Annotated in this window: 89 protein-coding genes (1 of these 89 cut by a window edge); 52 read left to right on the top strand and 37 right to left on the bottom strand. The window is 56.4% G+C overall.

The annotated features are described in order from the left end of the window. The coding region (locus QCD69_RS10080; protein WP_301251897.1) for a hypothetical protein at positions 1-214 on the top strand (214 nt) is incomplete at its 5' end. A 212-nt stretch (positions 215-426) separates the two neighbouring features. Here QCD69_RS10080 and QCD69_RS10075 read toward each other — a convergent pair. From QCD69_RS10075 to ygfK, 4 genes are all read right to left on the bottom strand, one after another. After that, positions 427-1,758, bottom strand: a complete 1,332-nt coding sequence (locus QCD69_RS10075; RefSeq protein WP_253457395.1) for a nucleobase:cation symporter-2 family protein — start codon at positions 1,756-1,758, stop codon at positions 427-429. A gap of 148 nt (positions 1,759-1,906) precedes the next feature. Continuing rightward, positions 1,907-2,062 (bottom strand): hypothetical protein, encoded by a 156-nt coding sequence (locus QCD69_RS10070; RefSeq protein ID WP_301251896.1) that lies wholly within the window; start codon positions 2,060-2,062, stop codon positions 1,907-1,909. A 58-nt stretch (positions 2,063-2,120) separates the two neighbouring features. After that, on the bottom strand, positions 2,121-3,446 hold the full coding sequence (gene ssnA / locus QCD69_RS10065; RefSeq protein ID WP_301251895.1) for a putative aminohydrolase SsnA: 1,326 nt from the start codon (positions 3,444-3,446) through the stop codon (positions 2,121-2,123). 2 nt (positions 3,447-3,448) lie between these two features. Then, the gene (gene ygfK / locus QCD69_RS10060; RefSeq protein WP_301251894.1) at positions 3,449-6,556 is read right to left on the bottom strand and encodes a putative selenate reductase subunit YgfK; all 3,108 of its coding nucleotides are present in this window, start codon (positions 6,554-6,556) and stop codon (positions 3,449-3,451) included. A gap of 341 nt (positions 6,557-6,897) precedes the next feature. Between ygfK and QCD69_RS10055 the strand changes: the two genes are divergently transcribed. Next, on the top strand, positions 6,898-7,020 hold the full coding sequence (locus QCD69_RS10055; protein WP_253457408.1) for an XdhC family protein: 123 nt from the start codon (positions 6,898-6,900) through the stop codon (positions 7,018-7,020). A gap of 141 nt (positions 7,021-7,161) precedes the next feature. On the opposite strand, the gene arcC is transcribed toward QCD69_RS10055, so the two are convergent. The 5 genes from arcC to ygeW are packed head-to-tail and all read right to left on the bottom strand — an operon-like array spanning position 7,162 to position 13,167. Continuing rightward, the gene (arcC, locus tag QCD69_RS10050; RefSeq protein ID WP_253457411.1) at positions 7,162-8,094 is read right to left on the bottom strand and encodes a carbamate kinase; all 933 of its coding nucleotides are present in this window, start codon (positions 8,092-8,094) and stop codon (positions 7,162-7,164) included. Then, the gene (gene hydA, locus QCD69_RS10045) at positions 8,091-9,479 is read right to left on the bottom strand and encodes a dihydropyrimidinase (protein ID WP_253457414.1); all 1,389 of its coding nucleotides are present in this window, start codon (positions 9,477-9,479) and stop codon (positions 8,091-8,093) included. Before hydA ends, arcC begins: the two co-directional genes overlap by 4 nt. Before the next feature lie 29 nt (positions 9,480-9,508). Continuing rightward, positions 9,509-10,720 carry a YgeY family selenium metabolism-linked hydrolase gene (locus QCD69_RS10040; protein WP_301251893.1) on the bottom strand — a complete coding sequence of 404 codons (1,212 nt, stop codon included), beginning with the start codon at positions 10,718-10,720 and terminating at the stop codon, positions 9,509-9,511. A 16-nt stretch (positions 10,721-10,736) separates the two neighbouring features. Beyond that, a complete protein-coding gene (locus QCD69_RS10035) occupies positions 10,737-11,933 on the bottom strand; it encodes a diaminopropionate ammonia-lyase (protein ID WP_301251891.1) in 1,197 nt (398 codons plus the stop codon). Between the two features lie 43 nt (positions 11,934-11,976). Beyond that, positions 11,977-13,167 carry a knotted carbamoyltransferase YgeW gene (gene ygeW, locus QCD69_RS10030; protein WP_301251890.1) on the bottom strand — a complete coding sequence of 397 codons (1,191 nt, stop codon included), beginning with the start codon at positions 13,165-13,167 and terminating at the stop codon, positions 11,977-11,979. 355 nt (positions 13,168-13,522) lie between these two features. Here ygeW and QCD69_RS10025 point away from each other — a divergent pair, with 355 nt between their 5' ends. After that, on the top strand, positions 13,523-15,301 hold the full coding sequence (locus QCD69_RS10025) for a sigma 54-interacting transcriptional regulator (RefSeq protein ID WP_253457425.1): 1,779 nt from the start codon (positions 13,523-13,525) through the stop codon (positions 15,299-15,301). Positions 15,302-15,304: 3 nt separating this feature from the next. On the opposite strand, the gene QCD69_RS10020 is transcribed toward QCD69_RS10025, so the two are convergent. Genes QCD69_RS10020 through QCD69_RS10010 form a run of 3 tightly spaced genes read right to left on the bottom strand, consistent with a single transcriptional unit; the run spans position 15,305 to position 19,570 of the window. Continuing rightward, positions 15,305-15,871, bottom strand: coding sequence for a nucleotidyltransferase family protein (locus tag QCD69_RS10020; protein ID WP_301251889.1), 567 nt, complete (start codon positions 15,869-15,871; stop codon positions 15,305-15,307). 7 nt (positions 15,872-15,878) lie between these two features. After that, positions 15,879-16,340, bottom strand: coding sequence for a (2Fe-2S)-binding protein (locus tag QCD69_RS10015; RefSeq protein ID WP_301251888.1), 462 nt, complete (start codon positions 16,338-16,340; stop codon positions 15,879-15,881). 11 nt (positions 16,341-16,351) lie between these two features. After that, the gene (locus QCD69_RS10010) at positions 16,352-19,570 is read right to left on the bottom strand and encodes a molybdopterin cofactor-binding domain-containing protein (protein ID WP_301251887.1); all 3,219 of its coding nucleotides are present in this window, start codon (positions 19,568-19,570) and stop codon (positions 16,352-16,354) included. A 364-nt stretch (positions 19,571-19,934) separates the two neighbouring features. On the opposite strand from QCD69_RS10010, the gene QCD69_RS10005 reads away from it, so the two are divergent. The 3 genes from QCD69_RS10005 to fdhF are packed head-to-tail and all read left to right on the top strand — an operon-like array spanning position 19,935 to position 24,545. Further along, positions 19,935-21,878, top strand: coding sequence for an FAD-dependent oxidoreductase (locus QCD69_RS10005; RefSeq protein ID WP_301251886.1), 1,944 nt, complete (start codon positions 19,935-19,937; stop codon positions 21,876-21,878). Beyond that, a complete protein-coding gene (locus tag QCD69_RS10000; RefSeq protein WP_253457440.1) occupies positions 21,875-22,402 on the top strand; it encodes a 4Fe-4S dicluster domain-containing protein in 528 nt (175 codons plus the stop codon). The genes QCD69_RS10005 and QCD69_RS10000 overlap by 4 nt, the downstream gene beginning before the upstream one ends. Then, positions 22,395-24,545 (top strand): formate dehydrogenase subunit alpha, encoded by a 2,151-nt coding sequence (gene fdhF / locus QCD69_RS09995; protein WP_301251884.1) that lies wholly within the window; start codon positions 22,395-22,397, stop codon positions 24,543-24,545. Before QCD69_RS10000 ends, fdhF begins: the two co-directional genes overlap by 8 nt. A gap of 225 nt (positions 24,546-24,770) precedes the next feature. Here fdhF and QCD69_RS09990 read toward each other — a convergent pair whose 3' ends face one another. Next, positions 24,771-25,610, bottom strand: coding sequence for a MurR/RpiR family transcriptional regulator (locus QCD69_RS09990; RefSeq protein ID WP_253457446.1), 840 nt, complete (start codon positions 25,608-25,610; stop codon positions 24,771-24,773). A gap of 265 nt (positions 25,611-25,875) precedes the next feature. Next, positions 25,876-27,795: a bifunctional 5-dehydro-2-deoxygluconokinase/5-dehydro-2-deoxyphosphogluconate aldolase gene (locus QCD69_RS09985; protein ID WP_253457449.1), complete on the bottom strand. Its 1,920-nt coding sequence runs from the start codon at positions 27,793-27,795 to the stop codon at positions 25,876-25,878. A 528-nt stretch (positions 27,796-28,323) separates the two neighbouring features. On the opposite strand from QCD69_RS09985, the gene iolD reads away from it, so the two are divergent. The 4 genes from iolD (at position 28,324) to iolE (ending at position 33,284) form a co-directional block, all read left to right on the top strand. After that, a complete protein-coding gene (gene iolD, locus QCD69_RS09980; protein ID WP_253457452.1) occupies positions 28,324-30,264 on the top strand; it encodes a 3D-(3,5/4)-trihydroxycyclohexane-1,2-dione acylhydrolase (decyclizing) in 1,941 nt (646 codons plus the stop codon). 79 nt (positions 30,265-30,343) lie between these two features. After that, positions 30,344-31,357 (top strand): Gfo/Idh/MocA family protein, encoded by a 1,014-nt coding sequence (locus tag QCD69_RS09975; RefSeq protein WP_253457454.1) that lies wholly within the window; start codon positions 30,344-30,346, stop codon positions 31,355-31,357. A 60-nt stretch (positions 31,358-31,417) separates the two neighbouring features. Next, positions 31,418-32,299, top strand: coding sequence for a sugar phosphate isomerase/epimerase family protein (locus QCD69_RS09970; protein WP_301251882.1), 882 nt, complete (start codon positions 31,418-31,420; stop codon positions 32,297-32,299). 88 nt (positions 32,300-32,387) lie between these two features. Further along, complete coding sequence (iolE, locus tag QCD69_RS09965) at positions 32,388-33,284, top strand: myo-inosose-2 dehydratase (protein WP_301251880.1); 897 nt, start codon at positions 32,388-32,390, stop codon at positions 33,282-33,284. A 203-nt stretch (positions 33,285-33,487) separates the two neighbouring features. Here iolE and QCD69_RS09960 read toward each other — a convergent pair whose 3' ends face one another. Both QCD69_RS09960 and QCD69_RS09955 read right to left on the bottom strand, forming a co-directional pair. Continuing rightward, positions 33,488-34,045, bottom strand: coding sequence for a DcrB family lipoprotein (locus tag QCD69_RS09960; protein ID WP_125289947.1), 558 nt, complete (start codon positions 34,043-34,045; stop codon positions 33,488-33,490). A gap of 133 nt (positions 34,046-34,178) precedes the next feature. Continuing rightward, positions 34,179-34,844: a 7-cyano-7-deazaguanine/7-aminomethyl-7-deazaguanine transporter gene (locus QCD69_RS09955; protein WP_253457463.1), complete on the bottom strand. Its 666-nt coding sequence runs from the start codon at positions 34,842-34,844 to the stop codon at positions 34,179-34,181. A 195-nt stretch (positions 34,845-35,039) separates the two neighbouring features. On the opposite strand from QCD69_RS09955, the gene tusA reads away from it, so the two are divergent. Beyond that, complete coding sequence (gene tusA, locus QCD69_RS09950) at positions 35,040-35,285, top strand: sulfurtransferase TusA (RefSeq protein WP_301251879.1); 246 nt, start codon at positions 35,040-35,042, stop codon at positions 35,283-35,285. Positions 35,286-35,325: 40 nt separating this feature from the next. On the opposite strand, the gene QCD69_RS09945 is transcribed toward tusA, so the two are convergent. Continuing rightward, a complete protein-coding gene (locus tag QCD69_RS09945; RefSeq protein WP_301251878.1) occupies positions 35,326-37,545 on the bottom strand; it encodes a zinc/cadmium/mercury/lead-transporting ATPase in 2,220 nt (739 codons plus the stop codon). Between the two features lie 84 nt (positions 37,546-37,629). After that, positions 37,630-38,256 (bottom strand): lysoplasmalogenase, encoded by a 627-nt coding sequence (locus QCD69_RS09940; protein WP_253457472.1) that lies wholly within the window; start codon positions 38,254-38,256, stop codon positions 37,630-37,632. A 132-nt stretch (positions 38,257-38,388) separates the two neighbouring features. On the opposite strand from QCD69_RS09940, the gene QCD69_RS09935 reads away from it, so the two are divergent. After that, complete coding sequence (locus QCD69_RS09935; protein ID WP_253457475.1) at positions 38,389-38,739, top strand: DUF2500 domain-containing protein; 351 nt, start codon at positions 38,389-38,391, stop codon at positions 38,737-38,739. 29 nt (positions 38,740-38,768) lie between these two features. Here QCD69_RS09935 and QCD69_RS09930 read toward each other — a convergent pair whose 3' ends face one another. Together QCD69_RS09930 and rsmD are read right to left on the bottom strand one after the other, a co-directional pair. Continuing rightward, positions 38,769-39,038 (bottom strand): DUF1145 family protein, encoded by a 270-nt coding sequence (locus tag QCD69_RS09930; protein WP_253457478.1) that lies wholly within the window; start codon positions 39,036-39,038, stop codon positions 38,769-38,771. Then, on the bottom strand, positions 39,028-39,633 hold the full coding sequence (gene rsmD, locus QCD69_RS09925) for a 16S rRNA (guanine(966)-N(2))-methyltransferase (protein ID WP_253457481.1): 606 nt from the start codon (positions 39,631-39,633) through the stop codon (positions 39,028-39,030). The genes QCD69_RS09930 and rsmD overlap by 11 nt, the downstream gene beginning before the upstream one ends. 166 nt (positions 39,634-39,799) lie before the next feature. On the opposite strand from rsmD, the gene ftsY reads away from it, so the two are divergent. The 4 genes from ftsY (at position 39,800) to rpoH (ending at position 44,215) form a co-directional block, all read left to right on the top strand. Next, positions 39,800-41,449, top strand: coding sequence for a signal recognition particle-docking protein FtsY (ftsY, locus tag QCD69_RS09920; protein WP_301251876.1), 1,650 nt, complete (start codon positions 39,800-39,802; stop codon positions 41,447-41,449). 5 nt (positions 41,450-41,454) lie between these two features. Further along, complete coding sequence (gene ftsE, locus QCD69_RS09915; RefSeq protein ID WP_125289938.1) at positions 41,455-42,123, top strand: cell division ATP-binding protein FtsE; 669 nt, start codon at positions 41,455-41,457, stop codon at positions 42,121-42,123. Further along, the gene (gene ftsX / locus QCD69_RS09910) at positions 42,113-43,099 is read left to right on the top strand and encodes a permease-like cell division protein FtsX (protein ID WP_253457488.1); all 987 of its coding nucleotides are present in this window, start codon (positions 42,113-42,115) and stop codon (positions 43,097-43,099) included. Before ftsE ends, ftsX begins: the two co-directional genes overlap by 11 nt. 261 nt (positions 43,100-43,360) lie before the next feature. Then, positions 43,361-44,215 carry an RNA polymerase sigma factor RpoH gene (gene rpoH / locus QCD69_RS09905; protein WP_125289936.1) on the top strand — a complete coding sequence of 285 codons (855 nt, stop codon included), beginning with the start codon at positions 43,361-43,363 and terminating at the stop codon, positions 44,213-44,215. Positions 44,216-44,466: 251 nt separating this feature from the next. On the opposite strand, the gene panM is transcribed toward rpoH, so the two are convergent. Continuing rightward, positions 44,467-44,853: an aspartate 1-decarboxylase autocleavage activator PanM gene (panM, locus tag QCD69_RS09900; protein ID WP_253457491.1), complete on the bottom strand. Its 387-nt coding sequence runs from the start codon at positions 44,851-44,853 to the stop codon at positions 44,467-44,469. Positions 44,854-45,237: 384 nt separating this feature from the next. Here panM and QCD69_RS09895 point away from each other — a divergent pair, with 384 nt between their 5' ends. The 14 genes from QCD69_RS09895 to ugpQ all read left to right on the top strand — a co-directional run bounded on the left by QCD69_RS09895 (position 45,238) and on the right by ugpQ (position 58,060). After that, a complete protein-coding gene (locus tag QCD69_RS09895) occupies positions 45,238-46,350 on the top strand; it encodes a branched-chain amino acid ABC transporter substrate-binding protein (protein WP_253457494.1) in 1,113 nt (370 codons plus the stop codon). A gap of 189 nt (positions 46,351-46,539) precedes the next feature. After that, complete coding sequence (gene livH / locus QCD69_RS09890) at positions 46,540-47,466, top strand: high-affinity branched-chain amino acid ABC transporter permease LivH (RefSeq protein WP_125289933.1); 927 nt, start codon at positions 46,540-46,542, stop codon at positions 47,464-47,466. Beyond that, complete coding sequence (locus tag QCD69_RS09885; protein ID WP_253457497.1) at positions 47,463-48,731, top strand: high-affinity branched-chain amino acid ABC transporter permease LivM; 1,269 nt, start codon at positions 47,463-47,465, stop codon at positions 48,729-48,731. Before livH ends, QCD69_RS09885 begins: the two co-directional genes overlap by 4 nt. Continuing rightward, the gene (gene livG, locus QCD69_RS09880; protein WP_253457500.1) at positions 48,728-49,492 is read left to right on the top strand and encodes a high-affinity branched-chain amino acid ABC transporter ATP-binding protein LivG; all 765 of its coding nucleotides are present in this window, start codon (positions 48,728-48,730) and stop codon (positions 49,490-49,492) included. Before QCD69_RS09885 ends, livG begins: the two co-directional genes overlap by 4 nt. A gap of 1 nt (position 49,493) precedes the next feature. After that, positions 49,494-50,201 (top strand): high-affinity branched-chain amino acid ABC transporter ATP-binding protein LivF, encoded by a 708-nt coding sequence (gene livF, locus QCD69_RS09875; RefSeq protein ID WP_253457502.1) that lies wholly within the window; start codon positions 49,494-49,496, stop codon positions 50,199-50,201. A gap of 244 nt (positions 50,202-50,445) precedes the next feature. Then, positions 50,446-51,048 (top strand): hypothetical protein, encoded by a 603-nt coding sequence (locus tag QCD69_RS09870; protein ID WP_301251873.1) that lies wholly within the window; start codon positions 50,446-50,448, stop codon positions 51,046-51,048. After that, complete coding sequence (locus QCD69_RS09865; protein ID WP_301251872.1) at positions 51,038-51,466, top strand: hypothetical protein; 429 nt, start codon at positions 51,038-51,040, stop codon at positions 51,464-51,466. The genes QCD69_RS09870 and QCD69_RS09865 overlap by 11 nt, the downstream gene beginning before the upstream one ends. 361 nt (positions 51,467-51,827) lie before the next feature. Then, positions 51,828-52,433 carry a pesticin C-terminus-like muramidase gene (locus QCD69_RS09860; protein ID WP_301251870.1) on the top strand — a complete coding sequence of 202 codons (606 nt, stop codon included), beginning with the start codon at positions 51,828-51,830 and terminating at the stop codon, positions 52,431-52,433. Continuing rightward, positions 52,430-52,846: a hypothetical protein gene (locus QCD69_RS09855; RefSeq protein WP_301251868.1), complete on the top strand. Its 417-nt coding sequence runs from the start codon at positions 52,430-52,432 to the stop codon at positions 52,844-52,846. The genes QCD69_RS09860 and QCD69_RS09855 overlap by 4 nt, the downstream gene beginning before the upstream one ends. A gap of 277 nt (positions 52,847-53,123) precedes the next feature. Further along, complete coding sequence (ugpB, locus tag QCD69_RS09850) at positions 53,124-54,440, top strand: sn-glycerol-3-phosphate ABC transporter substrate-binding protein UgpB (RefSeq protein WP_301251866.1); 1,317 nt, start codon at positions 53,124-53,126, stop codon at positions 54,438-54,440. 78 nt (positions 54,441-54,518) lie between these two features. Then, positions 54,519-55,406, top strand: coding sequence for a sn-glycerol-3-phosphate ABC transporter permease UgpA (ugpA, locus tag QCD69_RS09845; RefSeq protein WP_301251864.1), 888 nt, complete (start codon positions 54,519-54,521; stop codon positions 55,404-55,406). Next, positions 55,403-56,251, top strand: a complete 849-nt coding sequence (gene ugpE, locus QCD69_RS09840) for a sn-glycerol-3-phosphate ABC transporter permease UgpE (protein ID WP_253457522.1) — start codon at positions 55,403-55,405, stop codon at positions 56,249-56,251. Before ugpA ends, ugpE begins: the two co-directional genes overlap by 4 nt. 1 nt (position 56,252) lies before the next feature. Further along, the gene (locus QCD69_RS09835; RefSeq protein ID WP_253457525.1) at positions 56,253-57,320 is read left to right on the top strand and encodes a sn-glycerol-3-phosphate import ATP-binding protein UgpC; all 1,068 of its coding nucleotides are present in this window, start codon (positions 56,253-56,255) and stop codon (positions 57,318-57,320) included. Further along, positions 57,317-58,060, top strand: a complete 744-nt coding sequence (gene ugpQ, locus QCD69_RS09830; RefSeq protein WP_253457528.1) for a glycerophosphodiester phosphodiesterase — start codon at positions 57,317-57,319, stop codon at positions 58,058-58,060. Before QCD69_RS09835 ends, ugpQ begins: the two co-directional genes overlap by 4 nt. A gap of 244 nt (positions 58,061-58,304) precedes the next feature. Here ugpQ and QCD69_RS09825 read toward each other — a convergent pair whose 3' ends face one another. Then, positions 58,305-58,595 (bottom strand): DUF2756 domain-containing protein, encoded by a 291-nt coding sequence (locus QCD69_RS09825; protein WP_253457530.1) that lies wholly within the window; start codon positions 58,593-58,595, stop codon positions 58,305-58,307. 155 nt (positions 58,596-58,750) lie between these two features. On the opposite strand from QCD69_RS09825, the gene ggt reads away from it, so the two are divergent. Continuing rightward, positions 58,751-60,493: a gamma-glutamyltransferase gene (gene ggt, locus QCD69_RS09820; RefSeq protein WP_253457532.1), complete on the top strand. Its 1,743-nt coding sequence runs from the start codon at positions 58,751-58,753 to the stop codon at positions 60,491-60,493. A 33-nt stretch (positions 60,494-60,526) separates the two neighbouring features. Here ggt and QCD69_RS09815 read toward each other — a convergent pair whose 3' ends face one another. Continuing rightward, positions 60,527-61,024, bottom strand: a complete 498-nt coding sequence (locus QCD69_RS09815; protein ID WP_301251861.1) for a GNAT family N-acetyltransferase — start codon at positions 61,022-61,024, stop codon at positions 60,527-60,529. A 387-nt stretch (positions 61,025-61,411) separates the two neighbouring features. On the opposite strand from QCD69_RS09815, the gene QCD69_RS09810 reads away from it, so the two are divergent. From QCD69_RS09810 to gntU, 4 genes are all read left to right on the top strand, one after another. Next, the gene (locus QCD69_RS09810; protein WP_253457539.1) at positions 61,412-62,107 is read left to right on the top strand and encodes a pirin family protein; all 696 of its coding nucleotides are present in this window, start codon (positions 61,412-61,414) and stop codon (positions 62,105-62,107) included. A gap of 94 nt (positions 62,108-62,201) precedes the next feature. Continuing rightward, on the top strand, positions 62,202-63,197 hold the full coding sequence (gntR, locus tag QCD69_RS09805) for a gluconate operon transcriptional repressor GntR (RefSeq protein ID WP_253457542.1): 996 nt from the start codon (positions 62,202-62,204) through the stop codon (positions 63,195-63,197). 238 nt (positions 63,198-63,435) lie between these two features. After that, positions 63,436-63,969, top strand: a complete 534-nt coding sequence (gene gntK, locus QCD69_RS09800) for a gluconokinase (RefSeq protein WP_253457545.1) — start codon at positions 63,436-63,438, stop codon at positions 63,967-63,969. Between the two features lie 6 nt (positions 63,970-63,975). Beyond that, positions 63,976-65,316, top strand: coding sequence for a gluconate transporter (gene gntU, locus QCD69_RS09795; protein WP_125289912.1), 1,341 nt, complete (start codon positions 63,976-63,978; stop codon positions 65,314-65,316). A 420-nt stretch (positions 65,317-65,736) separates the two neighbouring features. Here gntU and QCD69_RS09790 read toward each other — a convergent pair whose 3' ends face one another. Together QCD69_RS09790 and QCD69_RS09785 are read right to left on the bottom strand one after the other, a co-directional pair. Further along, positions 65,737-66,216 carry a hypothetical protein gene (locus QCD69_RS09790; protein WP_253457548.1) on the bottom strand — a complete coding sequence of 160 codons (480 nt, stop codon included), beginning with the start codon at positions 66,214-66,216 and terminating at the stop codon, positions 65,737-65,739. A gap of 190 nt (positions 66,217-66,406) precedes the next feature. Further along, a complete protein-coding gene (locus tag QCD69_RS09785) occupies positions 66,407-67,000 on the bottom strand; it encodes a YhgN family NAAT transporter (RefSeq protein ID WP_125289910.1) in 594 nt (197 codons plus the stop codon). A 241-nt stretch (positions 67,001-67,241) separates the two neighbouring features. Between QCD69_RS09785 and asd the strand changes: the two genes are divergently transcribed. Continuing rightward, on the top strand, positions 67,242-68,351 hold the full coding sequence (asd, locus tag QCD69_RS09780; RefSeq protein WP_253457550.1) for an aspartate-semialdehyde dehydrogenase: 1,110 nt from the start codon (positions 67,242-67,244) through the stop codon (positions 68,349-68,351). Here the strand turns inward: asd and QCD69_RS09775 are convergent. Continuing rightward, the gene (locus QCD69_RS09775) at positions 68,331-68,507 is read right to left on the bottom strand and encodes a hypothetical protein (RefSeq protein WP_253457553.1); all 177 of its coding nucleotides are present in this window, start codon (positions 68,505-68,507) and stop codon (positions 68,331-68,333) included. The two genes, asd and QCD69_RS09775, sit on opposite strands and share 21 nt — an antisense overlap. A 385-nt stretch (positions 68,508-68,892) precedes the next feature. On the opposite strand from QCD69_RS09775, the gene glgB reads away from it, so the two are divergent. The 7 genes from glgB to QCD69_RS09740 all read left to right on the top strand — a co-directional run bounded on the left by glgB (position 68,893) and on the right by QCD69_RS09740 (position 79,139). Continuing rightward, positions 68,893-71,079: a 1,4-alpha-glucan branching enzyme gene (gene glgB, locus QCD69_RS09770; protein WP_253457556.1), complete on the top strand. Its 2,187-nt coding sequence runs from the start codon at positions 68,893-68,895 to the stop codon at positions 71,077-71,079. Beyond that, positions 71,076-73,061 (top strand): glycogen debranching protein GlgX, encoded by a 1,986-nt coding sequence (glgX, locus tag QCD69_RS09765; protein WP_301251860.1) that lies wholly within the window; start codon positions 71,076-71,078, stop codon positions 73,059-73,061. Before glgB ends, glgX begins: the two co-directional genes overlap by 4 nt. 12 nt (positions 73,062-73,073) lie before the next feature. Then, on the top strand, positions 73,074-74,363 hold the full coding sequence (glgC, locus tag QCD69_RS09760; RefSeq protein WP_253457562.1) for a glucose-1-phosphate adenylyltransferase: 1,290 nt from the start codon (positions 73,074-73,076) through the stop codon (positions 74,361-74,363). 75 nt (positions 74,364-74,438) lie between these two features. Continuing rightward, positions 74,439-75,872 (top strand): glycogen synthase GlgA, encoded by a 1,434-nt coding sequence (gene glgA / locus QCD69_RS09755; protein ID WP_125289905.1) that lies wholly within the window; start codon positions 74,439-74,441, stop codon positions 75,870-75,872. Positions 75,873-75,891: 19 nt separating this feature from the next. Next, a complete protein-coding gene (gene glgP, locus QCD69_RS09750) occupies positions 75,892-78,339 on the top strand; it encodes a glycogen phosphorylase (RefSeq protein WP_253457565.1) in 2,448 nt (815 codons plus the stop codon). Between the two features lie 211 nt (positions 78,340-78,550). Beyond that, a complete protein-coding gene (locus QCD69_RS09745) occupies positions 78,551-78,871 on the top strand; it encodes a type II toxin-antitoxin system RelE/ParE family toxin (RefSeq protein ID WP_301251859.1) in 321 nt (106 codons plus the stop codon). Continuing rightward, positions 78,861-79,139 carry a helix-turn-helix domain-containing protein gene (locus QCD69_RS09740; RefSeq protein WP_125289902.1) on the top strand — a complete coding sequence of 93 codons (279 nt, stop codon included), beginning with the start codon at positions 78,861-78,863 and terminating at the stop codon, positions 79,137-79,139. The genes QCD69_RS09745 and QCD69_RS09740 overlap by 11 nt, the downstream gene beginning before the upstream one ends. 75 nt (positions 79,140-79,214) lie before the next feature. Here the strand turns inward: QCD69_RS09740 and glpD are convergent, their stop codons facing one another. Then, entirely contained in the window at positions 79,215-80,723 is a 1,509-nt protein-coding gene (gene glpD, locus QCD69_RS09735; RefSeq protein WP_253457573.1) for a glycerol-3-phosphate dehydrogenase, read from the bottom strand. A 226-nt stretch (positions 80,724-80,949) separates the two neighbouring features. On the opposite strand from glpD, the gene glpE reads away from it, so the two are divergent. The 5 genes from glpE to malQ all read left to right on the top strand — a co-directional run bounded on the left by glpE (position 80,950) and on the right by malQ (position 87,557). After that, complete coding sequence (glpE, locus tag QCD69_RS09730) at positions 80,950-81,279, top strand: thiosulfate sulfurtransferase GlpE (RefSeq protein ID WP_253457575.1); 330 nt, start codon at positions 80,950-80,952, stop codon at positions 81,277-81,279. A 48-nt stretch (positions 81,280-81,327) separates the two neighbouring features. After that, entirely contained in the window at positions 81,328-82,140 is an 813-nt protein-coding gene (gene glpG, locus QCD69_RS09725) for a rhomboid family intramembrane serine protease GlpG (RefSeq protein ID WP_253461197.1), read from the top strand. Positions 82,141-82,159: 19 nt separating this feature from the next. After that, complete coding sequence (locus QCD69_RS09720) at positions 82,160-82,918, top strand: DeoR/GlpR family transcriptional regulator (RefSeq protein ID WP_253457578.1); 759 nt, start codon at positions 82,160-82,162, stop codon at positions 82,916-82,918. 147 nt (positions 82,919-83,065) lie between these two features. Then, positions 83,066-85,486 carry a maltodextrin phosphorylase gene (gene malP, locus QCD69_RS09715; protein ID WP_301251856.1) on the top strand — a complete coding sequence of 807 codons (2,421 nt, stop codon included), beginning with the start codon at positions 83,066-83,068 and terminating at the stop codon, positions 85,484-85,486. Next, positions 85,479-87,557: a 4-alpha-glucanotransferase gene (gene malQ, locus QCD69_RS09710; RefSeq protein ID WP_301251855.1), complete on the top strand. Its 2,079-nt coding sequence runs from the start codon at positions 85,479-85,481 to the stop codon at positions 87,555-87,557. The genes malP and malQ overlap by 8 nt, the downstream gene beginning before the upstream one ends. Positions 87,558-87,727: 170 nt before the next feature. Here the strand turns inward: malQ and QCD69_RS09705 are convergent, their stop codons facing one another. From QCD69_RS09705 to gntX, 5 genes are all read right to left on the bottom strand, one after another. Continuing rightward, positions 87,728-88,033 carry a helix-turn-helix domain-containing protein gene (locus QCD69_RS09705; protein ID WP_301251854.1) on the bottom strand — a complete coding sequence of 102 codons (306 nt, stop codon included), beginning with the start codon at positions 88,031-88,033 and terminating at the stop codon, positions 87,728-87,730. A 42-nt stretch (positions 88,034-88,075) separates the two neighbouring features. Then, on the bottom strand, positions 88,076-88,429 hold the full coding sequence (locus QCD69_RS09700) for a hypothetical protein (protein WP_125289894.1): 354 nt from the start codon (positions 88,427-88,429) through the stop codon (positions 88,076-88,078). Further along, positions 88,416-89,063, bottom strand: a complete 648-nt coding sequence (locus tag QCD69_RS09695) for a pesticin C-terminus-like muramidase (RefSeq protein ID WP_301251853.1) — start codon at positions 89,061-89,063, stop codon at positions 88,416-88,418. Before QCD69_RS09695 ends, QCD69_RS09700 begins: the two co-directional genes overlap by 14 nt. A gap of 416 nt (positions 89,064-89,479) precedes the next feature. After that, positions 89,480-90,055 carry a Fe-S biogenesis protein NfuA gene (gene nfuA / locus QCD69_RS09690; RefSeq protein ID WP_125289892.1) on the bottom strand — a complete coding sequence of 192 codons (576 nt, stop codon included), beginning with the start codon at positions 90,053-90,055 and terminating at the stop codon, positions 89,480-89,482. Positions 90,056-90,075: 20 nt separating this feature from the next. Continuing rightward, a complete protein-coding gene (gntX, locus tag QCD69_RS09685) occupies positions 90,076-90,795 on the bottom strand; it encodes a DNA utilization protein GntX (RefSeq protein ID WP_301251852.1) in 720 nt (239 codons plus the stop codon). A 34-nt stretch (positions 90,796-90,829) separates the two neighbouring features. Between gntX and bioH the strand changes: the two genes are divergently transcribed. Continuing rightward, the gene (gene bioH / locus QCD69_RS09680; RefSeq protein WP_301251850.1) at positions 90,830-91,606 is read left to right on the top strand and encodes a pimeloyl-ACP methyl ester esterase BioH; all 777 of its coding nucleotides are present in this window, start codon (positions 90,830-90,832) and stop codon (positions 91,604-91,606) included. 142 nt (positions 91,607-91,748) lie between these two features. After that, complete coding sequence (locus QCD69_RS09675) at positions 91,749-92,018, top strand: DUF1471 domain-containing protein (protein ID WP_253461199.1); 270 nt, start codon at positions 91,749-91,751, stop codon at positions 92,016-92,018. Between the two features lie 18 nt (positions 92,019-92,036). Here QCD69_RS09675 and QCD69_RS09670 read toward each other — a convergent pair whose 3' ends face one another. The 5 genes from QCD69_RS09670 to greB all read right to left on the bottom strand — a co-directional run bounded on the left by QCD69_RS09670 (position 92,037) and on the right by greB (position 99,502). Beyond that, a complete protein-coding gene (locus tag QCD69_RS09670; RefSeq protein ID WP_253457596.1) occupies positions 92,037-93,746 on the bottom strand; it encodes an alpha-amylase family glycosyl hydrolase in 1,710 nt (569 codons plus the stop codon). A gap of 95 nt (positions 93,747-93,841) precedes the next feature. Continuing rightward, entirely contained in the window at positions 93,842-96,145 is a 2,304-nt protein-coding gene (gene feoB / locus QCD69_RS09665) for a Fe(2+) transporter permease subunit FeoB (protein WP_301251848.1), read from the bottom strand. A gap of 14 nt (positions 96,146-96,159) precedes the next feature. After that, positions 96,160-96,384, bottom strand: a complete 225-nt coding sequence (locus QCD69_RS09660; protein ID WP_253457602.1) for a FeoA domain-containing protein — start codon at positions 96,382-96,384, stop codon at positions 96,160-96,162. A 224-nt stretch (positions 96,385-96,608) separates the two neighbouring features. Continuing rightward, a complete protein-coding gene (locus tag QCD69_RS09655) occupies positions 96,609-98,924 on the bottom strand; it encodes a Tex family protein (RefSeq protein WP_301251846.1) in 2,316 nt (771 codons plus the stop codon). 98 nt (positions 98,925-99,022) lie between these two features. Next, positions 99,023-99,502, bottom strand: coding sequence for a transcription elongation factor GreB (gene greB, locus QCD69_RS09650; protein ID WP_253457608.1), 480 nt, complete (start codon positions 99,500-99,502; stop codon positions 99,023-99,025). 290 nt (positions 99,503-99,792) lie between these two features. Here greB and ompR point away from each other — a divergent pair, with 290 nt between their 5' ends. Further along, a complete protein-coding gene (ompR, locus tag QCD69_RS09645) occupies positions 99,793-100,512 on the top strand; it encodes an osmolarity response regulator transcription factor OmpR (protein ID WP_001157751.1) in 720 nt (239 codons plus the stop codon). Next, positions 100,509-101,845 carry the 5' portion of a two-component system sensor histidine kinase EnvZ gene (gene envZ / locus QCD69_RS09640; protein WP_253457611.1) on the top strand. 13 nt of this gene lie beyond the right edge of the window, so only the first 1,337 of its 1,350 coding nucleotides appear in the window; it begins with the start codon at positions 100,509-100,511; its stop codon lies off the right edge, out of view. The genes ompR and envZ overlap by 4 nt, the downstream gene beginning before the upstream one ends.

The following is a 101,845-nucleotide window of genomic DNA, read 5'->3' as shown; positions in this document are numbered from 1 at the left end:
CCTTTCTGACCTTTCTGACCTTTCTGACCTTTCTGACCTTTCTGACCTTTCTGACCTTTCTGACTGTTCTGGCCATCCTGACTGTTTTGATCGTTTTGACCGTTTTGACCGTTTTGACCGTTTTGACCGTTTTGACCGTTTTGACCGTTTTTCCGCTAAACGATATGGCTTGCCGGTACGGGTCACGCACTCAGTCGCTCCTGGTCGTGTTTGAGCCGTGTCGGTCAGGGATAATGAATATAAATATGTCGGCACAGGCTATCGGTATCAAAATACTGCGTCACAACTTTGACAGCATGGCGATACGCAGGGGCTAATATTTATTCTTTCCTGAAGCCAGCCTCTGCAGCTGGCTGCTCTCTGGATAAGATGCCAGAAATAGCGGCCTCAGGTTAATTGCTACCCGGTTTTAGCTGTACGAATTTTTCAGCCGGACTGACTTTCCTGCACGTCTGGCGTTCCTTTGATGGTGTTAAACACAATATTCAGCAGCACGGCAACCACGCAGGCGGCGCTAATGCCGGAGTGGAAAATCGTTCTGATCCAATCCGGGAAGCAATCGTAAAACGTGGGCATCACAATGGGGATCATGCCAAACGCAATAGCCGTTGCTACCACTACCAAATTCATCGTGTCTTTATAATCGACTTTTGCCAGCGTACGAATACCGGATGCCCCCACGGTACCAAACAGTACCACGCCCGCACCGCCCAGTACCGGAGCCGGAACGGCTGCGACTATCCGACCCAGCACGGGCAGACAGCCAAGCAGCACCAGGATAATGCCGCCCGCCGCCACTACATAGCGGCTTTTGATGCCGGTAATGGCAACAAGACCAATGTTCTGTGCAAATGCGCTTTGTGGAAAGGAGTTAAACAGCGGCGCGAGCGCGCTGGCTAACATATCCGCCCGCAGACCGCTGGCGATACGTTTGCCGTCGACCTCCGTGTCGATAATCTCGCCAATAGCGATCAGTCCGGCAGTGGTTTCCGTCAGCAGAACCAGCACGATAAGCGTCATGGACAGAATGGCCGCTACGTTAAAAACCGGCAGCCCAAAGCTGAGGATACCCGGTAGCGCTATCATCTCGCCGTGCAGGACATCAGTAAAATGCGCTTTGCCGCTGACAAAGGCAAACAGCGTGCCCAGAACTATTGCCGCCAGAACGGCCAGTCTTTTCATCGCGGCATTACCCACGCGATGAAAAAGCAGCACCAGACCTAAGGTCAGCGCGGCCAGCCCGATATTGCCTGGCGATCCCCATTCCGGCGCGTCGGCATCGCCACCCATCGCCCAGCGGGCGGCAACCGGCATCAGCGACAGACCGATGACCGTAATCACCGTCCCGGTAACGACGGGAGGGAAGAAGCGGATGACATGAGCAAACAGCGGCGCAATCAGCAGGCCAATCAGCGACGAGGCTATTACTGCGCCAAACACTACCGGTAAGCCACCGTCTCCCGCCACCAGCGCCATCATGGTCGCCACGCCCGCAAAAGAGACGCCCTGTACCAGCGGCAAACGGGAGCCAAAGAAGGGCACGCCCAGCGCCTGCAATAAGGTGGCACAGCCGCTGACAAACAGCGCAGCCGTGACCAGCATGCCCAGTTCGGCAGCATGCAGCCCCGCTGCCGAGCCGATAATCAGCGGCGGCGCGATAATGCCGCCATACATCGTCAATACGTGCTGCAATCCCCAGACAAAGGATTTGCCTACCGGATAAAGTGTATCTTCTGGCCTGACGCGATCGATGCTCATAACAGTTGTCCTTTATCGGGGAGTAGCCCCGTTACTGTCTGCCTTGCAGGCCGCGATTTCACACTGCCTGCGGAAGAAATGCTGCGGCGGCAGCGAGGTGGCAAAGCGACAGACCACCAAAGCGCAGCCGGACGACACGATAATCCGTTTACCGGCTATGCCAGACGCCGTGCCGATGGCCAGCGGCACGGCATACCAGCACATGCTCCAGGCCAAAGAGGGTCGGGTGTCCGGCGGGCAATACCCGATCGACAGGCGGCGCAGAAACCGGAAGCGGTTCAGGATGAGCGACAGAAGCGTTCATTAATGTATCTCCCTTACGGCCGGGAACGCACCCGGCTACGATTCGAAGGCGTACAGATCTACAGCTTTGCCATGTTTTGCCACAGCCTGGCTGCGGCTTTGCGCGCCCGCGCATAGAGCGGTGCAATGTCGGAGGGGAACTGACGATCTTCATAGACCAGCCGGCCGGCGATAATGACGCTGTGCACCGCCGCGCTGTTAAGTCCAAAAGCCAGATGCCCGGCGAGATTTTCCGCCTGCAACGGCGTCGGTGAAACGTAGTCGCAGATGGTCAAATCGGCGGTATAGCCCGCCGCCAGCTGACCAAAAGGTTGGGCAAAATTACGCTCCAGCAAAATATTGCCGTTATGCAACATGCGCAAAAAGCTGTCAGGCCAGAGCGGGCCGCCCGCGTCCCGGTGTTTGAAATAAGCGAATTTCAGCTCCTCAAACATGTCGGCACCGATACCGTCGGTGCCAAGCGCTGCCAGCTGGTAATCAGCCAGATGATGGTTGTAGCCGACATGATTGTTCATGTTGGATCGCGCATTGTGCGCCAGGCAGGCGCTACGCTGGTTCAGCAACGCAATCTCATCGGCCGAGAGCCAGAGTCCATGGGCGATAAGCGTTTTCTCATCCAGCAGGCCGAATTTATCAAGGCGGGCAATAGGATCCATGCCGTATCTGTCGTGACTGTGTGAAACATCGTAACGATCTTCCGCTACGTGGATATGCAGGCCGCGCCCCGTTTCCTGCTTCGCTTCGGCCAGCATCGTCAGGCCGCTGTCCGGCACGGTGAAGGGAGCGTGCGCGCCGATATGGCATTCCACCAGGCGCTCTTCCAGGCTATCGTTTCGCCGGGCGTCAATCAGCCGGGCAAAATCGATATTTTCCGCGATGCCTGCTTCCAGCTCCTTCAGGCCGCCGTTGCGATCCGTGGTTTCAAAACAGGTCATGCCGCGCAGTCCGGCTTCAATAAAGCCGCGCCGCAGGATCGCCAGCGATCCTTTGATAAGATTTGGCGAAGCATGATGATCGATAACCGCAGTGCAGCCGTGGCGGATGGCCTCCAGCGAACAGATCAGGCCGCTGTAATAGAGCGACTCTTCATCCAGTGCGCGATCCAGCCGCCACCAGAGGTTTTTTAACGTAGAGATAAAGTCCGGGCAGGGCGCTATCGGCGCCATGATCCCCCGCGAGAGGCCGGAGTAAAAATGATTATGCGCACAGACCAGCCCTGGCATAACCAGTTTGCCGTGCAGATATTTGCATTGCGCATGAGGATAATCCGCCGACAAATCGCCGCCGACGGCAATAATTTTTTCGCCATCGATGGCGATATCACCGTTTTCGACAACCCGGGCGGGATTGAAATTTATTAGGGTGCAGTTTTTTAGCAGCAGCATGGTTATTCCTCCACTCTGCTCAGCAGATAAGAATGCTGCTGACGCGTGTAGCTGATGATGCGGGCCATTGTCTTTAAGTCTTCAGGCAGCGCTTCCGTGATTTCGCCCCGGTCGTCAACGTTTAGCTGCCAGACACGGTTGTTCAGGCGTAGCCGCACGCTCTGCTTATCCAACAAAAATCCGGGGTTGCTGCTGTTGTCAAAATCATCCTGACGACTGAACAGGGTAATCTTGTCCTGATAAGGTTTGCCCCGCCACGGGCAGAACTGTGCGCAGTTGCCGCATTCGTTGCAAAGCGCATCCAGATGCAGGATCTGTTGACGACTGCTGAAACCCGGCACGGCAAGCGCGACGTTGGCACGGTTTGGACAGACATCAACGCAGCGCGCACAGACGTAGTTGCATTCCAGGCATCGGGCCGCTTCCTGCCTGGCAAAAGCTTCCTGGTCGTCTGCATCAATCTGCCGTACGGCAACAATGCCGCGTCGCTGATAAATGGTGAGGGGATTGCTGTTCAGCCAGCGCTTGTGCTCGTCGTCGCAGTGGATATTTTCCCGCTGGAGGATAGTGCGGGTCGCTTTACGGGCGTCGCCAATTGCGGCCACGACCGAAGCGGGGCCGCTCTGTACGTCGCCGATTAAAAAAACGTTCGGCAGGCTGGTTTCCAGCGTATGCGGGTCAACGTCAACCTGCCCGGAAGCGGAGAGCGGCAGGCCGATTTGCCGGAGTATTTCGCCGTCCGGTTTTTCTCCGGTAGCGGCTATCAGGGCGTCAAAGCGTTGGTTCAGCGTTTGTGATGTGGCTAACGGACGACGGCGCCCCTGTGAGTCAGGCTCGCCGGGCTGCATCACTCGCAGCGTCAGGCCTCCGTCAGGCGTAAAAGTTTCCGGATTCACCAACGTCATAAACTGCACGCCATCCTGCCTGGCTTCCGCTATCTCTTCCGGCCAGGCGGGCATATCCCGCTCTTCCCGACGATAAAGCAGCGTTACCGATCGCACGGCTGGCACCTTCAGCGCGGCCCTGGCGCAGTCCATTGCCGTATTGCCCGCGCCGACTACCGCCACATCGCCCTGAATAGCCGGATCGACTCGCTGCTGGTTAAATTGCTGCAAAAAGCCAAAGGCGTCGAACACGTGCGGATTGCCGCCTGCCAGCGACAGCGCGTTGCTTTTTCTCGCGCCAATACCTATGCAGATCCAGCGGAAGCCCTGCTGACGAAGCTGCTCAAGCGTCAGATGAGGGTCACAGTTGAAAACGAACCTCACGCCGTGGTCGGCAATAAACTGAATGTCCTGCTCAATCAGGTGCGCCGGAATGCGAAAACGCGGCACGATATGCTGCACGATGCCGCCTGGCGTGGCTTCCCGCTCAAACAGCGTAACCGGATGGCCCGCCCGCGCCAGAAAAAAGGCGGCGGCAAGCCCTGCCGGGCCGGCACCCAGGATCGCAACGGGGTGTTTATCGCCCGAGCCTGCCGGTTTGTGCCAGCGTTGACGATAGGTCTCCCAGCCTTTTTCCAGCACAATTTTTTTGATACGCCGAATATTCAGCGCATTGTCGTAATCCAGTCGGGTGCAGTTGTTCTGACACTGATGGTCGCAAATATGGCCCGTAATGGCCGGTAGCGCATTGCGTTGATAGATAAGATCCAGTGCCTCGACATAACGGCCTTCTCCCGCCAGCCGCAGGTATTCCGGAATATCCTGATGAATAGCGCAGGCGGTGACGCAGGGCGCGACATAGCAATCCGTCAGCGGCAGCGGGCCGCCTACGTCTATCTGCTCGCGAGATTTCCATGACTTTTGCGCCCATTGGGCGGACAGGGCATCATCAGCCAGCTTTTGCAGCCCGGCAACATCGATGCACTGGCGTTCCCAGCCCTGACTGTTTTCCAGGATTTGCGCGCAGGTCTTCAGCCGCAGATAGCCGCCGGGCTTGAGCAGGTCGGTAGCCAGGGTGATCGGTTGGATGCCAGTCGCGAAAATATCGGCGATATTGTACTGGCTGGCACCGCCCGAATAGGAGATGGGCAGCCTGCCGGCGAAATGGGTTGAAAGCAGCGCCGCAACGTTAATCGATAGCGGATAGAGGGCGCGCCCCGACATATACATCTCTTCGCCCGGCAGGCGATGCTTATGATTACGAGCGCCCAGCGTATTGGTCAGTTTTACACCGAAAGTCCGCTGTTTTTCCCGCCCCAGCGCCATTAATCTTTCAAGCATTCCCAATGCTTGCCCAAGCGGCAGATCGTGGCTGAAAGACGCCTCGTTCAACTCGATATAGTCAAAACCATTGTTATCGAGGATCTGACGCACGCGCTGATATCCCAGCAGCGTGGGATTCAGCTTAACAAAGGTGTGCAGCTGCTTCTCTGTCAGCATATAGCGACAAATAGACTCGATTTCGTCAGGCGGGCAGCCATGCATGGTGGAAAGCGTCACGCTGTTGACCATGCGGCTGGAAATGCGTGCGGGCAACGCCTGTAAATCAGCGGGCTGGGCTTTTTGCAGCAGCTGCCAGTCGCCCTGAGTAATAAAACGCTGCAGCTTTTGTTGATAAAGCGCGAATTTCTCATTCTGAGCGGCGTCCAGCATCTCATTGATAAAGGTCTGCATAGCGGGCTGCTTTATGCCCTGCAGGTCGTAGCCGACGCTCATATTAAAAATAAAAGAGCGTTTTGCGCCGTCGCGCCGTGGCGTATAAATCGTTTCCAGCAGGTGCAGGATAAACCAGGCCTTCAGGTATTCGTCCCAGGCCTTCTTCAGCGTAAATTCGGTGGACCACTCGGTGTTAAAAGCTTCGTCGCTGGCATCAATACAGGGCTTTTCAAGCTCCAGCCTGTCCAGGATCTGCACGGTTTTCAACTCGATAAAACTGCCGCCGGTCAGCCAGGACACGATGATATTTTGCGCCAGCTGCGTATGCGGCCCGGCGGCCGGGCCGACAGGCGTGTCGCAGCTTTCGCCAAACAAAGCGATTTGGCGACGCGGATCCCGTTGATAAAATTCCGTTTCCGGGATGCCGAAAATCGAACGATTCTCTTGATATTCCGCGCAGGTTCGCATCAAAAGTTCATCGAAAGGGATGGGACGCATGATGTCACCCATAAGTAGCTCCTTAATGCTGCTGAGCGATGCCGCTCGTGTAAACAAATGCAGTTTTGTCAGTGCGTAGCAACAAGTGAGCCAGAGGCGTTTAGCGATGTCTTTTCATGCAGGTTTCGTGACACTATTCGCAAAATCATCGTCTGCCTGCCCGTAGAAAAGCAGGTAGTGAGAATGAGTAGCATCCAGAATGGCCAGGCCTGGCGCGACATGGGGAAATCTTCGCAATATAAGAACGTAAGCTCTCATTATGAGAAGGCTTGCCCTGGCCGGTTGCCCGGCGCGCTGAAAAAAGCGGCGCAACGGTTGCAGCAGACTAAAAGATCCACACTCAGGAGAAGGAGGTGAGCCTGTCTGCTATAGCCAGCCGTCTGGGGAAGGAAAACCGCGCTTTTACGCTATTACATGTCGTCGAGAGTCGCGGCTCTGCACCGCGTCACGTAGCCACCATGCTGGTGCGAGAATAGGGCAAAACGGACGGGACGATTGGAGGGGGAATGATTGAACATCTGGCGCCGGAAGAGATAGCGGTAAGCATTGTGGCCGCGCCGATCCGACGCATCGGCGGCAGGGCAGGCCTGAAACAGCCGCCGATGCGCGCTCTGCCGCTACTGTTGAATAAGCGTGCCGGTCTGGCCAACAATCCCTTCTCTGGCCTTAGAAAGCAGCGTAATCAGGGCCTGACGGCCAGGCTTTGATTCGGCAAACGCGACGGCCGCTTCGACTTTCGGCAGCATCGAGCCTGGCGCGAACTGATTATCAGTAATATGGTGCAAAGCTTCCTGCGGCGTCAGCGTGTCCAGCCAGCGCTCCGTCGGCTTACGGAAATCGATAGCAACTTTTTCGACCGCGGTCAGAATAATCAGCATATCCGCATCGATATCCTGAGCCAGCACCGCGCTGGCAAGATCCTTATCAATAACGGCATTTGCGCCCTGTAGATGATTTCCCTGGGCGACCACCGGGATGCCGCCGCCGCCAGCGGTAATCACAATCTGACCGGCTTCCAGCAGGGTTTTTACCGCGCGCGCTTCGACGATCTCCAACGGTTTGGGCGAGGCAACTACCCGTCGCCAGCCGCGCCCGGCATCCTCCATCAGCAGCATCCCTGTTGATTTCAGCTTGCGCGCCTCCTCTTCTGACAGAAAAGAGCCGATCGGCTTGTCGGGATGAGTGAAAGCGGGATCGCGCGCGTCCACGCGCACCTGCGTGATCAGCGATACCACGTTTTTATCCATGTTCTGATTAAGCAGCGCTTCCCGCAGCGCGTTTTGCAGATCGTAACCGATATATCCCTGACTAAGCGCCACACATACCGACATCGGCAATACCGGAGAATGCGCCGCCGTGTGGGCCGCCGCTTCAAAGGCCTGATGGATCATCCCTACCTGTGGGCCGTTGCCGTGGGTGATCACCAGCTCGTGGCCTTCGGCTATCAACGCCACAATGGTTTCCGCCGTATTCTGCACGGCCTGCATCTGCTCCATCAGCCCCGCGCCAAGCGCGTTGCCGCCCAGCGCCAGTACTATCCTCTTTTTCATAGGTGACTCCCTGTTACAAATGGCTTGCGAGAAATAAAGCGGCCGTGTCCTGCCTGACCGGTAAAGCGGCCTTCCCGACAGACCACTGTTCCACGTGAAAGGGTCATAACCGGCCAGCCCTGACAGCAGAAGCCTTCATAGGGCGTATAGTCGCCGTTATCATGCAGATCGGCATGGTGGATAATCTGCTGACGTCGGGGATCGAAAAGCACCAGATCGGCATCCGCGCCGGGCTGTAGGCTGCCTTTTTCCGGCCACAGACCAAACAGTTTTGCGGGCATCGTGCTGGTTAGCGAAACAAAGCGTGAACGGCTGATACGCCCTTTCATCACGCCTTCGGAAAAAAGCAGGGCCAGGCGATTCTCTACGCCCGGCAGGCCGTTGGGGCAGCGGGTAAAATCGTTGGCCGCCATCTGTTGGCGTTGCCGGTAAGGAAAATTGCAGTGGTCGGTAGCCAGGGTATCAATCGCGCCGTTGGCGATACCAACCCATAATTTATCCCGCTCGCTGCATGGCCGCAGCGGCGGGCTGAGGATGTATTTCAGCCCGTCAGGCCGCAGGTAGCGGTTGATGTCCAGCAGCAGATACTGGGGGCAGGTTTCTGCCCATACCGGCTGGCCGCTGGCGCGCGCCATACGGACATAATCCAGCCCGAGGCCGTTGGAGAGATGAACGATATATAAAGGCGCATTGTCCGCCAGCCTGGCCAGGTTGATAGCGCGCGCGATCGCCTCCGCTTCGCAGGCCAGCGGACGGCTGTGAGCGTGCCAGACGGGCGCCGTTTTCCCCTGTTGCTTAAACTGTTGTCGTCGCCAGCGTATGGCCGCATCGTTCTCCGGGTGCACCGTGGCCAGCGCGCCCGCTTCGTTAAGGCGCTGCAGCACGTTCAGGACATCTTCATCATGCAGCATATAATCGTAGGTCAGATAAAATTTGAAGCTGCTGATCCCCTCATGCTGCGCCATCGGCGCGATCTCCTCCAGAATTTGAGGCGTCACATGCTGGATCACGCCGTGAAAACTGTAATCGATAACTGCCTCGACCGCGTCGCGATGATATTTCTCCAGCTGGTGGTGCAGCGTACAGCCTGGCGGGCCAAAGCCCATATGATCGACAATAGTGGTGGTACCGCCGCAGGCTGCGGCGCGCGTACCGGCAAAAAAGTCGTCGCAGCTCTGCGCGATGCCGACGTCGATATTAAAATGGGTATGCACATCCACACCGCCCGGCATTACCAGTAGCTCACGAGCGTCGATAATGTTCATGGTTTCGTCCGCCTCGATTTGCGGCGCGCGACGAACGATTTTTCCCTGCATGATCAGCAGATCCTGGCGGTATTCCCCGGCGTCATCTACCAGGGTGCCTCCCTTCAGTAACGTTTTCATCCCCGTCCTCCTGTCGACGCCGGTTGCCGTCAGGCCTGCTGCTGTAGCCAGGTCAAAGGCGTGGCGGCATAGAGTGCGGCGCAGGTGACCAGATGCGCTTTCCAGGTTTTTTCATTCGGCGCGTGGGCTTCTGGCTCTTTACCTGGCCCAAAGCCGATAACGGGAATGCCATGACGTCCCATAATGGAAACGCCGTTGGTGGAAAAGGTCCACTTATCCACCACCGGCTCGCGTTTAAACAGGCCCCGATAGGCCGCGCTAAGCGTTTTGACGGTGATGTGGTCAGGCTCCACTTTCCAGGTAGGAAAGTAGCAGTCGGTTGGGTAGACCAGCCCCGTCCAGGAAGGGCGCTCGTAGGTATAAAGCGAGACTTCTGCCTTAGCCGACTTAACGGCAGGCAGAGCGCGGATCTCCTCCAGCGCGTTTTCCCATGTTTCGCCCCAGGTGAGGCGACGATCGATGGAAATGGCGCAGCTGTCTGCGACGGCACAGCGGCTGGGCGAGGTGAAAAAGATTTCCGAAACGGTCAACGTGCCTTTACCCAGGAATTCGTCATTGCCCAGCTTGCCGGACAGCGTCTGCAGCTCGGTCAGGATGGGCGCCATTTTGAAAATCGCGTTATCGCCGCGTTCCGGCGCAGAGCCGTGGCAGCTGACGCCCTGTACCTCTACCCGTATTTCCATGCGGCCACGGTGTCCGCGATAGATTTGACAGTCGGTAGGCTCCGTACTGATGACAAATTCGGGCCGGATATTCATCTGCTCAATAAGATATTGCCAACAAAGGCCGTCACAGTCCTCTTCCTGAACCGTTCCGGTAATCAGCAGCGTGTAGTCGTCTTCCAGCCGGAGATCCTTGATGATCTTTGCTGCGTAAACCATTGCCGCCATGCCGCCTTCCTGATCCGAGGATCCACGCCCGCCGATCAGCTCGTTATCCTCCATGCCTTCGTATGGATCGAAACGCCAGTTTTTGCGATTGCCGATGCCCACCGTGTCGATATGGGCGTCCATCGCCAGCAGGCGTGGGCCGTGGCCGATATAGCCCAAAATATTTCCCATGGGATCGATCTCGATTTTATCGAACCCTACTTTTTCCATCTCCTGACGTATGCGCGCGACCACAAGCTTTTCATCGCAGCTTTCGCTGGGAATGGCGATCATCTCACGCAGAAAACGCGTCATTTCCGGCTGGTATTTATTTGCCAGAGCAAGAATATCGTCGAACGGAACGGATTTCATGGTTAACTCCTGTTAATTAAGCGGTAATGCCGTCTTTTCCTTCCCACACCACTTCCCGGTAGTGCTGAGGATCGGTGTCGCCTTCGGTGCTGAGCAGCAGCACGCGCGAAGCCGGGGTAAGCCTGAGTTTTTCTTTTAGCGCCTGCGACTGAGGATGATGCAGAACGGCAGCCAGCACGCCTGCGCTGACCGCGCCCGATTCGCCGGATATAATGCGTGGATCGTCGCCCAGCGGATTACCCAGCACGCGCATCCCCAAAGCGGCGACGCGATCTTCGCAGGAGATAAACTGCCGGGCGCAGCCGCGCAATAGCGGCCAGCCAAGCGGATTGGGCTCGCCGCAGGCCAGCCCGGCCATAATGGTATTCATCTCGCCGCCCACGTTGACCATTTCGCCCCGTTTGGCGGAACGAAAGAGACAGTCGGCTTTGTCCGGCTCTACGACCACGGCATGCAGGCTGGCGGCCTCGTATACGTCGCACAAATAGCCGAGCACGCCAGCAGCCATTGCTCCCACGCCCGCCTGCAAAAAAACGTGGGTCGGCGAAGTGCCCAGCGCCTGCATTTGCTCTACGGCTTCATCCGCCAGCGTGGCGTAGCCCTGCATAATCCAGGTGGGTACCTCGCGATAGCCTTCCCAGGCGGTGTCCTGCACGACTTTCCAGCCCTGCTTTTCGGCATTGCGCATGGTCAGACGCACCGTGTCGTCGTAGTTCATTTGGGTAACGATGCACTCGGCGCCCAGGTCGGTAATATGTTTGACGCGGGCGGGCGAGGAGCCTTTAGGCATATAGATAACGGCATGTTGTCCCAGCTGGCGCGCCGCCCAGGCAACGCCGCGCCCGTGGTTGCCATCTGTGGTGGTGGCAAACGTCATGGGTACGCGCTGCTGCTGACGAAAGGCGGCAAAGGAAAATTCGTTAATATCGCTGCCGGTTTCTTTGCAGAGCAGGCGGGCAATAGCCCATGCGCCGCCAAGCATTTTGAAAGCGTTCAGACCAAAGCGTTGCGACTCATCCTTAACCAGGATTTGTTCAACGCCGAGCGCGGCGGCCAGAGCGGGCAAAGAGAGCAGCGGAGTCGGACGATAGCCCGGCAGCTTGCTGTGAAAAGCCCGTGCGGCCCTGGCGGTGCGGCGGTTGAACAGGTCGGACCGTTCAGGCGCATATGCCGCGTTGTCTTCAATAACCATTTTTAACTCGAAGCTGGACATAGCTGACCTTTCCTCAAAAAAGTGATCGGGAACCGTGGTTTTTTCAGCATTTAATCCTTGGCTGCGCTTCCTGGAGGCGGCGGGTCAGCACGGCAGCGGGATCGGCAAATTTTCGGGCCAGGATCATGCTGGCGATGATCCACGGTTTCCAGCTGGCCTCTTTATAGGTGGCAATGCGATAGCGCTCAAAAACGCTGGCGGCGACCTCGCCCGCCTCGCAGGAAACGTCGGTGATGTCGGCGGGCAGACAGTGCATATAGAGCGCGCTGCCGTCGCGGGTCAGCTTCATCATCTCTTCCGTACAGTGCCACTGCTGATGACGCGTATTTTGTTGCAGACAATGCTGCTCAAGGGCTTTTAGTCCGGCGGTATCCTGATTGCGCAGCAGCATGGTTCTTTGCTGCATCACTTGCCAGGGCGCCCAGGATTTTGGATAGACGATATCGGCGTCGCGGAACGCCTCTTCCATCGTGCTGACCTGACGGAAGCTGCCGCCGGACGCTTTGGCGTTGCGCTGGGCCACTTCCAGCACGTCGGGGATAAGGTCGTAGCCCTCGGGATGCGCCAGCGTGACTTCCATACCAAAACGGCTCATCAATCCAATAATGCCCTGAGGTACCGAAAGCGGTTTGCCGTAGCTGGGCGAATAGGCCCAGGTCATGGCGATTTTTTTGCCTTTCAACTGGTCCAGCCCGCCGAAATGTTCTTTAAGCCAGGCCAAATCCGCCATGGACTGCGTGGGGTGATCGATATCGCATTGCAGATTGACCAGGGCAGGTCGCTGGGGCAGAACGCCCTGGCTAAAGCCCTCATCCAGCGCTGCACCGACTTCCCGCATATAGGCGTTACCCGCGCCCAGATACATGTCGTCGCGAATGCCGATCGCATCCGCGCAAAAGGAGATCATATTGGCGGTTTCACGTACCGTTTCGCCATGCGCGATCTGCGATTTGCCCTCGTCCAAATCCTGTTGCGTCAGCCCCAGCAGATTCAGCGCCGAGGCGTAGGAAAAACGCGTACGGGTGGAGTTGTCGCGGAAAACTGAAATACCGAGCCCACTATTAAAAATCCGGGTATCGATGTTTTTCTCACGCATGATTTTCATCACCTGAGCAATATCCAGCACTTGCTCAAGTTCTTCGCGGGTTTGCTCCCAGGTAAGCAAAAAATCTTTACTGGCCAGGCCAGTTTTCCTCTGGCCAATGGTCCGTAGCAGTGCGCCTGTCTCTTCCATTTAAGCGATTCCTTATAGCGATACGTTATCCCTGCCGCTAACGACATGGCAGGAAGCCTGACCGCTGTAATCAACTTCTGTGCCAGGAGTGGAAGACGCGGCTATCGGTGGCGGAAAAACGTGATCTGTCGCCGAATTTGCGAGATATGTAGCAATTTTAAAACGATGTGGTTAATGAAGAGGGCTTGAGCAAGGTAACGGGCATGACAGCCAAGGGCATGACGGAGTATGGTGTTACGCGATCGTTGGATTCTCAGCGCTCAAAATGATAAAGCCTGCTGTTTCTCTCAAAATGAGATTCAGCACATGACTCTCCAGGATGAGAGAAGGGATTGTGAACAAAAGGATGCACGTCATGGATGAAGCTCCATCGTTACCCTCTGGTCTGATGGCCATACAGCCGACCATTCTGAATTTCAGCAGCCTGCTGGCTAACGTGCTGGAAATGGAAGTGGAGGTTGTCGATCGCCACCTCATTCGCATTGCCGGCACCGGCCCTTACAGTTATCGCTTCGGACATAGTCCGGAAAGCAATAACCATCTGCTCAGAAACGTCATCGAAACGCAAAAGGAAATGGTTGTCGTCGACTCGCGGTACAACCCCCTGTGTAAAGCCTGTCAGCACCGACAGTTTTGCAAAGAGCGAGCTTTTATCGGCGTACCTATCCTGGCCCCTCACCGTTGTCTGGGCGTCATCAGCCTTATTGCCGTCAATAATGAGCAGCACCGAAAACTCAGCGATAACGCGGATATGTTTGTGCAGTATATGCGGCACGTTTCCCGACTGCTGGTGGCTAATCTCGCCAGCGCTCAGCCACGGCAAACGCAAAGCGATGCCGTCTGGCACACGCTGTTAGGCAGTATGGATCAAGGGGTGATCCTGCTGGATCGGGACGGTAAAGTGAAAGCCGTTAACGATCGTGCGCTCAGCCAGCTGGATGCCACTCACGAAAGTTTAACGGGAAGATCCCTGGCTATTGAGCCGCTCAGCCGTCAGCGGAAAGCGGCTCACGGTCATGCCCAGCACCGCGTGATTATGGGCGACCAGCAGATGCTGTTGACGGGGCAGCTACATCATATCGGTCAGCAAAAACTCTTTTTAATGGCTTTTCATCAGGACGCGCTGGCTGCTTCTTTGCTGACTGAAAACGAGCCGCCCGGCATTGAACGGCTGGTAGGAAAATCCAAAGCAATCCACAAACTGAAACGGCTGATTATGCGCATCGCCTCCAGCCCTTCCAGCGTGATGATACTGGGGGAAAGCGGCACCGGAAAAGAGGTGGTGGCGCGGGCTATCCACAGGCTCAGCAAAAGGCACGACAGGCCGTTTGTGGCGATAAACTGTGCGGCCATTCCTGAAAACCTGCTGGAAAGCGAGCTGTTCGGCTATGTAAAAGGCGCTTTTACCGGCGCGGCGCCCGGCGGACGGGCGGGGCTGATCCAGTCAGCCAATGGCGGCACGCTGTTTCTGGATGAAATTGGCGATATGCCGCTGAGCCTGCAGGCTCGTTTACTGCGGGCGATAGAAAACCGCGAGGTGCTGCCCGTTGGCGCAAGCCGCCCTGTGTCTGTCGATATTCGAATTATTTCCGCTACGCATCAAAACCTGCGGCAATTTATTGAGGAGGGAAAGTTCCGGGAGGATCTCTACTATCGCCTGAACGTTATTCCGCTGGAGGTGCCGCCGCTGCGCGATCGCGAAGGGGATATCGAACTTTTGATGCACTATTTTCTTAATCATCACTCGCAGCGCATCGGCTGCGCCTATCCGGGTATCAGCCGGGAAGCGATAGAGCTGTTACAACGCTATCTGTGGCCAGGCAACGTGCGCGAGTTAAGCAATCTGGTGGAGTATCTGGTCAATATCGTTCCTGAAGGGGAGATAATAGACGGCGCCTTACTGCCTCCGCTGTTCCATACCACAATTCGTTCTGTGCCGTTGATGGCGTACCCGCCGAAAACGGTTTGCGGCCCGGTCGAGGAAGAGGAAGGGGCAAAGCTGAAATCAGTAGAAAAAAGTCTGATAGAAGAAGCGCTGCAGCGCACCCGCAATAAGAAGCAGATAGCGGAAGAGCTGGGCATTGGCGTAGCGACGCTTTATCGGAAAATAAAAAAATATGGCCTGCAGGCCTGAGCTTCAGCAGGCATTGCTAAGGCGTTGCTGATACTGTGCGGGCGTGTCTAAATCCCAGTGAACGGTTGGGCTGTCGATCGGTACGCTGATGCAGCCATATTCCTGAATCAGCTTGCGCAGCGTACTTTGTTCAGGCGCTGCGGTTATTCGCGCCGCCATCCCGGCAGGCAGCAGCACCGGATGCCCATTTTTGCCCGCGTAGCAGGGCAGTTGGCAGCAGAGACTTTGATGCCGCCACAGCTGTGCATAGATGGTCGGATCAATCGCGGGCATATCTCCGGGCACAACGAAAAAGCGCCCGCCGGAAAGCGCGGCGGCACCGCAGCGTACCGAAGAGAACATCCCTGCCTGGTAACCGGCGTTGTGGCAAAGATCCACGGCAGGCCAATGGGCGTAACGCTGATGAAGCTCTTCAGCACGATAGCCTGTAACCAGGATAACTCTGTCGCAGAACGCCAGCGCATTGCGGATGGCCATGTCCAGCACCGTCGTATCCTGCCATGGCAGCAGCATTTTCCAACATCCCATACGCGATGAGCGTCCGGCCGCCAGCATAATACATTCCTTCATAATGGCTTTACTCCGTCTTCAGCACCGCCCTAATTGATTTAATAATTGGCTTGTAACCGGTACAGCGGCAAAGATTTCCCTCCAGCGCTTCTGCAATCTGCTGGTCACTCGGGCGAGGGTTTTTATCCAGCAGCGCTTTGGTGCTCATCAGCACGCCCGGCGTGCAAAAGCCGCACTGCACGCCGCCGTGGCGCACAAATTCCTGCTGTAGTTTTCTACCGGTTTCATCCTGGTGTAGTGCTTCAATAGTGCTGACCGTCGCACCATCGCACTGCGCCGCCAGCACCAGGCATGAACAGACAGCCTTACCGTTCATGATCACCGTACAGGCGCCGCACTCGCCTACCGAGCAGCCCTCTTTGGTGCCGGTCAGCTGTAAATCCTCCCGTAAAAAATCAAGCAGGCGGCGATTATCCTCAACCGTTTTCTCAACCTGAACCCCGTTTACTGTCAGCCCGATCCTGTTCATTTTTTTGCTCCTTATTTTGTCCCGGCTTCACGGGCTTCCTGCAACATTTGACGCAGCATATCTAGCGCTACCGGCACCTTGTACGCGGCGGACCAACGGTTGCCTATCGCCGCCATTAGCAGGGCTTCCAGCGCGCTGGCACCCGCCTCTATCTGTGCGACCGTCAACGCCTGTCCGGTCAGAACTTTCTCTACCGCAATCAAGCGTTGAGGTTTACTCAACAGCGCGCCATCTACCAGACGACAGCGAACCAGCATCCCCGCATGATTGAAGGTAAACTGGCCGGTAAAGCTCTGACGGGTAATGTTCAGCGCATTGCGACGACCCAGTTGTAGATAGCGTTGCTCAAGGCCAGGATCGCGATAGGGCGCGGGCAGTATCACCGCGGTCAGCAACTCGCCAGGCTGTAGCCGGGTACGATAGCCTGCGGTAATAAAGTCCGACAGCGGCATGCGGCGCTGCGCCTGCTGGCTCTGCAGCACGACGATAGCGTCATAGATAATCAGCGGCGGTACGGAGTCTGCGCAGGGCGCGGCATTAACGATATTGCCACCCAGCGTCGCCCGATTACGGAGCTGTAGTGAACCAATGGTGTTGCAGGCGGTAATTAATAGCGGATAGTACTCCTGAAGCCGCTGGTCAGCCGTCAAATCACTAAAGCAAACGCCAGCCCCAATGGTCACGCCCTCATCGCAGAGGGCGATACGCTGTAGTTCTTTCAAACCTGAAATATCCACCAGCGGCAGCGGCACCGTACTAAGCCGCGCCTGTACCAGCACATCCGTTCCGCCTGCAATCGGCCTGGCCTGGCCGTCGGCCAGCGCCCGTAGCGCGTCATCCAGCGTGTCCGGCCGGTAAATTTGTAGCGTGTTCAGCCGTAAAACCTGTTTTTTACCGCCCGATTCAGCCTGCAGCTCGCTCTGGCGGACCGGTTTTTTCAACGCGTAGCCCAGGCGAACCTGCTCCAGCGTCAGCGGCAGCGTATAGTTGCGACGTCCAAGCGCGAAGCTCACGGCGTTATTTAGCGCTGCGCCGCCAAGCTCCAGCACGGGTTCGCCAATAACTTTGGCGCCATAGGGGCCAGCCTTGTCATGGTTTTCTACCGCGACGATGTCGATATTCGGCACGTCTTTAATCGTGGGCAGCAGATAGGTATCAAAGTTCTCAGACTTAACCTCGCCTTGCTCTGTATTGAACTCTTCCAGCATGGCGTAGCCGATCATGCCCTGAACCAGACCGCCGTAGACCTGCCCTTCAAAGCCGACTTTGTTGATCACTTTGCCGACGTCATGCACGGCCGTGGCGTTGTTGAACGTAATTTTTCCGGTGCGGGTATCCAGTGCGATATCGGCGACCTGACAGCCGTAAACCCAGGTAAAGTAGGGGCTGCCGCTTCCTTTTTCTTCGTCCCAGTGGATAGCCGGCGCGACGTGCCAGCCGTAAGCCGAAAGATTGGCACCGGCAGCTTTGGTCACGTCAACGACCTGCCGGAACGGCAGTCGCTTAGAGGGTTGTCGCCGGTGAAATACGGTGCCGTTTTCCCATACCAGATCGTCGGGATCGGTTACATCCAGCGTTTGCGCCAGCGCTTTAGCCATGCGTCGCTTGATGGTATTCGCCGCGCTAAGCACCGCCTGTCCGCCCATTAGCGTGCCGCGCGACGCGACAGTAGATCCCCCATCAGCAATCATGGCGGTCGGCGGATCGGTGAAATGAATCTGTGTCAGATCCAGACCAAACGCTTCCGCTGCAATAAGCGACATGGTGGTCTGCAATCCCTGGCCGTTTTCAGACACGGAAGTGGAAAGATTCAGGCTGCCGTCGGCATTGATCTGTATCAGCGCGGAAGAGGCATCCAGCCCCTCGGCGCCCAGCGAACAGCCCCGATGACTGAGCGCCAGCCCAATGCCATATTTAATCGGCCCGCCCAGCTGATTGAGCTGCCGATAGTGCTCCCGCTTCGCCAAAAACTCGGTTTTGTCGATAGCCTTTTGCAGGACTTCCTGCGCGGAGACCTGATGCTCGCTGAGAACCTGCCCAGCCATGCTGGTGTCGTTCTGGCGCAGTACGTTTCTCAGGCGCAGCTCGACGGGCGACAGCCCCATTTTTTCCGCGACCTCGTCCATCAGCGATTCGTTGGCAAAAATAACCTGCGGCGCGCCAAAGCCGCGATAGGCGGAGGTATAATTATTGTTGGTGTAGACGCCGGTAATATCGACGCGCACGTTGGGAATATTATAAGGCCCGGCAGCCTGTACGGAGCTACGCCAGGTGACAAAAGGCGTTTGCCCGGCATAGCTGCCGCCATCCGCAAGGATATCTATTTTTATTGCCTGGATACGCGCCCGATCGTCCAGACCGATTTTGTAATGCATCTGATAAGGATGGCGTTTATAGCTTTCCCGCATTGACTGTTCGCGGTTATAGGTCATTTTTACCGGGCGCGAAGTCAGCACGGCCAGCAGCGCCGCGCGGCAGGCAAGATGATCGATAATATCGTCTTTGCCGCCGAAAGATCCGCCCAGTACGGAGCGCTTCACGTTAACCTTCGACTGCGGCAGATCCAGATATTTCGCCACCATGCCGCGCACGCGATGCGCGTTTTGTATTGACCCATAAATCGTGACGATCTGTTCATTATCGTCGTAGCCAACGGTGATCGACTCTGGCTCAATATAGGCGTGCTCCTGAAAGCCGACCTCAAAATCGCGCTCAAAGATATAGCTGGAGGCCGCAAAGCCCGCCTCAATATCGCCCTTAATCGTATGGTGATGATTAATAATATTATTTTCTTTGTCACTGTGGATGGGCCGTGCCCCCGGCCTGATGGCTTCTCTCACCGATGTTATCGGTGTCCAGGGCGTATAGGCTACGCGGATTTTATCGGCGGCCTGGCAGGCTATTTCATAACTTTCCGCCGCGATCACGGCAATGACGTCCCCCCGAAAAGCAATTTCGCTCTCAACGATAGGCGGATAGTCCGGGATAACCACGCCGATACAGCGCTGGCCTGGGATGTCCTTCCAGGTGGCGATTTTCACCACGCCAGGTAGTTTTTCCGCTTCCGAGATATCCAGCGAGGCGATTTGGCCTGCGGCGATATCAGCGTAGCGACACACGCCATAAAGCATGTTTTTCAGCACAATATCGTCACCATATACGGCTGCGCCTCTGACTTTCGCCTTGCCGTCGACGCGCGGTACTTCATTGCCCACTAAAAGAGTTTTCACGGATTTTGGCCCTCCAGATGCTTCCCGGGACAGCCCTAAGCAAGTGATATGCCAGAGTGTGAAGATGTCCGCGACAAGCGACAGGGCTGAGAGGCATCTCGAAGAAACTGATTTAAAACAAGTCCGCTGCTCGCGCGTGTGTCGCTGGAGTCGTTTCACTTTGAGGTTTTTTTCTCAAAATGAGACGGTAATTCTCCTGTCTACATCTGCCATAGCGGCGACATCCCTCTGTCAAACCGACGTTCTCGTCAGCAACTGCGTAATGCCTCACAAAAATCAGTTCTGAATGGCTTTTTTCCGCAAATGTGCCCTTTTTTTGCATAACCCGACGAAAGGGATCTGTGCGGCATAAAAAGGAGTAAAAATGAACCGGTTTGTCACTGTTAATCCCAGCGAGTGTATCGATTGTCATGTTTGTGAAGTGGCCTGCGCACTAGCGCACGGCGATGGCGAATGGCCAGCCCATCGTGGGCAGTTTCGGCCGCGCATTCATCTTGTCAAAGGCTGCGGCCCCGTTACCTGTCGTCAGTGCAACAAAGCGCCCTGCGTCGCCAGTTGCCCAACTCAGGCGCTTGTTTTTCAATACAACAGCGTGCGGCTGCATGAGGAAAAGTGCATAGGCTGCAAAAATTGTCTGCTGGCCTGCCCGTTTGGTGCGATTGAACCGGCTGCTTCTGAAGACGTGATGAGTAAGTGCGATCTCTGCGAGCAAACCGAGCAGGGCAAGCCCGCTTGCGTGGCTTCCTGCCCGACCCAGGCGCTACAGGTGATGGATGAAAATACATTGACGCGGCTTCGGCAATACCGTCAGTACGCCACCGCTGACGATAAAGCGCTGCGGCCAGTAGCCGGACGCGCCGCAAAGGCGTTGGATAAGCTGCCGCGCATTGGCGCCCGCAAGCTTAAACCCACGGAGCGCGCCAGGCATTTCTGCGAGATTTATCAGGGCCTCTCGCCGTCGCAGGCGGGCTATGAGGCCGAGCGCTGCCTTTATTGCGCGCAAAAAGCGTGGTGCGGCTGGGCCTGCCCGCTGCACAACGCCATCCCCGATTTTATCCGCCTGGTGCAGGAGGGGCGAATTATCGATGCGGCAGAGCTGTCGCACCAGACCAGCAGCCTGCCGGAAATTTGCGGGCGCGTCTGTCCACAGGATCGGCTCTGCGAAGGCGCATGTACGCTCAGCGGTCGGTCGGGCGCGGTTTCGATAGGTAACCTCGAACGTTACATCACTGATGAAGCGTTCAGGCAGGGCTGGCGCCCGACGCCGCCAGCGATTGAGGCCCGGCATGAAAAGGTAGCGGTGGTGGGCGCCGGGCCTGCCGGGCTGGGCTGTGCCGATATCCTTGCGCGCAGCGGCGTTCAGGTAGATGTCTACGATCGCCATCCCGAAATCGGCGGGATGCTGACCTTTGGGATCCCCTCTTTCAAGCTGGATAAACAGCTGATGGCAACCCGCCGCGCTATTTTCAGCGAAATGGGAATTAAGTTTCACCTTAGCTGCGAAATTGGCCGCGACCTTCCTTTCTCTCGTCTGCTGGCGGATTACGACGCCGTCTTTTTGGGCGTGGGCACCTATAAATTGATGCAGGCGGGCCTTGAGCATGAGGATGCGCCCGGCGTTATTCAGGCGCTGCCCTATCTGACCGCTAATACGCGACGGGTCATGGGGCTGGCAGAGGATGAACAGCAGCCTTATGTCTCGCTGAAGGGAAAAAAAGTCGTAGTACTGGGCGGTGGCGATACGGCGATGGACTGCGTGCGTACCGCCATCCGGCAGCAGGCGAAACAGGTAATTTGCGCCTATCGACGCGATGAAGAGAGTATGCCTGGCTCTAAAAAAGAGGTCGCCAACGCGCGCGAAGAAGGCGTGGAATTTATGTTTAACCTGCTGCCGCAATATATCGAGCTGGATAAGGGCGGTCGCCTGAGCGGCATAGGGATGATCCGCACCGTTGCCGGTGAGCCAGGCAGCGACGGGCGTCGACGACCGCAGCCGGTCAAAGGATCTGAATTCGTGCTGGCTGCCGACGCGCTGATCCTGGCCTTTGGCTTTCAGGCGCACGAGATGCCCTGGCTGGCGGGACAGGCGATTCGTTTCGATCGTTGGGGGCTGATTAAAACAGGCCAGGCGGGCCGCACAACGCAAACGCATCATCCAAAAGTGTTTGCCGCCGGGGACGCCGTGCACGGTGCCGATTTGGTGGTAACGGCTATGGCGGAAGGGCGTCGCAGCGCGCGCGAGATGCTGGCGATGTTTGAACAGAGCGCGGAAATGACCCGCGCAGAAAGAAAGGAGCGGGCCTTATGAGCCAGTTTATCGTCGCCCAGCCTGAAAAATGTATCGGCTGCCATACCTGTGAGGTTGCCTGCGCCGTGGCGCATACGGGCACGCCGTTACTGGCTGCGCAGCGCTATTTCCCTCGCCTGAAGGTTATTAAATCGTCGCAGGTTAGCGTACCCGTTATGTGCCATCAGTGTAATAACGCGCCCTGCGTCTCTGCGTGCCCTGTTGCGGCGCTGTATAAGGGCGAGCTGGGTATGATAGCAACCCGCCGTCACCGCTGTATTGACTGCAAAAGCTGCGTTATCGCCTGCCCGTTTGGCGCCATTGAAATCGTCAGCAAGCCTGAAGAAAAGCCGCTGATAGTGAAATGCGATCTTTGCGCGGGTCAATCCGACGGGCCTGCCTGCATCCACGTGTGCCCAACCGGCGCGTTGACTTTGATGACCGCCGCCGGACTGACACAGCGACAGCAGCAAAAGCAGCAGCGAGCCGCAGCAGAAAGCCAGCTGAACGGCCCTTATTTACAGGAGGTGGAGACACATGGATAAAGCGATTGTTGTTTGTCCCTACTGCGGCTGCGGCTGCAAAATTGCGTTGCAGATTGCAGACGGGAAAGTCGTTGGCGCGGAAGGCGCGCCCGGCGTAACCAATGAGGGAAAGCTTTGCCTGAAGGGCTACTTCGGCTGGGAGTTTTTGAATAATACCCGCCTGCTGACGCCGCGCTTGCAGCATCCTGCCATTCGTCGTAAACGAGGCGGGCCTTTTGAAAAAGTCAGCTGGCAGGAAGCTATCGATTTTGTCAGCAGGCGGCTGCAAAAAATTCGCGCTCGTTCAGGGCCTGAAAGCATTATGGTTACCGGATCTTCACGCGGGTCGGGAAACGAAACCAACTATGTTATGCAGAAGTTTGCGCGCGCCGTATTGGGAAGCAATAACATCGACTGCTGCGCCAGGGTGTGCCACGGCCCTTCCGTCGCCGGCCTGCGGGCGACGCTGGGCAATGGGGCGATGAGCAACGGCATGAAGGATATTGAAGAAAGCGATTGCCTGCTTATCTTTGGTTATAACGCTGCGGATTCTCATCCGATCGTGGCCAGACGCATTCTGCATGCCAAAGAGAAAGGGGCCAAAATTATCGTCTGCGATCCGCGCTATATCGAAAGCGCCCGGCTGGCCGATCTGTGGCTACCGCTAAAAAACGGCAGCAATATGGCGCTGGTGAACGCGCTTGCTCACGTGCTGATCGCTGAAAAACTGTGGGACAAAAGCTATATCGATAAGCATACGGAAGGGCTGGAAGCGTGGCGGGAAGGCGTCCAGCGCTATTCGCCGGAAGCGGTGGAAGCCATCACAGGACTCAAGCCGGAGCTTATTCGCCAGGCTGCTCGCCTTTATGCCAGCGCCCGCAACGCCACTATTTTATGGGGAATGGGCGTGACCCAGTGGGGGCAGGGCGTGGATGTGGTGAAAGGATTGGCCAGCCTGGCGCTGGCTACCGGCAATTTCGGACGGCCGGGCGTCGGCGTGGGGCCGGTCAGAGGGCAAAATAACGTGCAGGGTGCCTGCGATATGGGCGCTCTGCCAGATGTTTTCCCCGGCTATCAGCCCGTAACGGATAAGGCGGTACGCGAAAAATTTGCCGCCGCCTGGGGCGTTGACTCGCTCAGTGATAAACCCGGATACGCCATTACCGATGTTCCCCATTTAGCGCTGGAGGGCAAGCTGCGTGCCTACTGGATTATGGGCGAAGATCCGCTGCAAACCGAACCGGATCTCGCCCTGATGCGTCAGGCGATGGCAAAGCTGGATCTGATCGTGGTGCAGGATATTTTTATGACCAAAACGGCAGAGCTGGCGGATGTCCTGTTGCCCGCCACCAGCTGGGGCGAGCATGAGGGCGTTTATACCAGTGCCGATCGAGGGTTCCAGCGCTTTGAAAAAGCTGTAGAGCCGCAGGGCGACGTCCTGCCGGACTGGGAAATTATCTGCCGCGTGGCGCAGGCGATGGGGTATCCCATGCGCTACGAAAACAATAAAGCGATCTGGGATGAATTGCGCGCGCTTTGCCCGCTGTACACCGGCGCCACCTGGGAGAAAATGGCCGGGTTCGGCTACGTGCAGTGGCCCTGTCCTGATGAAGCACATCCCGGCACGCCTTACCTCTATGAAGGAAACCGCTTTTCGCGTCCTTCCGGTAAAGGGCTGCTGTTTGCCTGCGACTGGCAGCCGCCCGCCGAAGCAACCGATGAAGCCTGGCCGCTGGTGCTCTGTACGGTGCGTGAAGTGGGCCACTACAGCTGCCGCTCGATGACCGGCAACTGCCACGCCCTGGCGGCTCAGGCCGATGAACCCGGCAGGATCCAGATGAATACGGCGGACGCGCGTGCGCTGAATATTCATAACGGCGAGCTGGTATGGGTAGCTTCGCGGCGCGGCAGGGTGCTTAGCAGAGCTGAAGTCAGCAACAGAACAAATCAGGGTGCGGTCTATATGACCTATCAGTGGTGGATAGGTGCCTGTAATGAGCTGACCCTCGATCATGTCGATCCGGTAGCGAAAACGCCGGAGTTTAAACACTGCGCTGTCAGGGTAGAGAAAATCGCCGATGCGCAGTGGGCGGAACAGCAGGTTACGGAGCGCTATCGACAAATGAAGGATCGCCTGGCGAAAGCGGCGGCGCCGCTGACGTAAGGCCTGGCGGTTTGCAACCCTCGGTTCTGGCGGTTTACAACCTCGGATCCGCGGCTTTTAACTCGCAAAACTGGCTATTTCTAACCTTCAGGTCTGGCGGTTTGCGACCTTCGGGTCTGGCTGTGTCTAACCTTCAGGCCTGGCGGTTTATGACCCTCGGGTCAGCGGCTTTAAACTCCCGGGCAGCCGCTGCCTGGTTTTACACTAACGCCATCAGGCGGCCGATCAGTCCTTGACGTTGTGCAGCGCCAGAGAAACGGCCAGCGTCTGCGCAAGGCACAGCGAAGCAACCTGTGAACGGAAGCCGTCAACCTGGGCTTCACGCACCACAAAGCAGACGTCGCTGAAGGCGGCCAGCGGGCTGACCTGGCTGTCGGTAATGGCAATCTGCTGCGCGCCGCGTTTAGCACCCAGCTCAACCAGCTCGACGGCTTCACGCGCATAGGGCGAATAGCTGATAGCGATCACCACGTCTTTAGGGTTCACCATGCTGAGCTGCTCGGTAAACATCCCGCCCAGGCCGTCGATTAAAAAAGCGCGACGTTCCAGATGGCGCAGCGCATAGGTCAGATAGGAAGCGACGCTGAACGAACGACGCAGGCCAATCACATAGATATTTTCCGCCTGCGCCAGCAGCTCTACGGCTTTATTCAGCTGTTCCGGGTTGGTCTGCATCGCCAGCTGCTGCAAAGCCTGGGAATTGACCATGGTAAAGACGTTGAGAATTTCAGCCGGGTTTTCCGGCGGCGTGGCCGTTTCATCCGTCGAGGTCTGGCGGAACAAACGCGCGCGCTCGGTATAGTTAACGGTTTCTTCCATCAGATGCTGACGAAACACCTGCTTCATTTCGTTAAAGCCGCTGAAGCCAAATGCGTTGGAGAAGCGAATTAGCGTAGAAGGCGGCACGTCGGCCTGCTGGGCGATCGAGGCTACGGTGTCAAAAGCGATACTGTTGCTGTTGTCGAGGATATAGCGAGCCACCTGTTTAAGGCGCTTACTCAGGGTATCGTAGCGACGACGAATATCGTCCTGTAACAGGGAAAGCTGTGTTGGGGTAATAGTCATTGACTCAGGCTCGCTAAATTTTAGTCATATTCTTCTGGCGGTTATTCTATCAGATGAACAAAAAATTTCACTTGCTAACGAAATTCAGCGGTTCTATTTCATCGCTATATGAATTCCATCACAGAAAAAAACACGATCGCTGCGGCTTTGCCGACGTTCGCCTTTTTTAAAAACGTAAACCGGGAGGAAGTTACAAAACAGGTGAAATTAACCGCACCGCCAGCGGACGGAAAATGAAGCTGGCGGGCGGCACAGGCACGGAAGGTCAGGTTGCAGGACGGACTTCCCGCCAGTAGTCGATCAGACGCAGATAATTCCCTTTTACCTCAGCGATCAGGGCTTCGTCATTAAGTTCACCTTGCAGCCACTGGCGTGAAGGCTGGCCAAAAATAGTGCGGCCTACCGCAAAACCTTTTACCCAGGGAGCCTGCGCCGCCGCGGCGAATCCCGCCTTCAGCTTCTCTTCCGGCGCATCCAGTCCCAGGATCAAAATGCCGCGACACCAGGGATCCTGCTGCTCAATCAGCCCGCTGATGGCCTGCCAGCTTTCCAGGCTCAGCGGCGGCAGTTTCCACCAGTCCGGCTGGATGCCCAGCGAATAGAAGTGGCTCAGCATCTCCAGATAGTAAGACTCTTGTTTATCCGGATTATTTTCCGGCAGGATCACTTCCAGCAGCAGTTCATGGCCGGTCTTATTACAGCCTTGCCAGACGTCAAGGATGAGCTCGTCCTGCTCTTTACGCAGCTCGGCGCTGTCGTGCGGATGATAGAAAACCAGGCACTTCACCACATGCTCCTGCGGCCAGTCCACCAGCTGCGAACCGATATTGCCATGCTCCAGACGCAGCGGCCTTGAGCCTGGCATCTCAATCGGACGACCGATCCACCAGCCTTTGCCGGTAATCGCATTCAGCGTGGATTGCCCGAAGGTGGTATCGGCCAGAATGCCGCTACGGCGATCCAGCCCGGCTTCCGTGGCGGCTTCCTGCGCCGCGCGCAGCAATAGCGTTTTCAGCTCCGGCAGGCGGGTCGTGTCCACGCCCGCCTCGTTCGCCATATCTACCAGCTGTTTACGATGGTCAAAAGCGAACACGCACAGCTCCGGCCACTGCTGTTTACGCGTGGTAACGCGATGCAGGTGATTCAGGCGGCTGTCCAGGTCGGGCCGCTTAACTTCTTTATCGCGGCTCAGGAAGTCATCCAGCTCGGCTTTGGTCGGCATCGCCGGCGCGCAGCCGTGACGCGAAACCACCAGCGCGCCGCAGGCGTTGGCGTAGCGGCACGCCTGTTCCCAGCTCTCATCGTTCAGCCAGCCGCGCAGCAGGCCGGACATAAAAGCATCGCCCGCGCCCAGCACGTTCAACACTTCCACGCGCACGCCGCTTTGCAGTTTCGTCTGCTCCCAGCTTGTCGGGATTTCGCCCTCCAGCACCACGCAGCCCAGCGCTCCTCGTTTGCAAACCAGCGTCGCTTTAGTTGCCTGACGGACGTTTTTCAACGCGGTCAGCGTATCGGTACTGCCGCCGGCGATATGAAACTCCTCTTCGGTGCCGACCACCAGATCGAAATAATGCAGCACTTCCTGCAGCTGCTGCGTCACGTGGCTGGATTCGATAAAGCGGGTTTCACCGTCACCGAGCGAGGTCAGCCCCCACAGAACCGGACGATAATCAATGTCCAGCGCGGTGCGCAGACCGTGGCGACGAGCGATGTCCAACGCCTTCAGCACGGCAGCGCGGGTATCAGGATGAGACAGATGCGTGCCGGTCACCGCCACGGCGCGGGAAGAGGCGATGTAATCTTCCTGAATATCTTCAGGCGTCAGGCCCATATCAGCGCAGTTATCCCGATAGAACACCAGCGGGAAAGTATCCTGATCTTTGATCCCGAGGATCACCAGGCCTGTCAGGCGGGTTTTATCCGTGATCAGGCATTCGGTATCCGCACCTACGCGCTGCAGCTCTTCCCGCAGAAAGCGGCCCATATGCTCATCGCCCACGCGGGCCAACATACCGGATTTCAGCCCCTGAATGGCCGTACCGTAAGCGACATTGCCGGACGACCCGCCCAGATATTTGGAAAATGTGCTCATATCTTCCAGCCGGGCACCAATCTGCTGACCATAGAGGTCAACGGCAATGCGCCCGATACAGATCACATCAAGCCGCTTCTGTTGTGTACTCATTCTGTTTCCTTCTGTGATAGGCCAGCCGCGCTGTGTCAGCGCATCCTCCTGAACGCATAGCGGCGTCCGGATATGAAGTGAAAATCAGTATGGGGAATAAATATTTCAACTTCAACCAAGAATGAAATTTATACCCCAAAAATGTGAAGTGGCTAAAACTCTCGCATTTTGCGGCGATATGGCGCTGTCACGGCACTCTTTTCATGGTTTCAGCCAGGCAACAGACAGGTTAAAAAATGTGTATTTATATTAATTATTTATTTGATATATAAAGAAATAATCCGCATTTTTGTTGCTGGCATCAGGCCATGCTGCTGCTGCCGGGCCAGGCATTCCGGCGATGTGCGTTGCAGGGCATAATTTGATCTCACTCGCAAAATGAAATGTTTCTTCTGTAATGTGGTTTAGTGAAAAAAATATTTGTTTATAATCGCCTCACGTTTCATTTTCGGCCATTACCGCAGTGGCGATTACTCGGGCGAAACGCGGCAGACCGACGGTCTGTCGCCGTACCGTAAGGAAGAGCAAATGGGCAAGATCAGATTAACCACGGCACAGGCTTTAGTCAGATTTCTCGACAATCAGTATCTGTCGGTAGATGGCGTCGAAACCAAGTTTGTGAAGGGCATTTTTGCTATTTTCGGCCACGGCAACGTGCTGGGGCTGGGGCAGGCGCTGGAGCAGGACAGCGGCGATCTGATCGTGCGTCAGGGGCGTAACGAACAGGGCATGGCGCACGCTGCTATCGGCTACGCCAAGCAGAAGCTGCGGCGGGAGATCATCGCCTGCACCTCTTCCGTGGGGCCTGGCGCGGCCAATATGATCACCGCTGCGGGCACCGCTTCCGCTAACCGTATTCCTTTACTGCTGCTGCCTGGCGATGTGTTTGCTACCCGCCAGCCCGATCCGGTGCTGCAACAGATTGAACAGAGTCACGATCTTAGCATCAGCACCAACGATGCGTTTCGCGCGGTCAGCAAATACTGGGATCGGATAAACCGCCCGGAACAGCTGATGACCGCCTGCATCAACGCCATGCGCGTGCTGACCGATCCGGCAGAAACCGGCGCCGTTACCCTTTCGCTGCCGCAGGACGTGCAGGGCGAAGCCTGGGATTATCCCGACTATTTCTTCCAGAAGCGCGTGCACCTGCTCGATCGCCGTCTGCCGACCGAAGCCCAGCTGGCGGCCGCGCTGAAGCTGATCGCCGGCAAACGCAAGCCGCTGATTGTCTGCGGCGGCGGCGTGAAATATTCCGAAGCGGGCGAGGCGCTCCGCCAGTTTGCCGAGCGTCATCAAATCCCGTTTGCGGAAACGCAGGCCGGTAAGGGCACGATCCTTTCCGATCATCCGCTGAACGTCGGCGGCGTGGGTGAAACCGGCTGCCTGGCGGCCAACCTGCTGGCGAAGGAGGCCGATCTGGTGATTGGCGTCGGCACGCGTTACACCGATTTCACCACCGCTTCAAAATGGATCTTCCAGAACCCGGACGTCAGCTATCTCAACGTTAACGTCAGCAGCTTTGATGCCTGGAAGCTGGACGGCGTACAGGTGGTGGCCGATGCGCGCGAGGCGCTTACCGCACTGGATAACCGGCTGGCCGCTCAGGGCTTCACCAGCGGCTGGGGAGAGAAAATTGCTCAGGCACAGAGCAAATTATTGAAGGAAACGCAGCGCGTTTATCAGGCGGTTTACAGCAACGAGGGTTTTGTGCCGGAGATTGACGATCGTCTGGATCGCGAGGCCGTTTTTGCCGAATTCAACCGGCTGACCGATTCGTTCCTGACGCAAAGCAGCGTGCTGGGTACGCTAAATGAAAATCTCCCAAAGGATGCGGTGATCGTCGCCGCGGCCGGTAGCCTGCCGGGCGATCTGCAACGCGTGTGGCGCAATAAGGATTACAACGGCTATCACGTTGAGTACGGCTATTCCTGTATGGGCTACGAGGTCAACGCTTCGCTCGGGGTCAAGCTGGCCGAGCCGCACCGCGAGGTCTACACGCTGGTCGGCGACGGCTCCTTTATGATGCTGCACTCCGAGCTGGTGACCTCTCTCCAGGAGAACGCCAAAATCAACGTGGTGCTGTTCGACAACATGACTAACGGCTGCATCAACAACCTGCAAATGGAACACGGCATGGACAGCTTTACCACCGAGTTCCGCTTCCGCAATGCCGAAGGCGGCAAGCTGGATGGCGGCCTGATCCCGGTAGATTTCGCCGCCATCGCCGCTGGCTACGGCTGTAAAACATGGCGCGTCACCACGCTGGCGCAGCTGAAGCAGGCGTTGGAAGAAGCGCGTCAGTCGCCGGTATCCACGCTGATTGACATTAAAGTGCTGCCAAAAACCATGGTGCACAAATATTTCAGCTGGTGGCACGTGGGCGGCGCGCAGGTATCGCAGTCCGAACGCATTAACGCCGTGGCCCACATGCTGAACGAGCATCTCGACCAGGCACGTAAATACTAATTCATTCTCTGTGGCCTGAACCGGACGGGTTTTCCCGTCCGGAAGACTCCCCTATACCCTACATTCGAACGGAGTAGTTATGACACTGAAACTTGGCGTAATCGGCACCGGCGCAATCGGTCAGGAACATATTCGTCGCTGCAGCAAAGTGTTGCAGGGCGCGAAAGTGGTGGCCGTCTCCGATATTAATATCGAAGGCGCTAAAGGCGTGGTTAGCCGTCTGGGTCTGGAGGCGGAAGTCTATGCCAACGGCCACGATGTTATTCGCTCCTCTGACGTTGACGCGCTAATCGTCACCTCCTGGGATCCCACGCATGAAGAATTTACGCTCGCGGCCATCGCGGCGGGCAAACCGGTATTTTGCGAAAAGCCGCTGGCGCTGACGGCTGAAGGCTGCCGCCGCGTGGTGGAGGCTGAAATTGCCCACGGCAAGCGTCTGGTGCAGGTGGGCTTTATGCGTCCTTACGATACCGGCTATCGCGCGTTAAAGCAGGTTATCACCAACGGCGATATCGGCGAGCCGCTGATGCTGCACTGCGCCCATCGCAACCCAAGCGTACCAGAAAGCTATACCACCGATATGGCGATCACCAGCACGCTGATCCACGAGCTGGACGTGCTGCGCTGGCTGACCGAGGACGACTATAAAACGGTTCAGGTGGTTTTCCCGCGTGATACCAAAAATACGCATGCGAAGCTGCGCGATCCGCAAATCGTGCTGTTTGAAACGCAAAAAGGCGTGCGCATCGACGTCGAAATCTTCGTTAACTGCGCCTATGGCTACGACATTCAGTGTGAGGTCGTGGGCGAAACCGGGATCGCCAGACTGCCGGAGCCAGCCTCTGTCCAGCTGCGTAAAGAGGCGAAGCTCTCCACTTCCATTCTGACCGACTGGAAGGATCGCTTTATCGATGCCTATGACGTTGAGCTACAGGCGTTTATCAATGACGTCACGGCTGGCCAACTGCACGGCCCTTCCGCATGGGATGGCTATGCGGCTTCCGTAGCGGCAGATGCCTGCCTGAAGGCGCAGGAAAGCGGGGCGATTGAAAGCGTTGAGCTGCCGCCGCGTCCGGCGTTTTACAACAAATAATGCCGACCGACTCCTCTGCGCAGGCAGAGGGGTTGTCAAATGATTAGCAGGGAGAAACCGATGAAAATCGCCTTTGATGTAGACGTCATTAAAGATTTGGGCATCACCAAAATGGTTCACCAGGTGGCGGAGTGGGGCTACAAATATATTGAGCAGTCGCCGCATCCGCAGATTAATCCGTTCTACAAACATCCCAGGGCCAGCCGGGAAATCATCACCGAATACAAAAACGCGCTGCGTGAAACCGGGCTGGAAATCTCTTCCTATATCGTGGTCTACCGTTGGTCAGGCCCGGATGAGGCACGTCGCCAGGCGGCCGTGCGCAACTGGAAGCGTATGATTGAAATCGCGGTGGAAACTGGCGTGCAGGTTATCAATACCGAGCTTTCCGGCACGCCGAACGAACCGGAGATCTGCGAAGAGATGTTTTACCGCTCCATGGAGGAGCTGCTGCCCATCGTCGAGCGGGAAGGTATTCGTATTGAAATTCAGTCACACCCGTGGGATTTCTGCGAAGAAAACAACGAAACTGCCGATCTGGTGAAGTCGTTCCGCAGCGAAAACGTCAAATATCTTTATAGCGTGCCGCATACCTTCTTCTACGACAAAGGCAAAGGCGACGTAAAAAGCATGCTGGAATATGCGGGCGGCGACCTTTCACACGTGCTCATCGCCGATACCATGAACCACACCAAACACTGCCGCTATATCGTCAATCCGCCAGGCGTGGATGCCACCATCCATCAGCACGTGGGCGTGGGCGAAGGCGAAGTGGATTTCGATACGCTGTTTAAAACCCTGCGCGAGATGGATTTTGCCAACCGCACTTATAAAGTCGGCGGCGAGTCGATAGTTGCCGCCTCGCTGTTTGGCTATCCGGAAAAAATGAAATATCAGGCCGTGGAAACCCGTGAGCTGATCGAGCGCGAACTGCTTCGCTAACCTTCAGGCGCAACAGGCCGATCCTACGCGCGGAAAGCCCAGGCAGGCGCGCCGCGCCATCTTAATGACAGACCGCTGAGGCACCACCATGAACAAAGAGAACGTAAAGCTGGCGATAGCCCCGATTGGCTGGACCAATGACGATATGCCTGAGCTGGGTGCAGAAAACACTTTCCAGCAAATCGTCAGCGAAATGGCGCTGGCTGGCTTCACCGGCAGTGAGGTCGGCAGTAAATATCCGCGCGATCCGGCGGTGCTGAAACCGATGCTGAACATTCGCGGTATTCAAATCTGCAACGCCTGGTTCAGCACCTTTTTCGCCAATGGCGACAGGGCAAAAACCATTGATGAATTTATCAACCATCGCGACTTTCTTCACGCGATGGGCGCTAAAGTGATCGGCTGCTCCGAGCAGAGCAAAAGCATTCAGGGCACCACGCTGGCGGTGCTGGAAGAGAAGCCGCATTTTACCGAGGAGGAGTGGCGGCTGACGGCGAAGGGCTATAACGAGCTGGCCGCGCTGGCGGCGGAAAAAGGCATGCAGGTTTGTTTGCACCATCATATGGGGACGGCCATTCAGACCGCGGCAGAGATCGACAAATTTATGTCGTTGACTCAGGACAACGTTTATCTGCTGTTCGATACCGGCCATGCCTACTACTCGGAAGGCAGCCAGGCGCAAATGCTGGCCATTCTGGAAAAATATCTGCCGCGAATCAATCACGTACATCTGAAGGACGTGCGTGATGAGGTGGTGGCACAGGTCAGAAGCCAGCGGCTCTCTTTCCTGGACGGCGTAAAAAAAGGTACCTTTACCGTTCCCGGCGATGGCGTGATTGATTTTGATCCGGTGTTTAAAATCCTGGACGAGTCGGGTTACAAAGGCTGGATGGTGGTGGAGGCGGAGCAGGATCCGGCGCTGGCGAATCCGTTCGAATATGCCGTTAAGGCCCGAAAATATATTCGCGAACACGCAGGTCTGTAAGCCGATCTGTCAGGCATTGCCCACAGGGAAATGTTAGCCAGTAAGGAGTAAGCCGGGAAAGTGATGGTCAGGCATGCGTTTCCCATCACAACGGCAACAGGACTTAGTAAACGGCGCGGTCGGGAAAAGGCTGTTGCAAAACCGCCGCGTAAATAAAAATAGCGCCCGATATTTCCGCCGGGCGCTATTTTTTTAAAGGGAAATTATTTCAGCACTACCGTGTTGATAATATTCTCTGCTTCGGTCTGCGACTGCTGCTGATTGTCCGCAGGCAGCGTAATCTGCAGGGTCAGCAGTTTGCCGTCAACTTTCGCCAGCAGCACTGACGACCAGGAAGACTGGCCCTTGGCCGAAATCACCGAATCCAGCTGCTGTGCTGGCTGGCCTTTCAGCTCGACAGATTTATTGGTCACTACCTGCAGCTGCGCATCGCGGTTACGCTGCTGATCTTCCAGGCGCTTCGCCAGCACGTCCAGGCTTTCATTCGTGGCGTCGCCCGCAATCACGATAATCGCTTTCTGGCCGCTGGCATCGGCGTACACGTGCATATTATTGGCCTGCGTGCCCATTTTTCCACTTTGATCGGACATGCCTGCCGGCAGCGAGAAGCTGAGCTTGCCGTCCATCAGGGTAACGGTCTGGCTGCTTTGGCTGCTGCTGACGCCGTTATCATCGGCGGCGGCTTTATCATCTTTGCCGTCGCAGGCGGCCAGTCCGACCACCAGTAAACCGATACCGGCATATTTCAGTAAGTTACGCATCGTGATCCCTTTTACGTTAGTCGTTCGCGCTGTTCAGCAACTTATACAATAGTAATCAGCGGCTAAAAGCAACCTGCCGTGGCGCGCTGCCCGCCAAAATGCATGGCCGGGCGCGACGCCACAGAGTGACAGACTAGCCGAAGTTGACCTGAGCGCCAGAGGATTTTTCCGTTATCCGCTTCAGCGTGGCGTTTAACAGCACGCCATAGGCCGGCAGGAAGAAAATCATGCAGATAAGCACCTTAAAGCTGTAGTCCACCAGCGCAATTTCCACCCAGTTCTGTGCCATAAACGGATCGGGGCTTTTGTAGAAAGCGATAAAAAAGAACGCCAGCGTGTCGCTGATATTGCCCAGGAACATAGCGGAGGCGGGGGCTACCCACCATTGCGGCAGCTTGCGCAAGCGGTTAAAAACGTGCACGTCGAGGATTTGTCCCAGCGCATAGGCCATAAAGCTGGCGCAGGCGATACGAGCGACAAACAGGTTAACGCTTGCCAACGCGCCCAGTCCCTGCCATTCGCCCTGATAGAACAGCGCAGAAATGCTATAGGAGATAAACAGCGCCGGGATCATCACCGCAAGAATAATTCGTCGGGCCAGCGGCGCGCCGAAAATTCGTACCGTTAAATCGGTAGCCAGAAAGATAAAGGGAAAGCTGAACGCGCCCCAGGTGGTATGGAAACCAAAAATCGAAATGGGCAGCTGCACCAGATAATTACTGGAGGTAATAACCAGCAGATGGAACAGCGATAGCCAGATCAGCGCATGTGTACGCTGACGAGAAGAGAAAGAGATCATCGATGTAGCCTTTTTTAACTATGGGGTGAGGGAACCCAAAAAATTGTCTCGCCTGAGCGATTGCGCGGCATCTTACCGAATCAGCCTGCTAATGCAATGGTTAATTTTAGCGCAAACGTTGTCGTTCAGAGCCTGGCTTGCACATACCGACGTCGGGGGTAAAATAGGGGCATTTCCTGTCTGATTGAGAATGTTATGAGCGAACCGTTCGCAAATCCCGACCAAACCCTGGATGCTTTGGGCCTGCGCTGTCCTGAGCCGGTGATGATGGTGCGTAAAGCCGTACGCCATATGCAGGAGGGCGAAACGCTGCTGGTTATCGCCGACGATCCGGCCACCACGCGCGATATCCCCGGTTTCTGCCGCTTTATGGAACATACGCTGCTGGCACAGGCAACCGAGAAATTACCCTATCGCTATCTGTTAAAAAAGGGGTTGTAGCGCCGCGTCCTGCCCGTATCACCACGGGCAGGTTGTAAAGTTAGCGCTTACTCAGCAATCGTAGCGCGTTCGCCGTGACCAACGCGGTGGCGCCGGAGTCCGCCAGCACGGCCAGCCACAGCCCGGTAATGCCCAGCAGCGTGGTGACCAGAAATACCCCCTTCAGCCCGAGCGCCAGCGCAATATTCTGCCGGATATTGGCATGGGTGGCGCGTGCCAGGCGGATCATCGTCGCCAGGCCCGCCAGCCGGTTATGCGTCAGCGCCGCGTCGGCGGTTTCCAGCGCGACGTCGCTGCCGCCGCCCATCGCAATGCCCACCGTTGCCGCTTTCATCGCAGGCGCATCGTTGATGCCGTCGCCGACCATCGCTACGGCGCGCCGTTGGTTTAGCTCATGAATGGCCGCTACTTTGTCCGCAGGCAGCAGGCCCGCGCGATAGCTGATGGCAAGCTCGTTGGCGATAGCGGCCGCCGCGCGCGGGTTGTCGCCGGTCAGCATGACCGTTTCTATGTTTAAAGCATGAAGTTCGCTCAGCGCGGCAACAGCGTCCGCACGTAGCGTATCGCGCAGTGCGATAAGTCCGATCGGCATAGCATCCTGTACGATAATGACCACCGTATTTCCCGCCGACTCCAGCTCCGCCACAATCTTCAGCTGTTCTGCTGTCAGCCTTAGTCCAGCGGGCGCGCAGATTAAAAGTTTGTGACCGCTCACTGTTGCTTCTATACCGCTTCCTGCCACCGCCCGCTGCGCCGTAGCGGCAGGTATAACAAGCTGGCGCTGCTCTGCCAGCCGCACAATCGCCCTGGCCAGCGGATGAGAAGAACCCTGCTCAACGGCAGCGGCTTTAGTCAGCAGTTCCGCTTCGCTGAGGGCAGCAAAGGCCTGAATGCTCTCAATACGGGGTTTGCCTTCGGTCAGCGTGCCGGTTTTGTCGAACGCCAGCGTGCGCACGCCGTTGAAGCTTTCCAGCGCCGCGCCGCCCTTAATCAGTACGCCATGGCGGGCCGCAGCGGCCAGGCCGGAGGTGATCGCCGCTGGCGTAGAGATCACCAGCGCGCAGGGGCAGCCGATCAGCAGCAAAGTCAGCCCTTTATAAATCCATGACGGCCAGTCGCCGGCAAAGAACAGCGGCGGCACGGTTGCCACCAGCAGCGCGACAGCCATCACCAGCGGCGTGTAAATGCGGCTGAACCGATCGAGAAAACGTTCGACCGGCGCGCGGTTAGCGTCTGCTTCTTCAATTAAATGCAGGATACGGTCGATAGCGCTCTGGCCAGGTTTTGACGTGACTTTCAGCCTCACCAGGCTATCGACGCTCAGGCTGCCTGCCGCCACGGCTTCGCCTGCCTGCCGCTCTACCGGCATGGATTCGCCAGTCAGCGCGCTTTCATCAAAGCTGGCGAAGGATGTGACCAGGCTGGCGTCGGCAGGCAGGCGCCCGCCTGCGGCAACCTCAATAAGATCGCCAGGCCGTAGCGCGCTCACGGCCACGGTTTCACGCACCTCGTTCCGGATGCGCAACGCCTGCTCGGGTTTTAACGCCATCAGCGCCGTTACGCCACGGCGCGCGCGCCCTGCTGCAAAAGCCTCCAGACGTTCCCCAAGCATAAACAGCAGCAGCACCATGGCCGCCTCTGCGGTCGCACCGATAAAAAGCGCGCCAAGCGTGGCTACGGTCATTAACGTTTCAATGGCAAAAGGCGTCCCGCTGCGCATCAGGCGCAGGGCGGTACGGGCAACGGGCCAGCAGCCCGCCAGCGTGGTGACGATAAACGCGACTTTCCCGGCCTGCGGATCGATCGTCTGTAGCAGCCAGCTGGCGAGCAGAAGCCCGCCGAGCAGCAGCATGCCGTTTTCCCGCCAGAACCCGGCTGACTTTGCCGCTGGCTGCGTGGCAGAGCGCAGGGTAAACCCGGCTCTGGCAACCGCCTGCTCAACCTGCTGCTGCACATCTTTATCGGCGCTTACCACCAGCTTTTCTGTAGCGAACAGGACGCGAGCCTGAGTGACGCCTTGCAGCTGGCCTACGGCGTTTTCGATTTTCCTGGCGCAGCCCGGACAGTCCATGCCGCCGATTTGCCAGCTGTAGTCCGCGCCGATGCTTTCTTCTTTCTCAGGCAGCGGATCGCTGGCGGTGGCGCGCTGGACGTGAAAAGAGGTGATTTTCCCCAGTTCGGGACGCGGCCTGCTGCAACCTTGCTGTCCGGCCGCGTGTCGCTGCCCGCAAGGGCAGGGAAAAGATGGGTGTTGTTGCATGACGCCTCCTGATAAGCCTGACGGGCTGCTTCCCCGCCAGGCTTATCTTACACTCTGGAGCTGACTCCAGAGTCAAGGCATAAATCAGAGATAGAGCGAGCGGACGATCATAAAGTGACCCGCGAAATAACAGGCGGCCGTGATGGCACTGTCGGCGGCAAAGCGGCGACGATAGTGGCTAACCAGCCAAACGATATTGGCGAGCAGCAGCAGCGACGTTCCGACCATTAATGAGAAACCGTAGTCCGTCGGCCGGAAAACGTATTGCTCGGTAGTCAGCCAGACCATCAGCAGCGTCATGCCGATAAAGGTGCAAACCGGCCAGCGCAGATCCTCCAGCTTTGTCCAGATAGCCGCAATCAGCAGCGCGCCGATAACCAATACGGTCAATGGGATCGGCCAGAAGAATGTCAGCGTCATATGGCTGGCGAAGCAGATGGTATAAAGCAGATGCGAGAGGAAAAATGCGCCGATAGCGTAGAGCATCCGCCGTTCGGGCAGCAGCATCAGCGCATCGCCGACCAGCGTCGCCAGCAGACCAAACAGAATGAGATAATCCGTGGCGCTTAACGCTGGCGCTTGCCAGGCCCAGGCGAGCAGCAGTAAAAGCGTGACCGGTTTAAAGACCCAGCGCTGCCATTGCGGGCCACGGTAAGTAGCGTCAACGTACAGCCAGCCGGAAAAAAGCACTGCCAGAAACGACCAGATCATAATGTGTCCCTTTGTTTTTAGATGCTAAATTCCACAGTTCTGGTTTTAGTTTAGGACAGGGGCCAACGATGTGACAATGAGAGGTCTCTGGTTGTATTCTTTCTGTTTACGCTGCAAAAAAGAGGAAAAGTCGTGAAGCCACCCCTGATTTTTTTTATTACGCTGGCCATTATCGCCGTGCTGGCAACCCGGCAATTTATCAAACAGCGACAGGAAGTGGCGGTCAACGATGCTTCGCCCGTACGCAGCCTGCCGGTCGAAATCAAAGACAAACGGGAAGTCTCCACCTCTGCCCTACGCTCGCGCCAGCGTGAAAATATTCCGGTCGAAACAATGCGATACGAAGCGTGGTTCCATCCGCTGAACGGCGCGGGAGATTTTAAGCTGGTACTGAAAGCCAGCGACTATCACCAGCTGGCACGGGGAGAAAAGGGCGAACTACAGGTACAGGGCACGCGATTTATCGCCTTCCGGCCGCGCTGACGGCATGGCCGGAAAGACGACCCGGCCGCCTACTGTTTGGGAAACTGCTTTTTCTGCCAGGCCAGCAGTTCAAACACGCCAAAAAAGAAGATCTTAGCCTGAAGCGCGCCGCTCAGTTTTGGCGCCTCTTTAGCCTGCGTGGCGCGCATCAGCACCAGCTGTAAGCCGTGCATAATCACCATAAAGAACAGCGCGACGTTAATAAAATATTTTAGCGGCGCGGGGTAAGGATGGATCAGGTTGAGCAGCAAAAAGGCCCATACGCATACCATCAGCGCTCTGCCCAGATTAATCAGCATGGCTTTCTCTCTTCTCAGGGGAACGACGAACATAAAGACGACAGGCAACCTGTCCGGCGACCTTCTCGCGGTACAGCTGCCAGTTTACCGGCACGGGCGGCACGCCGCTTTCCACTTCGCTTTCTACATAGATTAAGGCTTCTTCCGCCAGCCAGCCCTGGCTTTCCAGCAACGTCAGCGTTTCTTCCAGCAGCCCTTTGCGGAACGGCGGATCGATAAAGGCCATCTGGTGAGGTTCGCCAGGCTTCGCCAGAAACTGTAGCGTATTGGTATTAATCACGCGGCCGTTTGCCGCGCCCAGCGTGGCCAGGTTTTTCTCCAGCTGCTGCGCGACCGGGCGCTCCAGCTCCAGCAGCGTAGCCGAGGCCGCATGGCGCGACAGCGCTTCCAGACCCAGCGCGCCGCTGCCGGCAAAGCAGTCCAGACAACGCGCGCCCTGAATATCGGGCGCCAGCCAGTTAAACAGCGTCTCACGCACGCGATCGGTGGTAGGGCGCAGTCCGGCACTGTCGGGCACCGGCAGCTTTCTGCCGCGCCACTGGCCGCCAATGATGCGGATCTGTCCGGCGCTGCCGCCGCGAGGTTTTTTATTCATCTGACTTAACTCTTCATAATTTGTTGCACAGTTTAACGGGCTTACCGGGCAGAGGAAACGTAAAAAGGGTGCTGTGTTGCGTCAGCAGGAAAGTGTTAGACTAGGGGATTAAGATTATTTTCAGAGACCTGACGGTTTTTTTCCCCGCGAGGAGTGTGGTTGCACCATGGCAAAAAATAAAAAACGTGGCTTTTTTTCCTGGCTGGGATTAGGACGCGAAGAAAAAGCGCCTGAGGAAGAGGTCCAAACGTCAGAACAGCAGCAGAGCGAAACCGCAGACGCCGCCACGCCCCCTGACGTGGAGCAGCGCGCCGAAGCCGTTGTAGAAGTGACGGAAACCGTCGCTCGCGAGCAGGCAGTACGAGACCCGAACGAACAGGCCAGAACAGAGCCGGAAGCGCGCGCAGGCGCTAAGCCTGCGCCGCTGGCGGAAGAACATGCCGCCAGGACGGAGCCGAAAGAGGAGCCGTTGCCGGAAGAGCTTGCGGTCGCTAAGGCGGAGCCAGAAGAAGAGTGGCTGCCGGAAGCGAGCGTAGCCGCCAGGCCGGAACCGGAAGAAGAGCCGTTGCCGGAAGAGCTTGCGGTCGCTAAGGCGGAACCAGAAGAAGAATGGCTGCCGGAAGAGACGGCGGCCGTACAGGCGGAGCCGGAACCTCTGCCTGAAGAGATTGTTGCTAACGCGCCGGAACCGGAAGAAGCTGCGATCGCCGCCGAACAGGCCGATGACATCACGCCGGAAGAACTGGAAGCCGCCGCGCTCTCTGCCGGTGCCTCAGAAGCTGAGCTGAAGGTCATTGAGGAAGAAGAATCCGTCGCTGCCGCGCTGGTTAAAGTTGAGCAGGCTAACGCCGCTGAAGAGCAGGAGCAGGCTGCGGAAGAGCAGGCGCGCCCGACCAAAGAAGGCTTCTTCGCCCGCCTGAAGCGCAGCCTGGTTAAAACGCGACAGAATTTAGGTTCCGGCTTCGTCAGCCTGTTCCGCGGTAAAAAAATCGATGATGAGCTGTTTGAAGAGTTGGAAGAGCAGCTGCTGATCGCCGACGTAGGCGTCGAGACCACGCGCCGCATCATTACCAACCTGACCGCTCAGGCAAGCCGCAAACAGCTGCGCGACGCCGAAGCGCTATACGGGCTGCTGAAGCAGGAAATGGCCGACATTCTGGCGAAAGTCGAGGCGCCGCTGGACGTCACCGGCAAAACGCCGTTCGTTATCCTGATGGTCGGCGTCAACGGCGTGGGTAAAACCACCACCATCGGCAAGCTGGCGCGCCAGTATCAGGCGGAAGGCAAATCGGTCATGCTGGCGGCGGGCGACACCTTCCGCGCGGCAGCGGTCGAACAGCTCCAGGTCTGGGGGCAGCGTAACAACATTCCTGTTGTCGCCCAGCATACCGGCGCGGATTCCGCCTCGGTCATTTTCGATGCGATTCAGGCGGCGAAAGCGCGCAACGTCGACGTCCTGATTGCCGATACGGCAGGCCGTTTGCAGAATAAATCGCACCTGATGGAAGAGCTGAAGAAAATCACGCGCGTGATGAAAAAACTGGACGAGCAGGCGCCGCACGAGGTCATGCTGACCATTGACGCCAGCACCGGCCAGAACGCCATCAGCCAGACTAAGCTGTTCCATGAGGCGGTGGGCCTGACGGGCATCACGCTGACCAAGCTGGACGGCACCGCCAAAGGCGGCGTGATCTTCTCGGTGGCCGATCAGTTCGGTATTCCTATTCGCTACATCGGCGTCGGCGAAGGCATTGAAGATTTACGCTCGTTCAAGGCAGACGATTTTATAGAGGCACTATTTGCCCGAGAGGACTAGTTAGGATGATTCGCTTTGAAGAAGTCAGTAAGGCTTATCTCGGCGGTCGGCAAGCGCTACAGGGAGTGGATTTTCATCTGCAACCGGGAGAAATGGCGTTTCTGACCGGGCATTCCGGGGCGGGGAAAAGCACCCTGCTGAAACTGATCTGCGGCATCGAGCGCCCCAGCGCCGGCCATATCTGGTTCAGCGGGCACGACATCAGCCGCCTGAAGAGCCGGGAAGTGCCTTTTTTACGCCGCCAGATCGGCATGATTTTCCAGGATCACCATCTGCTGATGGACAGGTCCGTCTATGACAACGTGGCTATTCCGCTGATTATCGCGGGCGCAAGCGGGGAAGATATCCGCCGTCGCGTGTCTGCCGCGCTGGATAAAGTCGGTCTGCTGGACAAAGCGAAAAGTTATCCTATTCAGCTGTCGGGCGGCGAACAGCAGCGTGTTGGCATCGCTCGCGCGGTGGTTAATAAGCCTGCGGTGCTGCTGGCGGATGAACCAACCGGCAACCTGGATGAAGCCCTGTCCGAAGATATCCTGCGCCTGTTTGAAGAGTTCAACCGCGTGGGCGTGACCGTGCTGATGGCTACTCACGACCGGGCGCTGATCGCCCGCCGCAACTATCGTCTGATGACGCTGAATCAGGGGCGTCTGCACGGAGGCAACTATGGCGAATAAGCGTAACCCGCGTCCGGCCGCGCCAAAAGCGGCGAAGCAGCCTTCCAAAAGCAAAGCGCTGAAGGGCGGCTGGCAGGAGCAGTGGCGCTATGCGCTGCGCGGCACCCTGTCCGACATGTGGCGTCAGCCGCTGGCGACGCTATTGACGGTGATGGTGATCGCCATCTCTCTGACCTTGCCAAGCGTGTGCTTTATGGTGTGGAAAAACGTCAGCAGCGCGGCGCAGCAGTGGTATCCCGCGCCGCAGCTGACGGTGTATCTGAGCAAAACGCTGGATGACGACGCGGCGGAGAACGTTGTGGCCCAGCTGAAAAAAGAAGAGGGTGTGGATAAGGTTAACTACCTGTCGCGCGAAGAAGCGATGGGCGAGTTCCGCAACTGGTCCGGCTTTGGCGGCGCGATGGATATGCTGGAGCAGAATCCGCTGCCGGCCGTAGCCATCATCACGCCGCAAATCAATTTTCAAAACTCAGACACCATGAAGAACCTCAGCTCCCGCGTGGCGAAAGTGCAGGGCGTGGATGAAGTAAAAATGGACGACAGCTGGTTTGCCCGGCTGGCGGCGCTGGCAGGTTTGGTCGGCCAGGTAGCGACCATGATCGGCATCCTGATGATCGTGGCGGTCTTCCTGGTGATCGGCAACAGCGTGCGGCTCAGTATTTTTGCTCGTCGCGACACGATTAACGTGCAGAAGCTGATCGGCGCGACCGACGGCTTTATTCTGCGACCGTTTCTGTATGGCGGCGCGCTGCTGGGCTTCTGCGGCGCGCTGCTGTCGCTGGCGCTGTCCGAAATCCTGGTTTTCCGCCTGGAATCGGTGGTCACCCAGGTTGCCGCCGTGTTCGGCACCACCTTTAGCCTGCACGGGCTGGCCTGGGATGAAAGCCTGCTGCTGCTGCTGATTTCGGCCATGATCGGCTGGGTTGCCGCCTGGCTGGCGACGGTGCAACATTTACGTCGATTTACGCCGCAGTAACCTCTTCTCATTTTTTTTGGTATACTATTCCTCTGTTGCATGAGCATCGTGCCGCAGAGGAAGTCCTCCTCGTAAAAATCTTTCCGGCCTGCTCCCCTTCCCGAGAAATGTGTGTATATTACGCACAGCTGATAGTGAACTTGTGGATAACTTTGTAGTCGAAGTAGCACAGATTGCTCTCCTTTCTCGTTATCGTTCACGTAGTCTTGTGAACCGCTCAGGGAAAGTGCGGCAATATTGCTTAATACAGAGAGGGTTTGAATGACCAAAGAAATGCAAACTTTAGCTATTGCTCCTTTAGGCAACCTGGATTCCTATATCCGGGCGGCTAATGCCTGGCCTGTGCTGACGGCAGAAGAGGAAAAAGCGCTGGCTGAACGGCTGCATTACCAGGGCGATCTGGAAGCAGCCAAGAAGCTGATCCTGTCCCACCTGCGCTTTGTTGTTCATGTCGCTCGTAACTATTCCGGCTACGGTCTGCCGCAGGCGGATCTGATCCAGGAAGGTAACATCGGCCTGATGAAAGCGGTACGCCGCTTTAATCCGGAAGTGGGCGTGCGCCTGGTCTCCTTTGCCGTGCACTGGATCAAAGCCGAAATCCACGAATACGTTTTGCGTAACTGGCGCATCGTTAAGGTCGCTACCACCAAAGCGCAGCGCAAGCTGTTCTTCAACCTGCGTAAAGCCAAGCAGCGTCTGGGCTGGTTTAATCAGGATGAAGTTGAAATGGTGGCGCGCGAGCTGGGCGTAACCAGCAAAGACGTGCTCGAAATGGAGTCGCGCATGGCGGCCCAGGATATGACCTTTGATCCGACGCCGGAAGACGAAGGCGAAGGTCGCTCAATGGCACCAATGCTTTATCTGCAGGACAAATCTTCTGACTTTGCCGACGGCATTGAAGAAGACAACTGGGATAACCACGCCGCAGACAAGCTGAGCGACGCCATGCAGGGCCTGGACGAGCGCAGCCAGGACATTATCCGTGCCCGCTGGCTGGACGATGACAACAAAACCACGCTGCAGGAACTGGCCGACAAATACGGCGTTTCCGCCGAGCGCGTCCGTCAGCTTGAAAAGAACGCGATGAAAAAACTGCGCGTCGCGATTGAAGCGTAATTCGCAGCGGTAAAAAAGGCGGCCTTCGGGTCGCCTTTTTTGTTTTCAGGCTCCGCACGCTGCTAAGCTTTCTTATGCTGAAACCCCAGGCCCGACGTGCCAGACCTCAGGTTCGAACCCCAAAGCCCAAAGCCTGAATCCTAACCCCGGGCCTGAATCCTGACCCCAGGCCCGGACTTTACAGCCCGAGGCCTGAATCCTGACCCGGACTTTACAGCCCGAGGCCTTATACCTGAAGCGGCTCTTGCTGCCTAAGCCCGCTGCCAAACCCAGCCGTCTGCGTCGGCGATAAATCCTTGCTTGCGCATAAAAGTCGAAAGCCCTTCGTCACCCGTCTTCGCCATCCTCCAGCGTGTTACGGCCGCGTTTTGCGCCAGCACTTCTTCCAGCAGATAGCTGCCGACGCCGCGCCTTCTGGTGACTTCCCGCACCATAAAATCCTTCAGCTCGCCCTGCGCTTCATTCAGCGTCACTTTCACCGCCGCCAGCAGCCGATCGTTGAACTTTGCCGCATAGAGCCGATGACGATCGTCCAGCCTGTTTTCCAGATCTGCCGGATCGTCTTGCGGCCAGATTTTGCTCAGATCCACAAGATCCTGAGCGCTTAAGCGTTGCAGCCTGAGAATAGTCAGTTTCATAAAAAGTTACCGTGCCGACGTGAGAGGCAGATTGTAGCGAAAACGGACGTGAAGAGGCGCGTAACTTTTTTTGTATAAAAACAAAGCAATCTGTCAGGGTGGCGTTTAAAGTTAAAGATAAACGCTGAGTTAATGCGATGAATGCAGAATAACCCGCTGGCTGAATGCCCAAACGGCCCGCATTTGTACCAGTCATTTATGCTAAAGCTGACGGTAATATCACATGAAGTCAGTTGATTTACAGAAGAAAATTCCTGTTTAATAACCTGAAATTTATAGTCTTATTAATAAAAATGGCTGTATCCCGCGTTAACCTGTTCTTCTTATGGCGTTTATCGACGGGAGCAGTATAAAAAACAGCAAACACAAGATGGGGTAGTCAGGATGAAAATGAAAGGTAGCGCGTTTTTAGCAGGCTGCATGGCGTTGGCGCTCAGTCATGCCGCCGCCGCAGAAGACATTAAAGTAGCCATCGTTGGCGCTATGTCTGGCCCGGTTGCGCAATATGGCGATATGGAGTTCACCGGCGCGAAACAGGCTATTGCCGATATCAATGCCAAAGGCGGCGTCAACGGCAATAAACTGGTCGGCGTGCAGTATGACGACGCCTGCGATCCCAAACAGGCGGTTGCGGTCGCTAACAAAGTTATCAACGACGGTATTCGCTACGTTATCGGCCACCTTTGCTCTTCTTCCACCCAGCCCGCTTCCGATATCTATGAAGACGAAGGCGTACTGATGATTACTCCGGCGGCCACCAACGCCGACCTGACGACCCGTGGCTATAAAATGATTATGCGCACCACGGGCCTGGACTCCGATCAGGGCCCGACCGCGGCGAAATATATTCTTGAACAAATCAAACCGCAGCGTATCGCCGTGATCCACGATAAGCAGCAGTACGGCGAAGGGCTGGCGCGCTCCGTGCAGGCGAGCCTGAAAAAATCGGGCGGCAACGTGGTGATGTTTGAAGGCGTGACCGCAGGCGATAAAGACTTCTCCACGCTGGTGGCGCGCCTGAAAAAAGAGAACGTCGATTTTGTCTATTTTGGCGGCTACTACCCGGAAATGGGGCAGATCCTGCGCCAGTCACGCGCGGCCGGGCTGCAAACCCGTTTTATGGGGCCAGAAGGCGTAGGTAACGCTTCGCTCTCTAATATCGCCGGCGCGGCTTCCGAAGGCATGCTGGTTACGCTGCCGAAACGTTACGATCAGGTGCCGACTAACCAACCCGTTGTCGATGCGCTGAAAGCGAAAAAGCTTGATCCAACCGGCCCGTTTGTCTGGACGACCTATGCCGCGCTACAGGCTTTAACCACCGGCATGGAGCGCAGCAAAAGCGCCGAGCCGGAAGAGATTGCTAAAAACCTGAAAGAGGGCGCGCCGGTGCCAACGGTAATGGGTGACTTAAGCTGGGACGCCAAAGGCGATCTGAAAGGCTTTGAGTTCGGCATCTTCACCTGGCATGCCGACGGCTCTTCTACCGCGGTAAAATAATAATAGCGGACGTCATACGCTGACGTCCGTAGCGCGATGCTTCACGGGCTGCCCGCATCATTGCTTACCAGGGTTTGAAGGGGTGGAAATATCGGGGTGCCGGATCGGCCCCGATAACGGACTGCTTTCCGCCCGTGTTGTTAAAGCATCTCTCTTTCCGCCTGGGCGGATAGCAGTAAGGTATTCTTTATGTCCGAGCAGTTTCTCTATTTCCTGCAGCAGATGTTCAACGGCGTCACGTTGGGCAGCACCTATGCGCTGATCGCCATCGGCTACACCATGGTGTACGGCATCATCGGCATGATCAACTTCGCTCACGGCGAAGTGTATATGATCGGCAGCTACGTCTCTTTTATCGTCATTGCCGCGCTGATGATGATGGGCATTGATGCCAGCTGGCTGTTGATCGGCGCCGGTTTTCTGGTGGCTATCGTTATCGCCAGCGCCTATGGCTGGAGCATCGAACGCGTGGCCTATAAGCCCGTGCGTTCCTCCAAGCGGCTGATCGCGTTGATATCCGCCATCGGTATGTCTATTTTTCTGCAAAACTACGTCAGCCTGACTCAGGGCTCGCGCGATCTGGCCCTGCCGGGCCTGGTCAGCGGGCAGTGGACGCTGGGCGTCAGTAACGGTTTTGCCGCCACCATCTCCACTATGCAGGTAGTGATTTGGGTGGTGACCTTTGTCGCGATGCTGGCCCTTACGCTGTTTATCCGCTACTCGCGCATGGGTCGCGCCTGCCGCGCCTGCGCCGAAGATCTGAAAATGGCCAGCCTGCTGGGCATTAACACGGATCGCGTGATCTCGCTGACCTTTGTGATCGGCGCGGCAATGGCGGCGGTAGCGGGCGTTCTGCTGGGCCAGTTCTACGGCGTCATCAATCCTTACATCGGCTTTATGGCCGGGATGAAAGCGTTCACCGCGGCCGTGCTGGGCGGCATAGGCAGCATTCCCGGCGCGATGCTGGGCGGCCTGATCCTGGGCATTGCCGAAGCGCTGACCTCCGCCTACCTCAGCACTGAATATAAAGACGTGGTCTCTTTTGCGCTGCTGATCGTTGTGCTGCTGGTAATGCCAACCGGCATTCTGGGCCGTCCGGAGGTAGAAAAGGTATGAAAAACCTGCTTAACGCCTCTGTTTCCGCGCTGATGCTGGTGGTGCTGGCCGCCTTCTTTATGGGGATGCGCCTTAGCCTGGACGGCACGCATCTGGTGGTTAACAACGCCGGCAGCGTGCGCTGGAACTGGATCGCCCTCGGCTGCGCCGTGGTCTTTTTCTTTCAGCTGCTGCGGCCGGTTTTTCAGCGCGGGCTAAAGAAAATTTCCGCGCCTTCGCTGGTGCTGCCGGGCATTGACGGCTCCACCCCAAAGCAGAAACTCTTTTTGCTGCTGCTGATCGTCGCCGCTGCGGCCTGGCCTTTTATGGTGTCTCGCGGCACGGTCGATATCGCCACGCTGACCCTGATTTATGTAATGCTGGGCCTGGGACTGAACGTGGTGGTCGGGCTTTCCGGCCTGCTGGTGCTGGGCTACGGCGGCTTTTACGCCATCGGCGCCTACACCTTTGCGCTGCTTAATCACTACTTCGGCCTGGGCTTCTGGGAATGTTTGCCGCTGGCGGGCATCGTGGCCGCGCTGTTCGGCCTGCTGCTGGGTTTTCCGGTACTGCGCCTGCGCGGTGATTACCTGGCGATAGTCACGCTGGGCTTTGGCGAAATCGTCCGTATTCTGCTGCTGAACAACACCGAGATCACCGGTGGGCCAAACGGCATCAGCCAGATCCCGAAACCGTCGTTTTTCGGTCTGGAGTTTAACCGCAGCGTGCGCGACGGCGGCTGGGACACCTTCCACCATTTCTTTAACCTGAAATACGATCCCAGTGACCGCATTATCTTTCTCTATATGGTGGCGCTGCTGCTGGTTGTGCTGACGCTGTTTGTGATCAACCGGCTGCTGAGAATGCCGCTGGGTCGCGCCTGGGAAGCGCTGCGCGAGGATGAAATCGCCTGTCGTTCGCTGGGCCTCAGCCCGACGCGCATCAAGCTCACCGCCTTTACCATCAGCGCCGCTTTTGCTGGTTTCGCGGGGAGTCTGTTCGCTGCGCGGCAGGGCTTTGTCAGCCCGGAGTCTTTTACCTTCGCCGAATCGGCCTTTGTGCTGGCTATCGTGGTGTTAGGCGGCATGGGGTCGCAGTTCGCCGTGATCCTCGCTGCCGTGCTGCTGGTGGTTTCACGCGAGCTGATGCGCGATCTGAATGAATACAGCATGCTGGTGCTGGGCGGCCTGATGGTGCTGATGATGATCTGGCGACCGCAAGGCCTGCTGCCGATGCAGCGTCCGCACCTGAAGTTAAAAAGCGTGAAAAAAGGAGAGCAGCCATGAAGCCTTTATTGGCCGTAAACGGCCTGATGATGCGCTTTGGCGGCCTGCTCGCGGTCAACAACGTCGAGCTGGAGCTGCGAGAGCAGGAGATCGTCTCGCTGATTGGCCCCAACGGCGCGGGTAAGACTACGGTATTTAACTGCCTGACCGGTTTTTACCGGCCGACGGGCGGCAGTATCAGGCTGGGCGAGCGCCAGCTGGCGGGCCTGGCGGGGCAGGAGATCGCGCGGATGGGTATCGTGCGCACTTTCCAGCACGTTCGCCTGTTCCGTGAAATGACGGTGATTGAAAACCTGCTGGTAGCGCAGCATCAACATCTGAAAAGCGGCGTGTTTGCCGGACTGCTGAAAACGCCGGGCTTCCGTAAAGCGGAAAGCGAAGCGCTGGACCGGGCGGCCAGCTGGCTGGATCGCGTAGGATTACTGACGCTCGCTAACCGTCAGGCGGGCAATCTGGCCTACGGTCAGCAGCGTCGCCTGGAAATCGCCCGCTGTATGGTTACGCGCCCGCAAATCCTGATGCTGGATGAACCGGCGGCGGGCCTGAACCCCAAAGAGACGCTGGAGCTGGACGAGCTGATCGCCGAGCTGCGCAACGAACACAAGGTGTCGGTACTGTTGATTGAACACGATATGAAACTGGTCATGGGCATTTCCGATCGCATCTATGTGGTCAATCAGGGCACGCCGCTGGCAAACGGCACGCCGGAAGAGATCCGCAACAACCCGGACGTGATCCGCGCTTATCTGGGAGAAGCATAAAATGGCTATGCTTTCTCTGGAAAACGTCAGCGCGCACTATGGAAAAATCCAGGCGTTGCACAGCGTCAGTCTGCATATCAATCAGGGCGAAATCGTTACGTTGATTGGGGCTAACGGCGCGGGGAAAACCACCATTCTGGGTACGCTCTGCGGAGAACCGCGTGCGACTCAGGGACGGGTGGTTTTTGACGGCAAGGATATTACCGACTGGCAAACGGCGCGCATTATGCGCGAGGCGATAGCCATCGTGCCGGAAGGCCGCCGGGTCTTTTCCCGCATGACGGTAGATGAGAACCTGGCGATGGGCGGTTTTTTTGCCGATCGTCAGCAGTATCAGTCACGTATCAGGCGCGTCTACGAGCTTTTTCCGCGACTTTATGAACGCCGCGTGCAGCGTGCGGGCACCATGTCCGGTGGCGAACAGCAGATGCTGGCGATTGGCCGCGCGCTGATGAGCCAGCCGCGCCTGCTGCTGCTGGACGAGCCGTCGCTGGGGCTGGCGCCGATCATTATTCAGCAGATCTTCGACACCATCGAGCAGCTACGTCAGGAGGGAATGACCATCTTCCTGGTGGAACAAAACGCCAATCAGGCGCTGAAACTGGCCGATCGCGGTTACGTGCTGGAGAACGGCCACGTGGTGCTGAGCGACAGCGGCGAGGCGCTATTGGCTAACGAAGCGGTACGCAGCGCCTATCTGGGCGGCTGAGATTACGGGGCTGGTTTACCGGCCCCTTTATTATTTCCGGTACTTTTCAATTAATAGTCTGCTTATTTTCCACGTTATTAAAATGCTCTCCCGCTTATTCTATTTCTGAAATATTCTGTATTTATTTTTCAAGCCAACGCTGCGTAACCTCAGAAAATACCGCCTTAAAATATTGCAGATAGCTACGTAGTAGGAGTATGATTTTTGTGCAGTAGTGAATGGAAAACAAGCACAAGGAGAGGCTATGTCGGAACCAAAGGAAGGGCTACTGACTTTTCGCGCGGAAGGCGATAATTTCAGAGGAAGTCGTTATTATTCCAGATTTATTCACTGGCCTGGCAATGCCTCAGCTTGTCAGGGGGATGCGTCGGGCGTGACGATTGGACGCGGATTCGATATGGGCAGCAGAACCAAAGCCGAATCCTGTGGTTATTTGATAAAGGCCGGGGTAGAGGCGAAAAAAGCAGAAAAAATTTCTACAGGTAGCCGGCTTAAATTTTGTCAGGCTGAAAAATTTGTCAGACAGCATAAAAATGAAATTGGTGAGATAACCGAATTACAGCAGCTGATGCTGTTTGAAGCTGTTTACCCTGAATATACTAATAAAGCTAAGCGTTTTTATAATAAATATAAGGGCGCTAATGCGGTAGCCTGGCGGGAGCTACATCCGGTTTTAAAAGAGGTATTTATTGATATGCGCTATCAGGGGGCAATGACAATTGGTTATGTATCCTCTTTTAAGCGTAACGATATTGGCAGTGCTTTAAAATTAATTGAATCGATTGGGGATTTATATGGCAAGGACAGATATATAAGAAGAAGGGAGGCGTTAAAAAATGCTTTATAAAAAAATAAAATTGATGATTGTTATTATGATGAGTATTGTGCCACTGCCCCTATTTTCTCAGGCGTCTACAGTAGAAGAGAGTACCATAGCATTCTGCCTTAATGAAGGCCCTGTTAGCGCTATAGCGGGCTGTTTTACGGCGCTGGAGTTAAAACGTAATGCGGATTACAATCGCACTTACCAAACGTTTATTAATGAAATAATAAAAAATAAAAGTAATTTTTTGAATTACAATGGGTTTCTTCAGAAAACCAAAAAAGCTAAAGGCTATTTTGATAAATATATGCAAAGTGAATGTCAGGCCTGGGCCGATCAGGTTATAATAGATTCGCCAGCATGGCATACGCTTTATAGTCAGTGCATGATAAGATTTTATGAACAACGCATAAATTTTTATAAAAAATATGACTTTCAATAAATCACAGGTTTCATTTCAGGGATGTTTGTGAACGGTCAAGTTCATCACGAAAAAATTGTCGAATACGATTGGTCGATAATTATTATAGGGTGTAATTAGATTTGTGTAATACCCTGCTTTTCTATTCTCTTATTAACTACAAAGGCAGGCAAGTTATGGATAACAAACAACGCAAATTTCTTATATTAAATCTGGTAAAATCCTTAAAACCCAAGTGATATCAATCATTTTTCTGGAATGGTGACGAATATAACTAACGACTCTTAATACTGAACTGATCGAAAATTTATTGCGGATATGCACGAAGCAGGCGTATGATTTTTGTTCATATTTGAATGACGAATAAGCACAAGGAGAGGCTATGTCGGAACCAAAGGAAGGGCTACTTACTTTTCGTGCGGAAGGCAATAATTTCAGAGGAAGTCGTTATTATTCCAGAGTCATTCACTGGCCTGGCAATGCCTCAGCTTGTCAGGGGGATGCGTCGGGCGTGACGATTGGACGCGGATTCGATATGGGCAGCAGAACCAAAGCCGAATCCTATGGTTATTTGATAAAGGCCGGGGTAGAGGCGAAAAAAGCAGAAAAAATTTCTACAGGTAGCCAGCTTAAATTTTGTGAGGCTGAAAAATTCGTCAGACAGCATAAAAATGAAATTGGTGAGATAACAGAAGTGCAGCAACTTAAGCTGTTTGAAGCAGTCTATGATGAATATATCATTGATGCAAAAAGATTTTACAATAAGTACCGCAAGCCTGCCTCGATCTCATGGTTGGATTTAGACCAAAGAATTAAAGATGTTTTTATTGATATGAAGTACCAGGGCGTGCTTCGTACTGGCATGGTCAGATTTTTTTCAAATAATGACAAGAATGATGTTGTCAGGCTGATAAAAACGCACTCCCGACTGAAAAAAGATGATGAAAATCGGCAAAGGATAAAATATTTATTGGAAAATAGAAAATGAAAATAAAGTTGATTCTTATAATTCTGTTGGCACTGTTTTATACCGTTCCTTGCACTGTAAACGCGCAGGTTGAGTTTGAACAGGTGAACTTTATCGGAGGTGCTTATAATATATATATCAACGATAGTGACTGCCAGGTTTTGACTGATTGCAAAAAAGTTAAAGCTGAAATAGTTGATAAGGGAAAAAAGGAAAAGTATAGCGTCTTTGGGGAGACTATTACAACAGGATTCGGGCGTAATCTAAGAGGATATAATTTTTATCGAGGAAACTATAAGTATGAAATATATCGCCCAGAGACAAGATTAAACAATCAGTCAGACCTGAGTAAATGGGTTTTAACCATTTATAAAAAAAATGGTCGTGAGGGTTTTAACAAAATTTTTAGCGAGGAAGGCGAGATGAATATTTGATACTTCCTCAATCAAACCGCGCAGAAGAATTTCATGCTGTGCTTAGCTGTATTTGTAACGATAACCTGTTATCGCCGTTATCGCCGTTATCGCCGTTATCGCCGTTATCGCCGTTATCGCCGTTATCGTCGCTACCTCCGTCTTCTCTCCGTCACCAGCCCGTCATCCGGCTGTCATGCCATTGTTATCTTTCCGTCATTTTTGCATGTCATTTTACCTGCCGAAGCGTTACAGGGCGCGGCTTTGCGCGTAACAACACCGGGTACAGGAAACCGACATGCCTTTGTTCTTCCGACATACCATATGTATTGCACTGGGGCTGGCCTTTAGCGCACAGGCGCTGGCTGTCACCGAGATCCCTTTCTGGCACTCGATGGAGGGCGAGCTGGGCGTAGAGGTCAATTCGCTGGCGCAGCGCTTTAACCAATCGCACCCTGATTACAAAATAGTGCCTACCTATAAAGGTAACTACGAGCAAAGCCTGGCTGCGGGGATCGCCGCCGTGCGTTCTGACCGCGCACCTGCCATTCTTCAGGTTTATGAAGTCGGCACCGCCACGATGATGGCTTCACGGGCAATTGTGCCGGTGTACGAGGTTTTTAAAAACGCGGGTATTGCCTTCGATGAAAAACAGTTTGTGCCGACGGTAGCGGGCTATTACAGCGATGCAAAAACCGGCCATCTGATCTCCCAGCCTTTCAACAGTTCTACGCCGGTGCTTTATTACAACAAGGACGCTTTTAAAAAAGCGGGTCTGGATCCGGAGCAGCCGCCGAAAACCTGGCAGGCGCTGGCTAAAGATGCCGAAGCGCTGCGTAAAGCAGGCATGAGCTGCGGCTATGCCAGCGGCTGGCAGGGCTGGATCCAGATCGAGAACTTCAGCGCCTGGCACGGCCTGCCGGTCGCTACAAAAAACAATGGCTTTGACGGCACCGATGCAGAGCTGGAATTTAATAAGTCGACCCAGGTACGCCATATTCAGCAGCTCGCAGAGATGAATAAAAAAGGCGACTTTACCTATTTTGGCCGTAAAGACGAATCCACCGCCAGGTTCTATAACGGCGACTGCGGTATCACCACGGCATCCTCCGGCTCGCTGGCCGATATCCGTCACTATGCCAAATTTAACTATGGTGTCGGCATGATGCCGTACGACGAGACGGTGCCGAACGCCCCACAAAACGCCATTATCGGTGGCGCCAGCCTGTGGGTAATGAAAGGGAAAGATGAAGCGACCTATAAAGGCGTGGCATCGTTTATGCAGTTCCTGACACAGCCGGAAATCGCCGCCGAATGGCACCAGAAAACAGGCTATCTGCCGATCACCACGGCGGCCTACGAGCTGACCCGTCAGCAGGGCTTCTACGAGAAAAATCCGGGCGCCGATATCGCTACGCGTCAGATGCTGAACAAGCCGCCGCTGCCGTTCACTAAAGGGATGCGGCTGGGCAATATGCCGCAGATCCGCACTATCGTGGATGAGGAGCTGGAAGGCGTCTGGACCGGCAAAAAAACGCCGCAGGCCGCGCTGGATAACGCAGTGAAGCGTGGCAATCTCCTGCTCAGGCGCTTTGAGCAAACCGTTAAGCCATAATCTGTAGCGCTGCCGTGCTATACAGCGTACGGCAGCGCCTCGCTAAAACCCTCGCGCCGCACCGTTATCGAGCTTTATATGTCCTCTTCACGCCCTGTTTTTCGTTCACGCTGGCTGCCTTATTTATTAATGTTGCCGCAGCTGTTGATTACGCTGATTTTTTTCCTGTGGCCCGCTGGTGAAGCCTTATGGTATTCGGTGCAGCGCGTCGATCCTTTTGGTCTTTCCAGCACGTTTGTCGGCATGGAAAATTTCACCAGGCTGCTGGACGATGAGTACTATCTCGATTCCTTTAAAACCACGCTGATTTTTAGCAGCCTGGTTACGGTCATCGGCCTGATCGTTTCGCTGTTTTTTGCCGCGCTGACCGATCATGTCCTGCGCCTGAAGCGCTTTTACCAGACGCTGTTTCTGCTGCCTTATGCAGTAGCGCCTGCGGTAGCGGCGGTGCTGTGGATGTTCCTGTTCAGTCCGGGGCAGGGCCTGATTACGCATTTTCTGGCGCAGCTGGGCTATAGCTGGAACCATGCGCAAAACAGCGGCCAGGCGATGACGCTGGTCGTGCTGGCTTCCGTCTGGCAGCAAATGAGCTATAACTTCCTGTTCTTTTTTGCGGCGCTTCAGTCCATTCCCAAATCGCTGATCGAAGCGGCGGCTATCGACGGCGCAGGCCCGGTACGCCGTTTTTTTTACCTCTCGCTGCCGCTGATTACGCCGGTGGGCTTCTTTCTGGTGGTAGTCAATCTGGTATACGCCTTCTTTGACACTTTCCCGGTGATCGATGCCGCCACGGGCGGCGGGCCGGTGCAGTCCACCACCACGCTTATCTACAAAATCTATCGCGAAGGCTTTGCCGGTCTGGATCTCTCTTCTTCTTCCGCACAGTCGGTGGTGCTGATGGTGTTGGTCATCGGGCTGACGGTGATCCAGTTCCGTTTTGTTGAGAAAAAGGTGCGCTACCAATGATTGAAAACCGACGCGGGCTGGCCCTTTTCAGTCAGATCATGCTGGGTCTGGGCGCGCTTACCGTGCTGTTTCCGCTCTATGTCGCTTTTGTGGCCGCTACGCTGAACGACAGCGAGGTGTTCCGGGTACCGATGTCGCTGATCCCCGGCCGTTCGCTGTGGCACAACGTGAGCTTTATCTGGCAGCACGGCGTGGGACAGAACAGCGCGCCTTTCGGCAGGATGCTGTTTAACAGCACGCTGATGGCGCTGGCGATAACCACAGGGAAGATTTCGGTTTCTATCCTCTCCGCTTTTGCGCTGGTCTGGTTTCGCTTTCCGCTGCGCGGCCTGTTTTTCTGGATGATTTTTATCACGCTGATGCTGCCGGTCGAGGTGCGCATTTTCCCGACGGTAGAAGTGATTGCAGACCTGAAGATGCTGGATAGCTATAGCGGGCTGACGCTGCCGCTGATGGCCTCCGCCACCGCCACCTTCCTGTTTCGCCAGTTTTTTATGACGCTGCCTGACGAGCTGGTCGAAGCGGCGCGCATCGACGGCGCCGGGCCAATGCGCTTCTTTTGGGACATTGTGCTGCCGCTGTCGAAAACCAATCTGGCCGCGCTGTTTGTTATCACCTTTATCTATGGCTGGAACCAGTATCTCTGGCCGCTGCTGATTATTAATGATGTTGATTTGGGCACCGCCGTGGCGGGCATTCGCAGCATGATCGGCACCGGCGACGGCACGCCCACGCAGTGGAATCTGGTGATGGCCGCAATGCTGCTGACCATGATCCCGCCGGTAGTGATTGTTTTAGTGATGCAGCGCGCTTTCGTTCGCGGGCTGGTAGAGAGCGAGAAATAGCATGGCAGGGGTAAAATTTCAGGCCGTTACCAAAACGTACGACGGTAAAAACCAGATTATTCAGCCGCTTGACGTCGATATTCGCGACGGTGAGTTTATGGTGATGGTTGGCCCTTCCGGCTGCGGTAAATCGACGCTGTTGCGCATGGTCGCCGGGCTGGAAAGGGTCAGCAGCGGCGATATCTATATCGACAGCGAACGCGTCACCGAGCGGGAGCCGAAAGATCGCGGCATCGCGATGGTTTTCCAGAACTATGCGCTTTATCCCCATATGAGCGTGGAAGAAAACATGGCATGGGGGCTGAAAATTCGCGGCATGGGCAAAGCGCATATCCGCCAGCGCGTGCTGGAAACGGCGAAAAGCCTGGAGCTGGAAGCGCTGCTGCACCGTCGTCCGCGCGAGCTTTCCGGCGGTCAGCGGCAGCGGGTGGCGATGGGTCGCGCTATCGTTCGCGAACCGGCGGTTTTCCTGTTTGATGAGCCGTTATCGAATCTGGACGCGCGGCTGCGGGTGCAGATGCGGCTGGAGCTACAGCAGCTGCATCGTCGCCTGCAGACTACCAGCCTGTACGTGACGCACGATCAGGTGGAGGCGATGACGCTGGCGCAGCGGGTGATGGTGATGAACAAAGGCGTGCTGGAGCAGCTGGGCACGCCGGTAGAGATTTATGAGCGTCCGGCCACGCGCTTCGTTGCCAGCTTTATTGGCGCGCCTGCGATGAACCTGCTGGAAGGCGAGATCGATCCGACCGGCACGCGGCTGCTGCTGGGCGACAGCGCCGTGACGCTGCCTCAGGCCAGGCCGCAGTGGGCCGGACGCCGATTGACGTTGGGGATCCGCCCAGAGCATATTAAACTGGCCGATCGGCAAAGCGGGCTGGCGCTGACGGTGGATACGCTGGAAATGCTGGGCGCGGACAACCTGGCGCACGGGCGCTGGGGCGGCCACAATATGGTGGTGCGGCTGCCGCACATCGAGCGCCCGGCCATCGGCAGCCTGCTGTGGCTACAGCTGCCGGCTGATTCGCTACACTTCTTTGATACTGACAACGGACAACGGCTCGAATGACTGCTAAAGCCTGGCCTTACCCGACCATCGTCGCGCATCGCGGCGGCGGCAAGCTGGCCCCGGAAAACACCCTCGCCGGTATTGATACCGGCGCGCGGCTGGGGCACAAGATGATTGAGTTCGACGTCAAGCTCTCGCTGGACGGCGAAATTTTTTTGCTGCATGACGACACGCTCGACAGAACCAGCAACGGCTGGGGCATCGCCGGACAGCTGCCATGGGAAAAGCTGATCCAGCTGGATGCGGGCGGCTGGTTTGGCAAAGATTTCACCGGCGAGCGTCTGCCGCTGCTGTCTCAGGTGGCGCAGCGCTGCGCTTCTTACGGCATGATGGCAAATATTGAAATCAAGCCCACAACAGGTCTGGAAGCGGAAACCGGACGCGTGGTGGCGCTGGCCGCGCGCGAGCTGTGGCATCGGCAGACCGCGCCGCTGCTCTCCTCGTTCTCTTTTGAAGCGCTGGAAGCCGCCATGCAGGCCGCGCCGGAGCTGCCGCGCGGGTTGCTGCTGCACGAATGGCATGACGACTGGCAGCAGCTGACGCAGCGGCTGGATTGCGTCTCGGTACATTTCAATCATAAGGTGCTGGATCGGGAGAGAGTGGCGGCACTCAAAGCGGCGGAGCTGCGGATTCTGGTTTATACGGTTAATCAACCCGAAAGGGCAAAAGAGCTGCTGGACTGGGGCGTTGACGCCATCTGTACCGACCGCATTGACCTGATAGGCGCAGATTTCACTTGAAGACGCTGATACAGCTAGCGCCTTACTGAACGCGCGCCGGCTGCTGGCCTGACCTTAATGTGTATTCTGGCTGAGTGGTGCTGCCGGGCTGCGATTGATAGCACCGAATCGTCGAACCGACGCGATTCGGCTACAGTCCCATCTTAATCCCTATTCTGCTGCACCAACGGCTGAGTAATGCTACCGGGCGGTGATTGATATCGCCGGATCGTCCAACTGGGGCAATCCGGCTGTTGGCCTGACCTTAATTTGTATTCTGCTGCACCGACGGCTGAGTAGTGCTGCCGGGCTGCGTCTGCAACACGCGCTGGGAAGCGCTGTTACGCTGATCCTGCACCTTTCGCTGTAGCTGCTGGCTTTGCTGCTGCTGATCCTGCTGCAGTTTCCGCTGTTGCTGAACCTGCTGCGTCTGCATCTGCTGCTGCATCCGCTGCGAACTGGGGTTATAGCCCGGCTGGTTAGGCTGATTATTATTTAGCATATTGGCCATGCCGCTTAACGGCAGCAGCGCGGCACACACGAGTAACCATTTCATCAAATACCTCCCTAAGCTGTCTATCCAGTGTATGTCAGCCGCGCTGTTCTGGCCTGAGGGCCAGTCTGAATTTGTAGGTTTTCTCGCCTTTTCGCTTGTTTTGTGCATAGTTAGAGACGGTAAACAAACGTAAATAATTCTAATAAGAGGTGAATATGGGGCAGGGCAGAGTGACGCTGGCAGCATCGCTGATAGCAGGACTGATTTTCTGGCAGGGCGCGACGGCAGCGCCCACCGCGCCGCCAATCTCGTACGGCGTGGACGCCGATACTTTCCATCCGGTAAAAGAGCAGCACGGCATGGTCGCCTCGGTAGATGCGCTCGCCACCCAGGCAGGCGTGGACGTGCTGAAACGCGGCGGCAATGCGGTAGATGCCGCCATCGCCGTCGGCTATGCGCTGGCCGTCACGCATCCGCAGGCCGGTAACCTTGGCGGCGGCGGTTTTATGCTAATCCGCACCGCTTCCGGCCATGCTACCGCCATCGATTTTCGTGAAATGGCACCGATTAAAGCCAGTCGCGATATGTTTTTAGACGCCCAGGGCAACGCCGACGGTAAAAAGTCGCTGACCTCCCATCTGGCTTCCGGCGTGCCGGGCACCGTGGCCGGTTTCGCGCTGGCGAATAAAGAGTACGGCACGTTGCCGCTGGCGCAGCTGATCGCACCGGCCATCAGGCTGGCGGAAAAAGGCATCGTGGTTAACGAAGCGCTGGCTGATGATTTGAAAGTGTACGGCAAAGAAGTGCTGATTACGCACCCCAACAGTAAAGCCGTTTTTTATAAAGCAGACGGCCAGCCCTACGCGCGCGGCGAAAAGCTGGTGCAGCATAATCTTGCCCGTAGCCTGCGGCTGATTGCGACGCAAGGCCCGGACGCTTTCTATAAAGGGGAGATCGCCTCGGAAATCGCCGCGGAAATGGCGGCGAACGGCGGCCTGATCGGCAAAGCGGATCTGGCCAATTATAAAGCGGTCGAGCGTAAGCCCATCAGCGGCACCTATCGCGGTTATGAAGTCTTTTCTATGCCGCCGCCTTCTTCCGGCGGGATCCATATAGTGGAAATCCTCAATATCCTGGAAAACTTCGATCTGGCGAAAATGGGCTTTGGCAGCGCCGACGCTATGCAGGTGATGGCGGAAGCGGAAAAACATGCCTACGCCGATCGTTCTGAGTATCTGGGCGATCCTGATTTTGTGAAAGTGCCGTGGCAGGCGCTGACCAGTAAAGCCTATGCGAAATCGCTGGCCCAGCAGATTGACGTGAACAAAGCGCTGCCTTCGACAGAGATTAAACCCGGCAAGCTGGCGCCTTATGAGAGCAATCAGACCACGCATTTTTCCGTGGTCGATAAGCAGGGTAATGCGGTCGCGGTGACCTATACGCTGAACACCTATTTTGGCAGCGGGATCGTGGCGGGCAAGAGCGGCATTTTGCTCAACAACGAAATGGACGATTTTTCCGCCAAGCCGGGCACGCCGAATATTTATGGTCTGGTCGGCGGCGAGGCAAATGCGGTGCAGCCTTACAAAAGGCCGCTCTCTTCCATGTCGCCGACCATCGTCGCCAAAGACGGCAAAACCTGGCTGGTAACGGGCAGTCCGGGCGGCAGCCGTATTATTACAACCGTGCTGCAAATGGTCGTTAACAGCATCGATTTCGGTATGAACGTGGCGGAAGCGACCAACGCGCCGCGCTTTCACCATCAGTGGTTGCCGGATCAGCTGCGCGTGGAGAAAGGCTTCAGCCCGGATACGCTGAAGCTGCTGGAGGCAAAAGGGCAGCACGTTAAGGTACTGCCTGCGATGGGCAGCACGCAGAGCATTATGATCGGCCCGGACGGCACCCTGTATGGCGCTTCCGATCCTCGCTCTGTTGACGATCTGACGGCAGGTTATTAACGAGAGGGGGCGATATTTTATCGCCCCTGTGTTTTAAGCGGCGCGCAAACGCGCCATATAGAGCGCATCCACCTGTTTGCCGTTGCGTACGGCATAGCGCCGCGCCACGCCTTCCGTTTCAAAACCAAACCGCTGATACAATCTTACCGCCGTGTCGTTGTCGGCAAATACCGTTAGCTCAATGCGCTCGACGCTCAGCCAGCTATCGCACAGGCTGACCATCTCCTGCATCAATGCGGAGGCCACGCCGCGACCACGGTAGTGATAATCGACGCAGAGTCCAAAAGTCGCGGTATGCCGCCGACGCGCGCGGCCATTAACCTCCAGATATAAGTCGCCGACCACCTGTTCATCAACGCAGGCGACCAGCCGCTGCATGCCGGGCTGAAGTTTCTGTAGACGTTCCTGAACAAGCTGAAGCGAGGGATGAGGAAGCTGTAGCGTGTCGGTGTAGGTTTCCGGCTGGCTGACAATACGATGCAGCGCGGCAGCGTCTTCAACGACGGCGTGTCTTATCACTATCTCACTCATTCTCTCGCTCCTTTTGGTTATTTCCTGCTTAAATTCAGGGGATTCTGGCGCAAAAGCAAGCGAAAAAAATGCCGCAGAGGCTTTACAAGTGCGAATGATAATGATTATTATTGTCATGCGTTTTCGATTTGGGCTTCACGGACCGGTCGGGAAGGCACGACATTGCTCACATTGCTTCCAATATTATTTAGCCAGCTCGGGTGCTGGCTTTTTTTTTGCCTGCCCGGCGGCAACCTCCGTTTTCTCCCTTCTTATCTGCTTGCGCAAACGGTCTGAAAGACGCCTGTTAATTTCATCGAATAATTTGAACAGAGGAGACAATTTTCTCCGCTATCTTCCCGGTCAGCACAGGTCCAGACTATGTGAAAACGTTGAGGAGGATTGAACATGATTTACTTACGCAAAGCACAAGAACGCGGTCACGCTAACCACGGCTGGCTGGACAGCTGGCACACGTTTTCTTTCGCTAACTACTACGACGCCAACTTTATGGGCTTCTCGGCGCTGCGAGTGATTAACGAAGATGTTATTGATGGCGGCCAGGGCTTCGGCACTCATCCCCATAAAGATATGGAAATCCTGACGTATGTGCTTTCCGGTACCGTTGAGCATGAAGACAGCATGGGCAATAAGGAGCAGATCCCGGCGGGTGAGTTCCAGATTATGAGCGCCGGCACCGGCGTGCGTCACTCTGAGTACAACGCCAGCAAAGACGTGCCGCTGCACCTGTATCAGATCTGGATTATTCCGGAAAGAACGGGCATCACGCCACGTTACGATCAGCGTCGTTTCGCGGATGTTCAGGGCCGCCAGCTGGTGCTGTCGCCGGATGCGCGTGAAGGCTCGCTGAAAGTTTATCAGGATATGACGCTTTCCCGCTGGGTGCTGAAGCAGGGCGAGCAGGATACCGTACAGGTTGAGCCGAACCGTCGTATCTGGATCCAGGTGGTGAAAGGCGACGTCACGGTCAACGGCGAAAAAGCGGGCACCAGCGACGCTTTCGCAATCTGGGATGAAGCTTCGCTGAGCCTGGAAGCCGCCAGCGACGCCGAAATCCTGCTGTTCGATCTGCCGCCGGTTTAAGATCACACTTTGGGCGCGGCCTGCCGCGCCCTTCACCGTTTTCCCGCCAATTTTGTTACACTCAAGCGATCCACCCTCTGACTCCCTGAAAATAATGAAGAAGAAAAGACCGGTGCTACAGGACGTTGCCGATCGTGTGGGCATCACCAAGATGACCGTCAGCCGCTATCTGCGCAATCCCGATCAGGTTTCCGTTGCCTTGCAAAGCCGTATTGCCGCCGCGCTCGATGAGCTGGGCTATATCCCTAACCGCGCGCCCGATATTTTATCTAACGCCACCAGCCGGGCGATCGGCGTGCTGCTGCCTTCTCTTACCAACCAGGTTTTCGCCGACGTGCTGCGCGGCATCGAAGCCGTAACCGATGCGGCAGGTTATCAGACCATGCTGGGCCATTTTGGCTACAGCGCGGAAAAAGAAGAGCTACAGATGCGCTCGCTGCTGGGCTGGAACATCGACGGGCTGATCCTGACCGAACGCACCCACACGCCAGCCAGCCTGCGGATGATCGAAACCGCAGGGATCCCGGTGCTGGAGATGATGGACTGCGTTTCGCCTTGCCTGGATCTGGCGGTAGGGTTTGATAACGTCGAGGCGGCGCGGCAGATGACCCACGCTATCCTGCGCAAGGGACATCGCCGCACGGTTTATCTGGGGGCGAGGCTGGACGAACGTACTTTGCTGAAGCATCAGGGTTATGAACAGGCGATGCGCGAAGCGAACCTGGAGCCGCGCAGCATCATGATGGAAGAAGCCTCTTCTTTTTCAATGGGCGGAACGCTGATGCTGGCGGCGCAGCAGCGCTATCCTGATACAGACAGTCTGTTTTGCACCAACGATGATTTAGCGATAGGCGCCATGTTTGAATGCCAGCGGCAGGGGCTGCGCGTGCCGCAGGATATTGCTATCGCGGGCTTCCACGGTCACGACATCACCCAGGTGGTCACGCCAGAGCTGGCCACCGTGCTGACGCCGCGTGAAAAAATGGGGCAGGTTTCCGCCTCGCTCCTGCTGGCGCGCATTCGCGGCGAGCAAACCGGATCGCAGCAGATCGATGTCGGCTTTACGATTTCTGAAGGCGGCAGTATTTGATTCCACAGAGCCGAGCCCGTCGGCTCTGTTTGATCTCATAGAGCCGATCTGCCCGGTTCTTTGTCCCTTTGTGCCGCAGCCACTCCTAATCTGTCATTTTTTTGAACCATCTCACATTTACCAGCTTTTTCCGCTCTGGCTGTTGCCATACTTCACGGGCGTCCAGACAATGTTACCGATAACAACATAACGCTAACAATAATGGGCAGGTCCCTGACATCTTCGCCGGAGTAAAACAATGAACAACTCTTTTCCGTCCAATCATGTATTTGTGCTGATGGGCGTATCCGGCAGCGGCAAATCGGCCGTTGCCAATGCCGTCGCTTATCATCTGAAAGCGGCCTTCCTGGATGGCGATTTCCTGCATCCTCGCAGCAATATTCAAAAGATGGCGGACGGTCATCCCCTGAACGACGACGACCGCCGTCCCTGGCTGAAGGCGATTAACGACGCCGCGTTTGCTATGCAGCGTACCAATCAGGTTTCGCTGATCGTTTGTTCCTCGCTGAAAAAGAGCTACCGCGACATTCTGCGCGAGGGCAATGACAACCTGTCGTTCATCTATATGAAGGGCGATTTCGATACCATTGAGGGCCGTCTGCGCGCGCGTAAAGGGCACTTCTTCAAGCCGCAGATGCTGGTCACGCAGTTTGAAACACTGGAGGAGCCGGGCAGCGACGAGCGCGACGTGCTGGTCGTGGATATCAACCAGACGCTGGATGAAGTTGTGGCTACCACTATCGCCACCATCGAAGGTGCGATAAATAAGTAGGGTGTCATGGCAACTGCAACACTGGTATTAACCGCGGCAGGCTCTGTCCTGCTGCTGCTGTTCCTCGTGATGAAAGCGCGGATGCACGCCTTTCTGGCGCTGATGCTGGTCTCTGTCGGCGCCGGGATCTTCTCCGGAATGCCGCTGGATGACATTGCCGCCACCATGCAAAAAGGCATGGGCGGCACGCTGGGCTTCCTGGCCGTGGTCGTCGCGCTGGGTGCGATGTTCGGTAAAATTCTGCACGAAACCGGCGCGGTCGATCAAATAGCGATCAAGATGCTGAAAACGTTTGGTGAAAGCCGCGCGCATTACGCGATGGGCATCGCCGGGCTGATCTGCGCGCTGCCGCTGTTCTTTGAGGTGGCGGTGGTGCTGCTGATCAGCATCGCCTTCGCCGTGGCGCGCCGCACCGGCGACAACCTGGTCAAGCTGGTTATCCCGCTGTTTGCTGGCGTGGCGGCGGCGGCGGCGTTTTTGCTGCCCGGCCCGGCGCCGATGCTGCTGGCTTCGCAGATGCACGTCGATTTCGGCTGGATGATCCTGCTCGGCGTCTGCGCGGCGATCCCCAGCATGCTGATCGCCGGCCCGCTGTTCGGCAACTTTATCAGCCGACACGTGGAATTTACTCTGCCGACAGAGGACAACCATCCTGAGTTTGATGAGAGCAAGCTGCCCTCGTTCGGCTTCAGCCTGTCACTGATCCTGTTTCCGCTGGTGCTGGTTGGGCTGAAAACCATCGGCGCGCGCTTTGCGACCGAAGGCACTTCGCTCTATGAGTGGCTGGAGTTTATTGGCCATCCGTTTATCGCCATTCTGCTCGCCTGTTTGCTGGCGATCTATGGCCTGGCGTATCGTCAGGGCATGGATAAAGAGCGGGTGATGCAGATTTGCGGCAGCGCGTTGCAGCCGGCGGGTATCATTCTGCTGGTAATTGGCGCGGGCGGCGTCTTTAAGCAGGTGCTGGTGGATTCGGGCGTTGGCCCGGCGTTGGGGCATGCACTGACCGGCGCGGGCCTACCGGTGGCGCTGGCCTGCTTTATCCTGGCGGGCGCGGTGCGCATCATTCAGGGCTCCGCAACGGTCGCCTGTCTGACGGCGGTAGGACTGATTATGCCGGTAATTGAACCGCTGCATTATTCCGGCGCGCAGATGGCGGCATTATCCATCTGTATCGCGGGCGGTTCGATCATTTTCAGCCACGTTAACGACGCGGGCTTCTGGCTGTTCGGCCGTTTTACCGGCGCAACCGAAGGGCAGACGCTGAAGACCTGGACGATGATGGAAACCATCCTCGGCACCACCGGCGCTATCGTAGGTATGATCGCTTTTGCGCTGCTTTCTTAATGTATTGATCGGCGGGCGGCTTAGCGCCGCTCGCCTTTTTCTTTTGCTGAAGGAGGAAAAATCAGAAAGGGGAACAGCAGGTAGGGCGCAATAACTAATAAGGCAACCATCCCACGAGAATAGCCGGCGTCGTTGGCTCTGCGGACGCCACGACCAGACCGATCCCAAACAGTAAAATCTTGCCGTCAGCAGCCACTCTTTGACAGTCGCGATTGATTGTTATGCAGGCAACGGCTTCTGAATTACTTCTGAACCGAGCGGCGTAACATCGCATCCGGCAACGGTGCACCCAGATTTCCGATCCCGCCAGCTTCACGAATGGCAGATGAAAGTTCGATTGCTCGCTGGGTTTTATGCTGTCGAGCCATACGCATTACCTCTTCACGAGTTAACCCGTGTGCTGAACGCCCGGTTTCACAATCAGGTTTCAATGACATAGATCCCCCATTCCCTGTATTTTGAGACGTAATGATAGCCTGAATTTTGTTCATTTTCACTCAGTACTTCGTCATATAGCTTGCCAAGCCCGGGCCGGACGGGAATAGCTACCACGGCCTGCGGCGCGTATTTAGCAACAAAATCCGTGATTGCTCCGCCCACTGCTTTTAACATAAATTCTTTCAGCTCGAGCCAGGAAAAATTCATTTCTTTACCCGGCGAAAATAGAGGGGAATCGGTCATGACTGCTTCTAACGTGTAAAAATTGAAGAGATAAAAATCGTTTTGAAGGGTGTGAGGAGAATAGTCACCTGCGAAAATTTCATGAAACTGACTGGGCAGGCGTTCTATATCAATAATGTATTCCTCTGTCTTATCCGCTCTTTTTTCAACCGTAGCGATATAGCAGACGTTTCGGGTACGCATCGGCAGCTTAAAAGGCTGTACCGTAATTTTCATCATTGCCAATCCTTTGGACTTATCTTATCCGCTGTCAGTTAATAAATTCGCCTGAAAATTATACAGACCTTCAGAGAGTACAGACAGCGTTTGTTACTGTACTACCGAATAACTGATGCCCTGTTCAGGAGGAAAAGGCGCAATGCCGCACGACAGAAGCGGCAAAACATTTCATACAGTGGTTGTGTTCCGATCAGAGCTTCAGATAAGCGCGGATCCCGTCCAGGAACATCTGGGTGGCCAGCATAATCAGGATCAGGCCCATCAGACGCTCCAGCGCGTTAACGCCTTTTTCGCCCAGCAGCCGTAAAAACAGCCCCGAAAAGAGTAGGATCGCCACCGTAGCGCCCCAGGCGATCAGCAGCGAGCCCGCCAGGTAGCCGATGTTGTTGGGATACTGATGCGACAGCAGCATTAGCGTCGCCAGCAGCGAAGGGCCAGCCACCAGCGGAATGGCCAACGGCACCAGAAAAGGTTCTTCGCCTGCGGGCAGGCCACTGCTGTTGCTTTCGTGCGAGGGGAAAATCATCTTGATAGCGATCAGAAACAGGATAATGCCGCCGGAAATCGAGACGGTCTCCGTTCGCAGGTTCAGAAACGCGAGAATTTTTTCACCGGCAAACAGGAACAGCAGCATAATCGCCAGCGCGATCAGCATTTCCCTAATCAGCACCGTCCGACGACGTTTCGGCTCCAGATGCTTTAAAACCGACATAAAAATCGGCAAATTGCCCAGCGGATCCATAATAAGCAGCAATAATATGGTCACCGAAATCATCTCTGTCATGGGTTTCTCCTTCTTTCCACCGGGGCTGGTCTTCCGTTATAAGCAGCTCTGCTAAAAAAGCCGCGCTAATCGAATTAATTCACTTGCCACTTTTGCTGCATTTTGTAAGGTGATAGCCATATTTCTTTCTTATCACTTACTCTAACAGGTCAGGCGTTTTTGTCGCAGACAGTTTGCCTTTCGCCAGCGGGCGGCTCAAGGCTACTCGCAGACGGGCAAACCAGCCTGAAACAGGTGCAATATGAAATCAGTAGGCTTAATTGGTTGGCGCGGCATGGTCGGTTCCGTGCTGATGCAGCGGATGACGGAAGAGCGCGACTTTGACGTCATTCGCCCGGTATTTTTCTCCACGTCTCAGCATGGCCAGGCCGCGCCGCAGTTTGGCGGTCAGTCTCCGGGCCTGCTGCAAAATGCGTATGACCTGGACGCGCTGAAGGCGCTGGATATCATTATCACCTGCCAGGGCGGCGACTACACCACCGAGATTTATCCAAAGCTGCGTGCGGCAGGCTGGCAGGGGTACTGGATTGATGCGGCCTCCACGCTGCGTATGCAGGACGACGCGCTGATTATCCTGGATCCGGTCAACCACCACGTTATTCGTCAGGGTCTGGACAAAGGCATTAAAACTTTTGCGGGCGGCAACTGCACCGTCAGTCTGATGCTGATGTCGCTGGGCGGCCTGTTCGCCCAGGATCTGGTGGAGTGGGCGTCCGTGGCGACCTATCAGGCGGCTTCCGGCGGCGGCGCGCGGCATATGCGTGAGCTGCTGGCACAGATGGGAATGCTGCACGACGGCGTGGCGAAAGAGCTGCAAAATCCGGCCTCCGCTATCCTGGATATCGAACGCAAAGTCACCGAGATGAGCCGCAGCGGCGTGCTGCCAACCGATAACTTCGGCGTACCGCTGGCGGGTAGCCTGATCCCGTGGATCGACAAACAGCTGGAAAACGGCCAAAGCCGCGAAGAGTGGAAAGGCCAGGCGGAAACCAACAAGATCCTGCAGCCGGCGCGCACTATTCCGGTCGACGGCCTGTGCGTGCGCGTTGGCGCGCTGCGCTGCCACAGCCAGGCGTTTACGCTGAAGCTGAAAAAGGATGTGCCGCTGGCGGAAATCGAACAGCTGCTGGCTGCCCATAACGAATGGGCTACCGTGGTGCCAAATGACCGTGAGCTGACCCTGCGCGAGCTGACGCCAGCGGCGGTGACCGGCACGCTGAAAACGCCTGTGGGCCGTCTGCGCAAGCTGAATATGGGGCCGGAGTATCTTTCTGCCTTTACCGTTGGCGACCAGCTGCTGTGGGGGGCCGCCGAGCCGCTGCGCCGGATGCTACGACTGCTGGTGGATTAAGACCGCCTCGCCCTGCCAGAACGGCAGGGCGCTTTCACCTGCACGCGGTCGTGCCTGTCGTGCCGCGAAGGTTACTTTTCCATTTTTAATTTCCATATCTTTCCCAACATTAACGATAACAGTTGCGCTGTTTAAACATTCATCAACGGTCAACATGTCGCGATCGGTGAAAGCGGTTAACCGTGCGCCTTAACTGCATTTGTTCCCTGAGGGGAATTTTATCGCTCCGGCTTCCCTGCTTTTCCATGCCGCTTACTAATCTGTGAAAGTTTGATCTGAAAGCAATATTTTTTCTTCATTCGACCCTGGCTTTACTGGCGCCCTGGCTATGCTTAGCTGTATCGCCCGATTACGGGATGTTTGGCGCTGTCTGCCACGTCCGATCACGTTTTGAGTATTCAACAGAAGTTGTCGCACGCTGCGGCGGTTTTTTGCACAGGATGTCAGGCCGTACCCGCCAGCGTGCTTTTGGCTCAATGAAGAGCAGCGCATTCGTTTTTTTCTGAAAAAGGATCGCCTGCCATACATTACAGGTACAGTCATGTCAGAGCTTACGGATCGCCGGTTAATTAATGCGTTAATTTCCGGTCATTATGCTGACCCCTTTTCGCTACTCGGCATGCATCAAACCCCAAAGGGATTGACGGTGCGCGCCCTGTTGCCGGACGCCACCGAAGTTTGGGTAATCGAAACCAATACCGGCCGGAAATGTGCTCAGCTGGAATGTATTGATTCACGGGGATTTTTCGAAGGCGTGATCCCACGCCGCAAAAATATGTTCCGCTACCAGCTGGCCGTCACCTGGCACGGTCAGCAAAACCTGGTGGATGATGCCTATCGCTTTGGGCCGCTGCTGAAAGAGCTCGACAGCTGGCTGCTGGCGGAAGGCACCCACTTACGTCCCTATGAGAGCATGGGCGCGCACTCGGACGTGATTGATGGCGTTATCGGCACCCGCTTTTCCGTCTGGGCACCTAATGCCCGTCGTGTCTCCGTGGTCGGCGATTTTAACTTCTGGGATGGCCGTCGCCATCCTATGCGGCTGCGTCAGGAGAGTGGCGTCTGGGAGCTGTTTGTGCCCGGCGCCGTGCAGGGGCAGCTTTATAAATATGAAATCATCGATAAAAACGGGCAGCTGCGGCTGAAATCCGACCCGTATGCTTTTGAAGCGCAGATGCGGCCGGACAGCGCCTCGATGATTTGCGGCATTCCGCCTAAAACCACCATGTCGGAAGCGCGCCAGCGGGCCAACGATTTTGACGCGCCCATCTCTATTTATGAGGTGCATCTCGGATCGTGGCGTCGCCATACGGACAACAACTACTGGCTGAGCTACAAAGAGCTGGCCGAGCAGCTGGTGCCTTATGCCAAAGAGATGGGCTTTACCCATCTTGAACTGATGCCGATCAACGAGCATCCGTTTGACGGCAGCTGGGGCTATCAGCCTACCGGCATGTATGCGCCAACGCGCCGTTTCGGCACGCGCGACGAGTTCCGTAACTTTATTGCCGTTGCCCATCAGGCCGGCCTGAACGTGCTGCTGGACTGGGTGCCGGGACATTTTCCTTCCGATGATTTCGGCCTCGCCAAATTTGACGGCACCGAGCTGTATGAGCACGGCGACCCGCGCGAAGGCTTTCATCAGGACTGGAACACGCTGATTTATAACTTTGGCCGTCGTGAAGTCAGCAACTATCTGACCGGCAACGCGCTCTACTGGATCGAACGTTTTGGCATCGACGGCCTGCGCGTGGATGCCGTTGCCTCCATGATCTATCGCGACTACAGCCGGGCGGAAGGCGAATGGATCCCTAACCATTTTGGCGGCCGGGAAAACCTGGAAGCTATCGCTTTCCTGCGCTACACCAACCGCACGCTGGGCAACGCCGCGCCCGGCACCGTGACCGTGGCGGAAGAGTCCACCGATTTTCCGGGCGTCACGCGTCCGTCCGAAACGGGCGGCCTGGGCTTCTGGTACAAGTGGAACCTGGGCTGGATGCACGACACCCTGGACTACATGCAGGTAGATCCGCTCTACCGCAAGCATCACCACAACAATCTGACCTTCGGAATGCTTTACAACTCCACCGAAAATTTCGTGCTACCGCTGTCGCACGATGAAGTGGTGCACGGCAAGCGTTCTATCCTGGATAGGATGCCCGGCGACGTCTGGCAGAAGTTCGCCAATCTGCGCGCCTACTACGGCTGGATGTACGGCTTCCCCGGCAAAAAGCTGCTGTTTATGGGCAATGAGTTCGCGCAGGGCAAAGAGTGGAATCACGATATCAGCCTGGACTGGCATCTGCTGGAGGGCGAGGACAACTGGCACAACGGCGTGCAGCGCCTGGTGCGCGACCTGAACCATACCTACCGCGAGCATCCGCCGCTGTATCAGCTTGATTTTGACCAGATGGGCTTTGAGTGGCTGGTCGTGGATGATTTTGATAACTCGGTGTTTGTTTTTGTGCGCCGCGATCGTGAAGGCAACGAACTGATTGTGGTCAGCAACTTTACGCCTGTTACGCGCTACGACTACCGTTTCGGCGTTACGCAAGCGGGAAGCTGGCAGGAAGTGTTGAATACCGATTCCGCGCATTATCACGGCAGCAATGTCGGTAATCTGGGATCGATTAGCAGCGAGGCTATTCCGAGCCATAACCGCGAACACTCAATCAGTATGACCTTGCCGCCGCTTGCTACGGTGTGGCTGGTCAGGGAGGCCTCATGAGTCAATTGCAGCCCGGTAAATCCACGCCGACAGGCGCGACCTATGACGGCAAGGGCGTAAATTTTACGCTGTTTTCGCAACACGCCGAGCGGGTAGAGCTTTGCCTGTTTGACGAGCGAGGCATTGAAACGCGAATGGAGCTGCCCGCCCGCACCGGCGATATCTGGCACGGCTATCTGCCCGCCGCCAAACCAGGCCAGCTTTATGGCTACCGCGTTCACGGCCCCTGGCAGCCCGAAGCCGGGCATCGCTTCAACCCACACAAGCTGCTGATTGACCCCTGCGCGCGCGAAGTGATCGGTGAAGTTACTGACGATCCTCGTTTTCAGTGCGGCCCACAGGTTTTGGATACCAAAGACAGCGCGGCAGTTGCACCGCGCAGCGTGGTCGTGGCCGATGATTTCGACTGGGAAGACGACAAATCGCCGCGCGTGCCGTGGGGCTCCACCGTTATTTACGAGGCTCACGTACGCGGCCTGACCAAACGCCATCCCGGTATCCCGAAAGAAATCCAGGGCACCTATGCCGCGCTGGGTCATCCGGTGATGATCGACTACTTCAAGCGGCTGGGCATTACCACGCTGGAGCTGCTGCCGGTCGCCTTCTTCGCGCACGAGCCGCGTCTGCTGCGGCTTGGGTTGACCAACTATTGGGGCTACAACCCGCTGGCGCCTTATGCGCTGGATTCCCGCTACGCTTCCGGCGTGAACGACGTGCATCCGCGTGATGAATTCCAGCAGGCGGTGAAAGCGCTGCATGCGGCAGGCATCGAAGTGGTGCTGGACGTAGTGTTTAACCATACGGCCGAGCTGGATGAAACCGGGCCGATGCTGTCGAAGCGCGGCGTGGATAACAAAAGCTTCTACTGGCTGGACGAGCAGGGCAAGTATGAAAACTGGACCGGCTGCGGCAACACGCTCAACATCAGCCATCCTAACGTGCTGGACTGGACGCTGGAGTGCCTGCGGTACTGGGTTGAGGTTTGCCACGTCGACGGCTTCCGCTTTGACCTGGCGACGGTGCTGGGCCGCACGCCGGAATACCATCCGCACGCCTCTATTTTTGAAGCGATGCAGGAAGATCCGCTGCTCTCTCAATGCAAGCTGATTGCGGAACCCTGGGATATCGGCCCGGACGGCTATCAGGTCGGCAACTTTCCGCCGCCGTTTGCCGAATGGAATGACCAGTACCGCGACACGATGCGGCGCTTCTGGCTGAACGGCGACAGCAGCAATGCTGAGTTCGCCAAACGTTTCGCCGGCTCCAGCGATATCTTTAACCAGCAAGGGCGGCTGCCTTCGGCCAGCATCAACCTGATCACCGCGCACGACGGCTTTACCCTGACCGACCTGGTCTGCTTTAACGAAAAACACAACGAGGCCAACGGCGAAGATAACCGCGACGGCCACAACGGCAACTACAGCTATAACCACGGCGTTGAAGGGCTGAACGCGCCGCTGCTGGTAGCCGAGCACCGTTTGCGCAGCGTACACGGCTTATTGACCACGCTGCTGCTCTCGCAGGGCACGCCGATGCTGCTGGCCGGCGACGAACACGGCCACACTCAGCACGGCAACAACAACGCCTACTGTCAGGATAACGAGCTGACCTGGCTCGACTGGGAAAACAACAACAGCGGACTGTTTACTTTTACTGCTGCCCTGATCCACCTGCGCAAACGCATTCCTGCGCTTCAGGCCGATCGCTGGTGGCAGATTGACGACGGCAACGTGGAATGGCTTGGGCCGGACGGTCAGCCGCTGTCTGCCGACGCCTGGCACCACGGCGAACGCAGGATGCAGATCCGGCTGTCGCAGCATTGGCTGATCGTGATGAACGCCACCGAAGAAGTGTGCGACATCACGCTGCCACCAGGGCGCTGGCACGCCATTCCGCCCTTCGCCGGGGAAAACAACCCCATTCTGTTAACTGTCTGGCATGGAGCCGCGCACGGTGTGTGCGTGTTCCAGGAACAACCATAACAGGAGTCAGGCATGGCCACTTTAGATAAGAACGACCCTCTGATGTTGGCAAGACAATTGCCGTCGCAAACTGTAGCCCTGATCCTGGCGGGCGGACGCGGCACGCGCCTGAAAGACCTTACCGCCAACCGCGCCAAGCCTGCCGTCCATTTCGGCGGCAAGTTCCGCATTATCGATTTTGCCCTGTCAAACTGCCTGAACTCCGGGATCCGACGGATTGCGGTGATCACCCAGTACCAGTCGCACACGCTGGTGCAGCATATCCAGCGAGGCTGGTCGCTTTTTAACGAGGAGATGAACGAGTTCGTCGACCTGCTGCCTGCCCAGCAGCGCCAGACTACCGAGCACTGGTATCGGGGCACGGCGGATGCCGTGACGCAGAATCTGGATATTATTCGGCGCTATGAAGCGAAATATATCGTGATCCTGGCCGGCGACCATATCTACAAAATGGACTACTCGCGCATGCTGCTGGACCACGTGGAGAACGGCGCGAAATGCACCATTGCCTGCCTGCCGGTGCCGATTGAAGAGGCCAGCGCCTTCGGCGTGATGGCGGTCAACGATCAGAACAAAGTCGTCGATTTCCTGGAGAAACCGGCCGATCCGCCGTCGATGCCGGGTAACGATACCCTGGCGCTGGCGAGCATGGGCATCTATACCTTTAACGCCGACTATCTTTATCAGCTGCTGGAAGACGATCTGAAAATTCCCGAATCGAACCATGACTTCGGCAAAGATATTCTGCCGAAGATCGTAGCGACCGGCGAAGCGCTGGCGCACTCCTTCAGCCTTTCCTGCGTGCAAAGCGATAAAGACGCGCCGCCTTACTGGCGCGATGTCGGCACGCTGGAAGCTTACTGGAAAGCCAATCTCGATCTGGCGTCGGTGACGCCGGAGCTGGATATGTACGACCGTGAATGGCCTATCCGTACCCATATGGAGCCGCTGCCGCCGGCGAAATTCGTGCAGGACAGGTCAGGCAGTCATGGAATGACGATGAATTCACTGGTATCGGGCGGCTGCATTATTTCCGGCTCGGTGGTAGTGAATTCCGTTTTGTTTTCACGCGTAAGAATCAATTCTTTCTGCAATATCGAATCCTCTGTGCTGTCGCCGGATGTGGTAGTGGGGCGCTCCTGTCGCCTGCGCCGCTGCGTTATAGATCGTGCGTGCGTGCTGCCCGAAGGAACGGTAATCGGTGAGAATCCGGATGATGACGCGCGCCGTTTTTACCGCTCGGAAGAAGGCATTGTGCTGGTGACGCGTTCCATGCTGGCGAAGCTGGGCTGGCGCAGTTAACCGCATAAAGTACAAAAATAAAGCACAGGTATTTGATGCGGAGGAACGCGTCAGAACAAGGTAAAGGAGCCGATAATGCAGGTTTTACATGTCTGTTCAGAAATTTTCCCGCTGCTGAAAACGGGCGGGCTTGCTGATGTTGTGGGAGCATTACCGGCGGCGCAAATTGCACAAGGGATTGATACTCGCGTATTGATCCCGGCGTTTCCGGACTTGAAAAAAGGGATACCGGATACCGAAGTGGTCGCCCGACTGCATACTTTTGCCGGCTATGTCGAGCTGCTTTATGGACAGTACGACGGCGTAGGCATCTATCTGATCGACGCGCCGGGACTGTACGATCGCCCCGGCAGTCCGTATCACGATGAATCGCAGTTTGCCTATACGGATAACTATCTCCGTTTTGCGCTGCTGGGCTGGATGGGCTGCGAAATTGCCTGCGGACTGGACACCTTCTGGCGACCGGAAGTGGTTCACGCGCACGACTGGCACGCCGGTCTGACCTGCGCCTATCTGGCCGCCAGAGGCCGTCCGGCAAAATCCGTGTTCACCGTACACAACCTGGCGTATCAGGGGCTGTTTTACGCGCATCATCTGGACGAAATCCAGCTGCCGTGGTCTTTCTTCAATATGCACGGCCTGGAATTTTATGGACAGATCTCCTACCTCAAAGCTGGTCTGTTCTATGCCGATCATATTACGGCGGTCAGCCCGACCTATGCGCGCGAGATCACCCAGCCGGAATTTGGTTACGGTATGGAAGATCTGCTGAAGCAGCGGCAGATGGAAGGGCGGCTGACCGGCATCCTGAACGGCGTGGATCCGCTGATCTGGGATCCGGAGCAGGATCTGCTGCTGACTACGCGTTATAACCGCGACGTGTTAGACGCCAAGCAGGAGAACAAGCGCCAGCTGCAAATTGCGATGGGGCTGAAAATTGACGAAAAAGCCCCGGTGTTTGCCGTGGTCAGCCGCCTGACGAAGCAGAAAGGGCTGGATCTGGTGTTGGAGGCGCTGCCTGGGCTGCTGGAGCAGGGCGGTCAGCTGGTGCTGCTGGGCGCGGGCGACGCGGTGCTGCAACAGGGCTTCCTGGCGGCGGCCGCGGAATATCCGGGTCAGGTCGGCGTGCAGATTGGCTACCACGAAGCCTTTTCGCACCGCATCATGGGCGGCGCCGACGTGATTATGGTGCCGAGCCGCTTCGAGCCTTGCGGGCTGACGCAGCTTTACGGCCTGAAGTACGGCACGCTGCCGCTGGTGCGGCGTACCGGCGGCCTGGCCGATACGGTCAACGACAGCTCGCTGGAGAACCTGGCCGACGGCATTGCCAGCGGTTTCGTCTTTGAAGACAGCAATGCCTGGTCGTTGCTCCGTGCCATTCGCCGCGCCTTTGTGCTCTGGTCGCGCCCTTCGCTGTGGCGTTACGTACAGCGTCAGGCAATGGCAATGGATTTTAGCTGGCAGGTGGCCGCCGTGGCCTACCGCGATCTCTATCAACGTCTGCTGTAAAGAACCCAGGAAAATTGATATGAACGCACCTTTCATCTATACCGCCCCAACGCTCAGCGTCGAGGCACTGAAGCACTCCATCGCCTATAAATTGATGTTCACTATCGGCAAGGATCCTTCCGTTGCCAACAAACATGAATGGCTGAACGCCACGCTGCTGGCGGTGCGGGATCGGATGGTGGAACGCTGGCTGCGTTTTAACCGGGCGCAGCTGTCGCAGGATGTGCGTCAGGTCTATTATCTGTCGATGGAATTCCTGGTAGGCCGCACGCTTTCCAATGCGCTGCTGGCAATGGGTATTTACGAAGACGCGCGCGCCGCGCTGGAAGAGATGGGTTTCGATCTGGAAGATCTGATCGGCGAAGAGAGCGATCCGGGGCTGGGCAATGGCGGTCTGGGCCGCCTGGCCGCCTGCTTCCTGGACTCGCTCGCCACGCTGGGCCTGCCCGGACGCGGCTACGGCATCCGCTACGATTACGGCATGTTTAAACAGAATATCGTTGACGGTCGCCAGGCGGAATCGCCGGATTACTGGCTGGAGTACGGCAACCCGTGGGAGTTCCAGCGCTTTAATACCCGCTACAAAGTCCGCTTCGGCGGACGTATTCAGGTAGAGGGCAGCCGTTCCCGCTGGCTGGAAACGGAAGAAGTGCTGGCGATGGCCTATGATCAGATCATTCCGGGCTTTGATACCGACGCCACCAACACGCTGCGCCTGTGGGGCGCGCAGGCGAGTAACGAAATCAACCTGGGGAAATTTAATCAGGGCGACTACTTTGCGGCGGTGGAAGATAAAAACCACTCGGAAAACGTCTCGCGCGTGCTTTACCCGGATGATTCGACCTACTCCGGGCGCGAGCTGCGTTTACGCCAGGAATATTTTCTGGTGTCGGCCACGGTGCAGGATATTCTTAACCGGCACTGGGTGATGCATCAGACGTTCGATAACCTGGCGGATAAGATTGCCATCCATCTGAATGATACCCATCCGGTGCTGGCTATCCCGGAGCTGATGCGCTTGCTGATCGACGAGCATAAGTTCAGCTGGGACGACGCGTTTGAAGTGACCTGTCAGGTCTTCTCCTACACCAACCATACGCTGATGCAGGAAGCGCTGGAAACCTGGCCGGTAGATATGATCGGCAGGATCCTGCCGCGCCATCTGCAAATTATTTTCGATATCAACGACTACTTCCTGAAAACGATTCAGGACTACTATCCCGATGACTGGGATCTGCAGTCGCGCATCTCGATTATTGATGAGAACAACGGTCGTCAGGTACGGATGGCCTGGCTGGCGGTCGTGGTCAGCCACAAGGTCAACGGCGTGTCCGAACTGCACTCTAACCTGATGGTACAGTCGCTGTTCGCCGACTTTGCCGCGCTGTTTCCTGGCCGCTTCTGCAATAAAACCAACGGCGTGACGCCGCGTCGCTGGGTGGCGCTGGCCAATCCTTCGCTTTCAGAAGTATTGGACGACACCATTGGCCGCAACTGGCGTACCGACTTAAGCCAGCTTGACGAGCTGAAGCAGCATATCGACTATCCTGGCTTTTTGAAAAGGATCAGCGATTCCAAGCTGACCAACAAAAAGCGGCTGGCGGCGCATATCGCCCAGAAAATGGATATCGTTATCGATCCTCACGCATTGTTCGACGTGCAGATCAAGCGTATCCATGAGTACAAACGTCAGCTACTGAACGTGCTGCATGTGATCACCCGCTATAACCGGATCAAGGCCGATCCGGATGCCGACTGGGTACCGCGCGTGAATATTTTTGCCGGTAAGGCCGCGTCGGCCTACTACATGGCAAAACATATTATTCATTTGATCAACGATGTCGCGCAGGTGATCAACAACGATCCGCAGGTGAAAAATAAGCTGAAGGTCGTGTTTATCCCCAACTACAGCGTCAGCCTGGCTCAGGTCATTATCCCGGCGGCCGACCTTTCCGAGCAGATTTCTCTGGCGGGCACGGAAGCGTCCGGCACCAGCAATATGAAATTTGCCCTGAACGGCGCGCTGACCATCGGGACGCTGGACGGCGCCAACGTCGAGATGCTGGAGCACGTCGGCGAAGAGAATATCTTTATCTTCGGCAACACCACGCCGCAGGTCGAGGAGCTGCGCGCCCAAGGCTATAACGCGCGTAAATACTACGAACAGGACGCCGAGCTGCATCAGGCGCTGACGCAGATCGCTACCGGCACCTTCAGCCCACAGGAGCCTGGCCGCTATCGTAATATTTATGATTCGCTGGTGAATCTGGGCGACCACTATCAGCTGCTGGCGGACTATCGCAGCTACGTGGATACCCAGGACAAGGTGGACGAGCTGTACCGCCATCCGGAGGAATGGACGCGCAAAACGCTGCTGAATATCGCCAATATGGGCTACTTCTCGTCGGATCGCACCATCCAGGAATATGCCGATGAGATTTGGGGCATCAAGCCGATCCGCCTCTAAGCTCTGCCGTGACTAAAAGCTTTACCTGAAGACTCGCTGTGCTGTATTTTTATACAGCGCAGCGAGAGTCAGCCTGAAGAAGTTTCTCCCCGCTTTGCCGGAATTTCCCTTTGGATCTTCATTTTTCCGACTCCCGCTATGTCTGTAACACACATCGCACATGGTTGAGCTAAATTAGCTTAAAGGCTATTATTTCTCAGGGAGTGAGAGCATGTTTACCGTTATCTGGCATGACAAGGCGGAAGCGGAGCTGAAAGCGCTACCGATAGCCGTCAGGGTAAAACTGGACAGATTAATTGGGAAGCTGGAAGAAAACCCTCGGCTGTTACGTGAACCTGATACCAGGCCCCTTGGGAACGGTTTGTACGAGGTCAGAACAATGGGCAGCAACATTGCTCGTGGGCTATGGGTATATCAGGCGGGGAGCAAAATTTATCTGTTGCGCATTTTTATTAAGAAAACGCAGAAAACACCGCGTGCGGAAACAGACTTAGCCTGGCAGCGTCTGGAGGAGATGAAACGTGAAATATAAAACGCATTCACAGATCCATGAAGAGATGATGGGCGATCCTGAGTACCGTGCGGCCTGGGAAGCGGCGGAAAGAAAAGAGCGCTTACAGGCATTGTTGCTTGAATGGCGTTCCAGGGCAGGGCTAACCAGCGCGCAGGTCGCTGAACGCATGGGAATAAAGCCGCCCACCGTTTCCAGGATGGAAAAAAATATCACTTCAGCCAGCCTGGAGACGCTTGCGCGCTACGCCCGAGCCTGCGGTATCGATAACGCTACGCTCTACTTCTGACAGCGAACTGAGCCTGACGACAAAAAGGGCGGAAATCAATTCCGCCCTCTGTATTACCGCTTTAGCCGTCAGCCCTTATGAGGCCAGCGATAAAACCGGTTTTTTACCATGCTGGGCCAGCCATTCACCGACGCGTGCGCGCTCCTGCTCGTTCAGGAACATGCCCATTTTGGTACGGCGCCACAGCGCATCGTCCTGCTCGCGCACCCATTCCTTCTCGACCAGATAACGCAGCTCCGCTTCGTAGAAGTGGTGGCCAAAGCGTTCGCCCAGATCGTCCAGGCTTTTCGCCGGTTTCAGGAACAGCTCGGTGTTGCTGCCGTAGGTACGGGCATAGTGGCGAGCCATCGCTTCGGTAATAAACGGATAGCGGCGACGCAGGCTGGCGGCGTAATCCTCACGCGTGCCGGCGATATCGCCGCCGGGCAGCACGCAGCTGCGCGTCCAGGCCGGGCCGGCTTTCGGATAATACTTAGACAGCTTTTCCATCGCATGCTCAGCCAGCTTGCGGTAGGTGGTCAGCTTGCCGCCGAAGACCGACAGCAGCGGCGCCTTACCGTTATCGTCACGCACGTCCAGCGTGTAGTCGCGGGTGATGGCCTGCGGCGAATCGGATTCGTCATCGCACAGCGGGCGCACGCCGGAATAAGACCAGACGATATCTTCCTTGCTCAGCGTCTTCTTAAAGTGGTTGTTAAACACTTTCAGCAGATACTCGGTCTCTTTCTCGTCGATATGCACGTTTTTCGGATCGCCTTTGTACTCCACGTCGGTGGTACCGATAATGGAAAACTCATCCATCCACGGGATCACAAAAACGATACGGTTGTCTTCGTTTTGCAGGATATAAGCCTGCTTTTGCGTATGCACGCGCGGCACCACGATATGGCTGCCTTTGATCAGGCGAATACCGTAAGGTGATTTCAGCTGGAGGCCGTCGTCAAACAGCTGCTTCACCCAGGGGCCAGCCGCGTTGACCAGGCCTTTAGCCTGCCACGTGTGGGTTTTGCCGGTATCGATATCTTCCGCTTCTACCGTCCACATGTCGTTCTCACGCCAGGCGCGAGTGACGCGGGTGCGGGTACGGACTTCGCCGCCGCGCTTTTCCACTTCCTGTGCGTTGAGCACGACCAGGCGCGCATCGTCTACCCAGCAGTCGGAATATTCGAAACCGCGCGTAATTTCCGGCTTCAGCACCGAGTCTGATTCAAAACGCAACCCTTTGCTGCCCGGCAGGCTGGTGCGTTTGCCCAGATGATCGTACATAAACAGACCCACGCGGATCATCCATGCCGGACGCAGGTGCGGGCGGTGCGGCAGGCGGAAGCGCATCGGGAAAGCGATATGCGGCGCCATTTTCAGCAGCACTTCACGCTCGGCCAGCGCTTCGCTGACCAGGCGGAATTCGTAGTGTTCCAGGTAGCGCAGGCCGCCGTGGATCAGTTTAGAGCTGGCGGAAGAGGTAGCGCAGGCCAAATCTTGCGCTTCCAGCATCAGCACAGACAGGCCGCGTCCTGCAGCATCTGCTGCAATGCCAGCGCCGTTGATACCGCCGCCGATTACGATCAAGTCTTTGGTTTCCACGTCATCTCCTCCGATGTTCGGAATAGTTCTTAAATGTTCGTTTTCGAGCATTATAATAATCGCAAAGCGACACTGATGCCAGCCTTAACCGAATAAAAACATTTATGCGTGATGCAGGTAACAGAATTGTTCACGAAAAAGCCGTATAGCCCTGCATTTCGTTGGGTTATTGTCGGCTTTGTTCGCGATACAATAGCGGCCGCTTGTCATTATTCGAGAATCGATCATGGAACAATTTGAGTGCATCAACGTGCAGCAGGCGCAGGCTTTGCTGACCCAGGACAACGCCCTGCTGGTCGATATCCGCGATCCGCAAAGCTACGCTATCGGACACGCCAGCGGCGCTTTCCACCTGACTAACACCACGCTCAGCACCTTTATCCAGCAGAGCGATCTCTCTGTGCCGGTACTGGTGATGTGCTACCACGGCAACAGCAGCAAGGGCGCGGCGCAGTATCTGCTGACGCAGGGCTTCAAAGCGGCCTACAGTATTGATGGCGGTTTCGACGCCTGGCGCGCCGCTTTTCCACAGCAGGTTGATTCCGCCGCGGACTAACCGCAGACAGGAAACCATTTTTCAGCAACAGGGACTTTACCGGCGATGATGCGCATTACCGATTTTGCCAGCCAGCGCATGGCGCAGGCTTTTGTGGATTATATGGCGACGCGCGGCGTCACGCTGCGGATTGAGCAGGACAGCCGCTACACGCTGTGGCTGGATAACGATGCCCAGCTGGAGCTGGTCGAAAACGAACTTAATCAGTTTATCCGCGACCCGAATCATCCGCGTTATCAGATGGCAAGCTGGCACTCTGGCACCACCAACAGCGGCATTACCTATAGTCATTCCTCGCTGATGGCTAACCTTCGTGAACGCGCCGGGCCGCTGACTTTGATCGTAATGGCGGCCTGTATCATCGTGTTTATCCTGATGCAGATTGTCGGCGACGGCACCGTGCTGAGCTGGCTTTCCTGGCCGGATGTCGATCAGCATTTTCAGCTGTGGCGCTGGTTCAGCCACGCGCTGCTGCATTTTTCACTGGTGCATATCCTCTTTAATTTGCTCTGGTGGTGGTATCTGGGCGGCGCCATAGAAAAACGGCTGGGCAGCGGTAAGCTGTTTGTGATTATGCTAATCTCCGCGCTGCTCAGCGGCTGGATGCAGGCGAAGTTCAGCGGCGTGCTGTTTGGCGGCCTTTCCGGCGTGGTTTACGCGCTGATGGGCTACGCCTGGCTGCGCGGAGAGCGGGATCCCGCCAGCGGTATCTTCCTTGAGCGCGGCCTGATGGCGTTTTCCATCGTCTGGCTGGTGATTGGCTATATGGGCTGGTTCGGCCTGTCGATCGCCAACGCCGCTCACGTTACCGGGCTGCTGACAGGCCTGGCAATGGCCTTTGTAGACACCCGAAAAAAATAACGGGCAACAGGAGAGCTTTGTGAAGCAGACGCAACGACACGACGCCATTATCGATCTGGTTCGTCGTCAGGGCTATGTCAGTACCGAGGAGCTGGTGGATCACTTTACCGTCAGCCCGCAAACCATCCGTCGCGATCTGAACGAGCTGGCGGAGCAGAATAAGATCCAGCGTCATCACGGCGGCGCGGCGCTGCCCTCCAGTTCGGAAAATACCGCCTGGCAGGATCGTAAAATGATGTGGTCGGCGGAAAAAGCGCGCATCGCGCAGCGAGTGGCCAGCCAGATCCCGGACGGCGCTTCGTTATTTATTGATATCGGCACCACGCCGGAAGCCGTTGCGCACGCGCTGCTGAACCATAACAACCTGCGCATTGTCACCAACAATCTTAACGTGGCGATGCTGCTGATGAGCAAGCCCGACTTCAGCCTGATTGTGGCGGGCGGCGAAGTCCGCACGCGTGACGGCGGCATCATGGGCGAGGCGACGCTGGATTATATTTCTCAGTTTCGTCTGGACTACGGCATCCTGGGCATCAGCGGTATTGATATGGACGGCTCGCTGCTGGACTTCGACTATCACGAGGTGCGCACCAAGCGGGCGATTATCGAAAACTCGCGCTGCGTGATGCTGGTGGCCGACCATTCAAAATTTGGCCGTAACGCGATGGTCAACCTGGGCAATATGAGCCTGATTGACTATCTCTTTACGGATGAGGTGCCGCCGCCCGGCGTGTTGAAAACCATCGAGCAGCACGAGGTTCATCTGGAACTGTGCTAAACCCTGCCTGATAGCGAACCAGCCATCGACGCCCTGTCGATGGCTTTTTTAATTTTATCATCAGCCTGCATGAGCATTTTTTACTGTTCAGGTCTTAACTGTATGTGTTCCGCCAGTGTTCCTCTTACTCTTTTAAAAGGAAGCGGTATGTCGCAGCAGAAATTTAATCAGGCTCGTTTCGAGGCGGCGTTGGCCCGCCAGTGGCAGCGCACCGGCCTTTCTTCAGCAGATGAAATGACGTCTCACCAGTGGTGGCAGGCGCTCAGCGGCGCGCTGGCCGAGTTGTTGGCCGCTGCCGCGCCCACAAAGCCGGCAAAGCAGCAGCGCCACGTAAACTATATTTCCATGGAATTTCTGATCGGCAGGCTGACCGGCAACACGCTGCTGAACCTGGGATGGTATGACGAGGTAAAAGCGGCGCTGGCCGCTCACCAGTGCAGCCTGAGCGAGCTGCTGGAGGAAGAGGTCGATCCGGCGCTGGGCAACGGCGGGCTGGGACGGCTGGCCGCCTGTTATCTGGATTCAATGGCGACGGTCGGGCAGTCCGCCACCGGCTACGGGCTGAACTACCAGTACGGCCTGTTTCGCCAGTCCTTTGACGATGGCCGCCAGATCGAGGCGCCGGACGACTGGCATCGCGAGCGTTATCCGTGGTTTCGCCACAATAGCGCGCTGGATGTTAACGTCGGTTTCGGCGGGAAAGTCACCAAAAACAACGAGGGCAGCGTCGACTGGCAGCCCGCTTTTATGCTGCGCGGCGAGGCCTGGGATCTGCCGGTGGTCGGCTACCGCAACGGCGTAACGCAGCCGCTGCGGCTCTGGCAGGCCAGCCACGCGCATCCTTTCGATTTGACGCTGTTTAACGACGGCAAATTTCTTCAGGCGGAGCAGCAGGGCATCGAGGCGGCAAAGCTGACCAAGGTGCTTTATCCCAACGACAACCATCAGGAAGGCAAGCGCCTGCGTCTGATGCAGCAATATTTTCAGTGCGCCTGCTCGGTGGCGGATATTCTGCGCCGCCATCATCTTGCCGGACGCCATATTGCCGAACTGCCTGACTACGAAGTGATCCAGCTTAACGATACCCATCCCACTATTGCCATTCCGGAGATGCTGCGCGTGCTGCTGGACGAGCACCAGCTGGCGTGGGACGACGCCTGGGCCATCGTCAGTAAAACTTTCGCCTATACCAACCACACGCTGATGCCGGAAGCGCTGGAATGTTGGGATCAGCGGCTGGTGCGGGCGCTGCTGCCGCGCCACTTTATGATTATCAAAGAGATCGACAGGCGCTTTAAAAAGCAGGTCGATAAAGTCTGGCCGGGCGACGAGGCGGTTTGGGCAAAGCTGGCGCTGCTGCATGACAACCAGCTGCGCATGGCGAACCTGTGCGTGGTCAGCTGTTTTGCGGTGAACGGCGTGGCGGCGCTGCATTCGGCGCTGGTGGTTAAGGATCTGTTCCCGGAATACCACCGGCTCTGGCCAACCAAATTCCATAATGTCACCAACGGCATTACGCCGCGCCGCTGGCTTAAGCAATGCAATCCACAGCTGGCGACGCTGCTCGACGACACGCTGAAAGTGGAGTGGGTCAACCATCTGGAGGCGTTACAAGGGCTGGAAGCGTTCGCCGACGATGCGGCTTTCCGCCAGCGCTATCGCCAGATCAAATATGATAATAAGGTGCGGCTGGCGGACTATATTCACCGCGTGACCGGGATCAAAGTCAGTCCCGAAGCGCTGTTCGATGTGCAAATCAAGCGGCTGCACGAATACAAGCGTCAGCATCTTGGGCTGCTGCATATTCTCTCCTGCTACAAAAGGCTGCGTGAAGATCCCGATATGGCGTGGGTGCCGCGCGTCTTTCTGTTCGGTGCTAAAGCCGCGCCGGGTTATTACCTGGCAAAAAATATCATTTATGCCATCAACAAAGTGGCGGAGAAAATCAATAACGATCCGCTTATCGGCGACAAAATGAAGGTTGTGTTTATCCCGGACTATCGCATTACCGCTGCGGAACTGATGATCCCGGCCGCGGATATTTCGGAGCAGATTTCCACGGCGGGCTATGAGGCTTCCGGCACCGGCAATATGAAGCTGGCGCTGAACGGCGCACTGACCGTCGGCACGCTGGACGGCGCCAACGTGGAGATTGCAGAGCAGGTAGGCGAAGAGAACATCTTTATTTTCGGCCACACGGTAGACGAAGTGAAAGCGCTGCGGAAAAAAGGCTACGCGCCACTGAAGCTGCGTAAAAAAGATAAGCATCTCAACGCCATTCTGAAAGAGCTGGAGAACGGCTTCTTCAGCAATGGCGATAAACAAGCCTTTGCGCCGCTGCTTAACAGCCTGGGCGAGGGCGGTGATTACTGGCTGGCGCTGGCCGACTTCGCCAGCTATTGCGAAGCGCAAAAGCGCGCCGAACAGCACTATCTTGACCAGGAAGCCTGGACAAGGATGACCATCCTCAATACCGCGCGTTGCGGCATGTTCAGCTCCGACCGTTCTATTCATGACTATCAGCAGCGCATCTGGCAGGCCAAACGTACAGGGAGCAGCAATGGATAAAAAGAAATTTGAGCAGGCAGCAGCAGCGGCAGGTATCGCCGCCCAATACATCAACGCCAAAGGCGAGCAGGAAGAGATTTCCCCCGACATTCGGCAGCGCCTGCTGGCAGCGATGTCAACCAACCGCAGTAAACCCGGCCCAATCCCGCCGTGCAAGGTTTTCCTGCGCAAGCGGACAATGACGCTGGAAATCGGCGGCAAGGGCAGCTACCAGTGGCAGCTGACCAGCGAAAAAGGCCGTGACTATCAGGGCGAGATCAATGCCGGAGAAGCCCTCGCGCTGCCTTCCTCGCTGGCCTATGGCTATCACACGCTGTCCCTGCGTCAGGGGAAAAAGAGCTGGCCGTGCCGGATTATCATTGCACCGAAACGCTGCTACGAGCCGGAGCCGCTGCGCCAGGGCGAAAAGCTGTGGGGCGCCTGCGTCCAGCTTTATACGCTGCGCTCCGAACAGAACTGGGGAATTGGCGATTTTGGCGATCTGAAGCAAATGCTGACTGAAATTGCCGAGCGCGGCGGGTCGTTTATCGGCCTCAATCCTATCCACTCGCTTTATCCTGCCAGCCCGGCAAACGCCAGCCCATATAGCCCCTCTTCGCGGCGCTGGCTCAACGTTCTTTATATCGACGTTAATGCCGTCCCGGAATTTCAGGAAAGCAAAGAAGGCCAGCGCTGGCTGCGCGGTAAGGCCATCCAGAGGCGCCTGCAGCAGGCCAGAGAGGCCGAATGGGTAGATTATGACACGGTAGGGGAGCTGAAAATGACGGCCCTGCGCTATGCCTGGCAGAGGTTCAGCCAGCATCAGCAGGATGATGCCAGCCAGGCGCATTTTACCGCCTTTATCGAAAAGGGCGGTGAAAGCCTTTACTGGCAGGCCGCTTTCGACGCGTTGCATGGTGCCATGCGGCGCGAAAATAAAGATGCCTGGGGCTGGCCGGTGTGGCCGGAAAATCTGCGGGAAGCACATGGCGAAGCCGTACAGCAATTCTGCCGCGACAACGAGGACGAAGTGCGTTTCTGGCTGTGGCTGCAATGGCTGGCGAACCGACAGTTTGAAGAGTGTTGGCAGGTCAGCCAGCAGCACGCCATGCCGATTGGACTTTATCGCGATTTAGCGGTGGGCGTGGCGGAAGGCGGCGCGGAAACCTGGTGCGATCGCGAACTGTACTGTATGGATGCATCGGTAGGCGCGCCGCCGGATATCCTTGGCCCGCTGGGACAGAACTGGGGACTGCCGCCGATGGATCCGCATATCATGACCGCGCGCGGCTACCAGCCTTTTATCGACCTGCTCAGAGCGAACATGATGAGCTGCGGCGCGCTGCGTATCGACCACGTAATGTCGCTGCTGCGCCTGTGGTGGATCCCCTACGGTGAAACCGCCAATTACGGCGCTTATGTCTACTATCCCGTTGACGATCTGATGGCGATCCTGGCGCTGGAAAGCCAGCGTAACCAATGTATGGTGATTGGGGAAGATTTGGGGACGGTGCCCGTCGAGATCGTCTCAAAGCTGCGGCAAAGCGGCATCTACTCCTGGAAAGTGCTCTATTTCGAGCAGGAAAAGCCCGATCGCTATCGCGCGCCGGACAAGTGGGCGCGTCAGGCCATGGCGAGCGCCACCACGCACGACCTGCCGACGCTGCGCGGCTTCTGGAACGCTGTCGATCTGGAGATGGGCGAGAAGCTGGGTCTGTATCCCGATAAGGTGGTGCTGCGCGGTCTTTATGAAGACAGAGCGCGGCAGAAACAGGCGCTGCTGGAGGCGCTGCATCGCTACGGCTGCGTGCCGAAAGACAGTGGCAAAAAGGCCGCCCTGGTGAAAATGACGCCGCAGCTGAGTCGGGGAATGCACCGTTTTCTTGCCGACACCGACAGCGCACTGCTGGGGCTTCAGCCGGAAGATCTGCTGGATATGGACAAGCCGGTTAACGTGCCGGGCACCACGGATCAGTATCCCAACTGGCGTCGTAAGCTCAGCAAAACGGTGACAGAAACCTTTGCCGACAAGCAGGTCAATCTGCTGCTGAAGGATGTGGACCGGCGGCGCAGGGTTGGGAAGAAAGCGTAAAAGCAGGGACGCGCTGAACCAGCGGCAGAGGGACGGGAAGCAAGCATAGAAGGAAGAAGGCGCTGCGCTGAACCGGCAACGGAGGGACGGGAAGCAAGTGCAGAGAGCGGAGAGCGCTTCGCGCGCTGGCACGGATGCCGTCCGATCGGCCTGTGCCAGCGCCAGCATCCTTAAACCCGCAGGGTACGGCTGCCCAATTCGCCGGGCATTTCGATTAGCAGGCTGAGTTTTCCGCCCATAGCCTCGATATAACGCTTGATAGTAATCAGGCGCCGATCGGCTCCGCTTTGTTCAATCTGTGTGATACGCGGTTGTTTCACGCCCATAGCTTCAGCGACGATTTTTTGAGACAGCGCCAGTTCTTCCCGCAGTAGCTGTAGGCCGGTTTCCAGAATCAGCTCGTCAGCCATCCGTTCAATCTCTGTGCGCTCGGCCTCTGAAAATTCAGCTTTCAGGAAATCATTCAAATTAGTCATTTTTCTTTCCTCTCCATTTCGGCCGGGTGTCGGCTGAACGCCTCAATAATTTAGTTCATCAAAGAATGTTGCTGCTTTGGCATATTCCTCTGCCAGACACAGGTTTTCAGCGGCTATTTCTGCATCGCTGTTTCTGGATGCGGATGTCAGCAACCGACATTTCTTTTTGATTGTCTCTTCCCACGATTTTTTCAGCGCCGTTATACTGGCGCTCTGCTCTGGAAAGTGCGCTATTGTTTTTTCTGTCGTCGCGCCAAGAGCCGCTTTCGCTCGTTCTTTTTTTACCACCGAGCTTTTATTTATCTCTTCAAGCTGTTTTATTTCTGCTTCGGTAAAAGCAGCATTTACATTGAAAGAAAAAACAGAGAGAAACAGGATTGCGTTAGTTATTTTCATAGAAGCTGACCCTTCTGTTGAATCTGTCTTTAGGGACATTATGCCAAAGGGTTTCGTCTGCAATGACGCGCCCGAAGCCTTTCATATCGCCTGTATACGCCAGCCGTTGTAAATGCTTTCTGGTTTTCAGGTTATAGTCCCCACGGTAACGTAAATCTATAAGAATATCTTTTATCTTTTCCGGGATCCTGCTCCATGCCAACGTGGGTGATATACCAGGATCTGGATGATATTTAGTAATAGTAAACCTGTCCTTACAAATCCGCTCAACATCTCTTTTCAATTCTTCATAAGTATTTTTAAAAAGTTCTACCTGCTGTTTTTCTGTTATATCGCTAATTGCACTTCTGTTTTTTATCACGAAATTGTAAGCTGAACAGCCTTTTAAACCAGCGCCTTTTGAGATTGCTTCTGCCTTTTCCCTTTCGATACCTGCTTTTTGCAGGCTGATGGATACTTCAATTTTGGTTTTGTCACCCATATCGTAGCCACGGCCAATCGTTACGCCAGAGTTATTGTTGCTACAGGATGCTGATAGACCAGGCCAGTGTATTTTTCGTGAGTAAAAATTGCTTGATTTTAAATTATCACCTTCGGCTCGGAAGGTTAATATACCTTTTTTCGGTTCTGACATGTTATTCAATCCTTTGAGTTGTGTTCTTTCTCTCTTTGCTTTCAGCATGGCCTTGTCAGGCTATCATTCCGGACAAATGATATCTCTTGCGTTCTCCTTTAATCAAGGGTGATTATTTTTCCGGCGCCTTTAAAGTAAGTAATAGTAAAGAAGGTTAATTGACCCTGTAACGTAATAAATAACTGGAAAATAAAAGATGAGGTGCCTGAAATATTATAAATACTGACGGAAGAAGCAGAAGCAGAAGCAGAAGCAGAAGCAGAAGCAGAAGCAGAAGCAGAAGAGTTGGGCCTGTGCAGCCATTTAACCAATCGGTATCAGAATTTATGTCCTGATTTTTTAAGGCATGAAAGAGGCTGTATAAAAAAACCGGGCGGCCCATGACTCACCCGGTTCATTGCGGTAGTTTAGCGCACTCAGTAGAAAGAGTGTTCGCCACGCTGGTGCTCGGTCAGATCGCGCACACCTTTCAGCTCGGGGAAGGTCGCCAGCAGCTCTTTCTCAATACCTTCTTTCAGCGTCACATCAACCATTGAACAGCCGTTACAGCCGCCGCCGAACTGCAGGATAGCGAAGCCGTCGTCGGTGATTTCCATCAGCGATACCTTGCCGCCGTGGCTCGCCAGCTGTGGGTTAATGGTGGCCTGGAGCTGATATTCCACGCGCTCGATCAGCGGCGCGTCGTCGCTCACCTTACGCATTTTGGCGTTTGGCGCCTTCAGCGTCAGCTGGGAACCCAGATTATCGGTGACGAAATCAATCTCGGCATCTTCCAGGTAGGGCGCGCTCAGTTCATCAACGTAGGCGGAGAGCTTCTCGAACTTCAGCTCGGTGTCGGTGGCTTCTACCGCATCGGGTGGGCAGTAAGAAACGCCGCATTCCGCACCGGGCGTACCCGGATTGATAACGAATACGCGAATCTGGGTGCCCTCTTCCTGTTTTGACAGCAGTTTTGCGAAGTGCTCTTGCGCAGAATCAGTAATTCGGATCATGGCGATTGCTCAATAGTTGACTAAATTAGTGGGTTTATTTTACGCTCATCGCCGACGCTGTACAAGGTGCGGCAAAGGCACAGGACCTGTACGCTGGCCGCACCCGCACGCAGCAGGAGCCGGGCGATTTCTTCAACGGTGCTGCCGGTGGTGACGACGTCATCCAGTAAAGCGATATGCCGTCCTTTCACCTCGATTTCAACCTTAAAGGCGCCCCGCAGATTACGCCGTCTGGCGCGGGCCGATAAAAAGTGCTGAACCCGTGTCCTTTTTTTCCGGCTCAGGCCGCCCGGCGCGCAGGGAATGGCAAGCCAGTGCGCCAGATAGCGGGCCATATCGTCCAGCTGATTATAACCACGCCGCCAGGCGCGGCTGCGATGCAGCGGAACGTAGAGCAGCAGATCGGGACGCTGGAGCCTGCCTTCACGACGGGCCGTTAACCAGGTTAGCAAAATCAGGCGCGCCAGCATCACCGATAGTGCTGTTTGCTGCGAAAACTTCAGTTTTTTGACCAGCTCTTTTAGCGGCGGCTGCCAGTCGGCGACGAAAATCAGCCGCTGCCACGAGGGCGGATGACGCTGGCAGCGGCCGCACTCCTCATTGGGATAAAAGGTAGATAAGCCACAGCGCGGACAGCAGCAGGGCGGTTTCAGGGCGCGCTGGCAGTAACTGCATATACCGTGATGGGCCAGCGTCAGCGGCATCCGGCATAGCCAACAGGCGGCGGGCATTGTTAGCATAGCGTCCTCCATGACAAAAACAGGATAGTAATAGATGGCTCAGCTTTACTGGCAGACAATCGGCACGGGAGATCGCGATCTTGTGATGCTCCACGGATGGGGACTGAACGCGGGCGTCTGGCAGTACATCATTGCGCGACTCAGCCCGCATTTTCGTCTGCACCTGGTGGATCTGCCCGGCTATGGCCGCAGCGAAGGGTTTCCGGCGATGGGCGTGGAGGAGATGGTGGCGAACCTGCTGCCCTTTGCGCCTGCCCGCGCCGTCTGGCTGGGCTGGTCGTTAGGCGGCCTGGTGGCGAGTTCGCTGGCGTTGCAGCATCCGCAACGCGTCAGCGGGCTGGTCAGCGTGGCTTCTTCACCCTGTTTTACCGCGCAGGACGACTGGCCGGGCATCAAACCCGAGACGCTAAGTAATTTTCAGCAGCAGCTGAGCGAGGACTTTCAGCGTACCGTCGAGCGCTTCCTGGCGCTGCAAACGCTGGGCACGGAAACGGCCAGGCAGGATGCGCGCCAGCTCAAAAGCGTGGTGCTCTCGCTGCCTGCTCCGGAAGTCAGCGTGCTGCAGGGCGGGCTGGAAATTCTGCGCACCGTCGATCTGCGCGAACCGATGCAGGCATTACAGGTGCCGCTGCTGCGTATTTACGGCGCGCTGGACGGCCTGGTGCCGCGTAAAATCGCGCCGCTGCTGGATGCGCGCTGGCCCGACAGCGAAGCGGTTATCATCGACAAGGCCGCACACGCGCCTTTTATTTCCCATGCCGAAGCGTTCTGCGAGCAACTGATTGATTTTGGATTGAAATTGCCGCGTTAATTTTGTCCAGAAAACTGGCGAATTGCGGGTTACCGATAATAATTATCAGGGGCTGCTGACCGCTTTACCTCTGAGTGGACAGGCTTCCTGTCCAGCATTCTCATCCGGCAGCCGACGACAATAACATTAACCGGGAGTGTCTCTGATGAAATTAAAAACGATGGCCGTTGCCTTTCTGGCGCTGTCCCTGCCTTTTGCCGCGCTGGCGGCGAAAGAGGTGACCCGAGAAGAAGTCAAAACCATGAACCTGGAAAAAATCGGCACGGTGCACACCACGGCGGAAACCACTTCGCCAATGGATGCCAAAGCGGTGCTGTCGAAGCTGGCGGATGAGAAGGGCGGCAAATACTATCTGATTATCGCCGGCCGTGAACACGGTAAATTCAGCGCGACCGCAGACGTTTATAAGTAAGCTTTCGGCAGGCAGAATTCATTCTGCCTGCTGTTTCTCTCCCACATTTTTCAGCCACAGAAAGTGCCACGGCGGCAGCGTCAGCGGATGATTACTGTTAAAAATGCTGTTACCGGCAATATTACGGTAGAGCCGATCGTCCGGCAGCGTCCAGCTAACTTCTTTACCGCTCAGATTATAAATACAGAGCATCTCTTCATGCGTCTGCGCCGATCGACGTCGCAAAATAAACAGTGAGTTATCGCTTTCCAGCACTTCGGCAGGGTTATCGGGATGAAAAGCGGGCTGGCGCGTTCTTAACTGAATCAGCTGGCTCAGCCCATGGTACACCTTATGGCGTAACGAGCGGGTATCGCTGAGCGCGGCTTCAATCTCGCCGATAGCGTATTTTTCGCGGTTAATGGCCCGGTTGTGGCCCGCTACTTTTACCCCTTCCATATCGTTACGTGAACCCAAAATGCTCTGAATATAAACCGCCGGCACGCCGGGAAAAGCCAGCAGTACCGCATGCGCCAGCATAAAGCGCTGGAAGCGCACCTCGTCGCTGTCCTCTTTTTTATTCAGCGCATCCATATAGGTAACGTTGATCTCATAGGGGCTGCTGGTGCCGTCAGGATTGTTTTTATAGGAGATCAGCGCGCCTTCAAGCGCCAGATCCCTGACCAGCGACACGATTTCGGTTTCCGGCAGGATGCCGCGCAGCGGATTCAGGCCGATGCCGTCGTGCGAGGCCAGAAAGTTAAACCAGGTGGTGGTGCCGTTGCCGACGCCCAGCGAGGCTGCCCACTGCTTGAGCGCGCGTGAGGAGCCATAATGGATAGCGTGCAGCAACAGCGGCGGCAGCGAGAACTGATAGACCATCTGCGCTTCATCGCGCCCGTTGCCGAAGTAGCTGATATTGTCTTTATGCGGCACGTTGGTTTCGGTAATGATCACCGTGCCGGGCGCGACTTCCTCCGCGATAGCGCGGAACAGCTTCACCAGCAGGTGCGTTTTTTCCAGATGGATGCACGAGGTGCCGGGCGTTTTCCACATATAGCCCACCGCATCCAGCCGCACGTAGTCCGCGCCCTTTACCAGATAGTCGAGCAGCACCCTGACCATGCTCAGCAGCACCTCTGGCCTGGCGAAATTCAGGTCGATCTGATCGGCGCTGAAGGTGGTCCAGATAAAACGGGTTTCGCCGTTTGCCAGCGTAAAAGGCGTCAGCAGCGGCGAGGTTCTGGGCCGCGTTACCGCGCTGAGATCCGTGCCGGGCGGCATACTGATAAAGAAATCGTCCCAGCCGGGATCCTGTGCCAGATAGTGCTTAAACCAGGCGCTGTGGGCAGAAATATGGTTGCAAACGAAATCGAACATCAGCCGCGTATGCTGATGCAGTTCCGCCACGTCTGACCAGTCGCCGCAGATGGTATTGACCCGATGATAGTCAATGACCGAAAAGCCATCGTCGGAGGAGTAGGGGAAAAAAGGCAGAAGATGAACCAGGGTAAAGCACTTGAGATGCTGCTGATAAAAGCGGGAGAAGGTGCGCAGCGTGGGCGCCTCGCGCTCGCGGAACTGATCGGCGTAGGTAATCAGCACCACGTCTTTTTCGTCCCAGTGCGCTTTACGCTGGTAGCCGAGTTCTTTTTGCGTCTGCCTGATGGCTTCCGTCAGCTGGTTCAGCGTATCGGCGGGAAAAGCGCCCTCATAGATCTTATCGATTAAGTTATTGATAATTTCCATTTTTATAAAGTGAGCCACCGCATTGGTTTACAGCCACGTAATGTTCACTGTAGACCCTGGAAGCGAAATCGCAACTTCCTGCGGCGGCTGACGCTTTAGTGGCAGCTGCCTTTTTTACTGCATCCCATGCAGCCATTGGCATCAAGGGTTCTGACCGACAGCCGGGCTGGCGGCAGCCTGATGTTTTTCATCACCGCCAGCAGCAGCAGATTAAACAGGGCGACCGCGACCAGGACTATCGAGCTTGACTGCGGATGGCTGGTGAAGGTGGCAAGCTGATAAAACGTTGCCGCCAGGCTGTAGGCCAGGCTCAGCCCCCAAAAGTTTGAGAACAGCATCCAGCCGGTGCTGCTTTCGCGCGCTACCGCGCCCATCACCGACACGCAAGGCACGTAAAGCAGCACGAAAATCAGATAGCTATAGGCGGCGGTATCGCTGGCAAATTTGCTGTGCATCATGCCCATCGCGCCGCTTGCCATATCGCCGTCGCCTTTGCTGGCATCAAGCGGATGCAGCAGCATGCTCAGGCTGAATGTTTCCTTCACGCTTTGCCAGGTTTCCGTTACCGCCCCTTTCAGCTCCGCCAGCAGGCTATAGCTCTGTGGATCGAAGGTTTCTTCGTGCAGCGCCTCGGCGGTATAAAGCGTATTCAGCGTGCCGATAACTACTTCTTTCGCCATCGCGCCGGTGAGCAGCCCGACCGTAGCCTGCCAGTTATCGCTGCTGACGCCAATCGGAGCGAGCAGCGGGGTCAGCTGACGGCTTACCGTCGCCAGCGCCGAATCATTGATGCTGGAAACGGGCTGGCCGCTGAACGAAAAGCTGTTCAGACCGCCGATAATCACGCTCACGATCACGATGACCTTGCCGGCGCGCAGCACAAAGCTTTTCAGCCGCTGCCAGGTTTGCAGGCACAGGCTTTTCAGATGCGGCACGTGCCAGGCAGGCATTTCCATCATAAAAGGCGTCGCCTCGCCGCGCAGCAGCGTGTGCTTCAGCACCAGGCCAGTGACGATCGCGGCCAGGATCCCCAGCAGATAGAGGCTGAATACCACCAGCGCACCGTGCTGGCCGAAGAAAGCCGAGGCGAAAATGGCAAAGATAGCCAGCCGCGCGCCGCATGACATAAAGGGCGCCATCAGCAGCGTAATCAACCGTTCGCGCGGCGCGTCAAGCGTGCGGGTGCCCATCACCGCAGGCACGTTGCAGCCGAAGCCGACGATCAGCGGCACAAAGGATTTGCCGGGCAGCCCCAGCGCCTGCATCAGCCGATCCACGACAAAAGCCGCGCGGGCCATATAGCCGGAATCCTCCATAAAAGAGAGAAACAGATACATCAGGCCAATCTGCGGGATCAGCGGCATCACCGTATTGATGCCGCCGCCGATGCCCTGCGCCAGGAACAGCGTCAGCATGCCAGGGAAGTGCAGCGTTGCGCCCAGCCACTGCATGCCGTCGACAAAGATGGCCGCGCTACCCTGTTCAAACAGCGGTTGCAGCGCGCCGCCCAGGTTGATGGCGAGAAAGAACATCAGATAAATCACCGCCAGGAAAATGGGGATACCCAGCCAGCGATGCAGCACCAGTGCGTCAAGCAGCCCGAAGAGACGAGGCGGAATGGCCGTCTGTTTTCCCCTGGCGCGCTGGCACAGCTTTTCAATCGCGGCATAGCGAGCCTGGCTGATGGCAAGCGGCGCTGCTTCCGGGCCGATTTGCGCCGCCAGCGCTGCGGCGCGCTCACCGGCCTGAATACGGCACCAGACGTCGCCTTCCAGCATCTGCAGGGCCAGCCAGCGCCGACGCGAAAGCGGCAGCTGAACCGGCATGGCGGCCTGGAGCGTGGCGACGTGGCGCTCCGTTTCTTCGGGATAATCGACGGTCAATACCCTGGCCCGACCGTCAAAGTCGTCAATCGCCGCCTTCAGCCGATCGATGCCCGTGCCGCGTGTGGACACCAGCGGCAGTACAGGGCAGCCCAGCGCTTTTTCCAGCTGCGCCACATCGATATGGATATGCTGACTTTCCGCAATATCCAGCATGTTCAGCGCGACGATGCAGGGTACGCCCAGCTCGCGCAGCTGTAGCGTCAGGTACAGATTGCGGGCCAGGTTGCTGGCGTCAACCACGTTGATCAGCAGATCCGCCTCGCCGCTCAGAATATAGCTACAGGCGATCTGCTCATCCAGCGAGCCTTGCTCCGACATGGTGGTCAGTGAATAGGTGCCAGGCAGATCCACCAGCTGCACCTTGTGCTGCGCGGTGGTAAAGGAACCTTCCTTGCGCTCCACGGTGACGCCAGCCCAGTTGCCGACGCGCTGGCGGGCGCCGGTCAGCTGGTTAAACAGGGTCGTTTTCCCGGCGTTGGGATTGCCGATAAGGCCGATCGTCGTGGTTTTCATAGAGTCGCTCGCTTTCAGTTCAGGCAGTCAAGCTGGATAAGGGAAAGATCTTTGCGGCGCAGCGCCAGGCTGGCATAGCCGTTTTCGATTTTGACGGGGCCGCCGAACGGCGCCACGGCCTTAACCTGAAAGCGAGAACCGGGACAAAGCCCCTGCAACAGCAGTTTTTGCCGGAAGCCCGGACTGATAGCCGGAGAGAAACCTTTGATTGCGTAATAGCGATTGGCAAGAAATTTCATAGCACCACCCTGGCAGGCTACGCTGCCGTGATAATTGACTGGGGTGATTATATTGAGAATGATTATTACTTCAGTTGATGTAGGACAAATTTACGCCGAAGGAAGTTATCTGGAAAGTAAACAGGAAACAAAAAAGCGAAGGGCGCGCAAAAAAAATGCCGGTTAAGCGTGCGGATCGGGCGAGCCGCACGCTTTTTGCAGAACGGGCGCGTTAGCGCCCGCGATCAGGACTTCTTGCCGAAGGCGGCGGCCAGCGCATCACCCATCGCGCTGTTGCCCGCAGGCTGTGCGGCAGGACGCGGACGCGCTTTATTCTGCGCAGGGCGACCGGCGTCGCGACCGGCGCTGCGGCGAGCGTTGGTTTCACCCGGCTGCTCGTCAAGACGCATGGTTAAGGCGATACGCTTGCGCTGGAGATCGACCTCCATCACTTTGACTTTGACGATATCGCCCGCTTTCACCACCTTATGCGGATCGTCGACGAACTTGTCGGCCAGCGAAGAGATATGCACCAGGCCATCCTGATGCACGCCGATATCGACAAAAGCGCCGAAGTTGGTGACGTTGGTGACGGCACCCTCCAGCACCATGCCCGGCAGCAGGTCATTCAGGGTTTCCACGCCTTCCGCAAACTGGGCGGTTTTGAACTCGGGACGCGGATCGCGGCCCGGTTTCTCCAGCTCTTTGAGGATGTCACTGACCGTCGGCACGCCAAACTTCTCGTCGGTGAAATCCACGGCGCGCAGATCGCGCAGCGCGGTTGAGTTGCCCATCAAATCGCTCAGCGCCTGCTCGGTGGCGGCCAGGATGCGCTCGACGACCGGATAGGTTTCCGGGTGAACGGTTGAGGCATCCAGCGGGTTATCGCCCTGGCTGATACGCAGGAAGCCCGCGCACTGTTCAAAGGCTTTCGGCCCCAGGCGGGCGACCTTCAGCAGCTGCTGGCGATTGCGGAAGCGGCCGTTCTCGTCGCGCCAGTTAACGATATTCTGCGCAATCATCTTGCTCAGGCCGGCGACGCGGGTCAGCAGCGGCACGGAAGCGGTGTTCAGATCCACGCCCACGCCGTTAACGCAGTCTTCCACCACCGCATCCAGCTTTTTCGCCAGCTGGCTTTGGCTGACGTCGTGCTGATACTGGCCGACGCCGATCGATTTCGGATCGATTTTCACCAGCTCGGACAGCGGATCCTGCAGGCGACGGGCAATGGAAACGGCGCCGCGCAGCGAAACGTCCAGATCCGGAAACTCCAGCGCGGCCAGCTCGGAAGCGGAATAGACGGAGGCGCCCGCTTCGCTGACGATGACCTTCTGGCCTTTAACCTGGGGGAACTGCTTTTGCACATCCAGATAAAAACGTTCGGTTTCGCGCGAGGCGGTGCCGTTGCCGATCGCCACCAGCTCAACCTGATGCTTTGTGCAAAGCGCGGCGACCGCAGCGGCGGCTTTGGCGGCCTGGCCGGTATGCGGATAAACCGTATCCGTGGCGACCAGCTTGCCGGTGGCGTCCACCACAGCGACCTTCACGCCGGTGCGCAGACCCGGATCCAGACCCATCGTGGCGCGCATACCCGCAGGCGCGGCCATCAGCAGATCGTGCAGATTACGGGCGAACACGTTAATCGCCTCGTCTTCCGCGCGTTCGCGTACCGTGCCCATCAGCTCGGTTTCAAGATGCAGCATCACTTTAATGCGCCATGTCCAGCTCACCACCGCTTTGCGCCAGCTGTCCGCCGGGGCGTTGTTCAGGCGCAGGTTGAGATGATTGGCGATGATCTGTTCGCCCTGGCTTTCGCGCGGCGGCTCGTCAAACTGCGGATCGGCGTTCAATGCAAGCTGGAGTACGCCCTCGTTGCGGCCACGGAACATGGCCAGCGCGCGATGCGAAGGCACGGTAGACAGCGGTTCGTGATGATCGAAATAGTCGCGGAACTTGGCGCCTTCTTCCTGCTTGCCTTCCACCACTCGCGATACCAGATGGGCGTTTTTCCACAGATAGTCACGCACTTTCGCCAGCAGCGTGGCGTCTTCCGCAAAGCGCTCCATCAGGATATAGCGCGCGCCGTCCAGCGCGGCTTTGGTGTCGGCCACGCCTTTCTCGGCATCGACAAAGCCTGCGGCAAACTGCTCCGGCTCGTGGGAAGGATCCTGCCACAGGGCGTCGGCCAGCGGCGCCAGGCCCGCTTCGATAGCAATCTGTCCACGCGTGCGGCGTTTCGGCTTGTAGGGCAGGTAAAGGTCTTCCAGCTCGGTTTTGCTCAGCGTGCTGCCGATAGCCTCGGCCAGCTCGTCGGTCAGCTTGCCCTGGTCGCCAATGGATTTCAGGATCGACTGACGGCGCTCTTCCAGCTCGCGCAGGTAGCCCAGGCGCGCTTCCAGCTGGCGCAGCTGGGTATCGTCCAGGCCGCCGGTCGCTTCCTTACGGTAGCGTGCGATAAACGGCACGGTGTTTCCTTCATCCAGCAGACGGACAGCGGCATCAACCTGTTCTGCCCGTGCCTGCAGCTCACTTGCAATTATGCGGCTCAGCGAATCTTTCATTGTCGGTTACTTTATGGCTTGAGAAACTGCGGCAAGTCTACGGATTGCCGACGGCAATTGCCAGCGTATGGCCTTAAGGAGGCCGCAGATCCGCAGGATTAGGATTGTTTAACGTAGGTGATGTCGTTGACGTACCAGCCCGCCTCGCCAACGGGCGTCTGCACCACGGCCAGATCGCCTACCTCTTTTTTCAGCAGCGCGCGCGCCATAGGCGAGTCGATAGAAATGTAGTCTTTGCGGCCGAAGATCTCGTCGTAGCCGACGATGCGAAAGCGCTTGAGTTCCCCGTCGTCGTTTTCCACTTCGACCCAGGCACCAAAGAACACTTTGCCTTCCTGCTGCGGCGAATAGTCCACGATGCGCAGCTGCTCCAGACACTTGGTCAGGTAGCGCACGCGGCGGTCAATTTCACGCAGGCGTTTCTTGTTGTACTGGTAGTCGGCGTTTTCGCTGCGGTCGCCCAGGCTGGCGGCCCAGGTCACTTTTTTTGTCACTTCCGGACGCTCTTCGCGCCAGAGATAGTCCAACTCGGCTTTCAGCTTGTCGTAACCTTCGCGGGTGATCAGTTTGGTTTTCATTGTCGTCCTTCTCTTTCTCGGGAGTGCGCGCATTATTTTGTTGCGGCCCGGCCGGCGATGCAAATACCTTCACGTTTTTTCTGGCCCGCCGTTACTGATTGTTTGTCCTGATCTTTCAGTGCAAAAAGAGGGCGGCTGAAGGGGTAGTTTCGCGGATAAATTAAAGATAAGCTGCTGTTTAATATGCTTTGTAACAATTTCGGCTAGAATATAAACCATTATTGACTGTTACATTCAGGCATCTTTTTTAAGAATACCGGCGCAGGCAATAGCGCCTTTGGAGTATCGAAATGCAAGAAAACTACAAAATCCTGGTCGTGGATGACGATATGCGTTTGCGCGCGCTGTTAGAACGTTATCTGACCGAGCAGGGTTTCCAGGTGCGCAGCGTCGCGAACGCTGAACAAATGGATCGTCTGCTGACCCGCGAATCCTTCCACCTGATGGTGCTGGACCTGATGCTGCCGGGCGAAGACGGTCTTTCTATCTGCCGCCGTCTGCGTAGCCAGAGCAACCCGATGCCGATCATTATGGTCACGGCGAAAGGGGAAGAAGTGGATCGTATCGTAGGGCTGGAAATCGGTGCCGACGACTATATTCCCAAACCGTTTAACCCACGCGAACTGCTGGCCCGTATCCGCGCCGTGCTGCGTCGTCAGGCCAACGAGCTGCCGGGCGCGCCTTCGCAGGAAGAAGCGGTTATCGCTTTCGGCAAGTTTAAGCTGAACCTGGGCACGCGCGAAATGTTCCGCGAAGACGAGCCGATGCCGCTGACCAGCGGAGAATTCGCCGTGCTGAAGGCGCTGGTGAGCCACCCGCGCGAGCCACTTTCCCGCGACAAGCTGATGAATCTGGCGCGCGGCCGCGAATACAGCGCGATGGAGCGTTCTATCGACGTGCAGATTTCCCGTCTGCGCCGCATGGTGGAAGAAGATCCGGCCCATCCGCGCTATATCCAGACCGTGTGGGGTTTAGGCTACGTCTTTGTACCGGACGGCAGTAAAGCATGAGGCGACTCCGCTTCTCTCCCCGCAGTTCCTTTGCCCGCACGCTGCTGCTGATCGTCACCCTGCTGTTTGTCAGCCTGGTGACGACCTATCTGGTGGTGCTGAATTTCGCCATTCTGCCCAGCCTGCAGCAGTTTAATAAGGTGCTGGCGTATGAGGTGCGAATGCTGATGACCGACAGGCTGCAGCTGGAGGACGGCACGCAGCTTGAAGTGCCGCCAGCGTTTCGCCGGGAAATCTATCGCGAGCTGGGTATTTCGCTGTATACCAATGCGGCGGCGGAAGAGAGCGGATTACGCTGGGCGCAACACTACGAGTTTCTCAGCCAGCAGATGGCGCAGCAGCTCGGCGGCCCAACCGACGTACGCGTCGAAGTAAACAAAAATTCGCCGGTTGTCTGGCTGAAAACCTGGCTTTCGCCCGATATCTGGGTGCGGGTGCCGCTGACCGAAATTCATCAGGGCGACTTCTCGCCGCTGTTCCGCTACACGCTGGCGATTATGCTGCTGGCGATAGGCGGCGCATGGCTGTTTATCCGCATCCAGAACCGACCGCTGGTGGAGCTGGAGCACGCCGCGCTTCAGGTGGGCAAGGGCATTATTCCGCCGCCGCTGCGGGAATACGGCGCGTCTGAAGTGCGATCGGTGACGCGGGCGTTTAATCAGATGGCGGCAGGCGTGAAGCAGCTGGCCGACGACCGCACGCTGTTGATGGCAGGCGTCAGCCACGATTTGCGCACGCCTTTGACGCGTATTCGCCTGGCCACTGAAATGATGTCGCAGGAAGACGGCTACCTGGCGGAATCGATCAACAAAGATATTGAAGAATGCAACGCCATTATCGAGCAGTTTATCGACTACCTGCGTACCGGGCAGGAGATGCAGACCGAGCGTGCGGATCTCAATAGCGTGGTAGGCGAGGTCGTGGCGGCGGAAAGCGGCTACGAGCGGGAAATCGAGAACGCGGTAATGCCGACGGAACTGATGCTGGATATCAATCCGTTGTCGATCAAGCGCGCGGTCGCCAATCTGGTGGTTAATGCCGCTCGCTATGGCAACGGCTGGATCAAGGTCAGCAGCGGCAGCGAGCTACAGCGCGCCTGGTTCCAGGTAGAGGATGACGGGCCGGGGATCAAGCCCGAGCAGCTTAAGCACCTGCTTCAGCCTTTTGTGCGCGGCGACAGCGCCCGCAGCACCAGCGGTACAGGGCTGGGGCTGGCGATCGTGCAGCGCATTATCGATGCGCATCAGGGATCGCTGGAAATTGGCGAAAGCGAGCGGGGCGGATTATGTATCCGCGCCTGGCTGCCTTTGCCGCCCAGCACCGCGCCTGCGGT

It is taken from the genome of Erwinia sp. PsM31 (assembly GCF_030433775.1).
Lineage (GTDB): Bacteria > Pseudomonadota > Gammaproteobacteria > Enterobacterales > Enterobacteriaceae > Erwinia > Erwinia aeris.
The sequence above is the reverse complement of the archived record's forward strand: the minus strand, read 5'-3'. Positions and strand labels throughout refer to the sequence as shown.

Bases quoted from the DNA above. Each gene is read 5' to 3' on its own strand.
- QCD69_RS10075 (WP_253457395.1), bottom strand. From the start codon at position 1,758: ATGAGCATCGATCGCGTCAGGCCAGAAGATACACTTTATCCGGTAGGC.
- QCD69_RS10070 (WP_301251896.1), bottom strand. From the start codon at position 2,062: ATGAACGCTTCTGTCGCTCATCCTGAACCGCTTCCGGTTTCTGCGCCG.
- ssnA (WP_301251895.1), bottom strand. From the start codon at position 3,446: ATGCTGCTGCTAAAAAACTGCACCCTAATAAATTTCAATCCCGCCCGG.
- ygfK (WP_301251894.1), bottom strand. From the start codon at position 6,556: ATGGGTGACATCATGCGTCCCATCCCTTTCGATGAACTTTTGATGCGA.
- arcC (WP_253457411.1), bottom strand. From the start codon at position 8,094: ATGAAAAAGAGGATAGTACTGGCGCTGGGCGGCAACGCGCTTGGCGCG.
- hydA (WP_253457414.1), bottom strand. From the start codon at position 9,479: ATGAAAACGTTACTGAAGGGAGGCACCCTGGTAGATGACGCCGGGGAA.
- QCD69_RS10040 (WP_301251893.1), bottom strand. From the start codon at position 10,720: ATGAAATCCGTTCCGTTCGACGATATTCTTGCTCTGGCAAATAAATAC.
- QCD69_RS10035 (WP_301251891.1), bottom strand. From the start codon at position 11,933: ATGTCCAGCTTCGAGTTAAAAATGGTTATTGAAGACAACGCGGCATAT.
- ygeW (WP_301251890.1), bottom strand. From the start codon at position 13,167: ATGGAAGAGACAGGCGCACTGCTACGGACCATTGGCCAGAGGAAAACT.
- QCD69_RS10025 (WP_253457425.1), top strand. From the start codon at position 13,523: ATGGATGAAGCTCCATCGTTACCCTCTGGTCTGATGGCCATACAGCCG.
- QCD69_RS10020 (WP_301251889.1), bottom strand. From the start codon at position 15,871: ATGAAGGAATGTATTATGCTGGCGGCCGGACGCTCATCGCGTATGGGA.
- QCD69_RS10015 (WP_301251888.1), bottom strand. From the start codon at position 16,340: ATGAACAGGATCGGGCTGACAGTAAACGGGGTTCAGGTTGAGAAAACG.
- QCD69_RS10005 (WP_301251886.1), top strand. From the start codon at position 19,935: ATGAACCGGTTTGTCACTGTTAATCCCAGCGAGTGTATCGATTGTCAT.
- QCD69_RS10000 (WP_253457440.1), top strand. From the start codon at position 21,875: ATGAGCCAGTTTATCGTCGCCCAGCCTGAAAAATGTATCGGCTGCCAT.
- fdhF (WP_301251884.1), top strand. From the start codon at position 22,395: ATGGATAAAGCGATTGTTGTTTGTCCCTACTGCGGCTGCGGCTGCAAA.
- QCD69_RS09990 (WP_253457446.1), bottom strand. From the start codon at position 25,610: ATGACTATTACCCCAACACAGCTTTCCCTGTTACAGGACGATATTCGT.
- QCD69_RS09985 (WP_253457449.1), bottom strand. From the start codon at position 27,795: ATGAGTACACAACAGAAGCGGCTTGATGTGATCTGTATCGGGCGCATT.
- iolD (WP_253457452.1), top strand. From the start codon at position 28,324: ATGGGCAAGATCAGATTAACCACGGCACAGGCTTTAGTCAGATTTCTC.
- QCD69_RS09975 (WP_253457454.1), top strand. From the start codon at position 30,344: ATGACACTGAAACTTGGCGTAATCGGCACCGGCGCAATCGGTCAGGAA.
- QCD69_RS09970 (WP_301251882.1), top strand. From the start codon at position 31,418: ATGAAAATCGCCTTTGATGTAGACGTCATTAAAGATTTGGGCATCACC.
- iolE (WP_301251880.1), top strand. From the start codon at position 32,388: ATGAACAAAGAGAACGTAAAGCTGGCGATAGCCCCGATTGGCTGGACC.
- QCD69_RS09960 (WP_125289947.1), bottom strand. From the start codon at position 34,045: ATGCGTAACTTACTGAAATATGCCGGTATCGGTTTACTGGTGGTCGGA.
- QCD69_RS09955 (WP_253457463.1), bottom strand. From the start codon at position 34,844: ATGATCTCTTTCTCTTCTCGTCAGCGTACACATGCGCTGATCTGGCTA.
- tusA (WP_301251879.1), top strand. From the start codon at position 35,040: ATGAGCGAACCGTTCGCAAATCCCGACCAAACCCTGGATGCTTTGGGC.
- QCD69_RS09945 (WP_301251878.1), bottom strand. From the start codon at position 37,545: ATGCAACAACACCCATCTTTTCCCTGCCCTTGCGGGCAGCGACACGCG.
- QCD69_RS09940 (WP_253457472.1), bottom strand. From the start codon at position 38,256: ATGATCTGGTCGTTTCTGGCAGTGCTTTTTTCCGGCTGGCTGTACGTT.
- QCD69_RS09930 (WP_253457478.1), bottom strand. From the start codon at position 39,038: ATGCTGATTAATCTGGGCAGAGCGCTGATGGTATGCGTATGGGCCTTT.
- rsmD (WP_253457481.1), bottom strand. From the start codon at position 39,633: ATGAATAAAAAACCTCGCGGCGGCAGCGCCGGACAGATCCGCATCATT.
- ftsY (WP_301251876.1), top strand. From the start codon at position 39,800: ATGGCAAAAAATAAAAAACGTGGCTTTTTTTCCTGGCTGGGATTAGGA.
- ftsE (WP_125289938.1), top strand. From the start codon at position 41,455: ATGATTCGCTTTGAAGAAGTCAGTAAGGCTTATCTCGGCGGTCGGCAA.
- ftsX (WP_253457488.1), top strand. From the start codon at position 42,113: ATGGCGAATAAGCGTAACCCGCGTCCGGCCGCGCCAAAAGCGGCGAAG.
- rpoH (WP_125289936.1), top strand. From the start codon at position 43,361: ATGACCAAAGAAATGCAAACTTTAGCTATTGCTCCTTTAGGCAACCTG.
- panM (WP_253457491.1), bottom strand. From the start codon at position 44,853: ATGAAACTGACTATTCTCAGGCTGCAACGCTTAAGCGCTCAGGATCTT.
- QCD69_RS09895 (WP_253457494.1), top strand. From the start codon at position 45,238: ATGAAAATGAAAGGTAGCGCGTTTTTAGCAGGCTGCATGGCGTTGGCG.
- livH (WP_125289933.1), top strand. From the start codon at position 46,540: ATGTCCGAGCAGTTTCTCTATTTCCTGCAGCAGATGTTCAACGGCGTC.
- QCD69_RS09885 (WP_253457497.1), top strand. From the start codon at position 47,463: ATGAAAAACCTGCTTAACGCCTCTGTTTCCGCGCTGATGCTGGTGGTG.
- livG (WP_253457500.1), top strand. From the start codon at position 48,728: ATGAAGCCTTTATTGGCCGTAAACGGCCTGATGATGCGCTTTGGCGGC.
- livF (WP_253457502.1), top strand. From the start codon at position 49,494: ATGGCTATGCTTTCTCTGGAAAACGTCAGCGCGCACTATGGAAAAATC.
- QCD69_RS09870 (WP_301251873.1), top strand. From the start codon at position 50,446: ATGTCGGAACCAAAGGAAGGGCTACTGACTTTTCGCGCGGAAGGCGAT.
- QCD69_RS09865 (WP_301251872.1), top strand. From the start codon at position 51,038: ATGCTTTATAAAAAAATAAAATTGATGATTGTTATTATGATGAGTATT.
- QCD69_RS09860 (WP_301251870.1), top strand. From the start codon at position 51,828: ATGTCGGAACCAAAGGAAGGGCTACTTACTTTTCGTGCGGAAGGCAAT.
- QCD69_RS09855 (WP_301251868.1), top strand. From the start codon at position 52,430: ATGAAAATAAAGTTGATTCTTATAATTCTGTTGGCACTGTTTTATACC.
- ugpB (WP_301251866.1), top strand. From the start codon at position 53,124: ATGCCTTTGTTCTTCCGACATACCATATGTATTGCACTGGGGCTGGCC.
- ugpA (WP_301251864.1), top strand. From the start codon at position 54,519: ATGTCCTCTTCACGCCCTGTTTTTCGTTCACGCTGGCTGCCTTATTTA.
- ugpE (WP_253457522.1), top strand. From the start codon at position 55,403: ATGATTGAAAACCGACGCGGGCTGGCCCTTTTCAGTCAGATCATGCTG.
- QCD69_RS09835 (WP_253457525.1), top strand. From the start codon at position 56,253: ATGGCAGGGGTAAAATTTCAGGCCGTTACCAAAACGTACGACGGTAAA.
- ugpQ (WP_253457528.1), top strand. From the start codon at position 57,317: ATGACTGCTAAAGCCTGGCCTTACCCGACCATCGTCGCGCATCGCGGC.
- QCD69_RS09825 (WP_253457530.1), bottom strand. From the start codon at position 58,595: ATGAAATGGTTACTCGTGTGTGCCGCGCTGCTGCCGTTAAGCGGCATG.
- ggt (WP_253457532.1), top strand. From the start codon at position 58,751: ATGGGGCAGGGCAGAGTGACGCTGGCAGCATCGCTGATAGCAGGACTG.
- QCD69_RS09815 (WP_301251861.1), bottom strand. From the start codon at position 61,024: ATGAGTGAGATAGTGATAAGACACGCCGTCGTTGAAGACGCTGCCGCG.
- QCD69_RS09810 (WP_253457539.1), top strand. From the start codon at position 61,412: ATGATTTACTTACGCAAAGCACAAGAACGCGGTCACGCTAACCACGGC.
- gntR (WP_253457542.1), top strand. From the start codon at position 62,202: ATGAAGAAGAAAAGACCGGTGCTACAGGACGTTGCCGATCGTGTGGGC.
- gntK (WP_253457545.1), top strand. From the start codon at position 63,436: ATGAACAACTCTTTTCCGTCCAATCATGTATTTGTGCTGATGGGCGTA.
- gntU (WP_125289912.1), top strand. From the start codon at position 63,976: ATGGCAACTGCAACACTGGTATTAACCGCGGCAGGCTCTGTCCTGCTG.
- QCD69_RS09790 (WP_253457548.1), bottom strand. From the start codon at position 66,216: ATGATGAAAATTACGGTACAGCCTTTTAAGCTGCCGATGCGTACCCGA.
- QCD69_RS09785 (WP_125289910.1), bottom strand. From the start codon at position 67,000: ATGACAGAGATGATTTCGGTGACCATATTATTGCTGCTTATTATGGAT.
- asd (WP_253457550.1), top strand. From the start codon at position 67,242: ATGAAATCAGTAGGCTTAATTGGTTGGCGCGGCATGGTCGGTTCCGTG.
- QCD69_RS09775 (WP_253457553.1), bottom strand. From the start codon at position 68,507: ATGTTGACCGTTGATGAATGTTTAAACAGCGCAACTGTTATCGTTAAT.
- glgB (WP_253457556.1), top strand. From the start codon at position 68,893: ATGTCAGAGCTTACGGATCGCCGGTTAATTAATGCGTTAATTTCCGGT.
- glgX (WP_301251860.1), top strand. From the start codon at position 71,076: ATGAGTCAATTGCAGCCCGGTAAATCCACGCCGACAGGCGCGACCTAT.
- glgC (WP_253457562.1), top strand. From the start codon at position 73,074: ATGGCCACTTTAGATAAGAACGACCCTCTGATGTTGGCAAGACAATTG.
- glgA (WP_125289905.1), top strand. From the start codon at position 74,439: ATGCAGGTTTTACATGTCTGTTCAGAAATTTTCCCGCTGCTGAAAACG.
- glgP (WP_253457565.1), top strand. From the start codon at position 75,892: ATGAACGCACCTTTCATCTATACCGCCCCAACGCTCAGCGTCGAGGCA.
- QCD69_RS09745 (WP_301251859.1), top strand. From the start codon at position 78,551: ATGTTTACCGTTATCTGGCATGACAAGGCGGAAGCGGAGCTGAAAGCG.
- glpE (WP_253457575.1), top strand. From the start codon at position 80,950: ATGGAACAATTTGAGTGCATCAACGTGCAGCAGGCGCAGGCTTTGCTG.
- glpG (WP_253461197.1), top strand. From the start codon at position 81,328: ATGCGCATTACCGATTTTGCCAGCCAGCGCATGGCGCAGGCTTTTGTG.
- malP (WP_301251856.1), top strand. From the start codon at position 83,066: ATGTCGCAGCAGAAATTTAATCAGGCTCGTTTCGAGGCGGCGTTGGCC.
- malQ (WP_301251855.1), top strand. From the start codon at position 85,479: ATGGATAAAAAGAAATTTGAGCAGGCAGCAGCAGCGGCAGGTATCGCC.
- QCD69_RS09705 (WP_301251854.1), bottom strand. From the start codon at position 88,033: ATGACTAATTTGAATGATTTCCTGAAAGCTGAATTTTCAGAGGCCGAG.
- QCD69_RS09700 (WP_125289894.1), bottom strand. From the start codon at position 88,429: ATGAAAATAACTAACGCAATCCTGTTTCTCTCTGTTTTTTCTTTCAAT.
- QCD69_RS09695 (WP_301251853.1), bottom strand. From the start codon at position 89,063: ATGTCAGAACCGAAAAAAGGTATATTAACCTTCCGAGCCGAAGGTGAT.
- nfuA (WP_125289892.1), bottom strand. From the start codon at position 90,055: ATGATCCGAATTACTGATTCTGCGCAAGAGCACTTCGCAAAACTGCTG.
- gntX (WP_301251852.1), bottom strand. From the start codon at position 90,795: ATGCTAACAATGCCCGCCGCCTGTTGGCTATGCCGGATGCCGCTGACG.
- bioH (WP_301251850.1), top strand. From the start codon at position 90,830: ATGGCTCAGCTTTACTGGCAGACAATCGGCACGGGAGATCGCGATCTT.
- QCD69_RS09670 (WP_253457596.1), bottom strand. From the start codon at position 93,746: ATGGAAATTATCAATAACTTAATCGATAAGATCTATGAGGGCGCTTTT.
- feoB (WP_301251848.1), bottom strand. From the start codon at position 96,145: ATGAAAACCACGACGATCGGCCTTATCGGCAATCCCAACGCCGGGAAA.
- QCD69_RS09660 (WP_253457602.1), bottom strand. From the start codon at position 96,384: ATGAAATTTCTTGCCAATCGCTATTACGCAATCAAAGGTTTCTCTCCG.
- QCD69_RS09655 (WP_301251846.1), bottom strand. From the start codon at position 98,924: ATGAAAGATTCGCTGAGCCGCATAATTGCAAGTGAGCTGCAGGCACGG.
- greB (WP_253457608.1), bottom strand. From the start codon at position 99,502: ATGAAAACCAAACTGATCACCCGCGAAGGTTACGACAAGCTGAAAGCC.
- ompR (WP_001157751.1), top strand. From the start codon at position 99,793: ATGCAAGAAAACTACAAAATCCTGGTCGTGGATGACGATATGCGTTTG.